107 protein-coding genes and 1 pseudogene (2 of these 108 running past the window's edge) are annotated in these 113,340 nt (G+C 64.8%); 51 read left to right on the top strand and 57 right to left on the bottom strand.

Annotated features, from left to right (window positions below):
- The 6 genes from FGK64_RS14030 to rpe form a co-directional block, all read left to right on the top strand.
- A protein-coding gene (locus tag FGK64_RS14030; protein ID WP_138864468.1) for a glycosyltransferase family protein crosses the window boundary here: on the top strand, nt 1-127 show its final stretch. It extends 1,007 nt beyond the left edge of the window; the window shows 127 of its 1,134 coding nt (coding positions 1,008-1,134); its start codon lies off the left edge, out of view; its stop codon occupies nt 125-127.
- A complete protein-coding gene (locus FGK64_RS14025; protein WP_138864467.1) occupies nt 124-912 on the top strand; it encodes a polysaccharide deacetylase family protein in 789 nt (262 codons plus the stop codon). Before FGK64_RS14030 ends, FGK64_RS14025 begins: the two co-directional genes overlap by 4 nt.
- Nucleotides 909-1,385, top strand: a complete 477-nt coding sequence (locus FGK64_RS14020) for a class I SAM-dependent methyltransferase (protein ID WP_138864466.1) — start codon at nt 909-911, stop codon at nt 1,383-1,385. Before FGK64_RS14025 ends, FGK64_RS14020 begins: the two co-directional genes overlap by 4 nt.
- The gene (locus FGK64_RS14015) at nt 1,382-2,092 is read left to right on the top strand and encodes a DUF1045 domain-containing protein (protein ID WP_138864465.1); all 711 of its coding nucleotides are present in this window, start codon (nt 1,382-1,384) and stop codon (nt 2,090-2,092) included. Before FGK64_RS14020 ends, FGK64_RS14015 begins: the two co-directional genes overlap by 4 nt.
- Before the next feature lie 6 nt (nt 2,093-2,098).
- Complete coding sequence (locus FGK64_RS14010; RefSeq protein ID WP_138864464.1) at nt 2,099-2,869, top strand: SDR family oxidoreductase; 771 nt, start codon at nt 2,099-2,101, stop codon at nt 2,867-2,869.
- Nucleotides 2,870-3,081: 212 nt separating this feature from the next.
- Nucleotides 3,082-3,771 (top strand): ribulose-phosphate 3-epimerase, encoded by a 690-nt coding sequence (gene rpe, locus FGK64_RS14005; protein ID WP_138864463.1) that lies wholly within the window; start codon nt 3,082-3,084, stop codon nt 3,769-3,771.
- Here rpe and FGK64_RS14000 read toward each other — a convergent pair.
- The 11 genes from FGK64_RS14000 to FGK64_RS13950 form a co-directional block, all read right to left on the bottom strand.
- Nucleotides 3,762-5,258 carry a class I adenylate-forming enzyme family protein gene (locus tag FGK64_RS14000; RefSeq protein ID WP_138864462.1) on the bottom strand — a complete coding sequence of 499 codons (1,497 nt, stop codon included), beginning with the start codon at nt 5,256-5,258 and terminating at the stop codon, nt 3,762-3,764. The genes rpe and FGK64_RS14000 overlap by 10 nt on opposite strands.
- On the bottom strand, nt 5,255-6,031 hold the full coding sequence (locus tag FGK64_RS13995; RefSeq protein WP_138864461.1) for an oxepin-CoA hydrolase, alternative type: 777 nt from the start codon (nt 6,029-6,031) through the stop codon (nt 5,255-5,257). Before FGK64_RS13995 ends, FGK64_RS14000 begins: the two co-directional genes overlap by 4 nt.
- Nucleotides 6,028-6,465: a PaaI family thioesterase gene (locus tag FGK64_RS13990; protein ID WP_138864460.1), complete on the bottom strand. Its 438-nt coding sequence runs from the start codon at nt 6,463-6,465 to the stop codon at nt 6,028-6,030. Before FGK64_RS13990 ends, FGK64_RS13995 begins: the two co-directional genes overlap by 4 nt.
- Nucleotides 6,446-7,573, bottom strand: a complete 1,128-nt coding sequence (locus tag FGK64_RS13985; RefSeq protein WP_138864459.1) for an acyl-CoA dehydrogenase family protein — start codon at nt 7,571-7,573, stop codon at nt 6,446-6,448. Before FGK64_RS13985 ends, FGK64_RS13990 begins: the two co-directional genes overlap by 20 nt.
- A gap of 4 nt (nt 7,574-7,577) precedes the next feature.
- Nucleotides 7,578-8,768 carry an acyl-CoA dehydrogenase family protein gene (locus FGK64_RS13980; protein WP_138864458.1) on the bottom strand — a complete coding sequence of 397 codons (1,191 nt, stop codon included), beginning with the start codon at nt 8,766-8,768 and terminating at the stop codon, nt 7,578-7,580.
- Between the two features lie 60 nt (nt 8,769-8,828).
- Entirely contained in the window at nt 8,829-10,922 is a 2,094-nt protein-coding gene (locus tag FGK64_RS13975; protein WP_138864999.1) for a 3-hydroxyacyl-CoA dehydrogenase NAD-binding domain-containing protein, read from the bottom strand.
- A 242-nt stretch (nt 10,923-11,164) separates the two neighbouring features.
- Nucleotides 11,165-12,397, bottom strand: coding sequence for a Tm-1-like ATP-binding domain-containing protein (locus FGK64_RS13970; protein WP_138864457.1), 1,233 nt, complete (start codon nt 12,395-12,397; stop codon nt 11,165-11,167).
- Between the two features lie 53 nt (nt 12,398-12,450).
- On the bottom strand, nt 12,451-13,860 hold the full coding sequence (locus tag FGK64_RS13965) for an aldehyde dehydrogenase family protein (protein ID WP_246057797.1): 1,410 nt from the start codon (nt 13,858-13,860) through the stop codon (nt 12,451-12,453).
- Complete coding sequence (locus FGK64_RS13960) at nt 13,788-15,407, bottom strand: tripartite tricarboxylate transporter permease (protein WP_138864456.1); 1,620 nt, start codon at nt 15,405-15,407, stop codon at nt 13,788-13,790. The genes FGK64_RS13965 and FGK64_RS13960 overlap by 73 nt, the downstream gene beginning before the upstream one ends.
- Entirely contained in the window at nt 15,407-15,937 is a 531-nt protein-coding gene (locus FGK64_RS13955; RefSeq protein ID WP_138864455.1) for a tripartite tricarboxylate transporter TctB family protein, read from the bottom strand. Before FGK64_RS13955 ends, FGK64_RS13960 begins: the two co-directional genes overlap by 1 nt.
- 54 nt (nt 15,938-15,991) lie before the next feature.
- Complete coding sequence (locus FGK64_RS13950) at nt 15,992-16,948, bottom strand: tripartite tricarboxylate transporter substrate-binding protein (protein WP_138864454.1); 957 nt, start codon at nt 16,946-16,948, stop codon at nt 15,992-15,994.
- 155 nt (nt 16,949-17,103) lie between these two features.
- Between FGK64_RS13950 and FGK64_RS13945 the strand changes: the two genes are divergently transcribed.
- On the top strand, nt 17,104-17,883 hold the full coding sequence (locus FGK64_RS13945) for an IclR family transcriptional regulator (protein ID WP_138864453.1): 780 nt from the start codon (nt 17,104-17,106) through the stop codon (nt 17,881-17,883).
- 18 nt (nt 17,884-17,901) lie between these two features.
- Nucleotides 17,902-19,254 (top strand): aminotransferase class III-fold pyridoxal phosphate-dependent enzyme, encoded by a 1,353-nt coding sequence (locus tag FGK64_RS13940; protein ID WP_138864452.1) that lies wholly within the window; start codon nt 17,902-17,904, stop codon nt 19,252-19,254.
- 100 nt (nt 19,255-19,354) lie between these two features.
- Here the strand turns inward: FGK64_RS13940 and FGK64_RS13935 are convergent, their stop codons facing one another.
- The 3 genes from FGK64_RS13935 to FGK64_RS13925 form a co-directional block, all read right to left on the bottom strand.
- On the bottom strand, nt 19,355-20,770 hold the full coding sequence (locus tag FGK64_RS13935; RefSeq protein ID WP_171054080.1) for an FkbM family methyltransferase: 1,416 nt from the start codon (nt 20,768-20,770) through the stop codon (nt 19,355-19,357).
- Nucleotides 20,771-20,860: 90 nt separating this feature from the next.
- On the bottom strand, nt 20,861-22,150 hold the full coding sequence (locus FGK64_RS13930; protein ID WP_138864450.1) for a type I glutamate--ammonia ligase: 1,290 nt from the start codon (nt 22,148-22,150) through the stop codon (nt 20,861-20,863).
- Between the two features lie 11 nt (nt 22,151-22,161).
- Entirely contained in the window at nt 22,162-23,421 is a 1,260-nt protein-coding gene (locus FGK64_RS13925) for a cytochrome P450 (protein ID WP_138864449.1), read from the bottom strand.
- Nucleotides 23,422-23,500: 79 nt separating this feature from the next.
- Here FGK64_RS13925 and FGK64_RS13920 point away from each other — a divergent pair, with 79 nt between their 5' ends.
- On the top strand, nt 23,501-24,208 hold the full coding sequence (locus tag FGK64_RS13920) for a type 1 glutamine amidotransferase (RefSeq protein WP_138864448.1): 708 nt from the start codon (nt 23,501-23,503) through the stop codon (nt 24,206-24,208).
- On the opposite strand, the gene FGK64_RS13915 is transcribed toward FGK64_RS13920, so the two are convergent.
- Entirely contained in the window at nt 24,205-24,855 is a 651-nt protein-coding gene (locus FGK64_RS13915; RefSeq protein ID WP_138864447.1) for a GntR family transcriptional regulator, read from the bottom strand. The two genes, FGK64_RS13920 and FGK64_RS13915, sit on opposite strands and share 4 nt — an antisense overlap.
- A gap of 173 nt (nt 24,856-25,028) precedes the next feature.
- Here FGK64_RS13915 and FGK64_RS13910 point away from each other — a divergent pair, with 173 nt between their 5' ends.
- From FGK64_RS13910 to FGK64_RS13890, 5 genes are all read left to right on the top strand, one after another.
- Complete coding sequence (locus FGK64_RS13910) at nt 25,029-25,253, top strand: DUF1127 domain-containing protein (protein ID WP_138864446.1); 225 nt, start codon at nt 25,029-25,031, stop codon at nt 25,251-25,253.
- Nucleotides 25,254-25,295: 42 nt separating this feature from the next.
- Nucleotides 25,296-25,478 carry a hypothetical protein gene (locus tag FGK64_RS13905; protein ID WP_138864445.1) on the top strand — a complete coding sequence of 61 codons (183 nt, stop codon included), beginning with the start codon at nt 25,296-25,298 and terminating at the stop codon, nt 25,476-25,478.
- A gap of 194 nt (nt 25,479-25,672) precedes the next feature.
- Nucleotides 25,673-26,569 (top strand): DMT family transporter, encoded by an 897-nt coding sequence (locus FGK64_RS13900; RefSeq protein WP_246057771.1) that lies wholly within the window; start codon nt 25,673-25,675, stop codon nt 26,567-26,569.
- A 292-nt stretch (nt 26,570-26,861) separates the two neighbouring features.
- The gene (gene pobA, locus FGK64_RS13895; protein ID WP_138864443.1) at nt 26,862-28,031 is read left to right on the top strand and encodes a 4-hydroxybenzoate 3-monooxygenase; all 1,170 of its coding nucleotides are present in this window, start codon (nt 26,862-26,864) and stop codon (nt 28,029-28,031) included.
- A gap of 28 nt (nt 28,032-28,059) precedes the next feature.
- Nucleotides 28,060-28,578, top strand: a complete 519-nt coding sequence (locus FGK64_RS13890; RefSeq protein ID WP_138864442.1) for a MarR family winged helix-turn-helix transcriptional regulator — start codon at nt 28,060-28,062, stop codon at nt 28,576-28,578.
- Nucleotides 28,579-28,631: 53 nt separating this feature from the next.
- Here FGK64_RS13890 and FGK64_RS13885 read toward each other — a convergent pair whose 3' ends face one another.
- Nucleotides 28,632-29,303: a hypothetical protein gene (locus FGK64_RS13885; RefSeq protein WP_138864441.1), complete on the bottom strand. Its 672-nt coding sequence runs from the start codon at nt 29,301-29,303 to the stop codon at nt 28,632-28,634.
- A gap of 174 nt (nt 29,304-29,477) precedes the next feature.
- Between FGK64_RS13885 and FGK64_RS13880 the strand changes: the two genes are divergently transcribed.
- The 3 genes from FGK64_RS13880 (at nt 29,478) to FGK64_RS13870 (ending at nt 33,711) form a co-directional block, all read left to right on the top strand.
- Nucleotides 29,478-30,965, top strand: a complete 1,488-nt coding sequence (locus FGK64_RS13880) for a caspase family protein (RefSeq protein ID WP_138864440.1) — start codon at nt 29,478-29,480, stop codon at nt 30,963-30,965.
- A gap of 68 nt (nt 30,966-31,033) precedes the next feature.
- Nucleotides 31,034-32,269 carry a putative DNA modification/repair radical SAM protein gene (locus FGK64_RS13875; RefSeq protein WP_138864439.1) on the top strand — a complete coding sequence of 412 codons (1,236 nt, stop codon included), beginning with the start codon at nt 31,034-31,036 and terminating at the stop codon, nt 32,267-32,269.
- Nucleotides 32,269-33,711, top strand: a complete 1,443-nt coding sequence (locus tag FGK64_RS13870) for a UdgX family uracil-DNA binding protein (protein ID WP_138864438.1) — start codon at nt 32,269-32,271, stop codon at nt 33,709-33,711. The genes FGK64_RS13875 and FGK64_RS13870 overlap by 1 nt, the downstream gene beginning before the upstream one ends.
- Here the strand turns inward: FGK64_RS13870 and FGK64_RS13865 are convergent.
- Nucleotides 33,708-34,544 carry a M15 family metallopeptidase gene (locus FGK64_RS13865; RefSeq protein ID WP_138864437.1) on the bottom strand — a complete coding sequence of 279 codons (837 nt, stop codon included), beginning with the start codon at nt 34,542-34,544 and terminating at the stop codon, nt 33,708-33,710. The two genes, FGK64_RS13870 and FGK64_RS13865, sit on opposite strands and share 4 nt — an antisense overlap.
- 173 nt (nt 34,545-34,717) lie before the next feature.
- Between FGK64_RS13865 and FGK64_RS13860 the strand changes: the two genes are divergently transcribed.
- Both FGK64_RS13860 and FGK64_RS13855 read left to right on the top strand, forming a co-directional pair.
- Complete coding sequence (locus tag FGK64_RS13860) at nt 34,718-35,296, top strand: OmpA family protein (protein WP_138864436.1); 579 nt, start codon at nt 34,718-34,720, stop codon at nt 35,294-35,296.
- Nucleotides 35,297-35,365: 69 nt separating this feature from the next.
- On the top strand, nt 35,366-37,564 hold the full coding sequence (locus tag FGK64_RS13855) for a serine/threonine-protein kinase (protein WP_138864435.1): 2,199 nt from the start codon (nt 35,366-35,368) through the stop codon (nt 37,562-37,564).
- An 18-nt stretch (nt 37,565-37,582) separates the two neighbouring features.
- On the opposite strand, the gene FGK64_RS13850 is transcribed toward FGK64_RS13855, so the two are convergent.
- The 22 genes and pseudogenes from FGK64_RS13850 to tssA all read right to left on the bottom strand — a co-directional run bounded on the left by FGK64_RS13850 (nt 37,583) and on the right by tssA (nt 66,257).
- Complete coding sequence (locus tag FGK64_RS13850) at nt 37,583-38,305, bottom strand: PP2C family protein-serine/threonine phosphatase (protein WP_138864434.1); 723 nt, start codon at nt 38,303-38,305, stop codon at nt 37,583-37,585.
- Entirely contained in the window at nt 38,302-39,000 is a 699-nt protein-coding gene (gene tagF / locus FGK64_RS13845) for a type VI secretion system-associated protein TagF (RefSeq protein ID WP_246057770.1), read from the bottom strand. Before tagF ends, FGK64_RS13850 begins: the two co-directional genes overlap by 4 nt.
- Nucleotides 38,982-42,548, bottom strand: coding sequence for a type VI secretion system membrane subunit TssM (gene tssM / locus FGK64_RS13840; protein ID WP_138864433.1), 3,567 nt, complete (start codon nt 42,546-42,548; stop codon nt 38,982-38,984). Before tssM ends, tagF begins: the two co-directional genes overlap by 19 nt.
- On the bottom strand, nt 42,545-43,969 hold the full coding sequence (gene tssL / locus FGK64_RS13835) for a type VI secretion system protein TssL, long form (RefSeq protein ID WP_138864432.1): 1,425 nt from the start codon (nt 43,967-43,969) through the stop codon (nt 42,545-42,547). The genes tssM and tssL overlap by 4 nt, the downstream gene beginning before the upstream one ends.
- Before the next feature lie 15 nt (nt 43,970-43,984).
- Complete coding sequence (tssK, locus tag FGK64_RS13830; RefSeq protein WP_138864431.1) at nt 43,985-45,325, bottom strand: type VI secretion system baseplate subunit TssK; 1,341 nt, start codon at nt 45,323-45,325, stop codon at nt 43,985-43,987.
- 16 nt (nt 45,326-45,341) lie between these two features.
- Entirely contained in the window at nt 45,342-46,796 is a 1,455-nt protein-coding gene (gene tagH / locus FGK64_RS13825; RefSeq protein ID WP_138864430.1) for a type VI secretion system-associated FHA domain protein TagH, read from the bottom strand.
- An 8-nt stretch (nt 46,797-46,804) separates the two neighbouring features.
- Nucleotides 46,805-47,104, bottom strand: a complete 300-nt coding sequence (locus FGK64_RS13820) for a PAAR domain-containing protein (RefSeq protein ID WP_138864429.1) — start codon at nt 47,102-47,104, stop codon at nt 46,805-46,807.
- Nucleotides 47,101-47,712: a DUF6931 family protein gene (locus FGK64_RS13815; protein WP_138864428.1), complete on the bottom strand. Its 612-nt coding sequence runs from the start codon at nt 47,710-47,712 to the stop codon at nt 47,101-47,103. Before FGK64_RS13815 ends, FGK64_RS13820 begins: the two co-directional genes overlap by 4 nt.
- 13 nt (nt 47,713-47,725) lie before the next feature.
- Nucleotides 47,726-49,858: a type VI secretion system Vgr family protein gene (locus FGK64_RS13810; protein ID WP_138864427.1), complete on the bottom strand. Its 2,133-nt coding sequence runs from the start codon at nt 49,856-49,858 to the stop codon at nt 47,726-47,728.
- A gap of 61 nt (nt 49,859-49,919) precedes the next feature.
- Nucleotides 49,920-53,111, bottom strand: coding sequence for a type VI secretion system contractile sheath domain-containing protein (locus FGK64_RS22805; RefSeq protein ID WP_342773961.1), 3,192 nt, complete (start codon nt 53,109-53,111; stop codon nt 49,920-49,922).
- 747 nt (nt 53,112-53,858) lie between these two features.
- Nucleotides 53,859-54,350, bottom strand: a pseudogene (gene tssB, locus FGK64_RS22585) (type VI secretion system contractile sheath small subunit); the annotation flags it as partial.
- Nucleotides 54,343-55,203, bottom strand: coding sequence for an ion transporter (locus tag FGK64_RS13800; RefSeq protein WP_138864425.1), 861 nt, complete (start codon nt 55,201-55,203; stop codon nt 54,343-54,345). The pseudogene tssB (FGK64_RS22585) and the gene FGK64_RS13800, both read right to left, overlap by 8 nt.
- 63 nt (nt 55,204-55,266) lie before the next feature.
- The gene (locus FGK64_RS13795; protein ID WP_138864424.1) at nt 55,267-55,476 is read right to left on the bottom strand and encodes a hypothetical protein; all 210 of its coding nucleotides are present in this window, start codon (nt 55,474-55,476) and stop codon (nt 55,267-55,269) included.
- A 31-nt stretch (nt 55,477-55,507) separates the two neighbouring features.
- Entirely contained in the window at nt 55,508-58,234 is a 2,727-nt protein-coding gene (gene tssH, locus FGK64_RS13790) for a type VI secretion system ATPase TssH (protein WP_138864423.1), read from the bottom strand.
- On the bottom strand, nt 58,231-59,310 hold the full coding sequence (gene tssG, locus FGK64_RS13785; RefSeq protein WP_138864422.1) for a type VI secretion system baseplate subunit TssG: 1,080 nt from the start codon (nt 59,308-59,310) through the stop codon (nt 58,231-58,233). Before tssG ends, tssH begins: the two co-directional genes overlap by 4 nt.
- Nucleotides 59,274-61,151: a type VI secretion system baseplate subunit TssF gene (tssF, locus tag FGK64_RS13780; protein ID WP_138864421.1), complete on the bottom strand. Its 1,878-nt coding sequence runs from the start codon at nt 61,149-61,151 to the stop codon at nt 59,274-59,276. Before tssF ends, tssG begins: the two co-directional genes overlap by 37 nt.
- 3 nt (nt 61,152-61,154) lie before the next feature.
- Complete coding sequence (gene tssE, locus FGK64_RS13775) at nt 61,155-61,652, bottom strand: type VI secretion system baseplate subunit TssE (RefSeq protein WP_138864420.1); 498 nt, start codon at nt 61,650-61,652, stop codon at nt 61,155-61,157.
- On the bottom strand, nt 61,645-62,460 hold the full coding sequence (locus FGK64_RS13770; protein ID WP_138864419.1) for a type VI secretion system accessory protein TagJ: 816 nt from the start codon (nt 62,458-62,460) through the stop codon (nt 61,645-61,647). Before FGK64_RS13770 ends, tssE begins: the two co-directional genes overlap by 8 nt.
- 78 nt (nt 62,461-62,538) lie before the next feature.
- Nucleotides 62,539-63,045 carry an Hcp family type VI secretion system effector gene (locus tag FGK64_RS13765; protein ID WP_138864418.1) on the bottom strand — a complete coding sequence of 169 codons (507 nt, stop codon included), beginning with the start codon at nt 63,043-63,045 and terminating at the stop codon, nt 62,539-62,541.
- A gap of 67 nt (nt 63,046-63,112) precedes the next feature.
- The gene (tssC, locus tag FGK64_RS13760; RefSeq protein ID WP_138864417.1) at nt 63,113-64,609 is read right to left on the bottom strand and encodes a type VI secretion system contractile sheath large subunit; all 1,497 of its coding nucleotides are present in this window, start codon (nt 64,607-64,609) and stop codon (nt 63,113-63,115) included.
- A gap of 9 nt (nt 64,610-64,618) precedes the next feature.
- Nucleotides 64,619-65,128, bottom strand: coding sequence for a type VI secretion system contractile sheath small subunit (tssB, locus tag FGK64_RS13755; protein ID WP_138864416.1), 510 nt, complete (start codon nt 65,126-65,128; stop codon nt 64,619-64,621).
- Nucleotides 65,129-65,201: 73 nt separating this feature from the next.
- On the bottom strand, nt 65,202-66,257 hold the full coding sequence (gene tssA, locus FGK64_RS13750; RefSeq protein ID WP_138864415.1) for a type VI secretion system protein TssA: 1,056 nt from the start codon (nt 66,255-66,257) through the stop codon (nt 65,202-65,204).
- Between the two features lie 172 nt (nt 66,258-66,429).
- On the opposite strand from tssA, the gene FGK64_RS13745 reads away from it, so the two are divergent.
- The 6 genes from FGK64_RS13745 to FGK64_RS13720 are packed head-to-tail and all read left to right on the top strand — an operon-like array spanning nt 66,430 to nt 71,578.
- Nucleotides 66,430-68,073, top strand: coding sequence for a hypothetical protein (locus FGK64_RS13745; RefSeq protein ID WP_138864414.1), 1,644 nt, complete (start codon nt 66,430-66,432; stop codon nt 68,071-68,073).
- A 24-nt stretch (nt 68,074-68,097) separates the two neighbouring features.
- Complete coding sequence (locus FGK64_RS13740) at nt 68,098-68,535, top strand: hypothetical protein (protein WP_246057769.1); 438 nt, start codon at nt 68,098-68,100, stop codon at nt 68,533-68,535.
- A complete protein-coding gene (locus FGK64_RS13735; protein WP_138864413.1) occupies nt 68,536-69,159 on the top strand; it encodes a MotA/TolQ/ExbB proton channel family protein in 624 nt (207 codons plus the stop codon).
- A gap of 15 nt (nt 69,160-69,174) precedes the next feature.
- Entirely contained in the window at nt 69,175-69,597 is a 423-nt protein-coding gene (locus tag FGK64_RS13730) for an ExbD/TolR family protein (protein ID WP_138864412.1), read from the top strand.
- Nucleotides 69,594-70,001, top strand: a complete 408-nt coding sequence (locus FGK64_RS13725; RefSeq protein ID WP_138864411.1) for an ExbD/TolR family protein — start codon at nt 69,594-69,596, stop codon at nt 69,999-70,001. The genes FGK64_RS13730 and FGK64_RS13725 overlap by 4 nt, the downstream gene beginning before the upstream one ends.
- Nucleotides 69,998-71,578 carry a hypothetical protein gene (locus FGK64_RS13720; RefSeq protein WP_138864410.1) on the top strand — a complete coding sequence of 527 codons (1,581 nt, stop codon included), beginning with the start codon at nt 69,998-70,000 and terminating at the stop codon, nt 71,576-71,578. The genes FGK64_RS13725 and FGK64_RS13720 overlap by 4 nt, the downstream gene beginning before the upstream one ends.
- 6 nt (nt 71,579-71,584) lie before the next feature.
- On the opposite strand, the gene FGK64_RS13715 is transcribed toward FGK64_RS13720, so the two are convergent.
- Complete coding sequence (locus FGK64_RS13715; protein WP_342773955.1) at nt 71,585-73,057, bottom strand: caspase family protein; 1,473 nt, start codon at nt 73,055-73,057, stop codon at nt 71,585-71,587.
- Between the two features lie 217 nt (nt 73,058-73,274).
- On the opposite strand from FGK64_RS13715, the gene FGK64_RS13710 reads away from it, so the two are divergent.
- Nucleotides 73,275-74,315, top strand: coding sequence for an OmpA family protein (locus FGK64_RS13710; RefSeq protein ID WP_246057768.1), 1,041 nt, complete (start codon nt 73,275-73,277; stop codon nt 74,313-74,315).
- An 82-nt stretch (nt 74,316-74,397) separates the two neighbouring features.
- Nucleotides 74,398-75,549, top strand: a complete 1,152-nt coding sequence (locus FGK64_RS13705; protein ID WP_246057767.1) for an NADH:flavin oxidoreductase/NADH oxidase — start codon at nt 74,398-74,400, stop codon at nt 75,547-75,549.
- A gap of 3 nt (nt 75,550-75,552) precedes the next feature.
- On the opposite strand, the gene FGK64_RS13700 is transcribed toward FGK64_RS13705, so the two are convergent.
- From FGK64_RS13700 to hpaR, 3 genes are all read right to left on the bottom strand, one after another.
- Nucleotides 75,553-75,960, bottom strand: coding sequence for a (R)-mandelonitrile lyase (locus tag FGK64_RS13700; protein ID WP_138864407.1), 408 nt, complete (start codon nt 75,958-75,960; stop codon nt 75,553-75,555).
- 19 nt (nt 75,961-75,979) lie between these two features.
- Nucleotides 75,980-77,134, bottom strand: a complete 1,155-nt coding sequence (locus FGK64_RS13695; protein ID WP_138864406.1) for a lytic murein transglycosylase — start codon at nt 77,132-77,134, stop codon at nt 75,980-75,982.
- 141 nt (nt 77,135-77,275) lie between these two features.
- Nucleotides 77,276-77,716: a homoprotocatechuate degradation operon regulator HpaR gene (gene hpaR / locus FGK64_RS13690; RefSeq protein ID WP_138864405.1), complete on the bottom strand. Its 441-nt coding sequence runs from the start codon at nt 77,714-77,716 to the stop codon at nt 77,276-77,278.
- A gap of 112 nt (nt 77,717-77,828) precedes the next feature.
- Between hpaR and FGK64_RS13685 the strand changes: the two genes are divergently transcribed.
- From FGK64_RS13685 to FGK64_RS13660, 6 genes are all read left to right on the top strand, one after another.
- Nucleotides 77,829-78,221, top strand: a complete 393-nt coding sequence (locus FGK64_RS13685) for a 5-carboxymethyl-2-hydroxymuconate Delta-isomerase (protein WP_138864404.1) — start codon at nt 77,829-77,831, stop codon at nt 78,219-78,221.
- Complete coding sequence (hpaE, locus tag FGK64_RS13680; protein ID WP_138864403.1) at nt 78,218-79,729, top strand: 5-carboxymethyl-2-hydroxymuconate semialdehyde dehydrogenase; 1,512 nt, start codon at nt 78,218-78,220, stop codon at nt 79,727-79,729. The genes FGK64_RS13685 and hpaE overlap by 4 nt, the downstream gene beginning before the upstream one ends.
- Before the next feature lie 35 nt (nt 79,730-79,764).
- Nucleotides 79,765-80,745 (top strand): 3,4-dihydroxyphenylacetate 2,3-dioxygenase, encoded by a 981-nt coding sequence (hpaD, locus tag FGK64_RS13675; protein ID WP_138864402.1) that lies wholly within the window; start codon nt 79,765-79,767, stop codon nt 80,743-80,745.
- A 91-nt stretch (nt 80,746-80,836) separates the two neighbouring features.
- The gene (locus tag FGK64_RS13670; RefSeq protein WP_138864401.1) at nt 80,837-82,243 is read left to right on the top strand and encodes a pyridoxal phosphate-dependent decarboxylase family protein; all 1,407 of its coding nucleotides are present in this window, start codon (nt 80,837-80,839) and stop codon (nt 82,241-82,243) included.
- The gene (locus FGK64_RS13665) at nt 82,240-83,100 is read left to right on the top strand and encodes a fumarylacetoacetate hydrolase family protein (RefSeq protein ID WP_138864400.1); all 861 of its coding nucleotides are present in this window, start codon (nt 82,240-82,242) and stop codon (nt 83,098-83,100) included. The genes FGK64_RS13670 and FGK64_RS13665 overlap by 4 nt, the downstream gene beginning before the upstream one ends.
- A 20-nt stretch (nt 83,101-83,120) precedes the next feature.
- A complete protein-coding gene (locus FGK64_RS13660; protein ID WP_138864399.1) occupies nt 83,121-83,894 on the top strand; it encodes an aldolase/citrate lyase family protein in 774 nt (257 codons plus the stop codon).
- A gap of 195 nt (nt 83,895-84,089) precedes the next feature.
- Here FGK64_RS13660 and FGK64_RS13655 read toward each other — a convergent pair whose 3' ends face one another.
- The 4 genes from FGK64_RS13655 to paaI are packed head-to-tail and all read right to left on the bottom strand — an operon-like array spanning nt 84,090 to nt 87,602.
- Nucleotides 84,090-84,671: a TetR/AcrR family transcriptional regulator gene (locus tag FGK64_RS13655; RefSeq protein WP_138864398.1), complete on the bottom strand. Its 582-nt coding sequence runs from the start codon at nt 84,669-84,671 to the stop codon at nt 84,090-84,092.
- Nucleotides 84,671-85,981 carry a phenylacetate--CoA ligase PaaK gene (paaK, locus tag FGK64_RS13650; RefSeq protein ID WP_138864397.1) on the bottom strand — a complete coding sequence of 437 codons (1,311 nt, stop codon included), beginning with the start codon at nt 85,979-85,981 and terminating at the stop codon, nt 84,671-84,673. Before paaK ends, FGK64_RS13655 begins: the two co-directional genes overlap by 1 nt.
- A complete protein-coding gene (pcaF, locus tag FGK64_RS13645; RefSeq protein ID WP_138864396.1) occupies nt 85,981-87,174 on the bottom strand; it encodes a 3-oxoadipyl-CoA thiolase in 1,194 nt (397 codons plus the stop codon). The genes paaK and pcaF overlap by 1 nt, the downstream gene beginning before the upstream one ends.
- On the bottom strand, nt 87,171-87,602 hold the full coding sequence (gene paaI / locus FGK64_RS13640; RefSeq protein ID WP_138864395.1) for a hydroxyphenylacetyl-CoA thioesterase PaaI: 432 nt from the start codon (nt 87,600-87,602) through the stop codon (nt 87,171-87,173). Before paaI ends, pcaF begins: the two co-directional genes overlap by 4 nt.
- 135 nt (nt 87,603-87,737) lie before the next feature.
- On the opposite strand from paaI, the gene paaZ reads away from it, so the two are divergent.
- From paaZ to FGK64_RS13625, 3 genes are read left to right on the top strand one after another with little or no spacing between them, the layout of a single operon-like run.
- Nucleotides 87,738-89,756, top strand: coding sequence for a phenylacetic acid degradation bifunctional protein PaaZ (paaZ, locus tag FGK64_RS13635; RefSeq protein ID WP_138864394.1), 2,019 nt, complete (start codon nt 87,738-87,740; stop codon nt 89,754-89,756).
- An 18-nt stretch (nt 89,757-89,774) separates the two neighbouring features.
- A complete protein-coding gene (locus FGK64_RS13630) occupies nt 89,775-90,578 on the top strand; it encodes a PaaX family transcriptional regulator C-terminal domain-containing protein (RefSeq protein WP_171054079.1) in 804 nt (267 codons plus the stop codon).
- Between the two features lie 30 nt (nt 90,579-90,608).
- On the top strand, nt 90,609-90,947 hold the full coding sequence (locus FGK64_RS13625) for a DUF2794 domain-containing protein (RefSeq protein ID WP_138864392.1): 339 nt from the start codon (nt 90,609-90,611) through the stop codon (nt 90,945-90,947).
- Between the two features lie 3 nt (nt 90,948-90,950).
- Here FGK64_RS13625 and FGK64_RS13620 read toward each other — a convergent pair whose 3' ends face one another.
- From FGK64_RS13620 to FGK64_RS13610, 3 genes are all read right to left on the bottom strand, one after another.
- Nucleotides 90,951-91,802 (bottom strand): C40 family peptidase, encoded by an 852-nt coding sequence (locus FGK64_RS13620; RefSeq protein WP_138864391.1) that lies wholly within the window; start codon nt 91,800-91,802, stop codon nt 90,951-90,953.
- Nucleotides 91,799-93,175, bottom strand: coding sequence for a leucyl aminopeptidase family protein (locus FGK64_RS13615; RefSeq protein ID WP_138864390.1), 1,377 nt, complete (start codon nt 93,173-93,175; stop codon nt 91,799-91,801). The genes FGK64_RS13620 and FGK64_RS13615 overlap by 4 nt, the downstream gene beginning before the upstream one ends.
- 65 nt (nt 93,176-93,240) lie before the next feature.
- Complete coding sequence (locus FGK64_RS13610; protein WP_342773954.1) at nt 93,241-93,621, bottom strand: hypothetical protein; 381 nt, start codon at nt 93,619-93,621, stop codon at nt 93,241-93,243.
- A 153-nt stretch (nt 93,622-93,774) separates the two neighbouring features.
- Between FGK64_RS13610 and FGK64_RS13605 the strand changes: the two genes are divergently transcribed.
- The gene (locus tag FGK64_RS13605) at nt 93,775-94,425 is read left to right on the top strand and encodes a carbonic anhydrase (protein ID WP_138864389.1); all 651 of its coding nucleotides are present in this window, start codon (nt 93,775-93,777) and stop codon (nt 94,423-94,425) included.
- A 23-nt stretch (nt 94,426-94,448) separates the two neighbouring features.
- Here the strand turns inward: FGK64_RS13605 and FGK64_RS13600 are convergent, their stop codons facing one another.
- From FGK64_RS13600 to FGK64_RS13585, 4 genes are all read right to left on the bottom strand, one after another.
- A complete protein-coding gene (locus FGK64_RS13600; protein WP_138864388.1) occupies nt 94,449-94,685 on the bottom strand; it encodes a hypothetical protein in 237 nt (78 codons plus the stop codon).
- A gap of 120 nt (nt 94,686-94,805) precedes the next feature.
- Entirely contained in the window at nt 94,806-95,162 is a 357-nt protein-coding gene (locus FGK64_RS13595) for a hypothetical protein (protein ID WP_138864387.1), read from the bottom strand.
- A 185-nt stretch (nt 95,163-95,347) separates the two neighbouring features.
- On the bottom strand, nt 95,348-96,370 hold the full coding sequence (locus FGK64_RS13590; RefSeq protein WP_138864386.1) for an aspartate-semialdehyde dehydrogenase: 1,023 nt from the start codon (nt 96,368-96,370) through the stop codon (nt 95,348-95,350).
- 73 nt (nt 96,371-96,443) lie between these two features.
- A complete protein-coding gene (locus FGK64_RS13585; protein ID WP_138864385.1) occupies nt 96,444-97,619 on the bottom strand; it encodes an MFS transporter in 1,176 nt (391 codons plus the stop codon).
- 131 nt (nt 97,620-97,750) lie between these two features.
- Here FGK64_RS13585 and FGK64_RS13580 point away from each other — a divergent pair, with 131 nt between their 5' ends.
- Nucleotides 97,751-98,920 carry a DUF3095 domain-containing protein gene (locus FGK64_RS13580; protein ID WP_138864384.1) on the top strand — a complete coding sequence of 390 codons (1,170 nt, stop codon included), beginning with the start codon at nt 97,751-97,753 and terminating at the stop codon, nt 98,918-98,920.
- Here the strand turns inward: FGK64_RS13580 and FGK64_RS13575 are convergent.
- Nucleotides 98,902-100,560: a Y-family DNA polymerase gene (locus FGK64_RS13575; RefSeq protein WP_138864383.1), complete on the bottom strand. Its 1,659-nt coding sequence runs from the start codon at nt 100,558-100,560 to the stop codon at nt 98,902-98,904. The two genes, FGK64_RS13580 and FGK64_RS13575, sit on opposite strands and share 19 nt — an antisense overlap.
- A 165-nt stretch (nt 100,561-100,725) precedes the next feature.
- Between FGK64_RS13575 and FGK64_RS13570 the strand changes: the two genes are divergently transcribed.
- The 4 genes from FGK64_RS13570 (at nt 100,726) to FGK64_RS13555 (ending at nt 103,638) form a co-directional block, all read left to right on the top strand.
- Entirely contained in the window at nt 100,726-101,853 is a 1,128-nt protein-coding gene (locus FGK64_RS13570; RefSeq protein ID WP_138864382.1) for an S-(hydroxymethyl)glutathione dehydrogenase/class III alcohol dehydrogenase, read from the top strand.
- Between the two features lie 77 nt (nt 101,854-101,930).
- Nucleotides 101,931-102,230: a hypothetical protein gene (locus FGK64_RS13565; protein WP_138864381.1), complete on the top strand. Its 300-nt coding sequence runs from the start codon at nt 101,931-101,933 to the stop codon at nt 102,228-102,230.
- Nucleotides 102,231-102,309: 79 nt separating this feature from the next.
- Nucleotides 102,310-102,903: an ATP-dependent Clp protease proteolytic subunit gene (locus FGK64_RS13560; protein ID WP_138864380.1), complete on the top strand. Its 594-nt coding sequence runs from the start codon at nt 102,310-102,312 to the stop codon at nt 102,901-102,903.
- A 3-nt stretch (nt 102,904-102,906) separates the two neighbouring features.
- Nucleotides 102,907-103,638: an NYN domain-containing protein gene (locus tag FGK64_RS13555; RefSeq protein ID WP_138864379.1), complete on the top strand. Its 732-nt coding sequence runs from the start codon at nt 102,907-102,909 to the stop codon at nt 103,636-103,638.
- Between the two features lie 82 nt (nt 103,639-103,720).
- On the opposite strand, the gene FGK64_RS13550 is transcribed toward FGK64_RS13555, so the two are convergent.
- Nucleotides 103,721-104,338 (bottom strand): TetR/AcrR family transcriptional regulator, encoded by a 618-nt coding sequence (locus FGK64_RS13550; RefSeq protein WP_138864378.1) that lies wholly within the window; start codon nt 104,336-104,338, stop codon nt 103,721-103,723.
- A gap of 132 nt (nt 104,339-104,470) precedes the next feature.
- On the opposite strand from FGK64_RS13550, the gene mbfA reads away from it, so the two are divergent.
- The 6 genes from mbfA to FGK64_RS13520 all read left to right on the top strand — a co-directional run bounded on the left by mbfA (nt 104,471) and on the right by FGK64_RS13520 (nt 109,424).
- Entirely contained in the window at nt 104,471-105,439 is a 969-nt protein-coding gene (gene mbfA, locus FGK64_RS13545; protein ID WP_138864377.1) for an iron exporter MbfA, read from the top strand.
- A 48-nt stretch (nt 105,440-105,487) separates the two neighbouring features.
- Complete coding sequence (locus FGK64_RS13540; RefSeq protein WP_138864376.1) at nt 105,488-106,414, top strand: AEC family transporter; 927 nt, start codon at nt 105,488-105,490, stop codon at nt 106,412-106,414.
- 105 nt (nt 106,415-106,519) lie between these two features.
- Nucleotides 106,520-107,350, top strand: a complete 831-nt coding sequence (gene fghA / locus FGK64_RS13535; protein WP_138864375.1) for an S-formylglutathione hydrolase — start codon at nt 106,520-106,522, stop codon at nt 107,348-107,350.
- 7 nt (nt 107,351-107,357) lie between these two features.
- Complete coding sequence (locus FGK64_RS13530) at nt 107,358-107,813, top strand: YaiI/YqxD family protein (RefSeq protein WP_138864374.1); 456 nt, start codon at nt 107,358-107,360, stop codon at nt 107,811-107,813.
- A 73-nt stretch (nt 107,814-107,886) separates the two neighbouring features.
- The gene (locus FGK64_RS13525; RefSeq protein WP_138864373.1) at nt 107,887-108,507 is read left to right on the top strand and encodes an HAD family hydrolase; all 621 of its coding nucleotides are present in this window, start codon (nt 107,887-107,889) and stop codon (nt 108,505-108,507) included.
- On the top strand, nt 108,504-109,424 hold the full coding sequence (locus FGK64_RS13520) for an ornithine cyclodeaminase family protein (protein WP_138864372.1): 921 nt from the start codon (nt 108,504-108,506) through the stop codon (nt 109,422-109,424). Before FGK64_RS13525 ends, FGK64_RS13520 begins: the two co-directional genes overlap by 4 nt.
- A gap of 16 nt (nt 109,425-109,440) precedes the next feature.
- Here the strand turns inward: FGK64_RS13520 and FGK64_RS13515 are convergent, their stop codons facing one another.
- Nucleotides 109,441-110,688 carry an MFS transporter gene (locus tag FGK64_RS13515; RefSeq protein ID WP_138864371.1) on the bottom strand — a complete coding sequence of 416 codons (1,248 nt, stop codon included), beginning with the start codon at nt 110,686-110,688 and terminating at the stop codon, nt 109,441-109,443.
- Between the two features lie 158 nt (nt 110,689-110,846).
- On the opposite strand from FGK64_RS13515, the gene zapE reads away from it, so the two are divergent.
- The 3 genes in view from zapE to FGK64_RS13500 are tightly spaced (at most 51 nt apart) and all read left to right on the top strand, a layout consistent with a single transcriptional unit that may run on beyond the window.
- Nucleotides 110,847-111,914: a cell division protein ZapE gene (gene zapE / locus FGK64_RS13510; RefSeq protein WP_138864370.1), complete on the top strand. Its 1,068-nt coding sequence runs from the start codon at nt 110,847-110,849 to the stop codon at nt 111,912-111,914.
- 51 nt (nt 111,915-111,965) lie between these two features.
- The gene (locus FGK64_RS13505; protein ID WP_425456640.1) at nt 111,966-112,553 is read left to right on the top strand and encodes an RNA polymerase sigma factor; all 588 of its coding nucleotides are present in this window, start codon (nt 111,966-111,968) and stop codon (nt 112,551-112,553) included.
- Nucleotides 112,550-113,340, top strand: the beginning of a protein-coding gene (locus FGK64_RS13500; protein ID WP_138864369.1) for a vWA domain-containing protein. The gene runs 1,126 nt beyond the window's last position; the window shows 791 of its 1,917 coding nt (coding positions 1-791); it begins with the start codon at nt 112,550-112,552; its stop codon lies off the right edge, out of view. Before FGK64_RS13505 ends, FGK64_RS13500 begins: the two co-directional genes overlap by 4 nt.

The raw sequence follows: 113,340 nt of genomic DNA, 5'->3' as shown, positions 1-113,340 counted from the left end.
GGCGCTGGCCGAGGCCGTGACCCGCGCAATCGCAACGCCGCGCCGCTCAGGCGAAGGGCCACGATGCGACGGCGGCGCCAGCAGCGTGGCCATCGCCGAGCGGCTGGCAGAGGCACGCGCGTTATGACCCTGCCTAAGATCAACTGGAGCCCGCTGGACACCGAACTGGCTAACTGGCGCGACGAAGGGCGGCGCATTCCGATCTGGTGGCGCGACGACGATGCCATCGCTGCGACTACGCCGCTCGACCGGTTGATCGGGCTGTCCGAATCCTACGGCCTGCCGCTGCATCTTGCAGTGATCCCTGCCACGGCCCAGCCCGAGCTGGCGCACCGGCTGTCCGCTGCGTCTTCCGTGGTGCCGGTGGTGCATGGATGGGCCCACCGCGCCCATACGCCTTCGACCGAGAAGAGGGCCGAATTTGCCGCCTCGCGCCCGCTGCCCGACCGGTTGATGGATGCGCGCGAGGGGCTGACGCGGCTGCGCCAACTGCTGGGAGGCGAGGAGGCCGTTGCGCCGATGTTCGTCCCACCGTGGAACCGGATCGGCCCTGATCTGGCGCCCGGGCTTGCCGACATGGGGTATCGCTTCCTGTCAACCTATGGCCCCCGCGCCACGGAATCCGCCGCACCGGGGCTGATCACGGTCAACACCCATCTCGACGTGATCGACTGGCGCGGCACCCGCTCTCTGGTGCCACCTGAGCAACTGATCGCAGGGCTTGTCGCCGCGCTGAAGTCGCGCCGCGAAGGCCAGACTGATACCGCCGAGCCGCTTGGCCTGCTGACCCACCACCTTGTGCATGACACCCCGATCTGGGAGTTTACCGAACGCCTGATCGACCGGCTGATGCAGGGACCGGTACAATCGTGGCGGGCCGACGCGCCGCAAATCAAAGGAAATTCCGCATGAGCCGACTGGATTCGATGCTGCGCCGTCTTGGCGCACAACGCGACGGGCTGAACTGGGCTGCCGACGCCATATCAGACCTCCTGGGCGACGTGCTTGACCTTGGGCTGGGCAACGGGCGCACCTACGACCACCTGCGCGAAATCCTGCCCGATCGCCGCATCCGGGTGATCGACCGCGCGCTGAACTGCCACCCTTCCTGCATTCCGCCAGAAGCGGATTTCCTGCAAGGCGAGGCCGAACCGATGCTGACGCAACTGGCCCGCGAGGGCGCGCAATTCGCGCTGGCGCATTACGATCTGGGCTTTGGCGTGAAAGATCAGGACGTGGCCGAAGCGGCAAGGCTCAGCCCGTATCTGGCCGCCGTCATGGCCCCCGGCGGGATGGTGGTGTCAGGTCAGCCGCTCGTCGGGATGACCCAGTTGCAAGGCCCCGACACCATCGCGCCCGACCGCTACCTGTTCTATCGCGCATGACAGGATTCACGCGCTACGCCGTCTACTATGTCCCGCCAGAAGCCGAGTATTGGGCGAGCTACTGCACCGCATGGCTGGGCTGGGATTCTATTTCGGTCCGCGAGGTCGCGCATCCGAACACCGCTGTTCCGGTGCCCCAGATCACGGAAACGCCGCGCAAATACGGGCTTCATGCCACGCTGAAAGCGCCCTTCCGTCTGGCCAGCGGCACCACCCGTGACCATCTGGAAAACGCCTGCGCCGATCTTGCCGCAACCCTCGCACCAGCCACCGCCGCTGGATTGGGGCTTGCCCGGCTTGGGCGCTTTTTCGCGCTCTGCCCGGATGGGGATGCGACCGAACTGAATGCCTTGGCGGACGACTGTATGCGCGGCCTCGACGGATTTCGCGCGCCCTTGTCGGATGCCGAACTGGACCGCCGCCGCGTCGCCGGCCTTGGCCCCGCGCAGGAGCGCAACCTGGTGACATGGGGCTATCCTCATGTCTTGGAACAGTTCCGATTTCACATCACACTGACCGGGCGGTTGGACCAACCCCTGCGCGACAACACCCATGACGTGCTACAGCAGGCGCTGGCAGACAGGTTGCCACGCCCGTTCCGGATCGACGACATTGCCCTTGCGGGTGAAGCGCCTGATGGCCGCTTCCACGTCATCCAGCGGTTCGGCCTTACCGGAGGACCGAAGCCACCGAAGCAACAGGAGTAAGACCAAATGACCCTTGCCAACAAAACCGCAGTCATCACGGGCGCGAGCCGGGGAATCGGGGCCGCTACCGCGCGCCACTTTGCCGAACACGGGGCAAACGTCGTCCTGATTGCCCGCTCTGGCGGGCAAATCAAAGCCATCGCAGATGACATCACGGCCGCAGGCGGCAGCGCCCTGGCTCTCACATGCGACGTGGCGAATTGGAACGATGTCCGGCTCGCATTTGAAAAGGCCGAAGCCCACTTCGGCCCTATCGATATCCTGATCAACAACGCAGGTCTGATCGACCCGATCGCGCGGCTGGGCGACAGCGACCCGGAGGGCTGGAACCAGGTGATCGACGTGAACGTGAAAGGCGTCTACCACGGGCTGCGCGCGGTCCTGCCGGGTATGGAAAAGCGCGGCGCGGGCACGATCATCAACATCAGTTCGGGCGCGGCGACCGGCGTGCTGGAGGGCTGGACACACTATTGCTCTTCCAAGGCCGCCGTTCTGTCCCTGACCCGCGGCGCCGATCTGGAGTACCGCGACAAGGGCCTGCGCATCATGGGCCTCAGCCCCGGCACCGTCGCGACAGACATGCAGGTGCAGATCAAGGCCTCGGGGCTTAATCCGGTCAGCCAGTTGGACCCCTCGGTCCATATTCCCGCCGAATGGGTCGCGCGCGGCCTGGCCTATTTGTGCGGGCCCGGAGGCGACGATTTCCTTGGCACTGATTTCTCGCTCAAGACGGAAGAGGGACGCGCCCGCGTGGGGCTGCCTCGGACATACCCCTAAGCCCCGCCTGCGCAGCGGCGTTCCGCAGGTGAGTATTTGGACAAAGAAGAAGCAGGGAATTCGCGCAGCCCGGTCCGTGCTTCTTCTTTGTCCAAATACTCAAAATCCTACACCCGTCCAGAGCGAAGCGCGCCTCTACGTCAAACCCCCTACCCTAAGACCGGCGCAGCCCGTATACGCGGCCTGTGGGTAACGTGCACAGGACCAATGCCATGACATTCGACCGTTCGATCAAGATCGCCCCGTCCATCCTTGCGGCGGATTTCGCCAATTTCGGCGCCGAATGCGCGGCGGTCGAAGCGCAAGGCGCCGATTGGGTGCATGTGGACGTGATGGATGGGCATTTCGTGCCCAATATCACGTTCGGCCCGGCCACCTGTGCCGCGATCCGGCCGCATATCAAGGGCGTGATGGATGTGCATTTGATGATCGCGCCGGTTGATCCCTATATCGACGCCTTCGCGCAGGCCGGAGCCGATGTGATCACCGCCCATGTTGAGGCGGGGCCGCATATTCACCGCACGCTTCAGGCAATCCGGGGTGCGGGCGCGAAGGCAGGTGTGGCGCTGAACCCCGGCACCCCGGCCGAGGCGGTGGCACATCTGCTGGATCTGACCGATCTGATCTGCGTGATGACGGTGAACCCCGGCTTTGGCGGGCAGAAGTTCATCGACATGAGCGACAAGATCCGCACTCTGCGCGCGATGATCGGCGACCGTCCCGTGCATATCGAGATCGACGGCGGGGTCGATGCGAAAACCGCGCCGCTGGTCGCGCAGGCTGGCGCGGATGTGCTGGTCGCCGGGTCTGCGGTGTTCCGCGGCGGCTCGGTCGCCAACCCGGCGCCTTATGGCGAGAACATCCGCGCGATCCGTCAGGCGGCGGACGGCACCTACGTCTGAGGCAACCTGTCGCCGAAGGCCTCGAGCAGTTTATGCTTCAGGATCTTGCCCGTCGGCGCGGAGGGCAGGTCGGTCGCGATGACGATATGCCTGGGGCGTTTGTAGCCGGTCAGCCGGTCTGCCACGAAGGCGCGCAGTTCCGATTCATCCGGCAGCTCTCCGGGCGCGGCCTGGACGAAGGCAAGCACCTGTTCGTCGCCGCCAACCCGGCGGCCGATCACGGCGCTTTGGATCACCTGCGGGTGGTCGTTCAGCGCGGCTTCGACCTCGGGTGGGTAGACGTTGAAGCCGCCGTGGATGATCAGCTCTTTTGATCGGCCCACGATGTGCAGGCGCTGTTCGGCATCAAATCGGCCCAGATCGCCGGTGCGTAGCCAGCCGTCGGCATCAAGCGCGGCGGCGGTGGCCTCGGGGTTGCGGTAGTAGCCCTTCATGATGTGGGGGCCGCGCGCCAGCACTTCGCCTACGCCATCGCCGCCACCGGGCACGGTTTCGTCGATTTTTACCTCGGTGCCCGGAAGGATCGGCCCGACCGAGATGTCGGGATCGCCCAGCGCGTTGTTGGTCAGGCTGGTGCCCGAGGTGGTTTCGGTCGCGCCATAGCCGTTTTGTAGCGGCAGGCCATAGAACGCCTCGGCCTTGCGCTTCCAGGCCGGGTCCAGCGGGGCAGCGCCGGACGAGACATAGCGCAACCGGCTGCCCGTCAGCTTTTCGACACCCTGTTCGCGGGCGTATTGCATCAGCAGCGCGTGCATCTGCGGCACGCCTGAAAACAACGTGACCTTGCCGGTCAGCGCCTCGTAGAGGCGCGCGGCGGAAAACCGTGCTTCAAGAAACAGATGCGCACCAGCCACCGTCACCCCGGTGATCATGGCCGTCAGGCCGAACACATGTGTCACGGGAAGCACGCCATAGACCAGATCATCGGCGCGCATCGCGCGTTGCCGGGCCGAGGATTCACCGCCAAAGCGCAGGTTGCCGTGGGTGATCATCACGCCTTTCGGCGCGCCCGTGGTGCCGGTGGTGTAGAGCAGCACCGCAACATCGGGCAGATCGTCGGGCGCGCTGTCACGCGCCAGCATGTGCAGCGACCCGAAAGCGCCGGTGATTTCGCGCGCGCCAAGGCGGGCGGCGTGACCCTCGGCATCTTTCGAGGCGGCCACGGTGAACAGCACCGCTGCCGGGTTGGCGTGGTCGAGGATGCGGTCAAGCTCGGACGCGGATTGCCGTGCGTTCACCGGCACCGCGATGGCGCCCATGCGCGAGCAGGCGAACAGCGCGGCGACGGCGGCGGCGCAATTCTCGATCAGGATCACCACGCGGTCGCCGCGCTGAACCCCGGCGGCGGACAGTGCGGCACCGACATCGCAGCAGGCCGCATCCAGCGCGCCATAGGTCCATTCCGTACCAATGGAATCGCTGACGGCGGCGGCGTCGGGCCGGTTGGCCACCTGCCCGTCAAGGTAATCGTGCCAGCGCCCGGTCATTTGCTGAAGTCGGGCTTGCGTTTTTCAAGGAAGGCCGAGATGCCCTCGGCCGCCTCGTCGCCGCCCTGGGCCAGCGCCATGGCATCGCGCTCGGCGTCAAGCTGGGCGTCTTCGGTCAGCTCGTAGGCCTGGGCGACCAGCTCGCGAATGGTGGATTGCGCATCGCGCGGGCCTTTGGCCAGCGCATCGGCCAGCGCCATCGCCTCGTCCAAGGCGGTGCCGGGGGGCACGGCGGCGTTGATCGCGCCAAGCTCGGCCATGCGTTCGGCGCTGACCGGGCGCGCCATCAGGCACATCTCCATCGCCAGGGCACGCGGCAGCATCCGCGACAGGGCCGAGGTCAGACCGCCATCGGGCACAAGGCCCGCACGCACGTAAGACGCCGTGAAATTCGCGCCCTTCGCCGCCACGATCAGATCGCAGGCCAGCGCCAGCGACGCCCCCGCCCCGGCGGCGCCACCTTCGACGGCTGCGATGACCGGTACCGGGCAGCCCCGGATACCGCGGATCAGCCCGTGCAGCCCGTCGATCTTGCTGCGGCGTTCGCCGGGCGGCAGGCTGCGCCGTTCGATCAGCACGTTCAGGTCGCCCCCGGCACAGAAGAACCCGCCTTCAGAGGTCAGGATCACGGCGCGGATCCGCGGATCGACCGCCCGCGCCATCGCGTCGTTGATCGCGTCATACAGGTCGGGCGACAGCGCGCCGCGCCGGGTGGAATTCATGTTCACGACGACAAGGCGGTCGCCCTGATCGTCCGTGCGGGCCAGTGTCATGATTTGGTGCTTTCCTGTGGAACCCGTTTGTAAACGCCGGTGCTGGTGGCGATCAGCCGCCCGTCGGCATCGCGCAATTCGCCTTCGACGAATAGCGTACTACGCCCGCCCCCGGTGACACGGCCAATGGCCATCACCTCGCCCGCATGGGCCGGGGCAAGGAACTGCGTGGTGAAAGACAGCGACAGCATCGGCGGCAGCGTTGCATCATCGGCATGACGCGAGCCGGTGTAGCCGCTGGCACTGTCCAGCAGCATCGCGATGATGCCGCCGTGCAGCACGCCGTGGCGGTTGGTGTGACGCTCATCGACCTGCAGGGTCAGCCGGGCGCGGCCATCGGGGTGGCTGACATCCGTCACCCACCCAACCAGCTTTTGCGCGCCGGTTTCGCCTTCGATCCGCCGCCCGCTTTCTTTAGGCTGCGCTGAGTTCAATGAACCGCTCCAGATGATAGTCTGCGTCGCCGAACCGGTGGTCGCACATGACGATCCGCTTCGCGATATGGGCCAGTTCGTATTCCTTGGTCATGGCGATGCCGCCATGCATCTGGATCGATTCCTCGGCCACAAGGCGCCCGACACGCGCGGTCAGGTTGCGGGTGCTGGCGTTCTGGCGCGCGGCATCGTCGGTTTCCAGGTGGCCGGCAGCGTTGATCACGGCAGAGCGTGCCTGCTCCATCTCGATCAGCAGATCGGAGTAGCGGTGCGCCAGTGCTTGGAAGGTGCCGATCGGGCGGCCGAACTGCTTGCGGGTGGTCAGGTAATCGCGGGTCAGTTCGACCGCGGTGTCCATCGCGCCCAGCGCCTCGGCGGCGATGGCCACGTCGGCCCGCGCGATCACGTCGCACAGCGCGTCGTAACCTGCCCCAGCCACACCCAGGCGGGCCGAGGCGGGAACCTTCACACCGTCCAGCGTGACTTCGGCAGCGCGTCCTCCGGCCAGCATCGGGTAGCCGCGCATTGTCAGACCGGCTGCATCGGCGGGCACGAGGAACAGCGAAATGCCATCGCGCGAATCCACATCGCCGCTTTCGCGGGCCGAAACGATCAGCTGGCCCGCCGCTTCGGCGTTGACCACAACCGCCTTGCGGCCATCCAGCACGATGTCGTCGCCATCGGCCTTGGCGGTGGTTTCCACGCGGCTCAGGTCATAGCGCGAGACGGGTTCGCCATGCGCCAGCGCAAGGTGCAGCCCGCCGGCGATTACCTCTTCCAGCAGGGCCTTCTGGTCGTCATTGCCCAGCGCGGCGATCAGACCGCCGCCAAGGATGGCCGTGTCCAGCATCGGCTCGACCACGCCCGCGCGGCCCAACTCCTCGAACACGGTGGAAATGTCGAACCCGGCACCGCCGAATCCGCCCTGGTCTTCGGTGAACAGCGCGCCAATCACGCCCAGCTCGGCGAGGCCCTCCCAGATCTCGGCGCTGAAGCCCTCATCGCTGTCGATGATCTTGTTGCGGGTCGCGGTGTCGTACTTGTCGGACAGATAGCGGCGCAGGGTGTCCTGCAGCATCTGGCGTTCTTCGGTCAGGTCGAAATTCATGTGCTCAGCCCCCCATCTTTACCTTGGCGATGATCCCGCGTTGGATTTCGTTCGATCCGCCAAAGATCGACAGTTTGCGGTTATTGAAATATGCGGCCGAGACCGGCGCCGCGTACTCTGGCCCGATCGGATCGTTGTCGCCTTCGACGGTTTCCGACGGGAACGGCATCGCGTAGGGGCCAACGGCGCGGCGGGCCAGATCGTTCAGCTCCTGTCGGATGATCGTGCCTTTGACCTTCAGCATCGAGGATTCGACGCCCGGCGCCTGCCCGGCGGCGGCCTTGGAGATGATGCGCATGTTGCTGGTCGCCATCGCCATCAGATCGATTTCCACCTGCGCCAGACGCGCGGCGAAATGCGGGTTCTGGATCAGCGGCTTGCCATTGGCGCGTTCCGCCTTGGCGATCCGTTTGACCGACTCGAGCCCCGCCTGCGAATACCCGACGCCCGCGATGTTGGTGCGTTCGTGGGTCAGCAGGTACTTGGCATAGGTCCAGCCCTTGTTTTCCTCGCCCACGAGGTTTTCGACCGGCACCTTGACGTTGTCAAAGAACACCTCGTTCACCTCGTGCACGCCATCCAGCAGGATGATCGGGCGCACTTCGATGCCGGGGGTGTCCATGTCGATCAGCAGGAACGAAATGCCCTCCTGCTGCTTCACGTCCGGGTCGGTGCGAACAAGGCAGAAGATCATGTTCGCGTATTGGCCCAGCGTGGTCCACGTTTTCTGGCCGTTCACGATGTAATGGTCGCCCTCGCGCACGGCGCGGGTTTTCAGGCTGGCAAGGTCCGATCCGGCGCCCGGTTCGGAATAGCCCTGACACCACCAGTCGTCGCCGTTCAGGATGCGCGGCAGGTAATGATCCTTCTGCTCGTCCGAGCCAAAGGCCATCAGCACCGGCGCCAGCATCGACAGGCCGAAGGGCACGATGCGCGGTGCGCCGGCCTTGGCGGTCTCTTCCTCGAAGATGTGCTTTTGCACGGCGTTCCATTCGGCCCCGCCGTATTTCTTGGGCCAGTTCGGCGCCAGCCAGCCCTTCTCGTTCAGGATCGCATGCCAGCGCTCCATGTCGTCTTTCGACAGATGCGCCCGCGCCTTCACCTTGGCCGACAGGTCCTTGGGCAGCTTTTCGTCCAGAAAAGCGCGAACCTCGTCGCGAAAGGCGATGTCTTCGGGGGAATAATTCAGTTCCATGTCACGCTCCGATACGGTCAATCAGGGAACGGCCCCGCAGCAGGGGCCGAAGGCCGCGCCTTAGGCGGCATCCTTGTTCAGGTCGTCGAATGTACGCCCTTCGGCCACCAGCTGTTCAAGCAGGGGTGCGGGCTGCCAGAAATACGGGTCTTCCTTGGCATAGCTGCGGATATCGTCCAGCAGCGCGGGCAGGCCCTGAAGATCGGCCCATTTCATCGGCCCACCGTGATAGCGCGGGAAGCCATAGCCAAAGAGGAACACCATATCGATGTCCAGCGGGCGGCGCGCGATGCCTTCCTCCAGCACCTTCGCGCCTTCGTTGACCATTGCGGCCATGTACCGGCGGCGGATTTCATCGTCGCTGAAGTCGCGCGGGGTGATGCCGCGCTCGGCGCGCTCGGCCTCGATCAGCTCCAGCACTTCGGGGTTGGGCACGCCGGCGCGCTTGCCCGCCTCGTAGATGTAATAGCCCTTGCCGGTCTTCTGGCCAAAGTTGCCCGCCTCGCAGACCTTGTCGATATAGGTCGGCACCCGCTCGCGCGGGTCGCGGTGCGGGGCCAGCCGCTTGCGCGTGGCCCAGCCGATGTCCAGCCCGGCCAGGTCGCCCACGGCAAAAGGCCCCATCGCAAATCCCATGTCGGTCAGCGCCTTGTCGATCTGGTAGGGCGTCGCGCCATCCAGCACCATGTGGTCGGCGGCGGTGCGATAGGTCTTCAGGATACGGTTGCCGATGAACCCGTCGCACACCCCGGCGCGGACCGAGATCTTGCCCAGCTTCTTGCCCAGAGCGAACCCCGTCGCCACCACATCCGGCGCGGTCTTGTCGGCCACGACCACCTCGAGAAGCTTCATCACATGGGCGGGCGAGAAGAAGTGCAGCCCGATCACATCCTCGGGCCGCTTGGTGCAGGCCGCGATTTCGTCGATATCCAGGTACGAGGTGTTCGAGGCAAGTACGCACCCCGGCTTGCAGTGTTCGTCCAGCTGGGTGAACACCTGTTTCTTGACGCCCATGTCCTCGAACACAGCCTCAATCACCAGATCAACGTCGGACAGGCCAGCGTAATCGGTGGTCAGGGTCAGCGCCTTGTTTACCATGTCATCATGGGTGTCTTGGCTGATCTTGCCGCGCTTCAAGGCGCCGCCAAGGTTGCCCGTGATGCGTCCGCGCGCGGCCTCGGCGGCCTCGGGCGTCATTTCCAGCATCACCACCTTCAGCCCCGACAGAAGCGCCGCCGTGGCAATCCCTGCGCCCATCGTACCGCCGCCGATCACGCCGATGGCAGCAATCCCGCGCGGCTCGACGCCTTTCAGCTCGGGCAGTTTGCCCACAGCCCGTTCGGAAAAGAACGCGTGGATCATGCCCTGCCGCTGGTCGGTGCCCATCAGTTCAAGAAACAGGCGGCGTTCTTCGGCCACGCCCTCTGCGAATGGCAATTCGCAAGCCGCCTGAACCGCGCGCACGCCATAGGCGGGCGAAATCTGGCCGCGGCTTTTCTTCAGGGCGGCGTCATAGGCGGCATCGAAATCCACCGGCTCGGGCGCAGGCAGTTCGCTGACCGCACGGCGCGGGGCGCCCGCGTCGAGCAATTCCTGCGCATAGGCCAGCCCGATGTCGCGCGGGGTGCCCTCTTCGATACGGTCGATCACGCCAAGGCTGAGCGCCTCTTTCGCGTTGATCTGCCGCCCCGAGGTCACAAGGTCCAGCGCCGCCGGAACCCCGGTCAGACGCGGCAGCCGCTGGGTGCCCGTCGCGCCGGGGATCAGGCCCAGATGCACCTCGGGCAGGCCCATGCGCGCCTTGGGAACGGCAATGCGGTAATGCGTCGACATCGCAATCTCGAATCCGCCGCCCAGCGCGGTGCCATGCATTGCTGAAACCACGATCAGCGGGCAGGCTTCGATCCGGTTGCAGACGTCGGGCAGATAGGGTTCCTTCGGCGTCTTGCCGAATTCACGAATGTCAGCCCCCGCGAACCATGTGCTGCCATCGCCATAGATCAGAACGGCGCGCACGCCCTCGTCGGCCTCGGCCCGCTCGATCCCGGCCACCAGCCCGGCCCGCACATCCAGCCCCAGCGCGTTGACCGGCGGATTCTGCGCGATAAGCACGGCAACATCGCCCACCCGTTCGTAAGCAATCGCATCTGACATAAGTTCGTTCACCCTCTCATTCCTCGCGGCCTGCGGGGCATGGCACAGGGGCAGTGCGGCGCATGGGTTGCGGCAGTCTCCTCCCTGTGGCCGCCAAACCCTCCGGCCGCCACGGCAGACCCTAACGCCGCCCCCCGGCTTTGCAAGCTGCCGATTCAGGTAACGTTCCGATCTGCGGAATTCTATTCCACACTTATCGCAGACAGACAACCGTCTCGTCGCGGCAAACCGCGCAAACCGGCTTAGACGCGCGTCAACGTCCCATCAGCCAACCAGCCATCAAACAGGCGCAGCACCGTGTCACAGAACGTTGCGTCATTGATGTGCGCGTCGATCTCGTGCAGCGCCACATTGGCCGGGCAGGCTGCGCGCATCTCGTCACAAAACGCCGCCAACCCCTCGGCATCGTGCAACTCGGCGCCAGGGCGATCCCACTCGTTGCAGCCCTGCGAGGGCAACACGAAAGCCACCGACCCGCGCACCCCCGCCATCTTGGCACAGATCGCCCGCGCCACCTCGCGCCGCTCGCCCGCGTCCAGCATCGCGGAACTCAGCAGCCGGTTGTGCGCATGGGTCGGACGCCCCTCCAGCCGTCTCGGCACCCCCTGCCAGCCGACGAAATCGACCAGATCATAGCAGCCCGGCGCCACGATCTGCGGCACGCCTGCACGACCCGCCCCGGTCATCCGGTCGGCCCCGGCCGAGAGCCCGCCAAACAGGTGGTTCGACACCTCCTGCGGCGCGAAATCCATCACGGCGGCAAAGGCCCCCTGCGCCGCCAGCGCATCAAAGGCGCGCCCGCCCATGCCGGTGGCATGAAACACGGCCAGGTCGAAGCCGCGTGCCTCCAAGGCCGGCTTCAGCGTCACCATGTAGCGCAGCACCGTCTTGCCGAAACTCGTCATCCCGATCAGCGGACGCCCCGACACCGGCGCCTCGACCGCGCGCGCCGCCCCCAGAACCGCCCCCGCCGCCTGAGACAGCGAGGCACGGCACACGGGGTTCAACCCATATAACCCCCCGGCCCAGAGGATCATCTGGATATCCGGCGCCAGCCGGTCCGGAGGCAGCAACGGCGAAAACGCGACCGTCGAGACCACATATTTCGGCACCCCCACCGGCAGCGCGGCACAGAGATCCAGCGCCAGATCGGTGCCCATTGTCCCGCCCAGCACGATCACCCCGTGAATGCGCCCGGACCGATACAGGTCCAGCGCCACTGCCGCCGCCCCGCGCGCCATGATCTGCATGGCGCTGTTCTCGTCGCCACGCGCCACCGCCTCGGCGATCGAACTGCCCCCCGCCGCGGCAACCGCGTGCTTGCCCACATCCACCCGGCCCGGCGGGTCGCCCAGCACGCTCACATCCATGCTGACCACATCGCCGCCCTGTGCGCGGATCACCTCGACGATATAGCCCAGTTCCTCGCTCTTGGTGTCATAGGTCCCGGCCACCAGAATCGTCCGCTCGGCCATGCAACTCTCCCGTTTCATTATTCCTCAAATACTCCCGCCGGAGGCCGCGTGCTTCACAGCTTGATCCAGGCCGTGCGCAGATCGACGTATTTCTGCAGCGCGTGCAAGGATTTGTCGTGCCCGTTGCCCGACTGCCCGACGCCCCCCAAAGGCACCGTGTTGTCGGCCCCGCCATAGGTGTTCACATGCACCACCCCGGCGCGGATCGCCGCGACCATGCGATGCGCGCGCGACAGGTCCGAGGTCCAGACCGCCGCCGCCAGCCCGAAATCGGTGGCATTGGCCAACCTGACCGCCTCGGCTTCATCACTGAACGGAGTTACCGCCAGCACCGGGCCGAACACCTCTTCCTGAAACAGCCGGTCCTGCGCGCCCACGCCCGCCACGATGGTCGGCGCCATATAGGTGCCGCCCGTGTTCTCCAGTATCCGCGCGCCGCCGGTCACGATCTCGCCCGCGCCCTCCATGAACGACAGCACCCGCGCCAGCTGTGCCTCGGAGTTCACCGCGCCGATCTGGGTGCCCTCGGCCAGTGGGTCGCCGACGCGCAGCGCTTCGGCCTCGGCTTTCAGCAGCGCCAGGAATTCGTCGTGAACCGAGGCTTGTACCAGCAACCGCGACCCGGCGACGCAAACCTGTCCCGAATTGCGAAAAATCCCCGCCGCCGAGACCTTGGCCGCCTCGCGCAGGTCGGGCGCATCGGCGAACACTACGTTGGGCGACTTGCCCCCAAGCTCCAGATAGACCCGTTTCAGGTTCGACCGCGCCGAGGCTTCCAGCAACCGCCGCCCCGTCACGCCCGACCCGGTAAAGGCCAGCACATCCACACCCATCGACAGTGCCAGCGCGCTGCCCGTCTCGGCACCTGCGCCCGTCACCACGTTCAGCACGCCCTCGGGCAGGCCGCAGTCGGCACAGATCTGCGCCAGCCGCAGCAGCGACAAAGATGCTGTTTCGGCCGGTTTCAGCACCACGGAATTGCCCATCGCCAGCGCCGGGGCCAGCTTCCAAGCCCCGATCATCAGCGGGAAGTTCCACGGCACGATGGCACCCACCACGCCCACCGGCATCCGGTGCACCAGCCCCAGCACATCGGGCGCCGTCGGGGCGATTTCACCGTTCACCTTGTCCAGCGCCTCGGCGTAATAGCGGAACGTCCCGGCGGCCGATCCCGGCTCGGCCTTCAACGCCATCGCCAATTCCGTGCCATTGTCGCGCACGCCCAACACGGCGAGGTCCAGCGCCTCGGCCTCGATCCGGTCGGCAATGGCATGCAGCACCTTCTTGCGCGCGGCAGGGGCCGCCCGCGACCAGACACCGCTGTCAAATGCACGCCGCGCCGCTGCCACGGCCCGTTCGACATCTGCCTCTGTCGCCGCTTCCAGCGTGGTCAGTCGCGATCCGTCGATGGGCGAGGTGACGGCAAATGGCGTGCCCGAACCGTCTTGCCACGCTCCGTCGATAAGTAACTTCTGCGCCGGAACAGGTGCCCGCCGAAGCGTGTTGATCGTGTCTTGCTGCGCCATTCGGCCTCCTTCAACTCGCGCCGATCCAGCCAGACTCGGCGAAGATGCGCGACACAGACGATGATGATGATACAGAACAGGATGAAGGCGACGGGCCGGTCGATGAAATCCAGCGGTGTCTTGACCCGCGCCATACCCGCGCGCAGCTTCACCTCCATGATGTTGCCCAGAACCATGCCAAGGATGATCGGCACGATGGGCATGTTCAGCCGTTTCAGCACAAATCCGAACAGCCCGAACCCGGCGGCGATCATGCAGTCGCTGGCGGAATTCCGCAGCGAATAGACCCCGACGAACGACAGCGTCAGCACGCAGATGCCCAGAAAGCGGTTTGGGATCTTCACCACCTGCACCAAGGGCCGCGTCGCCATCAGCAAGAAGATCAGCACCAGCACATTCAGCACCAGCAGCGCGATATACAGCGCGACGACAAAATCCATCCGGGTCTGGAACAGCCCCGGCCCCGGCACCACGTTGTGTACATAGAACACCGACAGCATCATCGCGGTCAGCGCCTCGCCGGGAATGCCCAGCGCCAGCAGCGGCACCATCGCCGCCGCCGGCACCGCGTTATTGGCGGTTTCCGCAGCGATCAGCCCCTCGGACGAACCATGCCCGAAATCCTCGGGGCGTTTGCTGGTGCGCTGCGCGTAGGTATAGCTCATGAATTGCGCGGTGAATTCGCCGACGCCCGGGATCATCCCCATCAGCACGCCAAAGCTGGCCGACACGCCCGCCACGCGCGGATGCCGCGCCAGTTCGCGCAGGCCCTGAAACAACCCGCCCCGCAGGCGCGTGGTGCGGATTTTCTCGTCTTCGCTGGTCAGCAGCACGAAGGCCTGGCTCAGGGCGAACAGCCCCAGAACCACCACGATCAGGTCTATCCCGCCCGACAGCCAGGTCTGATCGAAGGTATAGCGTTGCGAGTATTTGACCGGCTCCAGCCCGATGGACTGGATGAAGATGCCCAGCCCCGCCAGCGCCCCGGCGATCAGCGTCTGCCCCCGGTGCGCGACGATCACAAGGATGATGCCCAGCAGCGCAGCCAGAAATATCTCTCGGCTGCCGAACATCGGTGCGACACGCGCCAGCACCGGGGCGAACAGGATCAGGCAGAGAACGGAAAACACGCCGCCGAAGAAGGACGCGGAATAGGCCAGCGACAGCGCCCGGCGCGGTTCGCCCCGCGCGGTCATCGGATAGCCGTCATAGGTGGTCAGCGCATTCACCGCCGTGCCGGGCGTATTGATCAGGATCGCGGGGATCGCGCCGCCGTACATCGAACTACCGTAAATCCCCAACAGCACCGTCAGCCCAACGATCGGGTCCATGCTGAAGGTCGCGGGCAGCAGGATGGCGATGGCCACCGCCGGACCAACGCCGGGAATCGCGCCGATCAGCACCCCGCCGACCGACCCGGCCAGCAGCGCCAGTGCCACGTCCCAGCGCATCAGGATCTCGATGGCGGAAAGGATCAGATCCATCAGAGGTTCAGGATGAAAAAGCCGCGCAGTGCGTCGGGCAGGTATTCATATAGCACGGCGCCCGGAATACGCACCGAAAGCGCCATCTTGAACACCAGCACCACGGCGACGGCAAAGCCGACCGAAATTGCCAGCATCCGGCCGCTGCGATAGCCCATGCGCCAGGCCAGCAGCGGCACGAAGATCATCGTGACCGGCAGGTAGCCCACATAGGGCACTGCGACGACATAGGCCATGAACCACAGAACATATTCCAGCGCGGCGGCCCAACGGCGCATCTCGGCCCCGTCAAAGCGGGTGAACCGCCGCCAAGGCAAGCGATACAGATGCAGACCGCCCAGCGCCACCATCGCGCCCAACCCAATCGCGGGCCAGAACCGGGGTTGGGCGGCCAGCCCGGTTTTTGCCGCCCAGACCGTCTGGTCGCGGATGCACGCCAGCAGCAGCAGCGAAATCGCGAGGAAGCCCAGCGCAAAGGCAAGCTGCCCGCGCCTTGGGCCGGTGAAACGGCGTTCGCGTTCGGTTGTCATGGCATCGCCCCAAGGGTGACGGGCGGGCCTTTTGCGGCCCGCCCCCTGCTCGATTTATTGCAGCAGCTCGCCGATGCGGGCCACGGTTTCGATGTCCGTTTCGATCCGCTGGGCGCTTTCATCGGCACCTTGCCAGTACACCAGCGCGCCGGTTTCCTTGGCGACATTCTGGGCGCGCTCGCTCTTCACCGTCTTTTCGGCCACGGCGATGATCTTGTCGCGTACGTCCTGCGGGGTGTCTTTGGTGACGAACAGCCCGTTCCACAGGGCGATGTTCAGGCTCTCGTCCAGCTCTCCGATGGTCGGGGCATCAGGCACCAGCGGGATGCGTTCGTCGGTGATCGCCACCAGCACCTTCACATCGTCAAGGCAGGGCAGGATCAGTTGCAGCGTCGTGTTGATGACATCCGCATCGCCCGAGGCCAGCGTGTTGCAATCCAGTGCGTCAAACGCCGCGTCCGAGCCCCATTCGAACCCCGCGTTCACGGCAAAGGCCTTGGTCACCTGCGTCGGAGTCAGCACATCGCCGAAATGGCCCAGCGCCACCTCGTTCTCCTTGGCATAGGCGGCCAGTTCTTCCATCGAGGAATAGGGCGCGTCGCCGCTGGTGGCGATGACGAAGGGATAGGTCAGGAAGATGCCCAGCGGGTCGAACTTGGCCGGGGTCAGCGGCGCGATGTCGATCTGGTGGCCGACAACTGGAACGCCGATCACGAAAGACCCGATGGTGTAGCCATCGGCCGGTGCATTCGCCACCTCGATCGCGCCGGGGAACGGGCCGCCACCCCCGCCGGGCTTGTTCACCACGGCCGCCGCTACACCGTATTCGGCCTGGAAATCCTCGGCGATCATGCGGGTCAGCACGTCTTCCAAATCTCCCGGAGGCCAGGGCACGATGAAGTTCACCGGCTTTTCCGGATACTCGGCCAGCGCCGGACCGGCCAAGGCCGTCATGGCAAGGGCCGTCATGGCAAGGGCGGACGCCCCCGAAACGATACGCTTGGTTGGCATGGTCTTTCCCCTGTTGCGTTGGTTCATTATTTGAACCATTGGTTTGAATTAGATTGACACCCGGTCTGTCGATCTGTCAACAATTTTGAAACGCCGCACGGGCCTGCCCCGCGCATCCGCCCAAAACCGCCGCAAACCGGAGCCGCCTGCGCCCCATGGGAACCGTCACCAAAGCCTTGTCGCTGCTGGGATTATTCACCCAGATCCGGCCCGAAATCGGGCTAAGCGATCTGACGCGCCTGTCAGGCATGAACAAGGCGACGACGCACCGGTTGCTGCGCGAATTGCAGGCGCAGGGATTCGTTGAACAGGTGGGGCCGGAACGCGCCTATCGCCTTGGCCCCGAGGTGCTGCGCCTTGCCGCCTTGCGCGAAGCCACGGTGCCGATCCTGTCGGTCTCGCGCGAGGTGCTGGACCGGCTCAGCGCCGCGACGGGGGAAACCGCGCATATCTCGCTGGTGCAGGGGGCAAAGCTGAACGCGCTCAGCCACGCCTACAGCCCGCGCTATGCGACCCGCGTGATGATGGACGACACCGAGGTGCTGTCCTTCCACGCCACCGGTTCGGGGCTCGCCGTGCTGGCCTGGGCCGAGCCCGATTTTGTCAATGCCGTGCTGGCCGAACGCCTGCACGCCTTTACACCCGACACGGAAACCAGCGCCCAGGCGATCCGCGCCCGGCTGGACGACATCCGGCGCGACGGCATGGCGGAATCCATCGGCGGATACGAGGCCGATGTGCATTCCCACGCCGCCCCCGTCTTTGGCCCCGATCAACGCCCCATTGGCGCGCTGGCTGTGGCCGCGCCCGTGTCGCGCATGACCGAGACGCTGAAACAGACCATCCGGGCCGAGCTGGCCGCCGGCGCGCGCGACATGACGCAGCGCATCGGCGGACTGTACCCGCCCTCATTTCCCGCCGCCCGCGCGGCCTGACATACCGGAGCATCCGCGATGAAGGATTCCAATTACCTCAAGGAACACAATGCCCGCTCGGTCTGGCATCCGATGGCGCATCCGGCCGACAGCCAGGCCAACCCGCCTACCATCGTGGCCAGCGGCGACGGCGTGCGGATCACCGATATCGACGGACATCAGGCCATCGACGCCGTGGGCGGGCTGTGGAACGTGAACCTTGGGTTTTCCTGCCAGCCGGTGAAGGACGCGATTGCCGCACAGCTGAACGAACTGCCCTATTATTCCATCTTTCGCGGCACCAGCCACCCCGCCGCGATCCAGCTGGCCGAAGAGCTGCGGGATTTCTTTGCCCCCGACGGGCTGACCCGCGCATTCTTCACCTCGGGCGGGTCGGACAGCGTGGAAACCGCGCTGCGGCTGGCGCGGCAGTATCACAAGGTCAAGGGCGCGCCGTCGCGGACGAAATTCCTGAGCCTGAAAAAGGGCTATCACGGCACCCATTTCGGCGGGGCGAGCGTGAACGGAAATGCGAATTTCCGCACGCAATATGAACCGCTCATGCCCGGCTGCCACCACATTCCGGTGCCCTACACCTATCGCAACCCGTTCGACGAAACCGACCCGGAGAAGCTGGCGCAGAAATGTCTGGCCGCGCTGGCGGACGAGATCGCGTTCCAGGGGGCCGAGACCATCGCCGCCTTCATCATGGAACCGGTGCTGGGCGCGGGGGGCGTGATCGTGCCGCATGCCAGTTTCATGCCCGGAGTGCGGGCGCTCTGCGACAAAAACGGCATCCTGCTGATCGCGGACGAGGTGATCACCGCCTTTGGCCGCACCGGCAGCTGGACCGGCTCGCGCCACTGGGGCGTGCAGCCCGATATGGCCTGCACCGCCAAGGCGATCACCAACGGCTATTTCCCCTTCGGCGCGGTGATGATCGCCGAGGGCGTGGCCGAGGTGTTCGAGCAGGACAAGACGGGCAAGGCCGCCATCGGGCACGGCTATACCTATTCGGGCCATCCCGTTGGCGCGGCTGCCGCGCTGGCCTGCCTGGCCGAGACAAAACGCCTGAACCTGCCGGAAAATGCCGCGGCGCGCGGGGCGCAGATGTACCAAGGATTGCTGGCGCTGAAGGATCGCTTTGACGTGATCGGGGACGTGCGCGGCGGTCAGGGCCTGATGAGCGCGCTGGAGCTGGTCAGCGACCGCGCCACCAAGGCCCCGATCGACAAGTCGCGCATCGGCGCGGTTCAGGAGGCGACCTATCGCAGCGGCACCATGATCCGCGTATCAGGGCCGAACATCATCCTGTCGCCGCCCCTGATCGTGACAGAGGACGACGTGAGCCGCATCCTTTCGGATTTGGCGACCGGGCTGGCGGCGGCCTAGGCGGACCGGTCTGCGCTCCCTTCGAAAGGAACACCTGGTGGATAGGCACCCACCGACCATCCCGCGCCGCACCGAGGCGCGAATTCGCAATCATATTGGGTTACTCTGCCCGCGTGCAGGTCCAGACCAGTCGATTTGAAAAGGCCTCAAGCGGGGTGAACCCGGCGGCTTGGATCAGCGCCTTGGCCTCGCGCATCCCTTCAGCCCCGTAAACCGCGGGGTGAAACGCAATGACCAGCGCGCGCAGATGCGACAGGTTGGCGCCGCGCAGCAAGTCAAGCTCCGCCCCGTTGATGTCGGCCAACAGAACCGTCACGCCGTGTTCCTCGCAAAAGTCGGCAAACCGGCGGCAAGGCACCGAGATCGGAGGCAGCCCATTCATCGGGCCGAGCGTGGTCGAGGCCACTGGATCCTCTGCGAGAAAGAGCGAGGTATCATCCGGGGCGCGATCATCGGGCACCAAAACGCCTTGCCAGACCTCCGCGCGCGAGGCGAGCGCGTTACATTCATAGATCGCGGCCAAAGGCTCGGCCAGATCCGGGTGCGGATCAACCGCGATCACCCGTTGCGGAGCGATGGCACGTGCCACGGCCGCCCCGACCAGCCCGGTGCCTGCGCCAAGGTCAAGCACCACGTCCGAAGGGCTGACCACCGCAAGCGCGCCGTCAATCTCGCGCGGTTCGTAGGTGCCCGCCGCCATGCGCGCGATGCGTTTCGAATGCAGGCCAGGCCCGTCAGGCACGCGGATGCCATGCGGCTGCGCAACAACCGCGACGGCCGGTGCACCACGGTCACCGCTGGTATCCGTGTGGCCTGCCTCCGGCTCCGGGCCCACCTCTGGCGCGACCCTGTCACCGGACCCTGCGCCGTCATAGGACGCGACCGTGACCGGCATCGACTCGCCCGGCGTCACTGCCGCAAAAGTCCGGCCCTCGAACCTATCCTGCAGCGCGGCACGTTCGGCATCTTCCGCCTCGACACGCGCGAGTGCCTCGGACAGGCCGTCGAGCAGATCGTCCGCGGAGGCAGTATCCGCTTCCATCGGTCGGGGCTCACTTCCTTCCTCCGTCTCCTGGACGGTCTCGGCGTCCAAATCCTCAGTCTCGTCCCCTGCGCTTCCATTCCAGTCTTCGGTGCCCTCCTCGACCCCGGCGTCCCGATCCTCGGTGTCAGCCTCGTCGCTGTCCCCTGCGGCTTCCACCCGCCAGTCTTCAAGCCCCAGCGCAGTCTCGTCCCCAGCGGGTGCGGACGGCGAAGAGGCTCCCCCGGGGGAGCCACGCACGGCGCGGGCCACGCGCAGCATGATTTCGTCGGCCGTGACGGTATCGGGGGCGGGTTCCGCCAGTTCAGCCTGTTCCGGGGCATCCCCGACCTTGGCCAAGTCCGGGCTTTCGTCCGGATCAGGCTCTTCTTCCTGAGGATCGGACAAGGCGCCCGCCTGACGCGCGCGCAGCAGATCGGCCAAGCGGCCAGCGACAGATTTTGGGGCGACGGATTTGGAAGGTTCGATATTCATGCAGGTCATCCGATAGCAAAGGCCGCCCGCGCCCCACGGCGGCAACCGTTTGCACCGGGTTATCGCGCCCGGGTTAACAAACCCTCAGCCTCAGACGAAATAGACGTAGAAATCGCGCAGCGCGTCGCCTTCCAGATCGCGCGTCTTGGTGACTTCCTTGCGCTTCATGTACAGGTGATTGGCCACAAGTTCCGGCCCAACGGCATCGGTAAGGTCCTGATCCGCCTGCAAATCGTCCAATGCGCCCTTCAAATCGGTCGCGGTGCCATGGCGCGCATCGGTGCGATCGAACCCGTCGCCGGTTTCGATCGGCGGCAGGGTCAGCCCCCCTGCCACGCCCAGCCGCGCAGCCTGCAGCACGGCGGCGACGGCAGTATAGGGGTTGGCGCTGGCATCGGCCATGCGGTGTTCCAGCCGCGCCTTCGCCCCGCCTTCGCCGCTGACCCGCGTGGTGACGTTGCGATGGTCGCCGCCCCAGTTCTGCCAATAGCCCGACAGCGCGCCCGGTTGCAGCCGCAGGTAGGACCCGGCGGTGGGGGCAACCAGCCCGGCCAGCCCCTTGTGGTGATGCACCAACCCGGCCAGACAGCCGCGCGCCAGATCGTTCAGGTGATCCGGCCCGCCCACCGGCCCCGAGGCCAGCGCATTGCCGCCCTGTGCATCGGTGAAGGAAAAGTTGACGTGCATCCCCGAGCCACCGGCCTCGGCAATCGGCTTGGGCAGAAAGGTCAGGACGATCCCGTATTCCAAGGCGATTTCCCGCGCCATCAGGCGAAACAGCACGATGTCATCCACCGCCTTCACCGCATCGTCGAAGGTGAGGGTATATTCAAATTGAGGCGTGTCGAATTCCGAGGTGATCATGTCGAGCGAAAAGCCCAGATCGTCCGCCATTTCCCATATGCGGTCGTTGAAACGCAGCGGGTCGGCAAAGGGCCCCGTGCCATAAACCACGCCGCCCGGCGCGTCATAGGGCATCAACCGACCCTGTTCATCGGCTTGCAAGGCAAAGGCCTCAAGCTCGATCCCCACCTTGGGCGTGAGGCCCAGAGCCTGCCAATCGGCCACTGCGCGTTTCAGCGCGCCGCGCGGGCACAGGGACAGCGGCGCGCCGGTGTCATCATACAGATCGCCCAGCACCACCTGCGTCGACTTCTCCCACCCCTGCCGAACTTCGTCGCCACGCCAGATCAGCTCCATATCCGGCAGGCCCTGCTTGACCCGCGCGCCCGGAGCATCCAGCAGATCGCGGTCGTAGTGGGTGCCGAACACCGAGAGGCAGAACCGCGTGCCGTCATCGCCGATCTTTGATCCCGGCAGATACTTGCCCCGCATGATCGACAGGTGATCGCAGAACATCGCACGCAGTCTGGGCTTCATCGCTGCCTCCTTCAGGCCAGGGTCACCTGCACCGGCAGATGCTTGATCCCGCCGACGAAATTCGACCGCAGGAACAGGTGATCGCCCGCAGGTTCGATGGATTTCAACCGCTTGGCAAGTTCCTGGAACAGCACCCGCACCTCGAGCCGAGCCAGCCACATGCCAAGGCAGACATGCGGCCCGCCCTGCCCGAACGACAGATGGCGATTGGGGCTGCGCGTCAGGTCCACCCGGTCGGGCGCGTCGAACACGGTGTCGTCGCGGTTGGCCGAGGCCCACCACAGCAGCACCTTGTCGCCCTCGCGGATCGTCTTGCCGTGCATCCTGTAATCCTGCGCCGCCGTGCGCCGGAAATAGATCGCCGGCGTGGCCCAGCGGATGATTTCATCGGGGGCGGTGTCCCAAATATCACCACCTGCCTGCATCTGCGCCAGCAGCTCGGGCTGGTGGCACATCGCCTGAATCCCCGCCGCGATGGAGTATCGCGTGGTGTCATTGCCCGCCGCCACCACAAGGCAGAAGAAGTTGCGGAATTCGGTGTCGGAAATGACCGAGCCATCCTTGGACGGCGCAAGGATCATGTTCAGCACGCCGCCGGTGTCGCCCCTCGCCGCCTTGCCCGCCATCAATTCGCGCGCATAATCGTACAACTCGGCCCCGGCGGGCGAGTTGAACGGCATCATGCGGAATTCATCCGTCGTCATCTTGTCGAGGACGTGAGAGGTGAAATCCGGGTCGGTGTTGGCGATCAGTGCATCGCCCTTTTCCACCAGCCAGGGCAAATCCGCCTCTGGCAGGCCGATGATCCGCCCCAGCATCCGCATCGGCAACTGCCGCGCAATCTCGCGCGTCGCATCAAACGTGCCCTGTGCCAGCGCCTGATCCAGAATGCCCTGACACAAGTCGCGGATCGTATCCTCGTAGGCCGACATGGTGGTGCGGGAAAACGCCTTGAACAGCTTCATCCGGGTCTGGCTGTGCTCGGGCGGGTCGGTTTCCTGAAAGGTCCGCCGCGCCATGTATTCCTCGTGGCTCTGGTCTTCCATGCGGATGCCACGGGCCGAGCTGAAGATGGCGGGCTGCTTGTTCATCTCGGCAATGTCGGCGTGCCGCGTGACCGACCAGAAATCCTGCCCGCCGTCATAGGCCGTCCATTCCAGCGGCGCCTCGGCCCGCATCCGGGCGAAGGTGTTCAGCGGCAGGCCACGCGCAAAGGTATCGTGGCTTGTCAGATCGGCGTGGCCGTCATCCCAGGCTGTCCAGACCGTCATGGCACTCCCCTCTTTGCAATGTATACTAATGAGGCTTATAAATATGTATATAAAAATCTTGCCCAGAGAGGTGCGGATCATGCGGCTTGCCATTTTCATGACCAATACCGACGAGTCGGCCTTTGCCACGCACCACCCGAAGGATGGGCAGAAATTCACCGATATGATTTGCGCGCGCCGCCCAGAGTGGCAGTGTCAGGTGTTTTCGGTGAAGGACAGCGTGTTTCCCGACACGCTGAGCGGGCTGGACGGCGCGATGATCACCGGCAGCCCGGCCTCGGTTCTGGACGGCGCGCCTTGGGTCGCGCGTCTGCTGGACTTGATCCGTGATGCCAACGCCGCGCGGTTTCCCCTGTTCGGCGCGTGTTTCGGGCATCAGGCCATCGCGCTGGCGCTGGGTGGGCAGATCGGCAAGAACCCCGGCGGCTATGTGCATGGCGCGGTCGAAGTTGACTCAGTTGCGCAGGTGGATTGGGCCATAGACCTGCCCGATCCGTTCCGCCTGTATGCCAGCCATAAGGAACAGGTGATTGCCGCCCCCGAAAGCGCGCGCATCATCGCCCGGTCTATTGATTGCGCCAACGCGGGCATGGCCATCGGGCGGCACATCTATACCACCCAGCACCATCCCGAGATGAGCGCCGATTTCATCGCCGCCCTGACCGAGGAAATGGCCGAGGCGCTGACCCCCGACCAGTTGGCCCGCGCGCGCGCATCGCTTCAACGCCCTGCCGATGGCGCCGCCTTTGCCGAATCCGTCGCGCGGTTCTTCGAACAGGCGCGCTAGCCCAGCGCGGCCAGCAAATCCATCACGGTCTCGCGGTCGAACCCGACATGCGCGGTCATTTTCGCATCGGCCTCGCCCCGGGCATGGGCGCGAATCAACGTTGCAATGTAGCGATGTTCCCGCGCCGAGGCGGCAATCGCACCCGGATAGCGGTAGCGCGCGCGATAATAGGCCATCAGCTTGCGCGCGTTGGTCTTGATCATGTCCACCAGAAACGGATTGCCCGCGCCCAGCGCGACCACCTCGTGAAAGCGCATGTTCAGCTGGTAATAGCCGTCCGGGTCGCCATCGCCCTGCCGCGCAGCGTGGTCTTCGCAGGCCGCAACCGCGCGTTCCAGATCGTCGCCCCCCGAGGCTGACAGCCGCCGCGCCGCCAGCCCGGCCGCCTGCCCCTCCAGCCTCGCATGGACTTCCAGAATGCCAAGGAACTCCTCGATCGTGGGCTTGAACAGCACCGCCCCCTTGCGCGGCAAACGGCGGATCAGCCCGGCGGCCTCCAGTTGGATTAACGCCTCGCGCACCGGGGTCCGCGACACGCCATGTTCCGCCATGATCGCGGCCTCGTCCAGCATGTCGCCGGGCAACAGGCGGCCCTTGTCGATACCATCAAGCACCGCCCCGAATACCGTATCTGTCTGCCCCGCCATATGCCTCGCCCGTCCTGACTGGCCCGAGTCTAGGCCGCCCCGCGCCCTGCTTCAATGCACCGCCAGATCTGCATCCGCTGCAAGGCGGCTATTCCGCTTCGGCTCTACCGCTTGCTGCAAGTGCAGCATAAGTTCGCTGCAACACAGCAATATCCATCTATGGACCTAAGAAAATGGCTTACACAGCAACACACAGCGCAGCGCGCAACGACTTTGGCGGCATCGTCGCCCGTGGCCTTTCGGCCCTGTTCGGCGGCCTCGTCCGCATCGCAGAAAACAACCCCCGTATGCGCCAGGTCGCAGCCCTCAGCGCCCTGACCGACGCCGAACTGGCCGATCGCGGCATCAAGCGCGAAGACATCGCCCGCCACGTATTCGGCGACCGTTTCTACCTCTGATCGGCCACACGGCCGACTGCCCAGCGAAAGGACCCCTTAGCCATGGCATTTGATTCCGCTCCCCTCGCCGCCCAACCCGCAGCCACCGCAACCGTGGTGACCGAGCCGACCCCGCTGACCCGCTTCGATGCGATCTGGGCCCTCAGCGATGCCGAACTCGACGCGCGCGGCCTGAAGCGTGCCAGCCTGGCCTTCGACCACTTCGCAGGCAATATCTGGGCCTGACCCCGGGCGCCGCATCTGCGGCCCTTTGATCCGACCCACGGCAAACCGCTCCATCCGGGGCGGTTTTTGTCGTTCCGGGATACGGTTTAGGCGCAGGAACCGGATCGCCCGACTGGCGCAGCTTGGGGCAATCTGGCACGACCACCAAGCACCGGACCTTATCAGACATGCCTCAGCCTTCCAGCACTCGCCCGATGACAACCACCGAATGGGCCTTGCTGCTGGCCCTGTCGCTGCTTTGGGGCGGCTCGTTCTTCTTTAACGACATCGCCCTGCGCAGCGTGCCTGTGTTCACGGTGGTCACGGCCCGCGTTGTGATCGCAGCCATCCTTCTGACCGCCCTGCTGCGCGCCCGTGGCACGCCTCTGCCCCATGATCGGCACATCTGGCTGGCTTTCATGGGCATGGGGCTTTTGAACAATGCGGTTCCCTTCACTCTCATCGTGTGGGGCCAGCAACACATCGCCTCTGGGCTGGCCTCGATCCTGAACGCCGCAACGCCGCTGTTCACGGTGGTTCTTGCGCATGTCCTTACGGCAGACGAGCGCATGACTCGCGACCGGCTTGCCGGAGTGTTGATCGGCTTTGCCGGGGTCGCCCTGATGATCGGACCCGCCGCGCTGAACGATATGGGCACAAGCGTCGCGGCGCAGACGATGTGCCTTGCCGCTGCACTCTCTTACGGCTTTGCAGGAATCTTCGGGCGCCGCTTTCGCGCTATGGGCGTGGCCCCGATGACAACCGCCACCGGACAGGTCATCGCCTCTAGCTGCGTCATGCTGCCCTTTGCGCTGATCATCGACCGCCCCTGGACACTGCCTGCACCTGACACCGTCTCCATCGCGGCGCTGATCTGCGTCGCGGCCCTGTCTACCGCACTGGCCTATGTGATCTACTTTCGCATCCTTGCGACCGCCGGGGCCACCAACCTCGTGCTTGTCACCTTCCTGATCCCGGTCAGCGCGATCGTGCTGGGCACGGTCTTCCTGGGCGAATCGCTCCTGCCGCGCCACCTCGCCGGAATGGCCCTGATCGGTGCCGGCCTCGCGGCCATCGACGGCCGCATCGCCACCCGGATTTCCCGCAGCTAAATCCAATCCTTCTTTGGGGGACAAATATCCCGGGGGAGTCCCGCAGGGACGGGGGCAGAGCCCCCTTCCACCTTCGTTGCTACACTCTCTTTGGGGAATGGCGCCAATGTCTCAACAGGCCGTCCCGTCTTGCGAAGGGGGCACTGCAGTTAATGGTTAGACTGGGCCCCCTCCCCGCTTGCGCGTTAGATGACTCCCTGAAACACAAAATGAGTTGACCCCGCAACTCATGATCGCAATACTAATATTCAGACAAGGGGCGAACCGCCCTGCGGCAGGGAGGATTGCGATCATGCGCACGCAGGTTCTGATTATCGGAGGCGGCCCCTCGGGGCTTTTGCTGTCGCAGTTGCTGGCCAAAGACGGAATCGAGTCGATCATCCTTGAACGCCAGACCCGGGATCACGTGTTGGGCCGCATCCGGGCCGGCGTGCTGGAGCAGGGCATGGTCGAACTGATGCACGAGGCCGGCGTGGGCGACAGGCTCGACCGCGAAGGCTTCACGCATGATGGCACCATCCTGTCTTTCGACAACGACCAGGTACATATCGACTTTGCCCGCCACGCCGGAAAACCTGTCACCATCTACGGGCAGACCGAAGTCACCCGCGATCTGTATCAGGCGCGCGATGCCAGCGGCGGCACCACGCTGTTCAAAGTCGAAGGCGTCGAACTGCACGGGCTCGACAGCGATGCGCCTTATGTCACCTTTCGCCACGACGGCGCGGACATGCGGATCGATTGTGATTACATCGCCGGCTGCGACGGCTTCCACGGTGTCAGCCGCAAATCGATTCCCGACACGGTGCGGCGCGAATACGAAAAGGTGTACCCCTTTGGCTGGCTGGGCATCCTGTCTGAAACCCCGCCAGTAAACGACGAACTGATCTATGCCTCGTCCACCCGCGGCTTCGCCCTGTGTTCGATGCGCAATGCCAAGCTGAGCCGCTATTACATCCAATGCGATCTGTCCGACAAACCCGAAAGCTGGAGCGATACCGCCTTCTGGGACGAATTGCGCAGGCGCATACCCGAACACGCCGCCGACACGCTGGTCACCGGCCCCGCGATCGAGAAATCGATCGCGCCCTTGCGGTCTTTCGTGTCGGAACCGATGCGCTGGGGGCGGCTGTTCCTCTGCGGAGACGCGGCGCATATTGTTCCGCCCACCGGTGCCAAGGGGCTGAACTCGGCGGCATCGGACGTGTTCTATCTGCATCGCGGGCTGATCCAGCACTATAATGAGGGTGACTCGGTCGGGCTCGACACGTACTCTGAAAAGGCGCTTGCGCGTGTCTGGAAAGTCGAACGGTTCAGTTGGTGGATGACATCGCTACTGCACCGCTTCCCCGAACACTCGGGGTTCGACCTGCGGATGCAACAGGCGGAAATTTCTTATCTCAGGGAAAGTGAGGCCGCCCAGGCCGCGCTTGCCCAGAATTACGTCGGACTGCCGTACTGAGCCGGGGTCGCGATACCAGGAGAGTTGCATGACCCCGTCGACCGATCCGGCCGGCGCCACCTGCCCGGGTGGCCGTCTTTCGCAGCCCACGCTTGTCACGCCGCATGGCCAGCGCGTGATAGATATCGACAATTACATCCCCTATTTCCTAGCGGCTGTGAACAACGCGCTGTCGCGTGGCGCGTCGTCGCGCTACCTGACGGATTTCGGCGTGGGCGTGACCGAATGGCGCGTGCTGTCGTGGCTGGCGACTGAACCGGGCATACCAGCCTCGCGCATCTGCGACGTGATCGCGCTCGACAAGGCGGCCGTCAGCCGCTCGGTCAGCAAACTGGCCGACATGGGGCTCCTGAACACCCAAGCCTCACCCACTGATCCGCGCCGCAAGGCCCTGTCATTGAACGACGATGGCTATGCGCTGCATGATCGGGTGATGGCCACCGCGCTGGATCGCGAAGCGGCTTTGATCGACGGGGTGGACCCTGAAGACCTCGAAGCATTCTTGCGGGTGATGCGCGTGCTACGCCGCAATGTCGAACGGCTTTGAACTCACGTAAAGCGCAATAGAACCTTGTTCGACCCGGTCGGACCAGAAACATCTCACGTAGAGCGCAGAAGAACCTTGTTCGACCCGACTGCGGAGGCGATGCGGGTGTATTCCAGCCGCGCCGGACTGCTGGCGGGCGCAGATCTCAGCAGCTGGGTTTCCGCTTCGGCTACGATGCGGGCGGCGGCGGCATTGGTTTGCGCCACGCGCTCTGCCCGCACGGCGCGCAAACGTGGCGTCGCACGGGTTCGATTGCCCTCGCGGACCTGCGCCCGGATCGTCGGGCGCGAGCCATCGGCATTGTCGGAAACCAACTTCTCCAGCCGTTGTACCGTGTCGCGCAGGATAGCATGGGCCTCGGCCATCTGCCCGGCTTGCGGGGTTTCGGCCAAAGCCTGACGGAAAAACACCAGCATACAGTCCAGACGGTATTCGCGCGGAACAGCCGTGCACAGCCCGCGCGCTTGCGCAAAGGCCGCTTCGATCCGCGCGGCCACGCCAGTTGTCGCGCTGCCTGCACTCGCCGCGCCAAAGCGGTCCGCCACGCTGCTGCCAACGGATGATCCGCCCTCGGCCCCGTTAGCCGCCCCACCTCGCCCGGCACCCTGACTTTGACCGAACAGGATCGCCTTCCCTGCGCCGCCGCTCAGAATGCCTTCGGCATTGGCCACCATCGGCAAAAGAAGCGCGCCGCACAGGCACACCGGAAACCGCAGGTATCTCATCCTCACCCTCGCGACACAGCAACATGCCGATCCAGACTAGCATGGCACCCGGCAAACGCCTAACTCCACCCTCGCGCATTCGTCACCCGCTGCGCAAAATCGCATGTTCCGTTTCGCCCTTTCGTTGATTACCATTGCGCCAAAGTCTTTCACGTTTCACGTAGGTATCAGGCCATGACATTGATGGCGCGTCTTGTTTTCCTGTTCACTCTGTTGGTAACGGCCCCGATGGCCATGGCCGCATCCGACCGTGTGGCTCTGGTTCTGGGGATGAGCGCCTATCAATCGATTCCGCCGCTCGACAATACGATCAACGACGCCGAGGCCATGGCCAAGGCGTTGGATGGCATTGGCTTCGACGTGACGCTGGCGCTGGACGCCACCACCGATCAACTGCGCCAGCAGCTGGACGATTTCGCCTTCCGCTCGGAAACCGCCGACCTCGCGCTGATCTATTTCGCCGGTCACGGGGTCGAGGTGCAGGGCGAGAATTTCCTGATCCCCGTCGATGCCAACGTGCAGTCCAACCGCGATGTGCAGCGGCAGTCGGTCTCGCTGAAACAGCTGCTCGACGCGGTCGAACGCGCCCGCAAGATGCGGATCGTGATCCTGGACAGCTGCCGCGACAACCCGCTGGGCGATCTGATCGAAATGGACAGCTCGGGCAATATCACGCGCGGCGGCGGTGAACGCGGCGGGCTGGCGGCCGCCGATCCCGACCGGGGCACGCTGGTCGCATTTGCCGCCAAGGACGGGCAGGTCGCGCTGGATGGCAATGGGCAAAACAGCCCCTATGCCAGCGCCTTGATCGACAAGATGGTGCAGCCCGGGCTGGAAATTTCGCTGATGTTCCGACAGGTGCGCGACCAGGTTCTGCGCGATACCAACAACCTGCAGGAACCGCACACCTATGGCTCCCTTACCGGCGTGCCCTTTTACCTTGCCGGTCCCGGACAGGGGCAGGCGGATGTGGCGCAGGCGCAGGCCGTCGATGCCTGGGCCGCGATCAAGCCCGACCAGGAGGAACAGCTGCTGGCGCTGGCCGATCTTGGCGATACGCGATCGATGCTGGGGCTGGCCTATATCCGGCTGAACCCGAACGAAGGCCGGTTCGACCCGCAGGCGGCCGTGGGCTTCCTTGAACGCGCGGCCGAGGCCGGGTCGCCCGAGGCGCAGTTCGAGCTGGCGAAACTGTACGAACGCGGCACGGGAGTGGACCGCGACGAAAAACGCGCGCTTGAGTTGTACCGCGCCGCGGCGGATCAGGATTTCGCCGATGCGATCAACGATCTGGGCTTCCTGCATTATCAGGGTGGGCTTGGCCTGCCCGCCGATCCAAAACGCGCACTGTCTTTCTTTGAACGCGCCGCCGATCTGCGCCATCCGCAGGCGCAGTTCAACTTTGCCGCGCTGATCGACGACGGGCTGATCCCGTCGAAAGGCCCCGAGGATGCGGCGCAGTACCTGTATGCCGCGCTGCGCTCGGGCAGCCAGGACGTGCTGAACCTGCTGACCGACCGGCCCGAGATGTTCGCCACCGAAACCCGGCAGGCACTGCAACGCGAATTGCAGAAATACGAATTCTACGCCGGAGCCATCGACGGCGATTTCGGACCGGGCACCCGGCGCAGCATCCGGCTGGCCTATGGCCTGAGCGAATAACCCCCGCTCACGCGTGTGTTATGTCATGGTTTATTGTCGCGCCGGGCGCGTGAACATATCATGAACATATGGCCCGACTCACCTTGGACGAAAAACTGGCGATCCTGTCCGACGCCGCCAAATACGATGCCTCCTGCGCGTCCAGCGGGGGGGCGAAACGCGACAGCCGCGATGGCAAAGGGCTAGGCTCGGTCACCGGGTCGGGCATCTGCCATGCCTATGCGCCGGATGGGCGCTGCATCAGCCTGCTGAAGATCCTGATGACGAATTTCTGCATCTACGATTGCGCCTATTGCGTGAACCGGGTGAGCTCGAACGTCACCCGCGCGCGGTTCAGCGTCGAGGAGGTGGTCTCGCTGACGCTGGAATTCTATCGCCGCAACTATATCGAGGGGCTGTTCCTGTCCTCCGGCATCATCCGCTCGCCCGACGACACGATGGGCGACATGGTCCGCATCGCACGCACCCTGCGCGAAGACCACGGCTTTCGCGGCTATATCCACCTGAAAACCATCCCCGATGCCGCGCCCGAGCTGATCGAACAGGCCGGGCTGTACGCCGACCGCCTGTCGATCAATGTCGAGCTGCCGACCGATGCCGGGGTCAAAACGCTGGCCCCCGAGAAGTCGCCCGACCAAATCCGCCGCACCATGGCCGATGTGCGCCTGAACCGCGACGCGCGCTGCGACAAAAGCCACCGGGGCAAACGCCCGCCCCGCTTTGCGCCCGCGGGGCAATCGACGCAGATGATCGTGGGGGCCGATGCGGCGACGGATACGGACATCCTGACCACCTCGACCCGGCTCTACTCCAGCTATCGGCTGAGCCGGGTCTATTACTCGGCGTTTTCCCCTATTCCCGATTCCTCACAGGTGCTGCCGTTGATCAAACCGCCGCTGATGCGGGAACACCGGCTGTATCAGGCCGATTGGCTGCTGCGGTTCTACGGCTTTGACGTGGGCGAGATTACCGGCGCGACGCAGGGCGGCAATTTGGATCTGGCGATTGACCCGAAACTGGCATGGGCGCTGGCGAACCGGCACCACTTCCCCGTCGATGTGAACCGCGCGGGGCGCGAGATGCTGTTGCGCGTGCCGGGGCTGGGCGCCAAGACAGTGGGCCGCATTCTTGCCACCCGCCGGCATCGGACAATACGCTATGGCGACCTGATGCGAATGGGTGCGCGGCTAACCCATGCGCGGCCCTTCCTGACCCTGCCAGACTGGTCGCCCGGCGGGCTGACGGACAGCGCGGGGCTGCGCGCGCGGTTCGCACCGCCGCCGGAACAGCTGAGCCTGCTGTGATGCAGACGATCCACTTGCCGACCATCGGCACCTTTGACGCGTGGCGCGATCAGGCGCGCGCCTGCCTGATGGCGGAGCAGCGGCCTGAAACGCTGCGCTGGGTGATGGGGGCCGATGGCGGCGACCTGTTCGATGCGCCCGTCGCGCACGCCGCCCCGGGTGGCCCGCCGCCGAACGTGCCGCGCGCCTTCGTCGCGCTGGCGCGCAGCGTGATCTGGCACCGCGACCCGGAACGCTTTGCCCGGCTCTATGCGCTGCTCTGGGCGTTGCGGGACCGGCCCGCGTTGATCTCGGACCGGGGGGATGCGGGCATCGCGCGGCTGAACGACATGGCCAAGGCGGTGCGCCGCGACATCCACAAGATGCACGCCTTCGTGCGGTTCCGCGAAATTGCCGAGCCGGTCGAGGGCCGCCGCCAATTTGCCGCGTGGTTCGAACCCAGCCATTTCACCACCGAACCCGGCGCGGCCTTCTTTGCCAAACGGTTCGGCGACATGGACTGGGCGATCCTGACACCCGACCTGTCCGCGCATTTCCGCGCGGGCCAACTGCGCTTTGACGCGGGCCAGCCGAAACCGCCCCTGCCCGAAGACGCGACCGAGGATCTGTGGCGCACCTATTTCCGCAACATCTTCAACCCGGCGCGGCTGAAGGTGAACGCGATGCAGACGGAAATGCCGCGCAAGTACTGGAAGAACCTGCCGGAGGCCGCGCTGATCCCCGAGTTGATCGCCACTGCCCCCGCCCGCGCGCGCGAGATGGCTCTGGCTATGCCCACAATCGCGCCCCCTCGCGCGGCGCGCGTGCTGGACCGTCTGGCCGAGACACGCACCCCTGCGCCCGTAGTAGGCGACCAAGCCGAGTATCTTGCCGGGCTACAAGGCTGCACCCGTTGCCCGCTGGCGCAATCGGCCACGCAGGCGGTGCCCGGCGAAGGCCCGCCCGATGCGGCGCTGATGATCGTGGGCGAACAACCGGGCGACCACGAAGATCTGGCCGGGCGTCCCTTTGTCGGCCCCGCCGGGCAGCTGTTTGATCGGCTGGCGGCTCAGGCCGGGCTGGACAGGTCACGCGCCTATGTGACCAACGCGGTGAAGCACTTCAAATTCCAGCCGCGCGGCAAGCGCCGGTTGCACCAATCCCCCGATCGGGACGAAATCGACCATTGCCGCTGGTGGCTGGACGTGGAACGCCGCCTGATCCGGCCCCGGCTTCTGGTCGCGATGGGGGGCACGGCGGCCTACAGCCTGACAGGCGACAAATCGGGCCTTCTGAAACGGCGCGGCAGTGTGGAACCGGGGCCGGATGACACGCCGGTGCTGATCACCCTACACCCCAGCTATATCCTGCGTCTGCCAGATGAAACCGCGCGCCAGAAGGCGAGCGCCGACCTGACGGGCGATCTGGCCTGCGCCGTCGAACTGGTGCGACAGGCGGCCTAAAGCGCGCCCTCTGCCAGCCATTCATCCAGCTGTTTGCGGCTGATTTCAAAGTGCATGCTGTCTTCACGCCGGAATCCTGCCCCCCAGACCCAACCTTCGGCATGGAAGAAATCGGCCAGGATGGTCAGGCCCAGCTGCGTCTTGCCATCGGTGAAATTATCCAGATGCCCGTCGATGTTCAGATCGACCGCAAGGCCATAGCTGTGGGTCGAGAGCCGGTCGACCGTGCCGCGAATGCGCCGCACACAGAGCGAGCCGGAGGAATTGATGCGCGCATAGAGATCGGGATCGGCGCGTTCGATATTGGCGAACACCCGGCGCAGCGAATCCACCGCCGGGCGCAGCATGTTGACGCGGATCGGGCCGACCTGTTCCAGCACCAGACGCGATTTCAACGCTTCGTTCGTCATCGGCTCGCAGGTGTCCGACAGCACCGCGCGCGGGCGGCCCAGCTTGGCCTCGAGGTAGTCGGGCCCAGCGACTTCCAGCCCCCGGTTCACACTGGTGCGATTGGCAATCAGCACCACCTGCGCATAGGCGTCGATGATGTCGTTCGGCCCACTGTTCAGCAGCGCGTTTTCGGCGTCTTCGTCGCGCTGGAACGTCTGCCCCGCGCCCGCTGCGGGGAGCCGCGCGACCTCGGTCTCCAGTGCGGCAAGGCGTTGCTGCAAATCCTCGACCTGCTGGCGCAGCACCTCGATGTCGATGCGCGCACCGGAATCCACGGCCGCGCCCTGAAAATCTTCTTCCGACAGCGCAAAATTCAGCCCGACCCAGATGACCGGAACCATGATCAGCGCCACCGCGACGATAATTGCCGGCAGATACCGCATCGCGCCCGTCGTCCCATTCTGCCCACGCGCGAAATTATTGCCGCGCTGCCATAAAAATGCACCGGAATCGCGTAAAGTGACCCAGTTCACCGAAGCAATACCCGTTGTCGGTTATAAGCCCTTCGGTATAAAGTCCTTACGTAACCCAAGTGGATAGAAAGGGAAAGCGAACCATGGTCCGTCTTACCAGCCTTATCGCCTGTTCTCTGATTGCCGGAATCGGGTTTTCCGCCCCCGTTGCCGTGTCGGCCCAGTCAGCCAATGAAATGACCGCCGAAGAAATCACCGAGGCGTTCAAGAAACAGAAAACCCGCGGTCTGGTGATCGTCCCATCGGGGCAGCAGGCCGAACAGGCCAGCACAACCAGCGTTGCAACCGCCCCTGCCGCCACCACCGCCTATAGCGCGGTCGATCGCGCGGATCAGGTCAACATCCAGATCGCCTTCGATTTCGACAGCGCGACCCTGCGCAACGACCAGAAGGTCAAGCTGAGCACCCTGTGCGAAGTGATGCGCAGCGTGGATGTGGCCAAATTCCAGATCATCGGCCACACCGACAGCTCGGGCAGCGCCAGCTATAACGAACGCCTGTCGCTGCTGCGCGCGCAAGAGGTCAAGCGCCATCTGGTCAGCGATTGCGGCATCCCGGAAACCCGGCTCGAGGCCGTGGGCCTGGGCGAATCCGCACCCTTTGACGCCAACGATCCGCGCGGCGACGTGAACCGCCGGGTTGAATTCCAGGCGCTGGGTTAAGCCCCTGTCGGGCGCAGATCAGAACGGTTCCGGCAGGCCCGTGCCTGCCGGTCATAAGGAGCGGCGCCCATGATCGAGTCGCGCCCGGGCGACGCATTCCAGCCCGGCGAGCTATTGAACAACACCTACCGGATCGAAAGCATCCTTGGCCGTGGCGGCACGTCGGATGTGTACAAGGCCCGGTCGGAAATTTCCGGGCGCCTGATGGCGCTGAAGGTGTTGAAGGCGGAACTGTCAGGCAATGACGACTACCTAGTCCTGCTGACCCGGGAAGAGGAAATTCGCGACATCCGCCATGACGCGGTGGTGCGCTACTCTGAATGTTCGCGAACCCAAAGCGGGCATATCTACCTTCTGATGGATTACGTCGAAGGCCCCGGGCTCGACAAACGTCTGAAACAGGGGCCGATGCCTGCTGACGAGCTGCTGACCGTGTGCCGCCGCGTGGCCGAGGGGCTGCAAGCCGCGCATTCACGCAATATCGTGCACCGCGATCTTTCACCCGACAATATCATCCTGCGCGATGGCGAGCCGTCGCAGGCGATCATCATCGACTTTGGCATCGCGAAAGATACGAATCCCGGCGCCGAAACCATCGTGGGCAACGAATTCGCCGGGAAATACGCCTATGCCGCGCCGGAGCAGCTGAACGGGCAGACCGACGCGCGGTCTGATATTTATTCGCTGGGCGCGCTGTTGCTGGCGAACTTCCGGGGCAGCCCGCCCGACGTGGGCCGCAACCCGATGGAAGTGGTCAAACGCAAGAGCGAGCCTCTGGACACCACCGGCGTGCCCGAACCACTGAAAACGCTGATCGACCGGATGTGCGCGCCCGACCCGGACAACCGTATGGCAAGCGCCGCCGCCGTGCTGGCCTATCTGGACAATCCCGCGCCCGCCGATGCTGATCTGGATGAAGACGCCACCGTTATCACGCCTGTAGCCGCCCGCACGCGGACCGAGACGCCGACCATTCCGCCGCCGCCGCCCGTGGGCGCAACGGTTGCCCCCGCAGCCAGCACCGCCGCCCTGCCAGACACCTCGAAAGCGGGAAAATCGCGCGGCGGGCTTTATGCGATGCTGGCGGTGGCCGCGATTGGCGTCGCAGGCGCAGGCGGCTATGCCAGCGGCGCGTTCGACAGCCTGCTGGGGCCGTCGCTACCGCTGGCAGAGCCTTACACGCTGATCATTGAAAAGGCGGAAGGCGGTACGCCACAAGCCGTGGGGAATGTGCCCTCCGAAGCTGTGCAGACCCGTCTGACCGCGCTGATGGACGCAGGCCAGGGCAGCGCCGATCTGACACTTGCGCGCGGTGATATCGCCGCCACGTGGGGCGAGGACGTGCTGACCACCATCGAGGCGATCGAAGATTTGCCCGCATGGCGGCTGTCGGTCAGCGGCAATCGCGGGCAGGTCACCGGCACCGCGACCGACCAGGGCGAACAGCAACGGCTGATGGCAGCCATGGGCAGCGATCTGCCCGGCGCGCTGGAAGGCCGGGCGCAGATCAGCTTTGTCCCCGTTTTCCTTGCCGCGTCCGAGGTGGGCGCGGTGCTGGACGGGCTGGCCGATTGCGGGCCGCTGGAACAGGGCAGCGTGCCCGCCACCGGCTACGGCCCCGACAGCGCGATCACCGTTTCCGGCCGGGTTGGCGAAACCGCGACACGTGTGCAGATGTTCGACCAGCTGCGCGCGCTGGCGGGGGATCGCAAGATCGTTCTGGATGTCGAGGTTCTGAATCACACGCTCTGCCTGATCGAAAACCACCTGCCCAATGCGCCCACCGGGAACGTGGGCATCGCCTATCGCGTCGGCGAACGTGACGAAGCCAACCCCTCGGGGCGGTTTTTCGTGGGCGAAAACCCGGTGATCGACGTGATTATCCCCCCCGACGTGACCGATGGCTTCCTGAGCGTCTCGATCCTTGATGTCTCGGGCAACGTGTTCCACCTGCTGCCCAATCTGAACCGCCAGGACAATTCCATTTCTGCCCTGCGCGAAGGCCAGGGCGGAGAGGTGTCCGTACGCGTGGCCTATGACCTGAAAGAGGCCGCGCAGAATGGGCGGCTGGCCTTTCGCGTCGATGACAGCACGCTGGGCAAAAGCAAGGTGATCGCGATCCTGTCGGACACCCCTCTGTTCGACGGGCTGCGCCCGACATCGGAAAGCGCGTCGGGCTATGCCGAAGCCTTGCAGGAGTTTGCTGAAAGCAATGAGACGAGCATCCGCTCGCTCGACAGCCGGATACTGGAAACAGCGCGCCCGTAAGGTGCGTGTTTGCCGACGTTACAGCACGTCCACCACGATGACCGAGATATTGTCGGCCCCGCCGCCGGTCAGCGCGATCTGAATCAGCTCGTCCGACACGGTTTCCAGCGGGAACCGCCCCAGCGCGCGTTCCAGGATTGCGAAGGTTGCGTATTTGGTCAGCCCGTCCGAGCACAGCAGATAGCGGTCGCCGCTTTGCACATCGCCGCGCACCTTGTCCAACTCCAACTCGTCGCCCACGCCGACAGCGCGGGTGATGGCGTTGGAATGGGGGTGCATTTCGGCCTCGTCCCACGTCATCTGGCCTGCGGCGACGAATTCCGCGACGGCGGAATGGTCTGTCGTCAACAGCTCGATCCGGCCGTCGCGCAGGCGATAGATGCGGCTGTCGCCGGCCCAGATCGCCACGAAATGCGGCCCCGAGATCATCAGCGCCGCCACCGTCGCCCCGATCACCCCGCGCCCGCGCGCCTCGGCTTCCTGCACGATCATGGTATGGGCGGTGCGGATCGCATCGCGCAGGGCGTGCATCCGGCTGGCCGGGTCCAGCCCCAGGGGAATGGTGGCAATGGAATCGGCAATCAACCGGCTGGCGTAATCACCCGCCTCGTGACCGCCCATGCCGTCCGAGACGACCCAGATATCGTGTTCGGGCAAGGCCAGCACCGCGTCTTCGTTTACACGGCGTTTCAGGCCCACATGGGTTTTGGCGTTGTAGCGATAGGCGGAACGATCACTCATGGCGCACCTGCCTCTGTCCATAGCGGGGCATCCAGATCGAACAGCGCGCAGCCTTTGGTGTCATTTGGTAAACCATCGCAAATCATAACCCGGGTCACATCGTTCACAACAGCACTCCACATGGTAGGTGCCGAATATTTTCCGGCCAGCAGGCCGGAGGCCAGATCGGGCAGAAACCCGCCCTCGCCCGCACCGGTCAGCACCATCGCACCCGCATGGGCACGCAGCGGGGCAGCACCGCGCAGGGGCATCGCGGGCAGATCGCCCAGCCGCTCGGCCAAACCCTCGCGCGTCATGTCATCGCCCAGCGCCGACAGGGCCAGCGTTTCCAACTGCGCAAACAGCGTCTCTTCACGGAAATGGTCCAGCGGCGCGGAGCCGGGCGTGTCCATCGGCGCGGCGAGGGTCAGCGGAAACCGCCGCCCCACCCGATCGACCGAGGGCATCAGCACCCCCAGCATCTTCTGCGGCCCGGCCAGCCCCGCCGAGAGGCTGAAGCGCCAGATCGGTGCGGACATGTAATATGCGTCGAAACGATTGCCGAACACGCCCTGAGCGCCCAGCATCACCTGCTGGATCCAGGTATCCCACGGCGTCACGAACCCCGGCCCAAGGTTAATGCGAAAGAAATCGCCCACCGACGGCATCTTGCCGAATGCGCCGAACATCGCCGCCATCACATGGATTTCGGGCAACTGAACTTGGCCAGCGCCGGAAGGGCAAAGGGGTTGAGCACAGAGCCGGACTGCATCTGGAAGATCGCGATGCGCCCACCCACGTTGAAGATCACGCGTTTGCGGTCGGATACGTTCGATCCGCGCACCTCGGCCGCGTCCAGCAGGCGGAACCAGCCCCACGGGCCATCGCGGCTGAGGGTGCTTTCGATGTTCTTGCGGTCGGGTTCGTAGTGCACCCGCGCCAGCCCCACCGCGCCGGGCCATGTAATCGCCACCGGGTTCGGCTGGCCGCTGCGCTGCGCGAATTCCACCCGCTGCCCGTCGATTTCCAGCGTCACCGATTTGGCCTTGGGGTCCAATGCCTCGGGTGTGATCTGGAACTGCACCAGCGGCGTGGCGCTGCCACCAAAGAATGCCTCGCGGATTTCGGACGCGTTCTGCATCTGGTCCAGCACCGCCTGGCTGATGCCCAGATCGACGTTGTTGACCGATTTCCAAGTCCACGGACGGGTGCGGATATCAACGTGCTTCAACAGCGCCTCGTTGAAGAAACTGTCGATCAACCCGCCCGGCGCGAACAGCCGCGCGAAATCGGCCATCGCCACGTCGGCCCCGGCGCGTTTGTTGAACGGATAGCGATTGTCGAGCGCTTTTTCGCAGAACGGCAGCACGTTGGCCTGCCAGCGCGCGTTGATCGAGGCGCGGGTACTGTCAGAGGTAATGCCAGACGACCCGGTCGCGATCTGCGCGGCCCAGCGCGGCATCGGGCCTTCGATCCGGCTGGCGGCCTGCTGGAACTGCAACAGCGCCTGCCCGGTTTCGCCGCCTGTCGAGACGCCCGAGAACGTCATCTTGTTCATTTCCTGATAGACAGCCGTCAGCGCCTGCATCAGCCGGTCCAGCTGGCTGGGCTGGCCTTCGGGGCGTTCCGTCAACTGGTGCAGCCAGGCAAAGCGATCTTCGACATAGGCCCCGGGCGGCTTGGGCGGCACGCCCGTTTGCGTGGTCGCCGCCGAGGTCAGCGCCTCGAGCAGAATCTGCCCCTGGATCGACAGGCTCGACCTCGCTTCCAGCCTGGCGATGCTTTGCGCCCCATCGCTGAGCGACTCGGTATTCAGCGCATTGCGATCTTCGGTCAGCTTGGTTTCATTCGAGATTTCGGTCAGGATATTGACGATGGGCGAGGTTGGCCCCGACAGCACATTCGTCACTTCGACCGCGTGGCTGAGGCTTTCCATCGGGATGATGTCCAGGTCGGCCAGCACCCCGTCGTACCGCGCAATATAGTCGTTGTAATACAGATCCAGCACATCGCGGCTAAGCTGCAGCAACGCGCCTTCGGTCTGGATCGCCTCGCCGCGTTCGCCCAGCACCCATGCCTCGGACTGCACCCGTTCGGCCACGCTGACCGCTTCGGGCAGGAACACGTCGTTGAAACCGTTGTAGGTGAAAATCCCCTCGACCCCGTCGTTCAGCGGCTTGCCCGAGCTGCGCACCAGAACCCGCGCGACCGACGGGCCGCCCACCTCGGTGATGCGCCATTTCGGCAAAGCGGTGGCGGTGGTGCTGTTGATGATGCCGTTGTAGACGCGCTGCGCCAGCGGCAGCTCGGTCAGGATGCCCTGCACCTGTTCGACCAAGGGGCCGTTCAGGTCAATCTCTTCCATCGGCTGAGACAGCAACGCATCAAGGTGGTCGTTCAGATCGGCGCGCAGTTGGTCACGCACCACGCCGGGATAGACCAGCGACCAGTCGACCTGCATCCACTCCTTGACCAGATCGACGTTCATCGGCCCCTGAAGCCCCAGCATCATGTAGATCTTGAGCGCCTCGTAGAGCAGCTCGGGGTTGTTCATGTTGGCGGTGATCTGTTCCTCCAGCCGAAGCAGAAGCCGGGGCAGAAGCCGCTGGTTCAGCGCCGCGCGATAGCTTTGCGCGGCCTGCGTGCCGATCACCTCGCCCTGGTACAGGCCATAGCGCACGCTGCCATCGGGATCGGGGTCGGACAGCACCGGATTGCCGGGCAGATCGCGCAGCTGGTTCAGCGCCAGCACCACGGGCGGCAGATCGGTATCACCCACCGGGCTGGGCGGCAGAGCCGAGGCCGCCTGATTGTAATTGTCGACCTGTTCGGCCGCCTGCGCGATGATCGCGGTATTGCCAAGGTAGCTGCGCACCCACAGCGCCCCCATGCCCAGCGCGATCAGCACGGTCGCGGCAATCGCCGCCCGCTGGGTCCAGCGATAGCGGCGTTCTACCTTGTCATCGGCCGAAACCAGCCCGGCCTCGTTGAACATCACCGATTCAAACAGCCTGGTCAGGAAGAACGACCGCCCGGTGCCCTGCCCGGTGCCGATAGCCTGACGCCCGATGCCGAAGGTCTGCGCCATGCCCAGCATCAGCCGGTCGATGGGCGTGCCTTCCTGCGTGCCGCTGGTCAGGTAGACGCCGCGCAGCATCTGGCGGTTCTCATAGCGGTTGTCCTGGAACACCTCGTTCAGGAAATCGCGCGCCACAACGCGGACCGAGGCGACCTGCGCCGGGAAGCCGGCAATCAGCGCGCGGCGCTGCTGGTCGGTCTCGCGCTGCATCTTCTCCAGCATCTGCGCGTTCAGCTGGCCCAGCAGGGCGCCGAATTCCTCGTCAAAACCGGCCACGGGCGGCGTCTCGGTGCGCGCCTTGTCCAGCGGAAGGGTAAAGCCCCAGACCTGTTCGCGCCCTTCCTTGCCCAGATCGTCGTAGAATTCGGTGAAGCCAGCGATCAGATCGGCCTTGGTGAACAGAACGTAAACCGGGAACCGCACGCCCAGCTTTTCGCGCAGTTCGTTCAGGCGCCTGCGCACAGCCTGCGCGTGGGCCTTCTGGGTCATCTCGTCTTGCAAGGACAGATCGGACAGCGAAATTGCCACCACCGCGCCGTTGATCGGCTGGCGTTTCCGGTATTTTTTCAGCAGACCAAGAAACCCGATCCAGGCGGCATTGTCGGTTTCGGCGTCGCTTTCCTGCGTGGTGTAGCGCCCGGCGGTGTCGATCAGCACGGCCTCGTTGGTGAACCACCAGTCACAGTTGCGCGTTCCGCCCACGCCGCCCACGGCGGCCTTGCCCAGCTTGTCGGCCAGCGGGAATTGCAGCCCCGAATTCACGATAGCCGTAGTTTTGCCCGCGCCGGGCGGGCCGATGATGACATACCAGGGCAGCTCGCGCAGCGACCGTTTGCCGTTCTTCGATTTGCGCAGTTCGGTGATCGCTGCCTTGAACTTGCCGCGCAGCTCTCCGATTTCTTCCGAGACCACATCATCTTCGACAGGCTCGACGGCTTCGGCCATATCCTCGGTCATCTTGCGATTCCGGCGCAGGCGCAGCACCAGGATCAGCAGCATCGTCATCACGAACAGGAAACACAGGATCGTCACCGTGATGATCCGCGCCTTGAGGCTGGCCAGCGGGTGCCAGGCCTCTGTTCCGATCAGCGGGCCAAGGAACCAGATCGCCAGCGACAGCACCAGCGCCGCAAAAAACAGCGCGAAATAGATCGAGCGCATGGCGCGCATAAACAGGCGGATCATTGGTCACTCTCCCGCACCAGTACAACTTCGATCCGGCGGTTCTTGGCGCGGCCTTCTGCCGTGCCATTGTCGGCAATCGGTTCCTTGTCGGCGCGGCCTTCGGCGGTCAGGCGGTTGGGGTCGTCAAAGATGCGCGCGATGCCGTTCATCACCGATTTGGCGCGCGCCAGCGACAGGTGCATGTTCGACGGAAACCGCGACGACCGGATCGGCACGTTGTCGGAATGACCCACGATGATAACCGGACCCGGTTCCTCGTTCAGCGACCGGGCGACGCGGGCGATGGGTTCTTCGAACCGCGCCTGCAAATCGTCGGACCCCGACCCGAACATGCCCGACCCGGCGATGCGGATCACCAAAGTGTTGGCCTTCTGGAACACCTCGACCACGCCATCGTCGATTTCTTCCTGCAGGAAGCCTTCGACCTTTTTCAACTGTTCCTCGGCCGTGGGCGCGGGCGGCGGCGGGGGCGGCGGCGGCGCCCGGCGCAGCAGCGTGGCGCGCTGGCCGCTGTCGATCACCGAAAGCTGGCCGATCACCCGCTCGGTCGAATTCGACAGCGCATAGGACAGGCCCAGGAATTCCATCAGCAACAGCCCCGAGGTCAGCCCCACGGCGATCCACAGCAGCCGCCAGGCCGACAGCGCCTTGAACGGCTTCTTCAACCCTTCCCAGCGCGGTGACAGGTCATGCTCCAGCGGCCCACGCTGTGCGCGAATGATGCGGGCCAGCGCGGCGCGGATTTGCAGGTGCTTCTCGGCCCCGCCCTGCTCGACGCGCAACCGTCCCTCGAACCCCAGCGACATGCACATGTACAGGAATTCCAGCATGTCGATGTTGTTGCCGGGTTCCTTTTCCAGCCGCGCCAGCAGGTCGTAAAACCGGTCGCCCCCCACGGTTTCGCGGTGGAAGGTGCCGACCATTGACTGCAGCCCCCATGAAGATTGCCCGCCCCAGGGCGTGTTCAACACCACATCGTCGAGCGTGGCACAGAGCGCATAGCGGGCCACCTTGACTGTCTGCGCGGCGATGCCTGCCTGCAACGCGCGGTTTTCGAACTCGCGCACCTCGGCCACCACCGACAGGCGCAGCTTGTCCGGGTCCATGTGCTGGGCGCGATTGCGGATGCGGGAAATCAGCGAAAACAGCGTGCTGGCGCAGGCGGTCAGCCGGTTCATGCCCGTCATCGCCATCTTGGCATTGCCACCTGACGCCCGCGGCGCGGCCTGCGCGGCGTGGCCCTGCGGCACACCATAGGCCACGGTTGGCGGCTCGGCCGGGTCCAACGGGTCGGCGGGCGCAGCGGTTGCGGCTGCCGCCGGAGTGGGCTGTGCGGACGGTGTCAGCCGCCCGCCCGGATTGGGGCGGATCACCGTCTTGTCGGTGTCATCTGGTTCCGCGAACGGGTCTTTGTCCGACATCGGCGCCCCCAATCCCTAGTTGTTCCGGATCGCCCAGAGTTCCATTTTCAGCCCCGGGTACTGCCCCGAGACATGCACGGCAATCCCGCCCGAGGTGGTCATCTTGGCCCAATAGGGGCTGTCGCTGTCCATCTCGAAATAGACGACACCCGCGTGATAGGGGATTTGCCGCGGCGCCACAGGCAGCGGGCGCAGCGTGATCCCGGGCAGGGCCGAATTGACCAGTTGGCGGATTTCCTCGACCGGGCCGATCTTGGCCTGCCCCGCGAAATGGCGGCGCACGTCTTCGGCGGGAATGTCGGCATCCACCGCCAGCACGAACCCGGCGGTGCCCAGCAGCTTGCGGTCGGCGATCACGCCCACGCTGATGCCGTACTTGCGTTCTTCCAGCGCGATGGAAATCGCCGTCTGCTCCAGAACCGAGCTGAGGTATTGCCGCAGCACCCGGATCACCGGCGCGAAGGTGCCTGTCAGATCGTTGTGCTGATAGGCCGGGAATTTGGGCGGTTCCTTGTCTGCCGACATCAGCGCCGAAAGCTCGCCGGCCAGCGCGATGCTGGCGCGATACAAATCCTCGGGGTGCAGGTTCTCGATCTGCGCCAGATGGCGGAATACCGGCAGCGACCGGTTGACCACCGTCAGCAACAGCAGATCCTGCACCTCGGCCGCGCCCCGTGTTGGGCCGCTTTCGGCCATGCGCCCGGCCAGCGCCGTCATCCGGTGCGACAGCAGGCCTTCGATCTCGCGCAGGAACCCTGTCAGCGGATGCGCCGCGCGCACGTCAAGGCAAGACGGCACGAAGGCATGATCAAGAATGATCTCGCGGTCGGGGCGGACCTCGATGATGCGGGCAATCGGGATCGCCAGCTTGTCGGCCAGGTCATCCACCTGCAGCGCGAATTGCAGCCGCATCTTGCCCACACCCAGCATCACCGGCTTCTTCTGCGGCCCCATCGTGTCGGTCACTTCCAACTCGGACGGGCGCAGGCGCGAGGCCGACATCTCCGCGCCCGACATATCGACCTCGGTCGCGCCCTGTCGGCGCTGCGGCACGGTCAGGTAGACGACGCAATCCTTGATCGTGCCCGGCACTTCCAGCGCGGGAGGGTGATCGTCGGCCATGGGCACGCGGAACACGGTGCCGTCCTCGGTCAGACCGGCAGCCGACTTCAGCGCGAACTGCCCGACCTTCAGCACCTCGTCGTCGATCTCCAGCGCGCTGACACCCCAGGCATAGGGGCGAATCCGGCGCGCAAGCCCGCTGACCAGCGCCTCGTGATAGCGGTCGGCCTGCTGAAAATGGTGGGGTTGCAGAAACAACCCCTCGGTCCAAAGCACCTTGCTGTCCCAGGACACGCGGCTCTCCTTCTTCTCAGGCCTTCGGCTTCAGCTTGTCCAGCTGCGCCTTGTAGGCCCGTGCAAATTCACGGCTGAACAGGTCGTGGAAATCATTCTCGGCCTGATCGGATATTTCGGCATAAAGCTTTTCGTAAACTTCCCAATACCGCGCCTTCTTGCCCTTCCACAGGCTGCCGAAGGCACTGCTGGTTTCGATCTGTCCCGCCAACTGCTCTGGGTCCAGCTTGCGCAGCACGCCTTTCAGCGCGGCCTCCATCCCTGTCACCATGGCGACTTCATGCGCCTTGATGTCCTGCAACGCCTGTTCGGCGGCGGCTTCGGGATCAAGGTAGCCACGGGTCGCGGGCTTGACCATCGCCTCGATCGCCTGTTCCGGGCTGATCGAGAACTTCAGCGGGTTGTTCCCGCCCGCCCCGATCATTGTCTGTTCGATGCGGAATTCCGACTTGATCGAGGTGCGCGTCATCAGGATTTCGCGCAATCCGGTCACCAGTGATTTCATCACTCGGCCCATACGCTCCATCGTGCCGGGCAGATCTGCATCGTCCAGCCGCACCTCGCCCGCGCCGGCGGCGGCAAGAAAGGCGCGCGCCAGATCGGCCTGCTCGGCCGATGGCGGGGCCTTGGTGGTTGGTTCGGGCTTGGGCTCTGGTGCGGGCGCGGCCTCGGGCGGTGGCGGCGCGCGATCTTCGGGCGGGATCGTCGGCGGGGTACGGCGCACGGGCGCCGGTTCAGGCACTGGTTCCGGTTCCGGCTTGGCGCCGGGCGTTTCGATGCCGTCAAGCAGATCGTCCCAATCGTCGGGGATGATCGCATTCCCGCCCTGGACGCCACCCGAGCGAATGCTGTCATTGGCCGAGGCGCCATGCGACGGCAGGCTGGCGCCCTCGCCTTCGCGGCCATCCTTCGGCTTTTGAAAGAACGGGTCTTCGTCTTCGCCCATGGGCGGCAGCAATTCGTCGATCGGATCGACGGGGTTCAACTGCGACGGCCCCTTGGGTGCAGTATCGGGGCCCAGCAGATCGTCAAGGAAATCGTCGGGCCCGCTGTCGTCCAGCAGCTTCATCGGATCGGGCGCGCGATCGGCCCGGCCCGGCGATATCCCGTCTTGCGGAGCGGGCGGGGCCAGCAGATCGGCCATATCGGGAATGTCCTGTCCGATCTCGATCACCAGCTCATAGGTGCCCAGCCCCAACACATCGCCATTGTTCAGCGGAGTCGGCGTGCGGCCCAGCGGGATCTTGGAATAGTTCAGGAAGGTGCCGTTGGTCGACAGATCGACGATCATAACGTTGCCGTTGTGATCCTCGATCACGAAGTGATTTTTCGACAGCAGCCTGTCAGGATCGGGAAGCACCAGATCGTTCGCGGGGCCACGCCCCACAGTCAGGCTTGGACCACGCATTTCGACCGGGCGGGCATTGCCCGGCACGGTCCCCGACGACTGGAATTTGAGCGTCACCGGCATTTGCTTGGTCAGCCTCCTGTCAGAACCGTGGGCAGGCCCACCGTGATGGCCCCGCCACACCCGTGGATGTCGCCAATGCGGGCCGCCGGCATCTTCTGGATCATCACGGTGAACGATCCCAGCGCAATCGGGTGCGGCCCGATCCCGATGTGCATGTCGCCAACCCGGGCCGCAGGCAGGCAGCCCACCAGAACGGTGGGCGCGCAAGGCGGCACGATCGGCGATGGCCCCGGAACCGGCCCCGCAGGCGTGGGGATACACAGGTTGCAGATCGTCAGATCGGACAGGCGGGCCTGCGGTTTTGTCATGCCGTCTGCTCCTCTTCCATGGCGGGTGCGGCGATGCGGCCATTCCCGCCGCGGGCGATATCAAGCGCCCTGTCGATCAGCACCTGCACATATGTTTCAAATTTATCAGAGAGTTCACCGAGCGCCACCATATTCATGGCAAAAGCCGAGAGTTCGCAGGCCCCGGCAGGTGCCGGATGCTGGGCCAGATCACCCGGGCCCAGCGTGCCATCGGCATACAGCACCGCCGTGGCACAATGCACCGAGTCGTCATCGACATAGGCACCGTCCAGACTGGCACGGGCGGCTTCGCGGTTTTCCTCGGTCGGCTTGAACACCCAGGCCTCGGCCGCCACCAGGGGGCGGGTTTCCTTTTGCCCGCGAAAGGCGATCACATCGCGCGCGGCAATGCAGGCCCACCAGACCCGTTCACGCGGCGGCAACAGCGCCGCCAGCGTCATCAGAAGATCGACCCAGGCCTGTTTCGCCTCAAGTTCGGCCAGAACAACGGCCGCAGGGGCGCTAGCCGGGGCCTCCAGCGGGGTTTGCAGATGCAGGTTGGCCGCCGCCAGCAGCTTTGCGGGCGGATCGGCCGGTATCTTGGTCAAATCGTTGTAACGTTCGCTCATACCCGTTCCCCCCTTAGTTGATCATCGTCATGCCGCCCTTGACGATCACCATGGCCGAGCCCTTGATCTGGGTCATCGCCCCTGATTTGACCTCGGCCATGGCGCTGGCGTCGATCTTGACCATCACGGATTTGATCGTGATCGAGGCAGGCGTGATCTCGATCTTCGAGCCGCCGACCTTCAGCTCGATCTTCTGCGCGGCCTCCATCGTGATTTTGCCGGCGCTCGCCTTGACCGAGATGTTGCCCAGCTTCACCGTGTCGGTCTGGTTACCCTGCTTGACCTCGGTGGTGTGGTTGCCCTGGCTGATCGTGGTCGAGTAGTTCTGCTTGATCGTCTGGGTCTTGTCGGTCTCGATCTCGATGGTCTGGCTGCCGGTCTCGATCTTGAACTCTTCATCGCCCTTCTTGATCGTGTGGTAATGGTTGCCGTCGGTGATGGTGCGGGTCACGTCCTGCTTGATCACCTCGGACAGGCAGCCGTCGGCGTCATGGGCCCCGGCGTCGATCTCGTCAAAGCCGATGGTGCGCACCGACTTGTTCTTGATCAGTTCCTGATGGTCCTTCTGCGCCTGCACGCGCATCAGCTCGGCGTCTTTCTTGTCGTCGAACATCAACTCGTTGTAGGTCTGGTCCGAGCCCGACTTGGATGACCGCGTTCGGATCCCCAGCTGGGTCGCATCGTCGGGATAGTTGAAGGCCGGTTTGGTTTCCTCGTTCCACAGCATCCCGGTGCAGATCGGGCGATCCGGGTTGCCGTCCTCGAACTGGATCACCACCTCTTGCCCCATGCGCGGGATGGCCACCATGCCCCAGCCCTTGCCCGACCACGGCGTCACAACGCGCACCCAGCAGGACGAATTCTCGTTCTTCTTCCCGTCGCGGTCCCAGTGAAACTGCACCTTGATGCGCCCGTGTTCGTCGGTCCAGATTTCCTCGCCCGACTTGCCGACGACGATGGCGGTTTGAAGCCCGCCGATTTCGGGCCAGGGCGTGACCAGCGGCGCGCGGAATTGTGTCGCCTTGGGGAAGGCCGCGAAAGTGATGGCATACATATCGCCCGCCATATCCTCGGGGAACTGCATTTCATCCTGTTCCAGATCGCGGCGGCGCTTGGTGTCGTCGAAATTGCCGGTGTCCTGAATGTAATGCGTGGCCTCGGACAGGATGAATTCCTCGGATTTCTTGTGATCGGGGTGCTTGTCCATAGAAAAGAACGCCCCGACCGCAAGGTTGCGCACGCTGCCCGCGCCGCGCTTGGTTTCATAGCGCACCGCCTCGGCCTCCATCCGAACGCGGCCGCGCGTGTTGCCCAGCTCGGTGTCCTTGCGATAGTGGCCCTGATAGTGATAGCGTTCGTACTGGTTGTGCGAATGCGTGCCCTTCTTGATCGATTGCACCGTTTTCAGATCGGCCGAGGGTGACAGCGGGTCGAAATCATTCAGCGTCACCTTGCCGAATGTCACACGCCGCGCCCCGCTCCATTCGCCAATGCTGTCGGGGCGGCGGCTGCCCGCAGCGCCACGGCCATAGAATTCAATGACCTTTTCGCCCGGCACCGCCCGATGCGCGCCGCGCCCGTCACACAGGATCAGCTTTTCCTTGTCGCCATCCACACCTTCGGTGGTGAAGAAGAAATAAATCCCCTCTTCCTCCATCAGCCGGCAGACAAAATCATAATCGCTTTCCCGGTATTGAACACAGTACTCGCGTGCGCTGCGGGTCTCGGACAGGCGCTTGTCGAAATCGGTGAACCCGTGATCGGCGAAGACCTGTTCGATGATCGCCACCGCGTCCATTTCCTGAAAGATCCGGTTGTTGCTGGCCTGCGTCAGCATCCACAGCCACGGCCGCAGATGCGCGACATACTGGCTTTCGCCGTCTTTCAGCCCCAGGCTTTCGACCGATACGCAGATGCCCGAAAACCGCCGCTCGCTTTCGTCAACCTTCTTCATCCGCACCGACATCGGCCGCCCCAGCAGCTTGTCCAGATCAAGCGCCTTGTTGCCCGATTTGAACTCGATGGTGGTTTCGGTCAGCATGTTGAACTTTTCGCGGACCATTGCGCGGCGGAACACCACATCGGTGCTTGCGAATTCGCCGGTCATCCAGGCCGGAGAGTCCTTACGTGTCTGTTGCTCTGCCATCTCCAGTCCTTTCCGTTACGGCCCGGCACTTGGCCCGGCCTGGCGCGGCGCGCATCCGGGTTTACAGCCCGTCCAGCAGCGCCGCCAGTTCGGCATCCACATCGCCCGGGTCCGCAGGCGCGGGTGTTGCATCGTCAAATCCCGCCAGCAGATCGTCCAGATCGCTGGCAAGCTCGGCATCGTCGGGTTCCGGGGCCGTGACCTTGGGCGCGGTCGGCGGCGGTGGCGGCACATCCGACCACGGCCCCAGCACGGTGCCCCCGCCCAGCGCCTGAAACGACGCCAGCCGGATTTCATCACGCCCGCGAATCGACACCACCGGCATCAGCCCGCGTGCCATCACCGCCTCGACCGTTTTTTCGGTCAGGTTGCGCTCGGTGCAGGGCAGCTGCACCTGATCGCCATGACGGTCGGTCACGAAATGATAGGGAATGCCGCCCAGACTCATCACCGAACCCAGGTTCATGCCCTTTCCGTTGGCGCGGAAAGACTGCGCCAGCAGGATCGCAACCAGCACCACCGGATTCGCCCACAGCAGGCTTTTCAGCCCGTCCTGCATGGTGAACTCCTCGAAATCGAATTCATAGGTCGGCTCGGTCTTCGCGCCATAGGGGCGGCGCAGCATGAAGCGCGGCGTGGCAAGGCCCAGGTATTTCGCCTCGGCCATTCCGCGCAGCTCGTCCCAGGCCTCGGCCACCAGCGGGTGACGGTCGGCCTTGTCGGTGGCCAGCGTGCCCGCCGCCATCGCGCCGAAGAAAGGTGCATCGACATGGGCGGCGACGCGGGCGATCCGGCCAAGGATCTGCGCGTGGGGCGGCGTTTCCTCGAAGGTGTACAACCCCATAATGGCCGAGAACCCGCCGCGCCCGGTGTCCTCGTCCAGCGGTGCCTCGGTCAGCATCCGCGCCAGACCGGATTGTGACAGGTCGTCGGCGCGGGCCAGATCGGTGGCGATTTCCTCGGCCGAAACATCGTACAGCACCACGTCCAGCGTATCGTCGGCCTCGATGCTGCGCGCGATCAGGTCGATCGAGCGCCACTGCGCTTCCAGCGACTGGAATTCGGGGTGGTGCAGGATCAGCCGCATCGCCGCGGCGATGGACTGGTCCACCGCCTGTTGCATCGCCTGTGCATCCGCATCGGGCACCGCGCGGATATGCGGCCCGACGACACGCGCCAGAAGATCCTCGATGGCCGACGGCTGGGTCAGCTGCCCCGAGGTATCGCCGATCAGCGCCTGAAAGTCTGTCAGCCGCTTGCCCGCAGGCATCGCGTTACCTGACGAGGTGCGTCGCGCGGGCGCCGCATAGGTGCCGTGTTGCTCGGCCCATTGCCGCAGTTTCGCTGCGGCGCTTTCGGCTGTGCCCCCAGCGCCCAGTTGCGCCTTCAACCCGACCAGATCGGCAAACAGCGGCAGCTTTTCAAACAGCTCGTCTGGGTGCAGATCGTCCAGCTCGCCCAGCTTCACCTCGACGCCCGTGCCATCCTTGCCGATGGGCAACACCAGCGTGGTGGCAAAGCTTTCGATCAGGTCGTCGGCGGTGTCCGGGTCCAGCGGCATCGGCGCACGACTGGCCAACCCATCGCCGGTGTCTACCAGCCCCCGCGCTGCCCGGCCCGAGAAATCGCCAAGGATCGCCATGCGGAACCGCTTGCGGTTCAGCTTCTCGGGCGCAGGCCGTTCCCCCGCGATGGTGCCAAAGGCGAACTCCGGCTCGGCGGGACGGGCGATTTCCAGCGCCGGTTCGGTTTCGGGCAGGGTATCCGGATCGGCCAGCAGATCGTCAAGGCCGTCACCTGTCGTCAGATCGCCCAGAAGATCGTCAAGATCGTCCACTGGCGCTGGCGTCGGCTCGGGGCTTTCAAGCGGGTCGTCCCCGGCAAGCCCACCAAGCAGATCGTCCAGTTCATCGCGTTGCGTGGCCGCTTCCGGTGCAGCTTCGGCAGCCGGGGCATCCCCGGCCAGATCGCCCAGAAGATCGTCAAAGTCGTCATCTGCGGTGTCTTGCTGTGGCTCGGCGGCTGGCTCTGGCGCATCCAGCAAATCGCTTAATCCGTCATCACTTGTCAGATCGCCAAGCAGATCGTCAAGATCGTCACTTGGCGCGGGCGCCAGTTCGGCCTCAGGCACAGCAGGCGCCGCATCATCCGCAAGGTCGCCCAGCAACGCACCCAGATCATCGGCGGGTTCTTCCGTATGCTCGGGTGTTTCAAGCGGGTCATCGTCCGCAAGCCCGCCAAGCAGATCGTCAAGATCGTCATCCGCCACACTCTCGTGCTCTGGCGACGGCGCGGCCTTGTCTTCCAATTCGGGTTCCGGTGCCGCCAGCAGATCGTCCAGACTGTCCTCGGTGCCCGGATCGCCCAACAGGTCGTCCAAGCTGTCTTCGGCGGCGGCCTCGGCCTGCGGCGCCGGATCGGCAAGTAGATCATCCAGCCCGGTGTCATCCGAGAGGTCGCCCAAAAGGTCGTCAAGCCCGCCGTCCTCTGCGGTGTCCGGCGCGCTCTCGGGTGTCTCCAACAGATCGTCCAGGCCGCCGTCGTCCGCGAGATCCGCCAGAAAATCGTCTAGGTCGTCCGCTTCGGGCGGAGTCAGTACTTCGGCCTCTGGCGTCTCCAGACTTGCCAGCGCCACCTCAGCCTCGTCTGCGGGCAGCGGCGCATCGAGCGCTGCCAGACTGTCCAGCGCGGCGAGTGGGTCTTCGGCGGGTGCTTCCTCCGGCGTCGCGGTGGCGAGACCGGCCAGCGTGTCGGCCGTGTTATCTTCGGCGGCGGTTTCCTCGACCGGCGCAAGGCTATCCAGCGCCGCAAGCGGATCTTCTTCAGGCGCATCCTGTGGCGCGGCGGATTCCAGACCAGCGAGCGTGTCGGCCGTGTCGTCTTCGGCGGGGGCTTCCTCGACCAGCGCAAGGCTATCCAGCGCCGCAAGCGGGTCTTCTTCAGGCGCATCCTGTGGCGCGGCGGATGCCAGACCAGCGAGCGTATCAGCCGAAGTGTCAATCTCGTCCTGCTCGGCCACAGGTGTCAGAGTGCCCAGCGCAGACAGCGCGTCTTCCTTTACGGTTTCTACCGGAGCGGCAGCGGCAAGGCCCGCGAGCGTGTCGAAGGTGGTGTCTTCGGCGGGGGCTTCCTCGACCAGCGCAAGGCTATCCAGCGCCGCAAGCGGATCTTCTTCAGGCGCATCCTGTGGCGCGGCGGATGCCAGACCAGCGAGCGTGTCAGCCGAAGTGTCAATCTCGTCCTGCGCGGCCACAGGGGTCAAAGTGCCAAGCGCCGCGAGCCCGCCTTCCTCGACGGTCTCCGCCGGAGCGGCAGCGGCAAGGCCCGCGAGCGTGTCGGCCGTGTCGTCTTCGGCGGGGGTTTCCTCGACCGGCGCAAGGCTATCCAGCGCCGCAAGCGGATCTTCCGCAGGCGCGTCAACAGGCGCAGCCGCAGCAAGGCTGTCAAGCGTGTCGGCGGTGGTGTCTTTCGTCTGAACCTCTTCTACAGGCGTCAGCGTGCCAAGCGCCGCAAGCGAATCTTCCTCGACTGTCTCCACCGGCGCGGCGGCGGCGAGGCCCGCCAGCGTATCGGCTGTGGTATCCTGTGCCTCAACTTCTTCCACCGGCGTGAGTGTGCCAAGCGCTGCAAGCGGATCTTCGGCGGGTGCATCTGCGGGCGCTGAGGACGCCAGGCCCGCGAGCGTGTCCGCCGTAGTGTCAACGATCTCTGCGTCGGTCACCGGCGTCAGCGTAGTCAGCGCCGAAAGCGGATCTTCCGAAGGCGCATCAACCGGCGCGGCGGCGGCGAGGCCCGCCAGCGTATCGGCTGTGGTATCCTGTGCCTTAACTTCTTCCACCGGCGTGAGTGTGCCAAGCGCTGCAAGCGGATCTTCGGCGGGTGCATCTGCGGGCGCGGCGGCGGCGGCCAGCCCGGCAAGCGTGGCATCGGTTGTGTCTTTCGGCGCCGTATCGGCAGGAGCAATGGCCCGAAGGGCGGCAAGTGCTGCATCGGTCTCGGCGCTGTCAGCAACCGCAGCGCCAGAGGCGGCGGCCAACAGGGCCGGGTTGGCAAGAATCTTTTCGATCAGCGCCTCGGCCCCGGATTTGCCGTCCATATAGGCCATCAGGTTCGACAGCTCGGTACGCGCATCCAGCAGCGCCTTCAGCGGCGCGATCTTGGCGGCGATGGCGGCGGGGGAGAAATCCTCCATCCGCTCGAACACCAGATCGACAGGCAGGTTGCCTTCGCCGGTCAGCGTATTGGGCACGCTGAATTCGACGCGGGGCTGCATCGCCTTCATCCGGTCGTCAAAGCTGTCGACGTCGATCTCAAGGAACTTGCGGTCGTCAACCGAGGGCTGGGCCACCTTCGATTTGCCCGACAGGTCGCTCATCACCCCCATGACAAAAGGCAGCTGCACCTTTTTCTCGGCGCCGTAGAGTTCCACATCATATTCGATCTGGACCCGTGGCGCGCGGTTGCGGGCGATGAATTTCTGCGACTCAGCCATCGCGACCCTCCCGCAGGTTGGCCAGTTCGGCCCGCAGGGCGCGCAGCTCCTCGTGCATGGCCTTCACGCTTTGATCGACGGTATCGGTTTCGGTACGCACCAGATCGCGCAGCTTTTCGAATTCGGCTTCGGTTTCCTCTTCCACGGCGGATTGCATGGTGTTGACCAGCAGACCGATGAACAGGTTCAAAACCGAGAAAGACGTGATGACGATGAAGGGCACGAAGAACGCCCAGGCCATCGGGAATTCGTCCATCACCGGGCGCACGATGCCCATCGACCAGGATTCCAGCGTCATGATCTGGAACAGCGAATACAGCGAGCGGCCCAGCGTGCCGAACCATTCGTCAAAGGCATTGCCGTACATCAGCGTCGCCATCACGCCAAAGACGTAGAATACGATCGAGATCATGATGATGACCGCGCCCATGCCTGGCAGGGCATCCAGCAGGGCCTGAACCACTGCGCGCATCTGCGGCACCACCGACAGCAGCCGCAGCGTCCGGATGACACGCAGCCCCCGCAGCGCCGACATGCCTCCGCCTGAGGGCAGCAAGCCGATGACCACAACGCAAAGGTCGAAGATATTCCAGGCGCTGTTAAAGAACTTCAGCCGGTAGGCATAGAATTTCAGAAGCAGTTCGACCACGAAGATCGCCAGCGCGAGCCGGTCGACAAGGCGGATGATCGGGCCAACGGAATCCATGATGGTATGCGACGTCGACATGCCAAGCGTGATCGCGTTGATGATAATCACGGTCATGATCGTGTTCTTGAAGCGATCCGAATCCACCAGAGCGCGAATACGTTCGCGCGTGCCAGAAAATTCCACCTGTGCCTGTTCGTCGGTCATGACAGTCCCTTGTCAACCATTGCCGCCCCCTGTTCGGGCCATTCCGGCCCCGCAATAGCCTATTCAGCGCGGGGGTGCGCGATCAATCTGCGCGTGTGCCGCGGGTTTTGCGCCTGCCGCCTTCGGATCGTGCAGCGCCACCAGCCGCACCACGCCGTGCGGCGGTGCCGCATGGCGCGAGGGCCCGAGGAAGGTGAACAGCCCCGCGTCGCCGCCACCCAGGATCATGCGTCGCACGGCGCGCTTGGCTGTTGTGAGGGATGAACTGGACATGATGCACGCTCCTTCTGGCGGCGGGTTTCCCCTAGTCAAACGCATAGGTGAAGTCGCCGTCTGTGACGTCGATCACAACCTTTCCGATTTCCTTGCCCTCCATCAATCGGCGCAGGAATTCCGACGAGATCTCGGGCAGCATCGTGTTGGTCACGATGGCGTCGATCATGCGTCCGCCGCTTTCCAGCTCCTGACACCGGTCCACGATGGTATCGACCACCGCGTCGGTATACTCGAACGGCACCCCGTGGCTGGCACGGACGCGTTTCTCGATCCGGCCCAGCTGAAGCCGGGTGATCGCCGCGATCATGTCTGGCGAGAGCGGATAGTAGGGGATCGTCACCAGACGCCCCAGCAGAGCGGCAGGGAAGATTTTCAGCAGCGGGTCGCGCAGCGCCTTGGCGATGCCTTCGGGTTCGGGCATCAGGTCGGGGTCGGAACACATGTCCATGATCATGTCGGACCCGGCGTTCGAGGTCAGCAGGATCAGCGTGTTCTTGAAATCGATCACCCGGCCTTCGCCGTCCTCCATCACGCCCTTGTCGAAGACCTGAAAGAAAATCTCGTGCACGTCGGGGTGGGCCTTTTCGACCTCGTCCAGCAGCACGACGGAATAGGGCTTTCGCCGCACCGCCTCGGTCAGCACACCGCCTTCGCCATAGCCCACATACCCCGGAGGCGCGCCTTTCAGCGAACTGACGGTATGGGCCTCCTGGTATTCGCTCATGTTGATGGTGATGACGTTCTGTTCGCCGCCATACAGCACCTCGGCCAGCGCCAGCGCGGTTTCCGTTTTGCCGACGCCGCTGGTGCCCGCCAGCAGGAAGACCCCGATGGGTTTGGACGGGTTGTCCAGCCCGGCGCGGCTGGTCTGGATGCGTTTGGCGATCATCTTCATCGCATGGTCCTGCCCGATCACGCGCTTGGCCAGGTGCTCTTCCAGATTCAGGATCGTTTCGATCTCGTCCTTGACCATCCGGCCCACGGGAATGCCCGTCCAGTCGCCCACCACGCTTGCGACGGCCTGATGATCGACGATGGGCAGGATCAGCGGGCTGTCGCCCTGAAGCTCGGTCAGCTCGGCGTTCTTCGCCTTCAGCTCGGCGATCAGCGCGGCGCGGTCTTCGGCAGTCAGCGGGCTGGCGGGGGCGTCGGGCACCTCGGCCGTGGGGTCGGCAGGCGCGCCGCCCGCCAGATCGGCATCGACAGGCTGGGCCCCGTCGCGCAGGCGCGCGCGCAGGTCCAGAATGGCCTCGACCACCTCCTTTTCGCCGTCCCAGCGCGCGGTCAACTCGGCCAGACGGGCCTCTTCCGCCTCTTTCGCCGCGCCTACGGCTTCACGCCGGTCGGCCACGTCATAGCCGGCGGTTTCGTCGCGGTCGATGATCTCCAATTCCGTCGTCAGCGCCTCGATCCGGCGGCGGCTGTCGTCCACCTCGGCCGGAACGGCGTGCTGGCTGACGGCCACGCGGGCGCAGGCAGTGTCCAAAAGGCTGACCGATTTATCGGGCAGCTGCCGCGCAGGGATATAGCGCGCCGATAGCGTGACCGCCGCTTCGATGCCTTCGTCCAGAACCTGCACCTTGTGGTGGATTTCCAGCATCGAGGCGATGCCGCGCATCATCAGGATCGCCTTGTCGATTCCCGGTTCATCCACCTGGACGACCTGAAAGCGCCGGGTCAGGGCCGGGTCCTTCTCGATGTATTTCTTGTACTCGGCCCAGGTGGTTGCGCCGATGGTGCGCAGGGTGCCGCGCGCCAGCGCCGGTTTCAGCAGGTTCGCCGCATCGCCCGTGCCCGCCGCGCCGCCCGCGCCGACCAGCGTGTGGGTTTCATCGACGAACATGACTATGGGCGTCGGGCTGGCCTGCACCTCGTCAATGACCTGCCGCAGGCGGTTTTCAAACTCGCCCTTCATGCTGGCCCCGGCCTGCAACAGGCCCACGTCCAGCACCAGAAGGCGCACATCCTTCAACGCGGGCGGCACGTCGCCGCGCGCAATGCGCAGGGCGAATCCCTCGACCACGGCGGTTTTGCCGACACCGGCCTCGCCCGTCAGGATCGGGTTGTTCTGGCGCCGCCGCATCAGCACATCGACGATCTGGCGAATTTCTTCGTCCCGGCCCACGATCGGGTCGATCTCGCCGTTGCGGGCCTGCGCCGTCAGGTCGGTGCAGAATTGGTCGAGCGCCTCGGTCCCGCCCAGCTCGGCCTTGCGCGCGCCGCTGGCTTCGCCGGGTTCGGCCCCGCCGCCCGAGACCCCGCTGTCGGCCAGCCCCTGCTCGGGCGAGGCCGCCACGATGTCGGGCAGCGCCTCGGCCAGGTCATCCAGCTTGATCTTGCGGAATTCCTCGGACATGTCGAACAGGCTGGCGCGCAGCGTCTTGTTTTCGAGCATCGCAAGGAAGATGTGGCCGGTGCGCACCTTGGTCTGGCCATAGCGCAGCGAACATTGCACCCAGGCGCGTTCCATCGCGAGGTCAAGCTCTTCCGACAGGTTCAGCCCCGAAGACGCCCCGCGCGGCAGCTTGTCGAGCGCGGCGGTCATCTCGGTCGCGATCTGGCTGACATCCAGATTGTAGTGCTGAATGATCCGATGCAGATCGCTGTCCTGCCCGTTCAGGATCTGGTGGAACCAATGCACCATCTCGACCGTCGAGTTGTTGCGCAGCTTCGCGAAGGTCGTCGCCCCTTCGACCGCCTGATACCCCAGCTTGTTCAGCTTCCCGAACAGCGAAACCCGGCTGATATCCGTCATGACAATGCCCTTCCCAATCTATGTCCCCCGGCCGTCCCGGGCCGGTTCTCTGCAATCGCGCCGGGGTAGAGGAACAGATCCTCGGCATCCGGCCGTTCTATATCGTCGTCACGGCGCGACGTGACCCAGCTGGTGTGCCCCAGCCGCGTTGTCCCGCCCAGGCTGGCGCGCGGAATTTCATCGCCCGCCAGCACAAGGTTCACATCCCAATCCAGGCTGTCGCCCACATAGTTGCGCACGATGGCGCGCAGCCGGTTCAGCGAGTCTCCACCGGGCAGCAGCCGCTCGAATTCGGCCCGCGACAGCGGCCCGATGCGCAGCCGGAACTTGGCGCCCCGGGTCCAGACCTTTTGCCCGATGCTGGTCGAGCGGCCCAGCGCGGCGGGCTGGCCCAGTTGCCATTGGTCGTCGGGTTCCAGGGTCAGCCAACTGCCAACGAACTGCTGCAACTTTACCGGAACGCCGAAGAAATTCGTCAGGATCGACACCAGCCCCTCGGGGTTGCGCGCCCCAAGGGCCAGGTGGCCGATGTTGTGCAGCTTGGCGAGATCGGGCATCGCGTCGCGGTTTTGCAGGTGGTCGCCATGCAGACCGGCAATCGCCGCCACCTTGCGCGCCAGCGGGTCATCGCCCCGGTCGAAACTGGGGGCCGCCTGCCCCGAATTCCACGCCCGGTACAACAGCCCCGCCATGCGGTGGATCAGCATGTCTGCAAAGGCCACGATGGTGCGGTCGCGATGGTTGCGATATCGGTCGCGCACGTATTCCGTCATCTGCAAGGGCATCGGCCCCTGCGGCCCGAACAGGCCGAAGAACCGGTTGATCAGCCGCCCGGGCCGCGCAGCCTGTGGCGCCGCAAAGCTGGCGATGGTCGAGGGCGGAAACGCCAGCTCGGCCTCTTGCCCGATACGAATACGGTCCTCGCGCGGGCGCCGGCTCTGGCCCAGCCGAGGCGCCTCGGGAAACGAGGCTTCGATGATGCGCAGCGCCTGATACAGGTTGTACTGCTCCGGCGCTTCGGTCAGGCGGCGAAGATGCGTCAGATCATCCGGCCCAGACCCTTTTCCGGTCGCCATCTGGCTATCTCCCCGCGTTTCTGCGTTTTCAATACCGTTTCGGTAAAGCTGTTTATCGTTGCGTATTTGCGCAGGAACCGTTCCAGAACGGCCCCCAGCACGAAGACACTGGTGCCTTCAAAGAAGCTTTCGTCGAAAGTTATGGTGATTTCGAGGCCGCGCACGGCGGTCGAGAGCACTTCGTCGCTCATCCGGCGCACGATGGGGCGGCTGGATACGCCGACGATGCCTTCCAGCTGCTTTTCTGTCACCCGGTCACCCAGCGGCGCGTAAATCCCGACCAGCTCGCGCAGCGCCTCGGGTGCGCTGCCGCGGTCGGTATCAACCAGCGACAGGTAATTCAGGCTGAGGTGGCTGATCAGCCGCCACGCGGTATCGCCCTGCGCCAGCGTAGGATGCGGCCGCGTCGGCGACACCGGCAGGCGGATCGACTTGACCGGACCGCCCTCGGGCAGCTGGAACACATCGGCATCGCCCGTCGACAGCAGCATCGGCAGATCGCGGTTCGAACACATCGCCCGCACCGCCAGCTGGTCCAGATCGGCCCCGAATGGCGCCTGCCTGCGATCCACCAGCGCAAGGTACACCTCCGACCCAAGGTAAGAGGTGCGCACCCCGCGCAGCCGTTCCTTTTCCGACCGCTGCCGCATCCGACGTCGCAGCGTGTAATAGGCCGGGTGGGTTTCGCCCGCTGCCGTGAAATCGGTCGCCGAATAGAACGGGCGGAACTGCACGTCATCGGCGCCCTCGCCGCTGATGCCGGTCACGCTCTCGATGCTGAACACCTCGAAATCCATCGGGGCGATGCGGTTGGGGATGATGTGCTGTTCGGTCTCGCGCGTGCTGACATGCACCCGGTCGCAGCGTTTCGGGAACAGGTTGATGGCGGGCACCGAATGCAGCGCAAAGGCCTCGGGCACCACCATGGGGCCGATCTCGCGCCGGGTTTCGCCCAGCAGAACGTAAATGTCGACATCGCCGCCCGCGCATTTCTTCAACGCCGGGCGCAGGCCCTGCAGATCGAAGAACAGGAACCGCTCGGGCATGGCAAAATATTCCTGCAACAGGCGGTAGCCATCGAAAGACCGCCCCGGCGTGGGCAGCAGCGCCTCGTCGCGTTCAAATCCGCGTGGTTCGACCGCGCCATTGGCCAGCGGCGCCGTCCAGTCGGCGCGCCGGTCGGTCGAGCGGCCGCAGAGCCCCACGCTTTGCGTGCAGAGCAGCTCCAGCAACTGCCACGCATTTCCACCCCCGGTGCGCAGATGCACCGTCAAATTCTCCATCGGCAGATCGGCCATCTTGCCGCTGTCGGTGCGGCGCAGGCGCAGGCGGATGGCGGAACGTGCCTCGGGCGTGATTGCGACACCGGCGGCCACCAGCTCTCCGCGACCGTCGATATATTCGGCTTCGGCGATTTCGACCGGCCACAGCGTCAGGTCGGCGGCAGTGCGGAATTCGCAAGGCGTCTGCTCGCCTTCGCTCAGCCGGCTGCGCAGCACCGTATGACGCGGCAGGACATAGCCGCTTTTGACCGCCGAATTGCTGACATCGGGCTCAAAACTGGCGATCATCATCGAGGGCGTCGGCGCAAGGTAATGCGGATAGACGATTTCCAGCAGGTTCGATGTGAAATTCGGGTACTGCAGTTCCAACTCCAGCTGGACACGCGCCGACAGGAAGGCGACGCCTTGCAGCAGCCGTTCCACGTAGGGGTCGAGCACCTCGACCCCTTCCATGCCAAGGCGCGACGCAATCTTGGGATAGGCCTCGGCGAATTCGGCACCCATGTCACGCAGGTACAGAAGCTCGGCCTCGTAGTGCTTCATCAGGCGGGTATCCATGGCCTACATGCTCCGCTCGACCATGACTTCGCCGGTGGTCACATCCACGCTGCTGCGCAGGTACAGCTCCATCGGCAGGGGTTGGGCCCACATGTCGGCGCGGATCACCAAGGCCACCGTCATCTGGCCCTTGTCATCATCAGGGCTCAGCGACACATCGACCGACCCCTTGATGATGCGCGGCTCGTGGGTTTCGATCGCGCGTTCGATCGACTTGCGGATCAGCTCGGCCCGCTCTGCGGTGGAAAATTCGCCCGACACCTCGCGCAGGCCGTAATTCAGGACCGACCGGGAAATCATCGGAAATTCCTCGGGGTCCAGCGTGTTTTCGATGTTGTTGGTGTTCAGCAGCCACGACAGATCGCGCTGGATGATGTCGCGCAGGCGCGACACGTCAATCACCCGGGACTCCCGGCTTTCCTTGGTCTGCCCCGGCTCCAGATCGGTCAGACGATCCAGAAGCGACGGTTGCAGCCGCTCGGAAAGGGTCTTGTCAGCCATCCTGACCCTCGGCGGTTGCGGCGGTGTTCATCTGCAACTGGCGCAGATCCAGCAGCGGGATATCGCCCTGATCGGTCGCAAACAGGCGCTGGCCCAACCCGGTGAACGTCTCGGCCCCGGCATCCACCCATTGCGTGGCCCGCGCCAAACGCGCGGCGGCGTCGCCATTGTCGACGGTGCCGCAATAGCGGGTCGGGATCAGCGCGGGCATTTCGCCGCCGTTGGCCACGCGCAGCGTTGCCGCCGTCCAGACCGCATCGCGCAGATCGCTGGGCGGCTCCATCGTCAGCGCGCCGATCTGGTTGAAAGGCAGCCAGAAATAGCGCCCGTTCACGATGATCTCGAGCACCGGGCCCAACCGCATATCGGCGTCGGCGATCCATTCAAACGCCTGCCCGTCGGCCATTCCCCCCACGGCGGGGGCCAGTTCGAACGCCCGGCCGCGCAGATCGGCGGCCTTCTCGGGCTGCCCCTTGGCCAGCACCTTCTGCGCCTCGATCAACAAGGCCAGCCATTCCTGTGGCTCGCCCATCACCAACGGCTCCTTTTCACCGGCGAACACCTTTTCGCGGTAGACCTCGCAGATAATCGCCTCGCGGTAGGTGCGCGCCATCATGGTCGCGGCCTCGTCCATCTCGGCCGACAGCTTCAGCTGGGTGATCGCGCGTTTCCAGTCGCCCAGAACGCATAGCAGCTGAAACAGGAAGATGCGCAGTTTCGGATCGGCCGGGTTCTTACGCACCTTGTCCTGCAGGGTTGCTAGCGTCGCATCGAGGTCGCCGGACTTCAGGTGATCTTCGGGGGTCATAAGGCCAGATCCAATCGGGGTCGAAAAAATGAATAAGCCCGGGCCGAAACGGCCCGGACAAAATCGCATGTAAGAGGCTTAGCTGCTGGAGCCCATTTCCATCGCCATGAGATCCCAGCTGAAATCGCCGCCCTTGCCCAGCGCGCCGCTTTCCGGATCGGCCTTCTTGTACTCGATCATGATCTCGCGATAGCAGATGTCCCAGTTTTCTTCGGGGATCTGCTCTTCGCCGCCCGAGACCTCGTATTTGTCGATGGTCGCGTGCTTGGCGATGAAGATCAGGTACGGCTCGGCGCCCTGGCTGGTGCTGTCGCCCGACCGGCACATTTCGATCTTGATTTCCTTGCGGACGGTGCCGTTGGCGACCGACAGCATGATCTTGGGCGAATGCAGGCCAAGTTCCGATGTCATCGAGATCTTGCCGAAGGACGAGTTGGCATAGCCACGCTGCGCGGTGCCCAGATCGTCCATATCAAGCGTGCGGGTCACTTCCCACGACATGCTCTTGATCGGGATCCAGTCCTTGTGGTTTTTCTCAAGGCTTTCACCGGGGGCATCGCTGACAAGCGCAAATGTATTTTCCATTGTAGTATCCTTTCCGAGTGTGGCGACGCGCGCCTATTTGCAAGTGAGACCTTCGGGAGACCTGAAATTACGCCCCTTTTTCCGAAGGCAGTTTTGATACCAGACGAAGAGAGACCGACAGGCCTTCAAGCTGGTAGTGAGGGCGAAGAAAGAACTTCGAAGAATAATATCCTGGATTGCCCTCGACTTCCTCCACGACGACTTCGGCAGCGGCAAGCGGCTTGCGGGCCTTTTCACGCTCGTTCGATACTTCCGCGTTGAAATCGACGTAGTTGTTGATCCACTCCTGCAGCCAGTTTTCCATGTCGTTCCGGCTTTTGAAGGAACCAATCTTGTCGCGCACCATGCACTTCAGGTAGTGCGCAAACCGGCAGGTCGCGAACAGATACGGCAGGCGGGCTGCCAGGTTGGCGTTCGCGGTTGCGTCCGGGTCATCGTATTCCGCAGGCTTGTGCAGCGACTGCGCGCCGATGAAGGCGGCGATGTCCGAATTCTTGCGGTGGATCAACGGCATCATGCCGTTCTTGGCCAGCTCCGCCTCGCGACGGTCCGAGATTGCAATCTCGGTCGGGCACTTCTGATCCACGCCGCCGTCGTCGGTCGGGAAAGTGTGCGACGGCAGGTTCGGCACCGCGCCACCGCTTTCCACGCCGCGGATCCGCGAACACCAGCCGAATTCCTTGAACGAACGGTTGATGTTTACCGCCATCGCATAGGCCGCGTTGACCCAGCCGTACTTCGTGCTGTCTGCGCCTTCGGTGTCTTCTTCAAAGGCAAATGCCTCGACCGGATCGGTTTTCGACCCATAGGGCAGACGGCCCAGGAAGCGCGGCATTGCCAAACCGACGTATTTGGCATCTTCGCTTTCGCGCAGGCTGCGCCAGGCGGCATATTCCGGCGTCTGGAAGATTTTCGTCAGGTCGCGCGGGTTTGCCAATTCGCCCCAGCTGTCCATCTGGAACAGGCTGGGCTGCGCGCCGGTGATCAGCGGCGCATGGGCTGCGGCGGCGATCTTCGACATTTCGCCAAGCAGTTCGACATCGGGCGGGCTGTGATCGAAATGGTAGTCTGCCACCAGCGAGCCATAGGGTTCGCCTCCGAACTGGCCGAATTCCTCTTCGTAGACCTTCTTGAAGATGGGCGACTGGTCCCAGGCGGTGCCTTTGAACTTGCGCAGAGTCTTGTGCATTTCCTTCTTCGAGATGTTCATCACGCGGATTTTCAGCATCTCGTCGGTTTCGGTGTTGTTCACCAGGTAATGCAGACCGCGCCAGGCGCTTTCCATCTGCTGGTATTCTTCGTGGTGCAGGATCAGGTTGACCTGCTCGGTCAGCTTCTTGTCGATCTCGGCCACGATGCTTTCGATCGAGCGCAGCGCATCATCCGAAATCAGCGCGGTGTTCTCCAGCGCCTGCTGCGCCAGCGTCTTAACCGCGTTTTCGACGGCAGATTTGGCGCTGTCGGATTTCGGCCGGAATTCCTTTTGCAGCAAAGCCTCGAATTCGGACGATCCGAAGGCGGTTGCGCCTTCCGCGGCGGTTGCCTGTGCCTGTTCTTCAGCCATGGTCGCCTCCTATTCCTCGTCCGCGGCTTTGGGCGCGGGTTGTGCGGCCAGCGTCTTCAGCAGGCTCGGATCCTGGATGATCTTGGAGATCAGCGTCTCGGCGCCGGTCTTGCCATCCATATACGTCATCAGGTTGCTCAGCTGGGTGCGGGCATCCAGCAGTTCCTTCAGCGGTGCCACCTTCGAGGCGATCGCGGCGGGCGAAAAATCGTCCATGCTCTCGAAGGTGATGTCGACGGCCAGGTTGCCCTCGCCGGTCAGCGTGTTCGGCACCGTAAAGGCGGCGCGCGGTTTCATCGATTTCATCCGGTCGTCGAAGTTGTCGACGTCGATCTCCAGGAACTTACGGTCTGCAACTGGGGGCTGTTCCACCTCGGACTTGCCGGCCAGATCGCTCATCACCCCCATCACGAACGGAAGCTGAACCTTCTTTTCGGCTCCGTACAGTTCGACATCATATTCGATCTGCACCCGGGGCGCCCTGTTGCGCGCGATAAATTTTTGTGAACTTCCGGCCATTTAGTGCTCCTTGATGTCCCTAATATCCATGAAATCTGTGCGGCTATCTGTGAACCATATCACAGCCAGCGCATTATTCGTCGTCGATGCCACCAATCAGGTGCACATTTTCAACCCCGCCGGGTGCCATGTCCTTCATGATCGTCATGAAATCGGCATTCACAAGGCGTTTGGCGCGTTTCAGAAGAATCGGCACCGGGCTCGACGGTTCGTTGCGTTGGTAATAGTCGATGACGCGGTCCAGCGCGTTGGTCACATCGCTGCGCGACGCGATTCCGCCCACCGCACGCGGCGCGGCGGCGCCTGACTCGGGCGCGGCCTCACCTTCTGGCGCGGCACCGTCATCACTGGCCGCCTCGGCTTCGGCGGGCTCATCGCCCCCGGCAAACCGTTTCAGCGTGGTGTGGATGTCATGTGCCAGCTTGATCAGCGGGTCCAGCTCGGGGCCCTGCCCCGGCGTCTTGTCGTCGAACACCGCCGAAATCGCCTTGAGGTCATCGCGGATCGCCTTCGCCGCAGTCAGACGGCGTTGCAGCACCTCGGGGTCGCTGTCCTGAAAGGCGGCGGCGATGTTGGCGCTGTTGGCGGGGGCATCTTCGCCCGCGCGGGGCTGGGCGCGGCCCTCGGAAATCTCCACGTCGCGGAACGAAAAGCGGCCAAAGCCACGGCTTTCGCTGAGCGGCACGTTGCGCAGCGCACGGTAAACCGGCGACGGGCCGCTTTGCCCGCCGGGCTGACCGCAGAGGTTCTGCACCGCGTTGATCCGCATCGTCGGATCGTCGTCGTCATCTTCGTCCAGCTGCGGGTGGCAGCTGTCCCAATACTGCTCCAGACAACCGCGCACATATGCGGTAACATCGGCGAAATCGGTCAGCCCCGAGGTGGCCAGCATCGCCTCGCCCAGAAAGATGGCTGCGCGCAGGTCGTGGCTGCGCTCGAGGATCGCCAGCGCCTTTTCGGCTACCTCGCCGTAATCCGCGCCTTCCGCCTCTTTCACCGTATCGCCGAATTGCGACTCTTCGCCGGGCTGGGCGGCCAGCTCCATTTCCACAAATTCTGGATCATATTCCAGGTTCTCGCCACTTGGGGCATCATCCGCCCTGGCGACCAACAAGCTAACCGGGTCCATCCGTCTTCCCCTGAAACCGTTCAATCGAAGCCGAAACCTTAACACCCCGTCCCCACGCGGGCCGCTGTAATCCAGTTCACACAGCGTAAAAAAACAATGGCTTGACCCAAAGACAGCCTTATCGTTTCCTTAATGTCAATTCATTTCTGAAACTGCATTTGGAGCTGTCGCAATGGCATCCGAGAAGCTGGAAGGCGCCGAGCTGAAGAAGATGGTCAAGCTGGCCAAAAAGAAGGACATGCCCTTCGCCTTCTGCCCGGGAAAGAAAAAGGAAAACCACGTCGTCATCGTGGACCGGCGCAAGAATCCCAAGATCCTCGCCAAGGCCGCCAAGGCCGAGGGCGACTCGCCCAAGGTGGCCTTTGGCACGATGGCGGTGAGCGGCAAGATTCTGGAACTGACCTGCGAGCGCGTGGTGCCCCAGCTTGCCAAGACGCTGAAACAGTATCTGCGCCTGAACAAGATCACGCTGAACGTCCGTATTCTGGATGAAAACGGCAACGAGCTTGAAAGCGATATCGAGGATCTGCCCGATGATCCCGAGTTCGATCAGGATGACGGGCAGGATGATGGCGACGATGATGCCCCGGCCCAAGCCGCCGCACCCGTCAGCAACGACGCACCTCCACCGCCCCCTCCGCCGCCTCCGGGGCCGCAAGAGACCGAAAGTAACGACAGCGACGACAGCAATGACGCATCCGAGGAAACCGGTGCATCTGCGCAAGAGCTTGCCGCGCGGCTGAAAGCGGCCCAACCCGGTGTCGCCGCCGTGCAAGGCGGCGTGGCGGACAAGCTTAAAGCGGCCATGGCCGCTGCCGTCGGACAGATCAAATCCGGCGACCTTGGGCAGGCCGAGAAAACCGTCACTGCCATCGAATCCGCGCTGGCCAAGCTGGGCCAGGCCCCAGCCGCGCCCGAAGCGCCACCGCAGGCCAACGCGCCCGACGCCCGCGCCCTGGCAGCCCGCGCCTCGGCCCTGAAACAGGCTATCGACGGCACCTCCGAACCCGTCCGCGCCAAGCTGCTGGCCGCGCTGGGCGCTGCCGTGAAGGCGATCAAGGGCGGCGATCTGCCCGGTGCCGAAGGTGGTTTGACCAAGATCGAGGCGGCAGTGCAGAAACTGGGCGCCGCGCCTGCCGCGCCGCCCCCGCCCGAACCCGCGCCCGAGCCGCTGTCTGCCGAAGCGCAGAAATGGGCCACCGCCGAGGCACGCCTGCAACCGCTGGTCGACAAGGCCATGGCCGAGAAGCGCGGCGATCTGGACGCGATCAACCGCGCCTTCAACTATGCCAAGGATCTGGCCGCCGATGGCGCATACGACCGCGCATTGGCCGCGGCCGGCAAGGTGGCCGAACTGCTGAAAGCCGCCACAAGCGCCACCACCAGCGCCGCCGCGCAAGAGGCGCAGGATACGGTTCAGGCCAACCTGGTGCCCTATGTCAAATCCCGACTGGCCTGGATCAACACGCGCGGCGCGCTGAGAAAAGAGCTGGAAGGCCTGAAAGCCGCCATCGACAGCGCCACCAGCGGCATCGAGGGGCTGGAAGATGTCTCGGCCCATTCGTCGGTCCTGTTCACCTATCTCGACGGGATCGATTCCCGGCTGGAAGACACGCTGGAAACGCTGGTCGAAGCGCCCGACGGTGACCGGCGCGAGGCGCTGAAAACCGAAGCGCGCGGCATCATCGACACCTATCGCACGGCGCTGGACGAACCGTTCTTCCAGGCGGTCGACGACAACGGCTTCGTGAAAACCAACATCCGGGGCGCAGCGCTCGACTCGTTGAAACAGGTCAGCGACGCGCTGGCCGCGTAACGGAAAAGGGAACAGGAGGCCGCAATGCGCCCTATGAAACAATTCGCCTTAGCGGCCGCCATTGTTGCCGGAACCGCCTGCGCGGCCACGGCCCAGCAATCCGCCGATTCGACTGGCCTTTCGGTCGAGCTGAACAAGGTCGAGGATATCGACGGCGGCGGCTGCCGCGCCTATTTCCTGTTCCGCAACGGCACCGGCACCAGTTACGAAGGGTTCGAGATGAGCCTTGCGATCCTTGACGGGCAAGGCGTGATCGACCGGCTGCTGTCGATCGACGCCGCCCCCCTGCCGGTGGCGCGCACCACGCTGAAACTGTTCGAGATTCCCGAACTGGCTTGCACCGACATCTCGGAAATCCTGCTGCACGACCTGACATCGTGCAAGCCGCAGAACGCAGGCGAACAGGATTGCTTTCCGATCCTGACCCTTGGCAGCAAGACCTCGGCCCGGATGGTGAAATAGGTGGCGGACGCTTTGGCCACCCTCGGCTCTGGCGGGCCGATCATCCTTGTGCTGGCCGCGCTATCGCTGCTGTCGCTGGCGCTGATCGTCGCCAAGGTGCTGCAACTGCGCCATGTCCGCGCGGGCGGGGCGCGCCGGACCGAAGCCTTCGAGCTGTGGCGGCAGGGCGACAAGCAGCGCGCGCGCCAGATGGTCGAACAGGGCCCCGCCCCCGCCGATCGGCTGACCGCCTATGCGATGAAGGCCCTCGCAGGCGGGTTCAAGGGGCCCGATCTGGACGCCGAACTGACCCGGCGCGGAAATGAAGAACTTGCCGAGATGAACGGCATGATCCGTCTGCTGGAGCTGATCGCCATGATCTCTCCGCTGCTGGGTCTGCTGGGCACGGTGCTGGGCATGATCCAATCGTTTCAGCAACTTGAGCTGGCCGAAGGCGCGGCCAATGCCTCGGTTCTCGCAGGCGGTATCTGGCAGGCATTGCTGACCACGGCCGCCGGGCTGCTGGTTGCTATCCCGGCGGCCGTGGGGGCCGGGCTGCTCTCGGCGCGGATCGAACGTGCTGCGCAGACGATGGAAAGCGCGGTGGGCGCGCTGATGCTGGCCGACCGCAACCCCGGGATCTGACCGAAAGGCGCTGAGATGGCCAAACCGGTTGCCCTGACCCGCCCCGCCCGCGCTGGCCCGTTGATTTCGCTGGTGCCGATGATCGACGTGATGCTGATCCTGCTGGTGTTCTTCATGGTCACCTCGACCTATCTGAATCTCGACATGATCCCGGCGGTGCAGCAGCAGAACAGCGCCACCGCTGGCCCCGCGACGGCAGGCGAAACGGTGATGATCCGCCTTGGCGCAGGCGGCGATCCGGTCGTCTCGGGGCGGCCGGTGGCGATGGCCGATCTGACCGCCGACCTCCGCGCGCGGCTGGCCGACGCCCCTGACCTGCGCGTGCTGATCCTGCCCTCGGGCGCGGCGCGGACGCAGGCGCTGATTTCCGTGATGGACGCGGCCACAGGTGCAGGGATCCAGCAGCTTCAGGTGATCCGGCTGGAGGCGCAGCCATGAAACTGGCCCGCCCCACCCGCGCGCAGCATTCGGAAACCATCATCGCGTTGATCGACGTGGTATTCTTCCTGCTGGTCTTCTTCATGCTGATCGGCCGGATGGACGCCACTGCCCCATTCGACGTCGCGCCTCCCGTGGCCACAACCGGCGCAGATATGCCCTCGGGCGGCGTGACGCTGGCCGTCGGGGCGGATGGCTCGCTGGCATTTGACGGGGTGGCGACGGATGCCACAGGGTTCGAACAGGCGCTGGCGCAGCGATTGGCAGATGCGGGTGATCTGAGGCTGCGCGTGAACGCCCATCGCGATGCCGAGTTGCGCAACGTCCTGCCTTTGGTCGCCCGGGCCGAGGCGCTGGGCACGCGCGATATTGTTCTGGTCGTCACGCCCGAGGGCAAGCCGTGACCCGCGCTGCGCGCTGGGCGGTTGGCTTTGGCGCTTCGGCCCTTGTGCATGTGGCCGGTGCGGGGGTGCTTCTGGCCGCGCTGACGCCGGATCCTGTGCCGGTGCAACCTGCGCCGACCTCGCGCCTTGATATGCAGGCGATGGCCTTGCAACGCGAGTCCGCGCAGCAGGCCGAACCGCGGCAAGGCATCGCCCGCGAAAGCGACGCGGACGGCGCGACGATCCCCGCTGGTGCCGTTTCAACCTCGCGTGCTGACGCGGTTGCGCCCCCGACAGATACCGCCGTCGCGACAGACGCCCCGACGCAGACGGCACCCGCTGCTACGCCCACCCTTAGCACAATTGCCCCTGCCAGTGCCTCGCCCTCACAAGCGCAGGCAAGCACCCCCGCGTCCGAGCGCGCGTCGCTGGCGGCACCTATGTCTGCCCCGATTGCGGCGTCGGCTCTCACGGCCAGCTCCCTGACCGATGCGCCGCCGTCGGCCCAGGTCGCCATGGCAGGTGTCGCGCAGCCATCCGCGGTTTTGCCTGCACAACCCCGCGCGGAACCGGCACAATCGCAAACCGCCCGGCCCATTGCCGCCGCGGCGTTGCAGCCCTCTGCCCATACCGCCCCGCTGGCCGAGGCTCCGGCGGCGGTTGCACAACCCGCGACGCCGCAACCGGCCGCTCTGCCCAACGCACCTGTGGCGTCAAACCCGGCCATCGCTGCCGACCCCGATCACACCCGCAGCGAGGCCGCCACACCGCAGGGCGCGCGCGTCACCGCGCAGCTGGCCTTTGCCGGGGCAGACGGTGACGTGGATCCGGTTTCGCTGGCCGCGTTCCAGGCGTTCATGCAGCCGGGCGAGGCCACCGCACAGGGCGATCCGCTGCGCGACGGGGTGGCTGCACTGCTGGCCGCCGTGCCCTGTTCCCGGCTTCAGGTGTCGTTCGACCCCGAAACCACCACGCTCCAGCTCAAGGGTCACATCCCTGAGGATGGGTTGCGCGCGCCCGTTCTGGCGGCGCTTCAGGCGCAGATGGGCCCCGACATCGCTGTATCCGACAGCCTGCGCCTGCTGCCGCGCCCGCAATGCGGGGCGCTGTCGGGCATTGCTTCGGTCGGGTTGCCGCAATCGACGGATCAAACGACCAATCCGCTGCTGATCGGCGAAGGTACCCACGCCCGCGCGCTGGATTTCGTGCGCGATGACAGGCTGTGGTTCGACATCACCGGGCCGGATTACCCGGCCTACGTCTATGTCGATTTCTTCGATGCCGGCGGAAACGTGATCCACCTTGCGCCGAACCCGCAGGTGCCGCTGGCCGAGCTGGCACCCAAGGCCAACTATCGCGTCGGCGCGCGGGAAGAGCGCGACGTCGGTCTGACGCTGCTGGTGGGACCGCCCTATGGGCAGGAAATCGCGGTGGCCTTCGCCGCTTCGGCACCGCTGTATGATGTGTTGCGGCCCATGGTCGAACCCGCCGCGCCCTACCTGGACTGGCTGCGCAGCCGGGTGCGGGCGGCGCGCGCAGCGGACCCGGAGTTCAAGGGCGAATGGGTCTATTTCTTCGTCAGCACAAGCGAGGGATAGGTCGAATTATTGGCACCCGCCGGCCGCCCATGCCTTCAGCTGGCGTTTCAGCGCGCCGCCAAACGGGTGCGCCTTGTCCAGCGAACGTTGCATGTTCAGGCTGAGATAGGTGTTGGCCTGGGTGCAAATCCGGTCCCGCGTCCATTCGTGGCAGTTGGAACAGGATTGATCCTTCCAATAGGCCTCGGGCAGGCCCTCGATCGGGGGGTAAAGTGGCGTTGCGCCGATCAGCTCGGCGATGGTGCGGCCCGACACCAGCGACTGTTCCGACACAAGTGGCGTCTCGAATGTCACCGGGCCTACGGGCATTTCGGGCTCAGCCTCGGCTGTTTGCGGTGCCGGACCGCTGGGGCCGCCCGGGCCCGCCGGATCGTGGCCGGCCTTTTCACGCAGCGCGGCCAGTTCCTGCTGGGCGAATTCGGCAAACACCCCGCGCGGATAGCTTTGCAGATAGCCTTCATAAGCCGCCTGCGACGGTTCGGCCTGCGCCGCCTCGAACATCGCCTGTTCCTCGGCCGAGGGGCCCTGTTGCGCGGGCTGGCTGCGCGCGGGCGCATTCCCGGCCAACTCCTGCTCCATCACCTCGGCCAGCAGGGCCTTGGCATCGGCGGCATAGGCGCTATCGCCATAGCCGCGCAGGAACAGCATGATCTGCAGGGCATCGCGCGATTCCTTGACCGAGCGCCAGAATTGTTCGGCCTCGAGATCGCGGGGCGATTGCACCTGCGCCTGGGCAAAGGTGAAATTGCTGGTCAGCGACGAACTGTCCCAAGGGGTTTGCAACCCGCGCGTGGTTTCCAGAACATCAACACGCACCTGCTTGAACATCTGTTCGATCGGCATCCCCGGGGTCGGCAGCAACCGCGCCAGCGATTGCGTAAAGGGGCTGTTTTCGGTCAGCCCGTCCAGCGCCACGGCCCCCGGCGCGGTGGCATAGGCCAGAAACGTGCCCGTGGGCGCCTTCATCTCGGCCAGACCATTGTCGTTGAACGCCGGGATGTCGGAAAACGGGTTATTCCGGCAGGCATCGAGGATCACGATATTGGCGCGGTTCCGGGCCGAGGCCATCTGGCGCAGAACCGACTGCGCCTCAACCGCGACGAGATCAAGATCAGCGGCATCAGAAAGCGAAATATCGACAGGCAGCAGGTAGTTGGCGCCAAACGACTGAACCCCGTGACCCGCATAGTAGAACAGCCCTGTCGCCTCGGGTCCGGCGTCGCGCAGGGCGCGGCCGAACTGGGCGATCCCGCGTTTCATGTCGACCTGCGTGGCATCCAGCAGCAACGTCACCTCGAACCCCAGCCCCTCGATCGTCTCGGCGATCAGCCGGGCATCGCGCGACGGGTTGTCCAGCGGCGACACGGTTCCATAGCCCGAATTGCCCACCACCAACGCGATGCGCGTTTCCGCATGGGCCGGGGCCAGTGCTGCCCCCAACAACAGAGCCGACATCAAAAGGGCAAAAAGCTTTTGCAAAGGATCATCCTGCCTTGGTTAACCCGGATTGGCGCATTCCATGACGCATAACTGCGACAAGACTTTGGCACACGCAACGCAACGCTGGCAATTCGGGGTCATATCCGACATTTTGCAGACAGTAGTTTATAGAATTCCTAATGTCAGCCATCTGAAACCGCCAGATCACCGGATAGGGTCGCCCATGCCACGCTTTGCCTCATTCACCGCCCGCCTAATGCTTGTTGCAACCCTTGCCCTGTGGGGCGCTGTTGGGGGTGCGCAGGCACAGACCGTCGATCCGTTCGAACATGGCTGGACGCTCGACACAGAAGCAAGCGATCTGCGGTTCCTGTCGATCAAAAAGGGCGATCTGGCCGAAACCAGCCGCTTTGCCACGCTGTCGGGACTGATTACTGACAGCGGCAAGGCGCAGATCCGGGTGCTGCTGGATTCGGTCGACACCACGATCGACCTGCGCAATGTGCGGATGCGCTTTCTGTTTTTCGAAACTTTCAACAACCCCGAAGCGACAATCACGGTTGATCTGAACCCGGATGACCTGCGCGACCTGCATTCGACGCGCCGCAAGATGGTGCGCCTTGGCTATACGCTGAACCTGCATGGCGTGACCTATGAAAACACCGCCGATGTCGCCGTTACCCTGATGAGCAATGACCGCGTCAACGTGTCTTCGACCACGCCCATCGCGCTGAAGCTGTCGGATTTCAACCTCGAAGGTGGGCGCGAAAAGCTGCAGGAGGCGGCGAATGTGACCATCGTACCGCTGGGGATCGTCAGCTTTGATTTCGTGTTCGACCGCTCCGCCCCGGGTACGCCCCCCGATGCCTCGGTGGTGCAGGCGGCGGTGACCCCGGGGTCTGCCGCGCTGGAGACCAAGGGCGTGATGGACCGCGAGGCCTGTGTCGGGCGGTTTGAAATCCTGTCTCGCACCGGCAATATCAACTTTGCCCCGGCCAGTGCCCGTCTGTCGTCTGACAGCACGCCGCTGCTCGACAACCTTTATGACATCGTGAACCGGTGCCCCGACCTGTCGATCGAGATCGGTGGCCACACCGACAGCGACGGCAGCGACCAGGCGAACCAGAGCCTGAGCGAGCGCCGCGCGGCGGCGGTGGGCGACTACCTGCGCGCCAAGGGCATCCCCGCGGCGCGGATGCGCGCGGTGGGCTATGGCGAATCCAGACCCGTGCGCCCCAACGACACGCGCGAGAACAAGGCGCGCAACCGTCGGATCGAATTCACCGTCTTGAACTAGGCGCTTTACGCACCACCGTTACGGCCCGGGCACAACGCTCCGGGCCGTTTCCGCGTCAAACACACCCGAAAGGACCGCCCAAGTGACCACCGCCCAAGACACCATGCTGTTTTCACCCCTGCGCCTGCGGGATGTGACCTTTCCCAACCGGATCATGCTGTCGCCCATGTGCCAGTATGCGGCACAGGACGGTATCGCGAACGACTGGCATCTGGTGCATCTCGGCGGCATGGCGAACGGCGGCTTTGGCGCGATCATGACCGAGGCTGCCGCCGTGGTCCCCGAGGGCCGGATCACCCATGGCGACCTTGGCCTGTGGTCGGACGCCCATCGCGATGCCTTTCGCCCGCTGGTTCAGTTCGTGCAGGCGCGCGGGGCGCGGTTCGGCATCCAGCTGGGTCATGCCGGGCGCAAAGCCTCGATGCAGCGGCCTTGGTACGGAAACGGCCCGCTGGCGCAGGACGATTTTGACCGGGGCGATATGCCCTGGCCGATCAAGGCGCCCAGCGCACAGCCCGTGGCCGACGGCTGGCTGATGCCGGAGGAGCTCACGACGGATGAGATTTCCGCACTGGCGACGGCCTTTGCCGATGCCGCCCGCCGCGCCGACGAGCTGGGCGTCGATTTCATCGAGTTGCACGCCGCGCATGGCTATTTGCTGCATTCCTTCCTGTCGCCTCTGTCGAACGCGCGGCAGGATGCCTATGGCGGGTCGCTGAAGAACCGGATGCGGATCGTGCTTGAGATCGTGACCGCCCTGCGCACTACCTGGCCGGACAGCAAGCCGCTGTTCGTGCGCCTGTCTTCGGTCGACGGGGCCGAAGGCGGTTGGACCATCGAGGACAGCATCGCGCTGGGCCGCGCGCTGAAGCCGCTGGGCGTGGATGTGATTGATTGTTCCTCCAGCGGCATCGGGGGCGCGACCAAGGTCAGCCGGGGCGGCACCATCCAGCCGGGCTATCAGCTTGAGTATGCGCGGGCGATCCGCGAGGGCACCGGGCTGGCAACGCAGGGCGTCGGGATGATCCTTGACGGGCCGCAAGCCGAGGCCGCCTTGCAGGCCGGGCAGGCCGATCTGATCGCCGTGGGGCGGCAGGCACTGTTCGATCCGTTCTGGCCGCGTCATCAGGCCTATGAAATGGGCGTGAACAGCTTTGACGACTGGCCCGATGCCTATGGCTGGTGGTTGAAACGGCGCGAGCCCAGTATTCAGGCCGCCCGCGCCGCCGAATAGAGGCTAACCGGCGGGCGTCAGGGCATAATCCGCGTCGCTGACGTGTTCCAGCCAATCCGCCGTCTTGCCGTTTTCCGCCTCTTGCAGGGCCAGATGCACCATGCCGGTGTCGGGCCCTGCCCCGTGCCAATGCTCCACCCCGGCGGGAATCCATATCGAATCGCCCGGGCGGATCACTTGCGGCGCCTCGCCCCGTTTCGCGATCAACCCAACGCCCGATTCCACGTGCAACGTCTGGCCGAAGGGGTGCGTATGCCACGCGGTGCGCGCGCCCGGCTCGAACGTCACGCGCAGGGCGCGCAGGCGGGCCGGTTCGGGCGCGTCGGCAATCACGTCTTGCCAGACGGTGCCGGTGAAATAGCTGTCGGGCGCGCGGCGCGTGGGCCGGCTGCCTGCCTTGGTGATTTCCATATCCTGAACTCCCTTGGAATTATCCCAACCGCGCCAGCAAGCCGGGCGAAGGCTGCCCGGTTTCCGGCAGACCGTTCTGCCGCTGGTACGCTCGGATCGCGCTTTCCGATTTCGGCCCGATCACCCCATCGGCGCCTTCGGTATCGAACCCTGCCGCCGTCAGCCGCTGTTGCAACCGCTTGCGGTCGGCCAGTGTCAGCCCGTTCGCATCCGGCCCGAACTGGCCCTTCAGCGGCCCGGCCCCGGCGATCCGGTCCGACAGGTGCCCGACGCCCAGCGCGTAGGAATTCGAGTTGTTGTAGCGCTTGATGACCTGAAAGTTGCGGAACACGGCGAATTGCGGCCCCGGCACCTGCGGCTGCAAAATCTCGGACGGCGTACCCGAGTTCGCCGCCGCGCTGCCAACCTCTCCGCCCCAGGGCTGCCCCCGGACCCAGCCCGCGCGGTTCAGATAGGCCGCGGTCGAGGCGAGGGCGTCGGTCGGATCGTCGCTCCAGATGTCGCGGCGGCCGTCGCCGGTGAAATCCACCGCATAGGACAGGTAGGACGTGGGGATGAACTGGGTGTGCCCCATCGCCCCGGCCCAACTGCCGGTCATCCTCTCGGGCGTGATGTCGCCGTTTTCCAGGATGCGCAGCGCCGCGATCAGCTGGCTTTCAAAGAAGCTGCCGCGCCGCCCATCATAGGCCAGCGTCGCCAGCGCGGAAATCACCGGCACATCGCCGCGCCGCTCTCCGTAGTAACTTTCCAGCCCCCAGACGGCGGTCACGACATGCGCGGGCACGCCGTATTGCGATTCGATTCGCGACAGCACGTTGCCATGGCGGGCCAATGCCGCCCGCCCCTTGGAAACGCGTTCGTCCGAGGCCGCGATGGCAAGATAATCTTCAAGACTGCGCTTGAATTCAGTCTGGTTTCGGTCGCGTTCCACCACGTCAGGCAGATACCCCGCGCCGCGAAACGCGCGCGAGATGGTCGAGTCGGATATGCCACTGGATGCCGCGCGCTGCCGAAATCCGGCCAGCCAGCTGTCGAACCCCGCGTTCTGCGTCGGCCGATAGGTTGAGCCCCCGCCCACACCCGGCGCGCCGATCTGCCCGGCTCCGCCGCCGCATCCTGCCAGCGCGGCACAGGCCGCGCCGCCCAGAAATGCCCGTTTCGTCAAAATAACCATCTGCCCCGCCTATTCGTTGCCCGCGCCTTTGGCTGCGGGTGTTCTACTGCCTCTGCCGCCAGTGTCGCAGGTCCGCCCGCCCCCATGCAAGGGCAGCCGCGCGGGCTGGGCGGAATTCCGGTCAGGGTGTCAGTCGGGCGGTCAGTCGGGCGCGGCGGTCTTGTCCAGCTCGTTCAGCAGATCCAGCAATTGATCGTATCGCTCGCCCCCCATGCGGGCACGAATATCCAGCAAAACCGCATGGTTGGCTTCCAGGTTCGCCTCGATCAGCGCCGATCCGGCATCCGAGATCGAGACGATCTGGCGGCGGCGGTCCTCGGTATCGGGCTTGCGGTCGACCAGCCCCTTTTCCTCGAGCTTTTGCAGGATCCGCGTCAGGCTGGGCAGCAGCAGGCAGGCGGTATCGGCGATGCGCGTCGGCTCCATCGCGCCGGATTCGTCCAGCACCCGCAGAACGCGCCATTGCTGTTCGGTCAGCCCCACGTCCATCAGCATCAGCCGGATCGGCGCCATCACCCTCTCGCGCGCCCGTAGCAGGGCAATGGGCAGCGAACGGTCGGTCGATAACAGGCGTGGGGGCATGGCCGTCTTTGCTGTACACTGGGCCGCAAGCCGCGCACGGCCCGCAGGAGAGGTTGACACGGCGGACGGATTTGCTACACAAGTTAACAAACTCGCGCCCGGAGGGGGAACGGTGCCGCACATCATACTCGAATATTCGGCCAATATGGAAGAGCGCAGCGATATGGCCGCCCTGTGCGACCATCTGCGCCGCGCCGCGATTGCGACCGGGGTGCTGCCCATGGCCGGGGTTCGGGTGCGCGCGCATCGGGCCGACCATGTCTCGATCGCCGATGGCAACCCGGCGCATGGCTTTGTCGATATCTCGCTGCGGCTGCGCGGCGGGCGCGATCTGGCCACCCGCAAGGCCGCCGCCGCCACGCTGTTCGAGGCGGCGCAGAACTTTCTTGCGCCCGCCTTGGCGCGCCATCCCATCGCGCTCTCGCTGGAAGTGCGCGACATCGACCCCGAGCTTTCGCCCAAGACGGGCACCATTCGTGACCATCTGACGGATCCTGACACATGACCGACCTGACCGCCTCGCTTGCCACGCTGGATACCCACCTTGCCCGGTTTCGCGACACCGGCATCCTGAACCTGATCGACGGTGAAACCGTACCCGCCCAATCGGGGGCGACGTTTGAAACCACCTCTCCGGTGGATGAAAGCGTGATCTGTTCCGTGGCGCGCGGCGGGTCCGCCGACGTGGACGCCGCCGCAAAGGCCGCCGCCCGCGCCTTCCCGGCGTGGCGCGACATGCCCGGCGCCGAGCGCAAGAAGATCCTGCACCGCATCGCCGATGGAATCGTGGCGCGGGCCGAGGAAATCGCGCTGTGCGAATGCTGGGACACCGGGCAGGCGATCCGCTTCATGCAAAAGGCCGCGCTGCGCGGTGCCGAGAATTTCCGTTTTTTCGCGGACCGGGCGCCGGGCGCGCGCGATGGGCAGATGCTGCCGTCGGCCACGTTGATGAATGTCACCACGCGCACACCGATCGGCCCGGTTGGCGTGATCACACCGTGGAACACGCCTTTCATGCTGTCGACGTGGAAGATTGCCCCGGCACTCGCCTCGGGCTGTACCGTGGTGCACAAACCGGCCGAGTTTTCACCCCTCACCGCCCGTATCCTGGCCGAAATCGCCCATGACGCCGGGCTGCCGCCGGGGGTGTGGAACCTTGTCAACGGGATGGGAGAAGAGGCCGGGCGCGCGCTCACCGAACACCCCGCGATCCGGGCGATCGCCTTTGTCGGCGAGTCAAAGACCGGCTCGATGATCATGAAACAGGGGGCCGACACGCTGAAGCGTGTTCATTTCGAACTGGGCGGCAAAAATCCCGTGGTTGTTTTTGACGACGCCGATCTGGACCGCGCGTTGGATGCCGCGATCTTCATGATCTATTCACTGAACGGCGAACGCTGCACCTCGTCCTCGCGCCTGCTGGTGCAGGACAGCATCGCCGATGACTTCCTTGGGAAACTGGCCGCGCGGGTGCGCAATATTCGCGTGGGCCACCCGCTGGACCCGGCGACCGAAATCGGCCCGCTGATCCACAAGACGCACTTTGACAAGGTGACCTCCTATTTCGACACGGCCAGGGCCGATGGCGCGACCATCGCCGCCGGGGGCGAGCGGGTGGGCGATCAAGGCTGGTTCGTGGCGCCAACCCTGTTCACCGGCGCGACCAACGACATGACAATCGCGCAGGAAGAGATCTTTGGCCCCGTGCTGACCGCGATCCGGTTCAGTGATGAATCCGAGGCGCTGCGCATCGCCAACGACACGCCCTATGGGCTGACAGCCTATGTCTGGACCAATGACATCACCCGCGCCATGCGGTTCACCGATGCGCTGGAGGCCGGGATGATCTGGGTGAACTCGGAAAACGTGCGCCACCTGCCGACACCTTTTGGCGGGGTCAAGGCCAGCGGCATCGGCCGCGACGGCGGCGACTGGTCGTTCGATTTCTACATGGAAACCAAGCACATCGGCTTTGCCACCGGTGCGCATAATATCCCCCGGCTTGGCGCCTGAGCCACGCTGACCGCTGATTGGAGAGGAGCCAAGACATGCCGGTGCCCGCCCCGAACCTGTACCCGCCGTTCAACATCGTCCGCCTGAGCCACGTCGAATACGGCGTGCGCGATCTGGCGGCCTCGCGTGCCTTCTGGGTCGATACGCTGGGCCTGCAGGTGAGTTACGAGGATGACAGCCGCATCTACCTGCGCGCGATGGAGGAGCGCGGGCATCACTGCGTGGTGCTGGCCAAGGCGGAAACGCCGGATGTGCGGGTGCTGGGGTTCAAGCTGTGGGACGACGCCGCACTGGACACGGCCGCCGAGTGGTTTGCCGCGCGCGGATTGCCGGTGGCCTGGGTCGAACGGCCGCACATGGGCCGCACCCTGCGCACCGCCGACCCGATGGGCATTCCGCTGGAATTCTACGTCAAGATGGACCGGCTCGCCCCGATCCACCAGCAATACAAGCTGTACAAGGGCGTGAAGCCGCTGCGGATCGACCATTTCAACATGTTCGTGCCGGACGTGGATGCGGCGGTGGCCTTCTACGGCGACATCGGGTTCCGGGTGACGGAATACACCGAGGATGACGAGAGCGGAAAGCTGTGGGCGGCGTGGATGCACCGCAAGGGCGGCGTGCATGACGTGGCCTTTACCAATGGCACCGGCCCGCGCCTGCACCACACGGCGTTCTGGGTGCCGACCCCGCTGAACATCATCGACCTGCTCGACCTGATGGCGACCACCGGCTATGTCACCAATATCGAACGCGGGCCGGGGCGGCACGGTATCTCGAACGCCTTTTTCCTCTATGTGCGCGACCCCGACGGGCACCGGATCGAGATCTACTGTTCCGACTACCAGACAGTGGATCCGGATATGGAGCCGATCCGCTGGTCGCTGACCGACCCCCAGCGCCAGACCCTGTGGGGCGCACCTGCCCCGCGCAGCTGGTTCGAGGAAGGTTCGGTCTTTGCCGGCGTTGCGCCGCAAGAGGCGCTGTTGAAGGCACAACCGATCGTGGCACCCTGAGGAGAGGGCAGAGGGGGCTCTGCCCCCACCCGGCTGCGCCGGATTCCCCCGGGATATTTGGGGCCCAAAGAATGAGAAGCGGAGCGACAGGATGAAATGGGATGATTTCCCCGAATGGGGCGCGCGGGTGTCAGAGTGGGCCGCAGACTATCACCGCACCGTGGGCGAGCGTCCGGTGCGGGCGCAGGTCGCGCCCGGAGAGGTGCTGAACGCGTTGCCCGGTGCGCCGCCGGAGATGGCGGAACCGCTGGAACAGGTGTTTCAGGATTTCGAGCAAATCGTGATGCCGGGGATCACCCATTGGCAGCATCCGCGTTTCTTTGCCTATTTCGCATCCAACGCGGCGCCAGCCTCGGTTCTGGCCGAGTTCCTGGCCAGCGCGCTCGCGCCGCAGTGCATGTTGTGGCAGACCTCGCCCGCCGCGACCGAGATGGAAACCCGGATGATGGACTGGCTGCGCCAGGCCCTCGGGCTGCCGGAACCGTTTCAGGGCGTGATCCAGGACAGCGCCTCTTCGGCCACATTGGCCGCCGTGCTGACGGTGCGTGAACGCGCGCTGGATTGGGCGGGCAATGCGCGTGGGCTGGCCGGGGGGCCGCAATTGCGGGTGTACTCCAGCACCGAGGTGCATACCTCGATCGACCGGGCGATCTGGATTTCCGGCATCGGCGCCGAAAACCTTGTGCGCGTGCCGATTGCAGGTGACTGGCGCGGGATGGATCCCGAGGCGCTGGAGCGCGCGATCAAGGCGGATCTGGATGCGGGATTGGTCCCTGCCGGGGTAATCCTCTGTGTTGGTGGCACCGGTACAGGCGCGACCGATCCGGTTGCGGCCTGCCTTGCGGTGGCGCGGAAATACGGGCTTTACACCCATGTCGATGCGGCCTGGTCCGGCTCGGCCATGATCTGCCCCGAGTATCGCCACATGTGGGAGGGGGTCGAAGCCGCCGACAGCATCGTGTTCAACCCGCACAAGTGGCTGGGGGTGCAGTTCGACTGTTCCGCGCATTTCCTGCGCGACCCCGACAGCCTTGTGAAAACGCTGGCGATCAGCCCGGAATACCTCAAGACCCACGGCGCCGACGGGATCATCAACTATTCCGAGTGGTCAGTGCCACTGGGCCGCCGGTTTCGGGCGCTGAAGCTGTGGTTCGTGCTGCGCGCCTATGGGCTGGAGGCGTTGCGCCAGCGGCTCCGTAACCACATCGACTGGTCGCGTGAATTGCATGACAGGCTGGCGGCCGAGCCGGATTTCGAGATCGTGACCGCGCCGATGTGGTCGCTGTTCACCTTCCGCTATACCGGCAGGGGCGACCTGGACGCGGTGAACCTGGCGCTGGTCAATGCGATCAACGATGACGGACGGATCTACCTGACGCAGACGCGGGTTGACGGCGATCTGGTGATCCGCTTTCAGGCCGGCCAGTTCGACGCAACCCGCGAGGATGTGATGATGGCCTATGACGTGATCACCGAAATCGCGAGGGCAACGCAATGAGCCGGTTTGCAACGGTTCGCGCATCGGGAAAACAGATGTATGGCGCGGTCACCGACACCGGGTTCATCGCGCTGTCGCCACGCTTTCCCAAATGGCCGACGCTGCGCGAAGTGATCACGGATGACGGGTTGCACGACTTGGCGCAAGCGGCGCAGGGGCAACCTGACAGCCATGCCAACGGCAGCTTCACATGGGAGATCCCGATCCCGGCACCCGAGAAGATCATCTGCGTGGGGGTCAATTTCCCGGACCGCAATGCCGAATACAAGGACGGGCAGGAGGCGCCGCCGAACCCCTCTCTCTTCGTGCGGTTTCCGCGGTCCTTCACCGGGCACGAGCAGCCACTGATCCGGCCCCGCGCGTCGGAGCAGTTGGACTATGAAGGAGAAATCGCCGTAGTGATCGGCAAAGGTGGGCGCCATATCCCCGAAGCCGAAGCCTTGGGCCACATCGCCGCATTGACGCTGTGCAATGAAGGCACGCTGCGCGACTGGGTGCGCCATGCCAAGTTCAACGTGACGCAAGGCAAGAACTTTGACGCGTCGGGCGCCATGGGGCCGTGGATCGTGCCCTTCACCCATGCCGCGCAGATCACGGATGTCGCGCTGGAAGCGCGGGTAAACGGCGAGATACGGCAGCAGGATCGCACCGGGCGCATGATCTTTACGGTGGCGCGGCAAATCGCCTATATCTCGACCTTCACGACGCTGGTGCCGGGCGATATCATCGTGACTGGCACACCGACGGGCGCAGGCGCACGCATGGAACCGCCGCAATACCTGACCCCCGGCGATACGGTTGAGGTAAGCGCCGAGGGCATCGGCACCCTGCGCAACCCTGTTGCCGACGAAATCTGATTAACCTGAAAGGAGCCGCAATGGCTGCCCCCGTGAATACCTTCAAACGCCGCCTGCTGGCCGGTGACACGCTGATCGGCTGCTGGCTGGCGCTGGCCGATGGCTATGCGGCCGAACTGATGGGCACGGCAGGTTTCGACTGGCTGGTGATCGACGGCGAACATGCACCAAACGATCTGCGCTCGATCCGTGAACAGCTGACCGCGCTGGCAACAAGCGATTCCGAACCGGTAGTGCGCCTGCCCGTTGGCGAAACCTGGATGGTGAAACAGGCGCTGGACGCGGGCGCGCAGACGCTGCTGATCCCGATGGTGGACAGCGCCGAGCAGGCGGCAGAGCTGGTGCGTGCCTGCCGCTATCCACCGAACGGGGTGCGCGGCGTTGGTGCCGGGCTTGGCCGCGCGACAAGATTTTCGCAGGTCACGGATTACATCCAAACGGCGGATGCGGAAATCTGCCTGCTCTTGCAGGTGGAAAGCGTCAAGGGGATCGCCGCGCTGGATGATATCCTGGCCACCGACGGGGTGGACGGGGTGTTTATCGGCCCGGCGGATCTTTCGACCGACATGGGGTTCGCCGGCAATGCCGAAGCGCCCGAGGTGCAGGAAACGATCCGCGACGCGCTGGCAAAGATTGCGGCCGCCGACAAGGCACCCGGGATCCTCGCCGTCACCGACACACCGACGCAACGCTACATCGATCAGGGCGCCCGTTTTGTGGCCGTTGGCACCGACGTTGGCATCCTCGCCGGTAACGCGCGGCGTCTTTTGCAGAAATGGAAACCCGGCGCCTGACATGAATCGCGCTCTGCGCGATGCCTCCGGCGGGGATATTTGAACCCCAAAGAAAACGAGGGACTCACCATGTCTTTGGGGCCAAATATCCCGGGGGAGTCCCGCAGGGACGGGGGCAGAGCCCCCGTTTCCTTTCTATTGTCGCCTCCCGCTGGCGGCGGGCAGAGCCCCATCCCTCCAGCATTTCTGGAACGATCAAGCGTCGCCTGGCAGACCGGAAAGGCCCGAGCGAATGAAGTCCGCGGCTAGCGCGGCGTAGTCCTCGCGGCTCAGGCCCTTACCGGGGCGGTGCCACATATAGACCCAGTTCAGCATACCGAAAACGGACATCGTCAACGCGCGCAGCGTGTCGGCATCAAGGTCGGGACGCTCGGCGCGCAGGGCGTCGGACATCATCGCGACCAGCTGGCGTTGTTGCGCGATCAGCGGTGCCTGCATCTCGGGCGGCAGGGTGTGCAGCGCGTCGATCTGCAACTTATGTTCCGCATCTGCATCGGCATAGGCTTCAAGGATCGCGCGGACCAGCCCCGGCAGGCCGTGATCGCGGGCTTCGCTGGCCGCTTCGACCAACTCGCGGAAATGCGCATCGAGGATGTCGTAGAACAGCGACTCCTTGCTTGGGTAGTAGTGATACAGCAGCGCCTTCGACACGCCGCATTCCTTCGCAGCGCCAGTCATCGAGGCGCGATCGTATCCAAGCCGCGCAAAATGTGCAGCCGCCCCTTTCCGCAGGGCGGCGCGCTTGTCGTCGTGGTCGCGTGCAACGCCGCGCGGCATCAGTTTTTGGGGCGGTTGTCGACGATGCGGACCGCCTTGCCCTGGCTGCGGGCCACGCCGCCCGGATCGGCCACGGTGACGCGGATCGACACGCCGATGGCGTCCTTGACCTTGGCGGACAGCTCACTTGCCGCGACGGTGCGCGCGGCGGCCTCGGCAGCGGCAACACTCGCCTCGGCCAGCACGGTCAGCGTGTCCATCCGGCCCTCGCGGCCCAGCTCGATCTGGAAATGCGGCGCAAGCCCCGCGACCGTCATCAGCTGTTCCTCGATCTGGGTCGGGAAGACGTTGACTCCGCGCAGGATGATCATGTCATCGCTGCGGCCTGTCACCTTTTCCATCCGCCGCATCGACCGGGCGGTGCCCGGCAAAAGCCGGGTCAGATCGCGGGTGCGGTACCGGATGATCGGAAACGCCTCTTTGGTGAGAGAGGTGAACACCAGCTCGCCCAGCTCGCCATCGGGCAGAACCTCTCCGGTGTCCGGGTCGATCACCTCGGGATAGAAATGGTCCTCCCAGATGTGCAGCCCGTCCTTGGTTTCGACGCATTCCATCGACACGCCCGGGCCCATGATTTCGGACAGGCCGTAGATGTCGACGGCGTGCATGTCGAAGGCATCCTCGATTTCCTTCCGCATCGCGTTGGTCCAGGGTTCGGCGCCGAACACGCCGACCTGAAGCGGCGATTTGCGCGGGTCGAGCCCCTGGGCCGCGTATTCATCCAGAACCGACAGGGCATAGGACGGCGTGACGGTGATGCCCTTGGGGCGGAAATCCTCGATCAGGCGGACCTGGCGCTGGGTCATCCCGCCCGAAACCGGGACCGTCGACAGGCCCAGCGCATCGGCGCCCAGGTGGATGCCCAGGCCCCCGGTGAACAGCCCATAGCCATAGGCGTTGTGCAGCATGTCGCCGGGGCGCATCCCGGCCGCGCGCAGGCTGCGTGCCACGACGCTGCCCCAGGTGGCAAGGTCTTTTTCGGAGTAGCCGACCACCGTCGGCTGCCCCGTGGTGCCCGAGGACGCATGGATGCGTTTCACGTCGCCCCGCGGGATTGCGAACATCCCGAAGGGGTAGTTGTTTCGCAAATCCTGCTTCACCGAGAAGGGAAACTTCGCCAGATCTGCCAGCGAGGTCACATCGTCGGGATGCACGCCCGCCGCGTCGAACGCCGCCCGGTAATGGGCGACGTTGTCATAGGCGTGGCGCAGCGACCACTTCAGCCGGTCCAGCTGAAGCGCGGCGATCTCGTCGCGGCTGGCGATCTCGATCGGGTCAAGACTGTCGCGGGACGGCGTGAGATCCTGCATCAGACCGCTTCCAGCAACACCGCGATGCCCTGGCCCACGCCAATGCACATGGTGCAGATGGCGCGTTTCATGCCTTCGTTCATCATGGTCTGCGAGGCGGTCAGCGCAAGACGCGTGCCCGACATGCCCAGCGGGTGGCCCAGAGCGATGGCGCCGCCATTGGGGTTTACGTGGGCGGCATCGTCGGCCAGGCCCAGCTGGCGCATAACCGCCAACCCCTGCGAGGCGAAGGCCTCGTTCAGCTCGATCAGGTCGACGTCGCCGATGCTTAGGCCGTGCATCGCCATCAGCTTTTCGGTCGCGGGTGCCGGGCCGATGCCCATGATCCGAGGCGGCACGCCGGCCGTCGCCATGCCCGAGACCTTGACGCGCGGCGTCAGGCCGTATTTTTCAACCGCCGCTTCCGAGGCGATGATGACCGCCGCCGCACCGTCGTTCACGCCGCTGGCGTTGCCTGCCGTCACGGTGCCGCCTTCGCGGAAGGGCGTCGGCAGTTTCGCCAGCTTTTCAAGCGTCGTGGCGCGGGGGTGCTCGTCGGTGTCGAAGATGATCGGATCGCCCTTGCGCTGGCGGATCGACACCGGGGTTATTTCCTGCGCCATCCGGCCCGAGGCGATGGCGGCAGCGGCGCGTTCCTGCGACCGCAGGGCGAAGGCGTCCTGCGCCTCGCGGCTGATGTCGAAATCGGCGGCGACGTTTTCGCCGGTCTCGGGCATCGATTCCGTGCCGAACTGCTTGTGCATGGCGCGGTTCACGAAGCGCCAGCCGATGGTGGTGTCGTAAATCTCGGCCTTGCGGGAAAAGGCGCTGTCGGCCTTGGGCATCACCAGCGGCGCACGGCTCATGCTTTCGACGCCACAGGCAATGACCACCTCGGCCTCGCCCGTGCGGATCGCGCGCGCGGCGGACCCGACGGCATCCAGCCCCGAACCGCACAGCCGGTTGATGGTGGCGCCGGGCACGTCTTCGCCCAGGCCGCCCAGCAGCGCGGCCATGCGGGCCACGTTGCGGTTGTCTTCGCCCGCCTGGTTCGCGCAACCAGCCAGCACTTCGTCGACCTTCAGGCCCTCGTGACGCGCCATCAGGTCGCGGATCACACCGGCCAGCAGATCGTCGGGACGAACCGAGGACAGGGTGCCGCCGTAGCGGCCAATGGGCGTGCGCAGCCCGTCACAGAGATAAGCGATGGTCATGGGGTCTCCTCGAAGTTCTGGCCCTTGATGGTGCGTGACAGGCCCCGGAACAGCGCAACCTTGCGCCCGTCCTCGCCCGTTACGGTAACGTCATACACGCCCGAGCGCCCGGTGCGCGCGGATTCCACGGCCGTGGCGGTCAGGCGCTCGCCCGGCTGGCCCGGCGCAAGAAAGGTGATCGAATTTTCCTGCGCCACGGTCACCTGGTTGTAGCTGTTGCAGGCAAAGGCAAAGGCGCTGTCGGCCAGCGTAAAGATATAGCCGCCGTGACAGATGCGATGCCCGTTCAGGTGATGCTCTGCCACCTGCATCGACAGGGTGGCAGTGCCGGGGCCAACCGCATCAATGCGCGCGCCCAGCCATTTCGAGGCCGAATCGGTCGACCACATGGCCTTTGCGCTTTTCTCGGCGCGTTCCTGCGGTGTCATCTGGCCTCCCCCTTGCCGTTGGGCGCAGACTGCATAGAACCGACCGCGCGGTCAAGAGTGTTGATTTCCGCCCGCGCCCGGCCCATTGTGCGCCTCGCTGGCCAGACGCGCCGCTGACAAATGGGAGAGAGAGCCATGCTGAAACCGGAAAGCTACGCCGCAGGCACCTGGATCGCGCCGGGCGACGCGGCGCGCGCCATTCACGGGCCAAATGACGGCAGCCAGATCGCTGTTGCAGGCGGTGCCGCGCTGGACGTGCAGGCGATGCTGGACTGGGCGCGCAACACCGGCGGGCCGGCGCTGCGCGAGATGGGCTTTCACGACCGGGCGCGGATGCTGAAGGCGCTGGCAGGCTACCTGACTGAACGCAAGGAAGAGCTGTATGCGCTGAACACGCTGACCGGGGCCACCCGGCGCGACGGTGCTGTGGACATAGAAGGCGGCATAGGTACGCTGGCGGTGATCGCGGGCAAGGGCCGGCGCGAGATGCCCGACGGTCAGGTCTATGTCGATGGCGCGCCCGAGGGGCTGTCGCGCGACGGGTCCTTCGTCGGGCAGCACATCTGCGTTCCCTTGCAGGGCGTCGCGGTGCATATCAACGCCTTCAACTTCCCGGTCTGGGGGATGCTGGAGAAACTGGCGCCCACCCTGCTGGCCGGGATGCCTGCCATCGTGAAACCGGCCACCCAAACCTGCTATCTGACCGAGGCATGCTTTCGCATGATGATCGAGTCGGGCCTGCTGCCCGAAGGTGCGGTGCAGCTGGTCGTGGGGGGCGTGGGCGATATGCTGGACCATCTTGGCGCGCAGGATGTCGTCAGCTTTACCGGCTCGGCCGATACCGCGCTGCAGCTGCGCGGCAACGTCAACCTGATGCGCAACTCGGTCCGGTTCCATTCGGAACAGGACAGCCTGAACGCTACGATCCTTGGCCCGGATGCCAGCGCAGGCACGCCGGAATTCGACGCCTTCATCAAGGAAGTCAGCAACGAGATCACCACCAAGGCCGGGCAGAAATGCACCGCGATCCGCCGTATTCTGGTGCCGCAATCGGCCATGAGTGACGTGGCCGAGGCGCTGTTGGCGCGGCTGTCCGGCGTCAAGGTGGGCGACCCGAGTGACGAGTCGACACGCATGGGCGCGCTGGCCTCGGCCAGCCAGAAGGCTGACGTTCTGGAAAAGCTCGCCGCCTTTACCCCGGAAACCCGCCGCCTGACGGGCGATCCGGAAGACACCGGCGCGAACCCGGCGGGCGCCTATCTTGCCCCAACCCTGCTGCAATGCGACGACCCGGATGCCGCCACCGCCCTGCACCAGATGGAGGCGTTCGGCCCCGTGTCGACCCTGATGCCCTATCGCGATCTGGCCCATGCGACGCGGCTGGCCAATCGCGGCGGCGGCTCGCTTGTCGCCTCGCTGGTGACGGCAGATGCCGATGTGGCGCGGCAGGTGACCTTGGCCAGCGCCGCATGGCACGGGCGGCTGTATATCGTGGGCGGGGCCAACGCCAAATCGGCCACTGGCCACGGCGCCCCGATGCCGCACATGGTGCACGGCGGCCCCGGTCGCGCAGGTGGCGGCGAGGAACTGGGCGGCGTGCGTGGCGTGCTGCACTACATGCAGCGCACCGCCATCCAGGGCAGCCCCGAGGTGATCGCCGCGATCACCGGCCAGTGGATGCCCGGCGCGCCCACCAGCACCGGCCCCGCGCACCCGTTCCAGCGCACCTTCACCGAAATCGCCATCGGCGAGTCGCTGGAGACTAAGCCGCGCACCGTCACGCTCGACGATATCGAGCATTTCGCCCATTTCACCGGCGACACCTTCTATGCCCACATGGACGAGGACGCGGCCCGCGCGAACCCCTTCTTCCCGGGACGCGTGGCGCATGGCTACCTGCTGCTGTCCTTTGCAGCCGGCCTGTTCGTGCAGCCCGATCCCGGCCCCGTACTGGCCAATACCGGGCTGAACGGGCTGTCGTTCCAGAAACCCGTCAGCCCCGGCGATTCCATCCGCTGCCGCCTGACCTGCGCGCGCAAGACGCGGCGCACCGACACCTATGGCGAGGTCGCTTGGAACGTGACGCTCACCAACCAGGACGGCGATCAGGTTGCGCAATATGAATTGCTGACAATGGTTTCTTACGACCGCTGAATGGGGCAGCCTGCGGGCATGAGTGATCCGATTGCCCCCCTTGTCACGGCGCTGCACGGCGAAGGCCGTCTGCGCCTGTGGTCGCTGGTCATCACCGCCTTCGGCGACCTTGTGCAGCATCGCGGAGGCGAGATTTCGACCGCGCGGCTGAAGCTGCTGATGGGGCGAATCGGGGTCGAACAGGGCACGCTGCGGACCGCGCTGTCGCGGTTGGGGCAAGATGGCTGGGTCAGCTCGACCCGGCAGGGGCGGCTCAGCCTGTACCGGCTGACGCCCGAAGGGCTGGAGAAATTCGGCCCCGCCACCACGCGCATCTACGCCCCACCCCGCGCAGGGGCCGTTGATCTTTGGCGCCTGTCAGTGGTGCCACAGCTTGGCGGTGCGGCGCAGATCGCGTTGACACCGGCGGACGGCCCTGCCCCCGAGGCCGCGCTATCCGTGGTTGGGGCGCTGGAGTCGTTGACGCCGGAGTGGCGGGCGGGACTGATCTCGGAGGCGCACCACGCGGCGCTGCTGGCATTGGAGCGTGACCTCGACAGCCTTGCCCGGGCGCCCGAGCCCGACCCATTGGGCGCGGCAGCGGCGCGGATGCTGCTGATCCACCGCTGGCGGCGCATCGTTCTGCGCTATCCCGAATACCCGCCCGAGATCCTGCCCCAAGGTACGCCCCTGCCCGATGCACGTGCGCGTGTGGCGCAGGCCTATGCCCGCCTTGCCGCCCCTGCCGAGGCATGGCTGGACAGCAGCGCCGACGGGCTGCCCGCCATGCCCGGCCCAAGCGGCGATGTCGCGCAACGGTTCCGCAGCACCGATGGCGCTTGATTTGCGCCGGGAAAGACGCAAATCTAAGGTATGACAGTGCATCAGCCCAGCCCGTTTCCGGGCACATCGGCCCAGGTGGCCTTTGACCGGCGCGAGCTTCAGGACATCCTGGGACTATACGGCCGCATGGTGGCCGCTGGCGAATGGCGCGACTATGGCATTTCCTGCCTGCGCGACTCGGCGGTGTTTTCCGTCTTTCGCCGCACCGCCGAAAACCCGCTTTACCGGATCGAGAAACACCCCCGCCTGCGCCTGCGGCAGGGGATGTATGCGGTCGTGGGTATGGACGGGCAGATCCTGAAACGCGGGCACGAGCTGAAATCCGTGCTGCGGGTGCTGGAACGCAAGCTGATCCGCGCCGTCGACTGACCGCTAGGGGCGAATGTGCGCAGTGACCGGCCCGCCGCCGCTAGTGTCGATCCGCGCGATGGCGCCCGCCAGAGGCTCGTAGGCCACGTTCATCGAATGCGCGTTCGCGTGCAGGATCGTATCGGGCGACGACACCAACGCGACGTGCCCCTTCCAGAACAGCAAATCGCCCCGTTCTGGCGGCGTGCCCTGCGGCAAAGGCGCCCCCAAAGCGGCTTCTTGCAGGTCGCTGTCGCCGGGGCAGTCCCGGCCGCAGGCGTGGAACGCGGCCTGCACCAGCCCGGAACAGTCGATCCCGAAGGCCGAGTTGCCGCCCCAAAGGTAGGGCGTGCCCAGAAACCGGGCGGCCACCTCGACCGGGTCAAGCTCAAGGGTGTCCACGGGTGCCAAGTGACAGGCGGGCATGAAAAGTGGCTGCCCGCGCACCTCGATCCGCGCCCAATCGCCCAGCTGCGCGGCCACCTGCACGCGGGCGCCAAAGGGCAAATGGGTGATCGGCTCGGTCGTTTTCAGATCGGCGGTGGGCTTGGCATAGCTGCGCGGCGCGGCAATACGATGGCTTGGCTGCACCGCCGCGCCCAGATCGGCGCTGGGCACATGGCCGACATATCCATCTGACGGACGCAGGCCAAAGCTGTAACCTTCCCGGTCTTCCAACACGCAAAACGTCTCGCCCAGAACCATCTCGCGGTCGCGCGCGCCACCCGGTCCCGACAGGATCGGCGTGACAGGCACGGCAACGGATTGCAGCGTGCCATCGCTGAACCGCGCAGTCTGCACTTGGCCGCGCAGGCTGCTGTGCGCCACGCGGGGGTTACAAGCCAGCAGCCGCCGGTCGGTCGGGGCGGCGCTCACTTCGCCAGCAGGTCGGGCATGGCCTGCAGCAGCGCCCTAATGCCCTGACCACACCCGCCCTTGGGCCGCGCGGGCAGGTTGAACGACGACCAGCTGTAGATGTCGAAATGCATATAGCGCCCTTCGCCCGCAAAGCGGCGCAGGAACAGCGCTGCGGTGATCGCCCCGGCAAAGCCACCCGAGGGCGCGTTATCGAGGTTCGCGATTCCCGGCTCGATCTTTGATTCATAGGGCGTGTGAAACGGCATCCGCCAGACCGGATCGTCGATCTCGCGCGCCGCGCGCGACAGGGTGTCGGCACCGGCATCGTCATCGGTAAAGAACGGCGCGATATCGGACCCCAGCGCCACCCGCGCCGCGCCCGTCAGTGTCGCCATGGAAATCACCAGCTCGGGTTCATCCTCGGCCGCGAGCGCCAGCGCATCGGCGAGGACCAGCCGGCCCTCGGCATCGGTATTGTTGATTTCAACGGTCAGCCCCTTGCGCGAGGTCAGGATATCACCGGGGCGGAAGGCATTGCCCGCGACCGAGTTTTCCACCGCCGGGATCAGCACCCGCAGCCGCAGCCGCAGTTTCAACGCCATGATCATATGCGCCAGCCCCAGCACATTGGCCGCGCCGCCCATGTCCTTTTTCATCAGCAGCATGTTGGACGCGCCTTTCAGGTCCAGCCCGCCGGTGTCGAAACACACGCCCTTGCCCACCAGCGTCAGCAGCGGCCCATCGCTGCCCCATGTGAATTCAATCAGCCGCGGCGGCGTGGCCGAGGCACGGCCAACCGCGTGGATCATGGGGAAATTCTTGTCGAGCAGATCGTCTCCCACGACCGAGGAAAACGCCGCGCCGTGTTTCTCGGCCAGGTCCCGCGCCGCCGCTTCCAGGGCATCGGGGCCCATGTCGGATGTCGGCGTGTTTACAAGATCGCGCAGCAGGGTTTCTGCCTCGGCGATGATGCGAACGCGGTCGGCATCCACCCCGGCGGGGGCAACAAGGCGCACATCGCGGTCTTTCTTCTTGTTGTAGCGGTCGAACCTGTAGCCCGCCAACAGCCAGCCCAGGCATTCGGTTTCAAGCAGGTGTTCGGGCAAGCCCCAGACGATGTCATAAGTGCCTTCCGGCAGTTTCTTGACCGCGCCGGCCAGCGCATAACGTCCGCGCGCGCGAGCGTCCGCATCGCCGTAACCGACCACCGCTATCGGCCCCGTTTCACCGGGAACCAGAAGCGCGCTGCCCAGCTTGCCGGTAAAGCCGTTCAGCCGGACCCAGTTCACCACCGTTTCGGTCTGATCCACACACCAGTCATCCAGCGCGGCGGTTTCGATCACATGCAATGGGATGGCGTTTTCGGCAGTATCGGCAAAGGCAAAAGGCATGGGCTACTCGCTTGGGTTCTGATCCCCGCAAGCTATGGTCAGGTGGCCCGGCCATTCAAGCCCCCTCAGCCCGAGAGTTCGGGTTGCAAGGGCATTGCCGACAGCGATTGTTCGCCGATCCGCAGCAAGCGCCACAGCGTGGCCCCGACCGCAGCCAGATCGCAAGCGTCAATCGTCCGGGTCACGTCGGCAGCAACCTTCGCGATGGACACCAGCCCCAGCTGATCGGATATGGCGATCAGGGATCTGGCGCTTTTGCGCAGCTCGCCCCAGTGTTCCTGTTGCCAAAGACGTTCGCACTGCGCGAGGCGCGCGGCCACCTCTTCGACAGTGCGACTGACAACACGGTCCGCCAAATGCGACTCTAGCTGGCCATAAAGTCCATCCAGCCGACCGGGATCCACCCGGGCCATTTCATACTGTACAAGTTCATATACTTTCGCCAACGTCGGTCCCCTGACCCCAAGACGCCCCCGGCCTTGGACCAACTTGCACCAGGTCTCGTTGTCAAAAGGTTGAGTGCTCGTGCTTTAATACCTTAAAATTGGTAATAATCTGCGCTATCTGCCAGTCTAGTCAGTCATCAGGAAGGGCCAGCCGTGGAATTCGCGAAACCTTTGCCAAGCTATCTCGTCCAGCGCTATCATGGATGGAAGGCAACCACCTATTCCGAGAACCGCACATGGTATCGCCGCCTGGCGACCGAGGGCCAGCGCCCCCGCGCCATGGTGATTTCCTGCTGCGACAGCCGGGTGCATGTCACCTCGATCTTCGGGGCAGACCAAGGCGAATTCTTTATTCACCGCAACATCGCCAACCTCGTGCCACCCTATGAACCCGACGGCGATCACCACGGCACCAGCGCTGCCGTGGAATACGCGGTGACGGTGCTGAAAGTCGCGCATCTGATCGTTCTGGGCCATTCACAATGCGGTGGCGTTCAGGGCTGCGCCGACATGTGCAAGGGCAAAGCGCCTCAGCTAGAGGTCAAGGAGAGTTTTGTCGGTCGCTGGATGGACATCCTGCGCCCCAAATACGATCTGGTTGCTGATATTGCGGAAGAAACCGAGCAATTGCGCCAGTTGGAACGCCACGCCGTCGTCGCCTCGCTCGAAAACCTGATGACGTTCCCCTTTGTCCGCGAAGCCGTGGACGACAACAGCCTGAGCCTGCACGGGCTGTGGACCGACATTGGCGAAGGCGGCTTGCAGTGTTTTGATCCGGAGACCGGCAAGTTCGACGTGGTCTGACGGCCCGTTATTTCGGCGGCCCGCTACTTCGGAGCGGTAGCGGGCGGCACGGATTTCGGCATCCGCCGCCCCTGCCGCACCGACCAGGGATCAGAGCCGGTCACTTCCTTGAGGTCGAACTCGAATCCGGCATCCGCCTGCGATATTTCCCTGATCATGAATTCGCGCAATACAGCGCCCGGCGTTTCGTCACGTTCAGCACACAGCAGCCAAAACCGCTGGGCAAGGAAGGCGGGACACTTGAAATGTAGTTCTTCCATGATGCCTCGGTGCTGTGGAAACCATGTCCGGGCGACTGTGACTCGCAGAAGTGAATCCGACCTTAACGGAAATGCAAAAGGGCGCTCGCAGCGCCCTTCCACATCAGGAGTCAGGGTGTGTCATTCGCTGGGACGCGCGGTTCCAATCACAACACAGTTACCCAGATCCGCATCTTTGGACTGATTGCAGACGGCCAGCGCGGCTTTGATCGCCTCTTCCTTGGTCGCGGCGTTGTTCGACACGCCCGCCTTTATCTGCCGCGCGTTTGGATCGCCGCAGGAGGTTGGCGTCTTGCTTGTCGGGATGGCGAAAGCGGCGTTGGAATTTGTCACTGCGGCCCATTTCTTGAGCTCGTCGACAGTCACGTCGCACAGGCCCGGCATCTTGGTCAGGATGCGCGGTTTTTCCTGTGCAGCTGCGGCATGTGCGGAAAATGCAGTGGCCAGGGCGAAAGTTGCAATAGTCAAATATTTCATGGGAACCCCCTTGTGAAATGGCGGCACCCACGGCGCGGATTGGCAGCCCGCCCCTTGGGTGCCTGAATTTCGTTATACACCGATCAAAATATTCGCCAAAACGGAATCGCGGCGGCCATTGCCTGACCGCCGCGTGTCGGCGCATCCACGCCGGTTAAGTCGACCTTCCGGAAGGTCCGGAAAACTCAGCCCTTCTTCAGAACCCGCTGGCCCAGCAGCTCGGCGATCTGGACGGCGTTCAGGGCCGCGCCCTTCCGCAGGTTATCGCTGACGCACCACAGGTTCAGCCCGTTGTCGATGGTGCTGTCCTGCCTGATTCGGCTGATGAAAGTGGCGAAATCGCCTACGCATTCCACCGGCGTCACGTAGCCGCCGTCTTCACGCTTGTCGATCACCATGATCCCGGGCGATTCCCGCAGGATGTCGCGGGCTTCGTCCTCGTCCAGGAAATCCTCGGTTTCGATGTTCACCGCTTCGGAGTGGCCGACGAACACAGGCACCCGCACGCAGGTGGCCGTGACCTTGATCGACGACCCGAGGATCTTCTTGGTCTCGGCGACCATCTTCCATTCTTCCTTGGTCGAGCCGTCTTCCATGAAGACGTCGATGTGCGGAATCACATTGAAGGCGATCTGCTTCGTGAATTTCTTGGCCGGCTTGTCGTCGGTGGGGTTATAAACCGCCTTGGTCTGGTCCCACAGTTCGTCCATGCCGTCCTTGCCCGCGCCCGACACCGATTGATAGGTGCTGACCACGACGCGTTTGATTTTCGCGCGGTCGTGCAAGGGCTTCAGCGCCACGACCATTTGCGCGGTCGAGCAGTTGGGGTTGGCGATGATGTTCTTCTTGGAATAGCCCTCGATCGCATCGGCGTTACATTCCGGCACGATCAGCGGAACGTCGGGGTCGTAGCGATAGAGCGAGCTGTTGTCGATCACGACGCAGCCGGCCGCCGCGGCGATGGGGGCGTATTTCTTGGTCGCGTCCGAACCGATGGCGAACAGCGCGATGTCCCAGCCGGTGAAATCGAAGGTATCGAGATCCTTGGTGGTCAGGGTCTTGTCGCCAAAGCTCACCTCGGTTCCCAGCGACCTGCGGCTGGCGAGAGCGGTGATTTCATCCACCGGAAACTGGCGCTCGGCCAGGATGTTCAGCATTTCGCGACCCACGTTCCCCGTGGCCCCCGCGACGACGACACGATAACCCATGTAAGTTTCTCCAATTCTGCCGGATCTGACCGGCAGCGGGTACTTATAGGCAGTTGCGCGCGGAATAAAGGGGCTAATCCAGACTGTCCTTGCTGAACAGGTAAATCAGGGCCCCGGCCAGCAGCGTCACGGTAAAAAAGCCGAACAGCACGATATAGGGATAGGTCGGCGGGCCGCTGGCGGCAGCTGCATGGTGGATCGGCCCCGAGGCCATCTGAACCACCCCCACCCCGCCGATGCCAAACAGGTTCATCAGCGTCACACCGCGCCCCACCAGATGCGGAGGAAAGAACGCCCGCCCATGGGCGATGATCACCGGGAATGACGCGCCAAGGAACCCGGTCAGCGCGATCAGTGTGATCGACAGCCAGGGCGAGGTGTCGATGAACACCATCAGCGCCGCCAGCGCGATGCAGGTGCCGATGTTGCCGCCAAAGATCAGCCATTTGCGGGTGCCCAGCCAGCGATCCAGCGGCCCATAGGCAAAGGTGCCAAGGATCATCGCCGTGCCCATCACCAGCGTTGCGGTGCCAACGTCGTTGATCCCAAGGCCAAAGACATCGCCAAGATACGGGCCGATCCATAGCCCGCGCAGCGCCGCCGTGGGCGCATAGTTCACCAGCATCATCGGCAGGATCGCCCACATCACCGGCATCTTCAGCAGCGTCAGCACCGATCCGGTTTCGCCCTGCCCGTTGGCTTTGGGGTCGCGCACCGTCAGGAAGATGCCCAGCGCCACCATGGCCGAGGCCGCCGACAGCGCCCAGAGGCTGGCGCGCCAACCGATCGTCTCGGCCGCCAGCGCCATCGGGTAGGACGCGACAAGATTCCCCGCCGACCCGGCCCCAAGCATCAGCGCGGCCAGCGTGGCAAAGCGCGCGGCCGGAAACTCGCGCGCGAAAATATAGTAAGACGCCATCAGCACCGGCGAACAGCCGACCCCGATCAGCAGCATCGCCAGTTTCACATGCAGCGCCGTGGTGGCCACGGCAAACAGCGCCGCGCCGCCGCCGCCGCCCACCAGCAGGATCGCCGCCGCCGTGCGCCGTGGCCCGACCCGGTCCAGCAGCCAGCCCACGGGCAGCTGCATCAGCGAAAACGACAGGAACCAGAACCCCGAAGCGGTTGCCAGATCTTCCGGCGTCATCGCCAGATCGCGCTCCAGAATGCCGGTCAGCACCGCCAGAAAGGCGCGAAAGAACTGGCTTAGCACATAAGCCAGGCACAACAGGATCATCCCGGCTTGCACTGTGGTCCCTCCTCCCAAAGGTTGCGCCACTGGTGGCATGGCCCTGCGACAGGCGCAAGATGCAGCGTCTATGTCAGAGCGCACACCAACCTGTGTTTCCGTGCGGCGACAAGCGGTGCTAGGCTTTGCCCATGAACACGCGCGATTTCTATGATGCCCTGCCCCGGCTGACGGCCTTTGACGATCTGATCGAGGGTGGCAGCTATACACCCCTGCCCGACGACTGGTCGGTCGGGGTGGCCGACATTGTCGGATCGACACAGGAAATCGCGCGGGGCGGGTACAAGACGGTGAACATGGTCGGGGCTGCCGTGATCTCGGCCCAGATCAACACCATCGGACCGGCGCCGTTTCCCTATGTGTTTGGCGGCGACGGCGCGGGGTTTGCCTGCCCGCCGCATCTGGCGGCACAGGCAGCTGGCGCCCTGGCGGCGGTGCGGACCTGGGCGCAAGAGGAATTCGGCCTGACCCTGCGCACCGCGATCCTGCCGGTGCGGGATATCCGCGCTGCCGGGTTCGACGTGACGGTGGCGCGGTACCAGGCCTCGCCCGACGTGGATTACGCGATGTTCGCGGGCGGCGGCATCACCTGGGCCGAAACGCAGATGAAGGCCGGGCGGCTGGATCTGCCCGCCGCGCCGCCCGGTGCGCGCCCCGATCTGAACGGGCTCAGCTGTCGCTGGTCACATATGCCGGCCCGCAACGGGTCGATCGTGTCACTCGTGATCCTGCCGGTGCCCGGTGCCCCACCCGCAGAGTTCGCCCGCGTGGCCGAGAGGGTGCTGGGCATCGTCCATCACCTTGACCGCGACGGCCACCCGGTGCCGGAACAGGGCGCGGGCGTGCGCTGGCCCACCAAGGGGCTGGAACAAGAGGCCCGCGCGCTGCGCGATGGCGGGCCGCTGTGGTTGCGCCGGATCAAGCTGCTTGGGGAAACGCTGTTTGCCTGGGCCGTGCTGCGCAGCGGGGTGCGGCTGGGCAATTTCGACCCGGCCCAGTATCGCCGTGCGGTGGGGCGTAACGCCGATTTCCGCAAGTTCGACGACGGGCTCAAGATGACGCTGGATTGCGATGCCGCCACACTGGCGCAGCTGCGCGCCACGCTGTCAGAGGCCCGCGCAGAGGGGACCATCGATTTCGGCCTGTTCGAACAGGACGAGGCGATGATGACCTGCATCGTGCCATCCGTGTCGCGCGACGATCATGTGCATTTCATCGACGGAGCCTCGGGCGGCTATGCCCGCGCGGCGGCGATGATCGGCCCGCGTGCACACAGGCCCGATCAGGCAAAGCTGCCCTGACAGAACCACCCCGACGACATTTCCGCCCCATGCCCATAGAACAGCCACAGCCGGTCGCCCCGGTCGGTGGTGACCACCCAGTAATCGCGCACGCCGCTGCGCCATTCGGGATCGTCCAGCCACCATTCCGGCGCGATGCGTTCCGGCCCCTGCGCGCCGCGCACCGCCCAGGCGCGCCCGCGCCAGCGGAACTCTTGGGGCAGCGCGGGGAAATCGGGGGCCTGCACCACCTCGGGGCGCCACAGCAGCAGCGGGCGCGGGTTGCGCGGCGCAGGCCAATCGCGCGCGGGGTCCGACCATGCGGCGGCCAGCACCTGCGCCGCTTTTTCCGGGATATGCCCCGCGCCCGGATGGCGGCGGGTGATCGCCTCAAGCCCGACGCGCGCGCCCAGCCGGGCGATCAGATCATCCAGCTCGGTGTTCGCCGCCAGCCGGTCGCGCACCGCCTGCCCCGCGCCAAGGTGCCCCACCACGGCGCGGTCGTGGATCGGCTCGGTCTGGACCGCCTCGATGCGCAACAGATCCAGCCCGAACCCGGCGTCGATCTGGTCCAGTTTCATCTCGATCAGCGGGCGGATGCGGTCGGGGTCGTGGCTGGGCCGGGCCAGCCCCACCACCACCACCTCGGCACGCTGATCGGTCCGAAACGCCTCGATCCGCAGGGTGCGCGCGCCGCGCCCCTTCTCGGCCAGCCGGGCACAAAGCCGGGGCAGGATGCGATCCACCGCCGCCAGCATGTCGTCCAGCAGGCCGATCGGCTCGGGAAAGCTCATCCGGGCGGCAAAGAGATCGGGCAGCCGCGCGGGCGAGACCGGTTCCGGCGCCTGGCCCATCGCCTGGTCCAGCCGGTCGACCAGCCCGCGCCCATAGCGCCGCGCCAGCGCCGCGCGCGGCTGGCCCAGCAGATCGCCGATGCGGCGCAGCCCCAGCCGCCCCAGCTGCGCCACCACGTCGCCCTCAAGCCGCAGCGCCGCCACCGGCAGGGGCGCCAGCGCGCCATAGGTCTGCCCCGGCGCGGCAATGCGCGCGGTGGCCCCGCCCGGAGTTGCCACCAGCTGCGGCGCGGCACCGCCCTTTGTCCAGTGCCGCCGCTTGCCCGCCCGCGCCCGGGTGGCGCGCGCCTCTTGATCAATCGCATCGCCGCTGCGGTCAGACACGGCCCCCTGTCCGGCAAACCGCGCCAGCGCCCAGGCCGCGCCCAGCGTGTCGGCGATGCCCGCCTGAACCGTCAGCCCCAGGTCGGCGCAATCCGCCTCGACCACGGCCAGCAGCTCGGCCTCGCCGCCGAACAGATGCGCGCAGCCGGTCAGGTCGATCACCAGCCCGTCGGGCCGTTCATCCGCGACCCAGGGGCTGAACTTGCCCGCCCAGCGCCGCAGCGCCGCCAGGAACGCCGCCTCGGCCGGGGTGTTGCGCGCCTTGGTGCGCAGGTGGGCGCAGATGGCATGGGCATCGCGCACCGGCTGGCCCACGCGCACCCCCGCCGCCAGCGCCGCCCCGTTCACGGAACTCACGCTCTGGCTGTTGGCGCGTTCGTCCACCACGGCCAGCGGTTCATCCCCGGCAAGCCGATGGGCACGCTGCACGCGCTCGGCCCCCAGCCGGGGAAACCAAAGGGAAAGGATACGTCGGTTCGGCATGGCTCTGATGGCAGTCAGACAGCGATATATGTTCTTGTTATGTTCTAGCGCACCGAGTCGTCAATTCCCGTCGCTTTCGTTTCACGGATCGCCGTGGATAACGGTTGAAATGCCCGCCGCTTTAGGAAAGTGTCCCCGCAACCGCCAAAGCAGGAGAAAAATGCCATGCGCACCAAAGCCGCCGTTGCCCTGGAGGCCGGAAAACCGCTTGAAATCATGGAAGTCGAGCTTGAAGGCCCCAAGGCCGGAGAGGTTCTGGTAGAAATCAAGGCGACCGGCCTCTGCCACACCGATGAATTCACCCGCTCGGGCGACGATCCCGAAGGGCTGTTTCCGTCGATCCTGGGCCACGAGGGCGCGGGCATCGTGCTGGAAGTGGGCGAAGGCGTCACCACGCTGAAGCCGGGCGATCACGTGATCCCGCTGTACACGCCGGAATGCCGCGAATGCCCGTCCTGCCGCTCGGGCAAGACGAACCTGTGCACCGCGATCCGCGGCACGCAGGGGCAGGGCCTGATGCCCGACGGCACCACCCGGTTCAAGATGCTGGATGGCACGCCGATCTATCACTACATGGGCTGCTCGACCTTCGCGAACCACACGGTGATGCCGGAAATCGCGCTGGCCAAGGTGCGCGACGACGCGCCCTTCGACAAGATCTGCTATATCGGCTGCGGCGTCACAACCGGCATCGGCGCGGTGATCAACACCGCAGGCGTTGAAATCGGGTCCACCGCAGCCGTCTTTGGCTTGGGCGGGATCGGCCTGAACGTGATCCAGGGCCTGCGCATGGCGGGTGCCGACATGATCATCGGCGTCGACCTGAACGACGACAAAGCCGAGATGGCGAAAAAATTCGGCATGACCCACTTCGTGAACCCGTCCAAGGTCGACAACACGGTGCAGGCCATCGTGGACCTGACCAAGAAGGGCGACGACCAGATCGGCGGCGTGGATTACTCGTTCGACGCCACCGGCAACGTCAAGGTGATGCGCGATGCGCTGGAATGTTCGCACCGGGGCTGGGGCGTGTCGGTCATCATCGGCGTGGCACCCGCCGGGGCCGAGATCAGCACCCGCCCGTTCCAGCTGGTCACCGGCCGCGTCTGGAAAGGCACCGCCTTCGGGGGCGCCAAGGGCCGGACGGACGTGCCCAAGTTCGTCGACTGGTACATGGACGGCAAGATCGAGATCGACCCGATGATCACCCACAAGCTGAAGCTTGAGGACATCAACGAAGGGTTCGAGCTGATGCACGCGGGCAAATCCATCCGCGCCGTCGTGGAATACTAAGCCTCTGACGGCACTGGCCCGGCGGAACCCGCCGGGCCAACAGGCGTTTGTCTGCCAATCAAAGGAGACAGTCGCCCATGCATCTATCCCAGGATACCACCGAACGCCTTGCCCCCATCGCCTTTGCCGCTGGTGTGGTCGTCGCCGGCGCCGCCATGTGGCGCGCCAAGCCTTCGGCCTTCGACATGCCCGAACCCGCGCCCATCCACGACGATCACGCGCCCGGCCGCCTTGCCCGTTTTGCCCGCGGCTCGCGCGACCGCATCGCCCGCGTTGCCCCCGGAAACCTTGCCGTTGCCGTGGGCCGCTCGCTGGTGATTTCGGGCGCAGCGCTGCTGATCGTGCGGCTGTTCGACGAACTCTCGGCCCGCAGGTAACCCCGGTCGTTATGCCGTTGAACCCCATCGGCAACGCCCCTAGGGTCGGCGCAACCGCCAGCCCAAGGGAGAGATTTCCATGACCATCCGGTTTTCCGACGACAGCCCCGCCAAACCCGAAGACGGCGCCGCCGGCAAGGTCGATCAGCTGTTCTTCAAATCGCGCAACGTGATCATCACGGGCGAAATCAACGACAAGCTGGCCCAGCGCGCGACCACGCAGCTGCTGGCCTTGGCCGAGGAAAGCGACGACCCGATCAACCTCTTCATCTCGTCCCCCGGCGGGCACGTCGAATCCGGCGATATGGTGCATGACGTGATCGGCTTCATCCGCCCCAAGGTGCGCACCATCGGCTCGGGCTGGGTCGCAAGCGCCGGCGCGCTGATTTTCGTCGGCGCGGCCAAGGAAAACCGCTATTGCCTGCCCAACACCCGCTTCCTGCTGCACCAGCCCTCGGGCGGAATCCGCGGCCAGGTCAGCGACCTGATGATCCAGGCCGAACAGATCCGCATCATGTCGGAACGCTTCCACGCGCTGTTCGCCAAGGCCACCGGCCAGACCCCGGAAAAGATCGCCGAAGATACCCGCCGCGATTTCTGGCTGAAAACCCAGGAAGCTGTCGATTATGGTCTGGTGGGCAAGATCATCTCTTCCGTCGATGAACTGGCCTGAGCCATGGCCGATGACCGCAGGCACCTCGCCGTCCTGATCGACGCGGATAATATCTCGGCCCGCTACGCCGAGGCCATGTTCGAGGAGATCACCTCGTTGGGCGAGGCCAGCCTGCGGCGGATCTACGGCGACTTCTCGGGCGGCGCGCCGCAGGGCTGGTCCAAGGACAAGCTGGCCGCGCTCGCCATCGTGCCGCACCAGCAGTTCGCCAATACCACCGGCAAGAACGCCAGCGATATCACGCTGGTGATCGACGCGATGGATTGCCTGCACTCGGGCCGCTTCGACGGCTTCGTGCTGATCTCGTCCGACAGCGATTTCACGCGCCTTGCCAGCCGCATCCGCGAACAGGGCGTCGATGTTTTCGGCATGGGCATGCGCAAGACGCCCGCCGCCTTCGTCAAGGCCTGCAAACGATTCATCTACGTCGAAAACCTCGTGTCCGAGACGGCCAAGAAAACCCGACCCGAGGCTCCCAAACCCGCCGAACCCGCCGAACACCCGACCCAACTGGAAGACCCGACCAAGCTGGTGATCCGCGCGATGGACGCGATCGAGCAGGAAGACGAATGGTTCACTCTTGGCCAGATCGGCCAGTACATCAGCGCCGCCAACCCCGATTTCGATACACGCAGCTACGGCAAGAAGAAACTCAGCGATCTGGTGATGGAACTCAAACTGTTCGAAACCCGCCGCGGCGACGGCAACCAGCTGCAAATCCGGCGGCTTGACTGACCAAAACCCAATCCTTCTTTGGGGTCAAATATCCCGGGGGAGCCCGCGCAGCGGACGGGGGCAGCGCCCCCCCCCCCGAGCCTCACACGCCATACCGCGCCAAGAACGTCTCGACCGCCTCACGCACGACCAGTTCCACCTCATCCTGCGCAAAGCTGCGGCGGATGCCGAAAATCGCCTGCGTCCACAGCCGTGCCTTGCACAGCTCGGTGAACTGCTCGGCGGCCAGCGTCACATCGTCGATCTGCAACTCGCCCCGTTTCACTGCGCAGGACATATACTCTTCCAGCCGTCTGCGCCCGTTTTCCGGCCCCGCCGCGTAAAACGCCCGGCCCAGCTCGGGGAAACGGTCGCTCTCGGCCAGGCAGATGCGAAACACCTGCTGCGCAAAATCCGACAACAGAAACGGCACGATCTGGCCGGCGGCCGTCATCAGCACTGCACGAGGTCCCGCATCCACTTCGATCAAATCCAACGTGCGCGAGGCCAGATGCTGGCATTCAGTGGTCGCCACCTCGATGAACAGCAGCCGCTTGTCAGGGAAATAGCTATACAGCGTCGCCTTCGACACCCCTGCCACGCGGGCAATGTCATCAACGCTGGCGCCCTCGTATCCATCGGCCATAAAGACCTCGCGTGCGCCCGCCAGAACCTGATCGAACTTGCGCCCCTTGCGCACCAATGTTGCCGTTTCGCTCATCAACCTGTCCCTGTTCCGCACCAACATAAACCGTTCGGTTCAGATTCGACAACGCGCCAGCCAGCGACGGGGTTGCAAAAGCCATAGCACACCTTATTAATTGGAATTATTCTAACTAAAATAAATATCCCCATGCTCCCCAGCCGCAAACGCTTTGACGATCTGACCGAACGCGAAATCGTCGCCCTCGCCATCTCGTCCGAAGAAGACGACGCCCGCATCTATCGCAGTTACGCCGAACGGCTGCGCGACGATTTTCCCGCCACAGCTGCCATTTTCGAAGGCATGGCCGCCGAAGAAGACGAGCACCGCGCGCGCCTGTTCGAGCTGCACCGCAGTCGCTGGGGCGACACGGTTCCCCTGATCCGCCGCGAACATGTGGCCGGCTATTACAACCGCCGCCCGGTCTGGCTGATCGAAAACCTTGGCGTGGACCGCATCCGCGACGAAGCCCGCGCCATGGAGCATCAGGCCGAAGCCTTCTACCTCTCGGCCGCCTCCCGCACCAGCGATGCCGCAACCCGCAAACTGCTGGGCGATCTCGCCGCCGCCGAAGCCGGGCACCAACACCGCGCCGCCGACCTGACCCGCGAACACCTGAGCGACGACAGTCGGGACGAAGAGGCGGCCACCGAACGCCGCCAGTTCATCCTGACATGGGTGCAGCCGGGGCTAGCCGGGCTGATGGATGGCTCGGTCTCGACGCTCGCACCGATCTTTGCCACCGCCTTCGCCACGCACGACCCCTGGACCACACTGCTGGTAGGGCTCGCCGCCTCGGTCGGGGCCGGCATCTCGATGGGCTTCACCGAGGCCGCCTCCGACGATGGCGCGCTCTCGGGGCGCGGCTCGCCCATGAAACGCGGCATCGCCTCGGGGGTGATGACAACCGTGGGCGGGTTGGGTCACGCCCTGCCCTACCTGATCCCCGATTTCTGGACCGCGACGGTGATCGCCTTCATCGTGGTCTTTGCCGAACTCTGGGCCATCGCATGGATCCAGAACCGCTACATGGAAACGCCCTTCTTCCGCGCCGCACTGCAGGTGGTGCTGGGCGGCGCGCTGGTTCTGGCGGCAGGCATCCTGATCGGCAGCGGCTAGGGCACGCCCTGTCTTGCCCTTGGCAGGCGCGCAGGCTACCAGCGATTCATGGTCGAGATTTTCCTGCGCACGCTGCCGTTCTTCGTCATCATCGGACTGGGCTTCTGGGCCGGGCGCACCCGCTTTTTCACGCAGGAAGCCACGGCCTACCTGACCAAATTCGTGTTCTTCTTCCCGCTATCGGCGATGCTGTTCCGCTTTGCCGCCAACCTCGATTTTGCCGAAGTTTTCAACGGCCGCCTGATCGCGGGCTACCTCTGGGGCACGGCCTTCGTCTACGGAATCGCCACGGCGGTCGGCTTCTTCCGCAAGCTCGACGTGCCCACCGCCGCGATCGAGGCGCAATGCGCCGTGATCGGCAATGTCGGCTTCCTTGGCCTGCCGATGTTCGTATTGTTGTTCGGGGAAGCCTCGATTGGCCCGATGATGATGGTCCTCGCCACCGATCTCATCGTGTTCTCTAGCCTGATCGTGATCCTGATCAACGCCGCCCGCGACGGCAGGATGAGTCCGGCGATCCTGAAAACCATCGGCCTCGGCCTGCTGCGCAACCCGATGATCGTGGCCATCACGTCGGGGCTGCTCTGGTCGGGGTTCGACCTGCCCACACCCGAGGTGCTGAACGATTTCCTCACGATCCTCGGCGGCGCCGCCACCCCGGGCGCGCTGTTTGCCATCGGCGCTTCTCTGGCGGGCAAATCGGCGGAACGCATTCAGGTCGCGGGTTGGCTGACCTTCTGCAAACTGGTACTGCACCCGATCTTTGTCGCCATCGGCGTGATGCTCCTGTTCCCGATCGACCCGTTCTTGGTCATCGTCGTCGTCTCGGCCGCCGCCATGCCCGTCGCCGGCAACGTCTTCATGCTGGCACAACACTATGGCGTCGCCCCGCAACGCGTCTCGGCCGCGATCCTGGTCTCGACGGCACTTTCCATCCTCACCGTGCCCATCGCCATCGCCTGGGTCTCGGGCTGACCCACATTTCACCATTGCAAAAATACTCCCGCCGGAGGCGTCCCGCCCTTTACGCCCGCGCATCGTCCCGCTAGCCAAGACCCAAAGCAGCCAAGGAGACGCATCATGAAAACCGTATCGGAAAACGCCTGCTTCGGCGGCACACAGGGCGTCTATTCCCACGCCTCCACAGCCTGCAACTGCGACATGACCTTCGGCCTGTTCCTCCCCCCCGAGGCCGCCGATGGCCCGGTGCCGGTGCTTTGGTATCTCTCGGGCCTGACCTGCACCCACGAAAACGCCATGACCAAAGCCGGGGCACAGGCCTGGGCCGCCGAACACGGCATCGCGCTTGTCTTCCCCGACACCAGCCCCCGCGGCGATGACGTGGCCGACGACGACGCCTATGATCTGGGCAAAGGCGCCGGGTTCTACGTGAACGCCACGCAGGAACCATGGTCCGCCCACTACCAGATGTGGGACTATATCGCCGAGGAACTTCCCAACCTGCTCGCCGAACATTTCCCCATCGACGCCGAACGTCAGGCCATCACCGGCCACTCCATGGGCGGCCACGGTGCACTGACGTTGGCTATGTCGTTGCCGGGTCGATTCCGCTCGGTCTCGGCCTTTGCACCGATCTCCAACCCCACCGGATCGGACTGGGGCCGCAAACAGCTGACAGCCTACCTGGGCGAGGACGAAACCAAATGGGCGGCACATGACGCCAGCCTGCTGATGCGTGACAAGGGCTTCGACGGACCAATTCTGGTCGACACCGGCACCACCGATCAATTCATCGATCTGCTGCGCCCCGAGGCATTGGCCGCGGCCATCGCCGAAAAGCGCCAGCAGGCAACGCTCCGCCTGCAGCCGGGCTACGACCACAGCTATTTCTTCGTGTCGTCTTTCATGGAAGATCACGTGGCCTTCCACGCCGCCGCGCTCTGGGCGTGACCCGGGCATGACGCGCATCTTCGTCGATGCCGACGCCTGCCCCGTCCGCGCCGAGGCCGAGCGCGTGGCGACCCGCCACCGCATCCCTCTGGTGGTGGTGTCGAACGGCGGCATCCGCCCCTCCCCGAACCCGCTGGTGGAAACGATGATCGTTTCGGCGGGTGCCGACGAAGCCGACAAATGGATCGCAGACGCCTGCGGGCCTGCGGATGTTGTCATTACCGCCGATATCCCGCTGGCCGCACGCTGTGTCGAACAGGGCGCGCGTGTGCTGCGCCATAACGGCGAGGCGTTCAACGAAATGAACATCGGCCAGCAGCTGGCAATGCGCGATCTGATGGCAGACATGCGCGCCGCCAACCCGCTGGGCCAGGGCGGCGGCGGCAAGCCCTTTACAAAGGCAGATCGCTCCCGTTTTCTGGACGCGCTCGAACGCGAAGTCCGGGCGGCACATCGGACATGAGGCGGGCAAGTTTCCCCGAAACTTGCATCAAAAATCTTGCAAAGATTTTTACGCGTGGAGAGGCAAGTGTGACATGACTCCTGAAGCGGTGGTTTTCGATATCGGCAACGTGCTGATCGAATGGCAGCCCGAGCGGTTCTACGATTCCCGCATCGGGGTTGATCGCCGCCGCGCCATGTTCGCCGAGGTCGATTTGCATGGCATGAACGACCGCGTCGATCTGGGAGGAAACTTTCGCGGCACGATCTACGACATGGCCGAGGCCACCCCGGCCTGGCGCGATGAAATCCGCATGTGGCACGACCACTGGATCGAGATGGCAAGCCCGGTCATCGACCATTCGGTGCGGCTGATGCGGGCGCTGCAGGCGCGCGGCGTGCCGGTGTTTTCGCTGACGAATTTCGGCATCGGCAGCTATGACCATGCCGCCACCTTCTACCCATTCCTGCGCGAATTCGACCGCGATTTCATCTCGGGGCATATGGGCGTGATCAAGCCCGACCCCGAAATCTATCGCCGCCTGGAAGAGACCAGCGGCATTGCGCCAGATGCGCTGCTGTTCACCGACGACCGGGCCGACAATATTGCCATGGCCGCCAGCCGTGGCTGGCAAACCCATCTGTTCGAAGGTCCGCGGGGCTGGGCCGACCGGCTGATAGAGGCCGGATTACTGACCAAGGAAGACGCCGCATGAGTGACATCACCATCATCCCCTTTGCCGAGGGCGAAGCCCGGCTGGACTGGATCGGCCTGACCGAGGCGCTGGCGGCGGGCCATGCCCTGCCCAAGGCCGAGATTGCGGACACCTTCCTGTACCGCGATCCCGATACGTTGCTGTCGCGGTCGGCCTGGATCGACGGCATGGGGCTGGCCGTCAAAAGCGCGACCGTGTTCCCCGGCAACCCGGATGCTGGCAAGCCGATGGTCAACGGGTCGGTCAGCCTGTTCTCCGACATGGACGGCACGCTGGAGGCGCTCGTTGATTTCCACCTTGTCACCAAGTGGAAAACAGCCGGTGACAGCCTGTTGGGGGCGCTGCGGCTGGCCGATCCCGACAGCCGCAACATCCTGATCGTGGGCGCGGGCACCGTGGGCCGCTCGCTCTGCGAGGCCTTCGGCGCCGGGTTCCCGAATGCGCAACAGACCCTGTGGAATCGCACCAAGTCCAAGGCCGAGGCCCTCGCCGCAACGCTGGATGGCGTCTCGGTTGCCGACGATCTCGAGGCGGCGGTGCGCGCTGCAGACATCATCGTCTCGGCCACCATGGCGACCCAGCCGGTGATCCGTGGCGAATGGCTGCGCCCCGGTCAGCACCTGAACCTGATCGGCGCCTACCGTCCCGACATGCGCGAAACCGACGATACCGCCCTGCAACGGGCGCGAATCTTCGTCGACAGCTACGACACCACCGTCGACCACATCGGCGAGATCAAGATCCCGATTGCCGAAGGCGCGATCACCCGCGACGATCTGGTCGCCGATTTCTACGCATTGGACAGCTTTGCACGCACCGGCGCCGATGACATCACGCTGTTCAAGAACGGCGGCGGCGCCCATCTGGATCTGATGACCAGCCGCTATATCCTGGATCGCTGGAACAGCCCGGCCTGATTGCCGGGCCCTTGCCTCAGGCCGCGCCCAGCACCGGCTTGGGGCCCCGGTCTTCACGGATCGGCAGGTGGACAATGGCGCTGAAGGCACCGATGCCCACGCCGATCCACCAGACCATGGTGTAATCACCATAAAGGTCATACATCCGCCCGCCCAGCCAGACGCCAAGGAAGCTGCCCAGCTGGTGGCTGAGGAAGACGAACCCATAGAGCGTACCCATGTAGCGCAGCCCATACAGATGCGCGACAAGCCCCGAGGTCAGCGGCACCGTCGCCAGCCAGAGCGATCCCATCACCGCCGAGAACACCAGCACCGACACCGGGGTGATCGGCAGCAGGATGAACACGGCGGCCGCGATGGTGCGGCCTGTGTAGATCGCCGCCAGCAGGTATTTCTTGGAATAGCGGTTGCCCAGCCAGCCCGCCAGCAGCGTGCCCGCCACATTCGCCGCCCCGATCAGCGACAGCGACACCGCGCCCAGCGCCGAAGTCGTGGTGATCCCGATATTGTGCAGGATACCGCCTGCAAGGATCGGGCCGCACATTTCGGTCACCATTGCGGGGAAATGCGCGGTGACAAAGGCCAGCTGATAGCCGCAGGAAAAGAACCCCATGAAAATCATCGCGTAAGACGGATCGCGGAAGGCGCGCATCACGATGGTGCCCATGCTTTCTTCAAGCTCGGGGCGTGAAATCGGCGTTGGCGCCCGCATGAACGGCAACAGCAGGATCGAGGCGACCATGATCGCCGCAAACACCAGAAACACGGATTGCCAAGTCAGAAAGCCCAGCATCCACTCTGCCATCGGCGCGCCAAAAATCTGCCCGGCGCTGCCCGCGGCGGAAACGATCGCCAGCGACATCGAGCGGTTTTCGTCGCTCGCCGCGCGGCCCACCACCGCAAGGATCACGCCAAACCCGGTGCCTGCCACGCCAAAGCCAACAAGCCAGGCGTAAGTCTGATGCGCCAGCGGAGTCGTGGAATAGGCCGACAACACCAGCCCCAGCGCATAGACCACCGCGCCGATCAGGATCGCCTTCCGGTCGCCGATCTTCTCCGCCACGGCGCCGAAAATCGGCTGCCCGATGCCCCAGGCCAGGTTCTGGATGGCGATGGCCAGGGAAAATTCGCTCCGCAGCCAGTTGAATTCCTCGGCAATCGGAATCTGGAACACGCCAAAGGACGATCGCACCGCAAAGCTGATCACGATGATCAGACAGCCGGTGATCAGCACGGGCGTAAAGATGGACGGCGACTTGGGCATGACGTGGACTCCGGTCAGGAAATTTGACCTAATTCCCATCTGCGGCCGGCGTCAATTCAGGAGTTTTGACGGCACCCATCAAAATATCTTATCCATCGCGGAAAATCGTGCCCACACCAGCACTTTCCTTTGCGACTTCTGCGGGCTATCGCTGGACCATGAGTGAACTTGCCACCCTGTATGACCAGCGCATCGCCCAGGGAAAGCTGACCCGCGATCCCGCCCAGCTGGCGGTGCTGGAGGAATTCGACCGTATCCACGCGGGCCTTGATCAGCCGGTGAAGCGCGGGTTTTTCCGCCGTTCGACGCCGGAGCCGGTGAAAGGGCTGTACCTGTGGGGCGGGGTCGGGCGCGGCAAATCCATGCTGATGGACCTGTTTGTCGAAAGCCTGTCGGACGTGGCCGTGCGGCGCGTGCATTTCCACGCCTTCATGCAGGAAATCCACGCCGGGATGCACGCCGCGCGCAAGGCCAATACGCAGGATGCGCTGGCCCCCGTGGTGCAGGCGCTGGTGCAAGATTTGCGCATACTGGCGTTTGACGAAATGCAGATCACCGACATCACTGATGCAATGATCGTCGGCCGCCTGTTCGAGGCACTGTTCGAGGCCGGCGTGACGGTGGTAACCACCTCGAACCGTCCACCCGAGGATTTGTACAAGAACGGGTTGAACCGACAGCTGTTCCTGCCCTTCATCGACCTGATCAACAACCGTATGGCCGTGCGCGAACTGGCCAGCGACACCGACCACCGCCAGAACCGGCTGTCGGGCTCGCAGGTCTATTTCACCCCGATCGGCCCGCAAAGCCGCGCCGATATCGACGCGGTGTGGGACGATCTGGCCGGCGGTGCCGATACGCCGCTGGTGCTGACGGTGAACAAGCGCGAGGTGACCCTGCCCCGCTATCGCAACGGCGTGGCCCGGGCGAAATTCTACGACCTTTGCGGCAAACCGCTTGGCCCGGCCGATTTCCTGGCGATTGCCGATGCCCTGCGCGTCCTGGTGCTAGAGGATATTCCGCGCCTGTCGCGGTCGAACTTCAACGAAGCCAAGCGCTTTGTGACCTTGGTCGACGCGCTTTACGAGGCGCGCGTGCGCCTGATCGCCTCGGCGGCGGCGGAACCCGAAATGCTGTATGTCGAAGGCGAAGGCACCTTCGAATTTGAACGCACCGCCTCGCGCCTGCGCGAAATGCAGGACAAGGATTGGGGCACAACAGACTAAGCCACGCGCTTTTAATGGCGCGACGGCCCCTTATGTGTCAGAAAAATTCACATGGGCGGCCAAGGATTGCAGGCGCGCGCGCGTCAGAAGACCGTGAAGCGCATACATATCAGCGATGACGATCTGGCCCGGGCGGCCTCGGACGGGGATGGGGCCGCCTTCTCGACCCTGCTGGCGCGCCACTACGACAGGCTGTTCGGGCTGGCCTTTCGCATGACCGGCAGCCGCGCCGATGCCGAGGATCTGACACAGGATGTCTGCGCCGCGCTGCCGTCGAAAATCCGCAGTTTCCGGGCGGAATCGCGGTTTACGACGTGGATGTACCGGATCATGGTCAACGCCGCCTACGATCTGCGTCGTCGCCGCGCCGCCCACGACAAGGCGGCCGAAGGCTGGGGCGACTGGGAACTGGCCCGCCGCGACGAGGCCAAGGAAACCGCCGAACAGGTCGACTGGCTGATCGCCACAATGCGCGCCCTGCCGGACGATCTGCGCGACACGCTGGCGCTGATCCTTGACGACGCCACCCACAGCCAAGCGGCCGAGGTGCTGGGCATTTCAGAGGGCACGGTCAGCTGGCGCATTTACGAGGCGAAACGACACCTGGCCGCGCTGCGTGCCAAGGAGGACCGCGCATGAGAGACGATCTTGAACGGCTGAAGGCGGCTTTGGATGCCGCCACACCCGCCCCCGACCGCCGCAAACGCGCCGCCGATCTGGCGCTGGCACGAAAAAATTTCCGCGAGAGCCAAGAAACGCCGCCCGAGCCGCGTCCTACCTCTGATCGCCCCCGTTCGGGGCTGTTGAGAGGAGTTGGAAAGATGTTTGCAACGATGACAACCCGCGGCGGTCTGGCCGCAACCACGGCACTGGTAGCATTGGCGATGGTGGCCTTTACGCCGCTGGGCGAAACGCTGCTGCCGCGCGATCTTGGCGCGCCATCCGATGCGCCCCGCGCCCGGCAGGAAAACACCGAAGCGGATGATGCAGGTGCCGACGCCCTTGCCGTTGAAGCGCCCGCCATCGTCGCCGAACCCGCGCCGATGCCGTCGCCCATGCCCGCCCCAATGGCAGGGCGGTCGGTCGGTGCACTTGCAAAACAGGCAGCACGGCCGATGCCCCTGCCCGACGCGATGCCGATCCCCGAGGCCGATACCGAGGAGTTTGCCAACGACGACGACTCGCCGCTGAAAATCGTCGCCGACGATCCGGTCTCGACCTTCTCGATTGATGTCGACACGTTTTCCTATGCTGTGGTGCGAAATTCGCTGAACGCGGGCCAACTGCCACCGCGCGACGCGGTGCGCATCGAGGAGATGATCAACTATTTCCCCTACGACTACCCTCTGCCCGAACCGGGCGCCGCCTTCCGCCCAACCGTTTCGGTCAGCCAGACGCCGTGGAATGCGGATACGCGGTTGGTTCA

Origin of the sequence: Arenibacterium halophilum, assembly GCF_005938225.1 — a bacterium.
GTDB lineage: Bacteria > Pseudomonadota > Alphaproteobacteria > Rhodobacterales > Rhodobacteraceae > Arenibacterium > Arenibacterium halophilum.
Note: the sequence above shows the minus strand (reverse complement) of the source record. Positions and strands in the feature narration are given on the sequence as shown.

Excerpts from the sequence above, each read along its gene's own strand:
- FGK64_RS14025 (WP_138864467.1), top strand. The coding sequence starts at position 124 with ATGACCCTGCCTAAGATCAACTGGAGCCCGCTGGACACCGAACTGGCT.
- FGK64_RS14020 (WP_138864466.1), top strand. The coding sequence starts at position 909 with ATGAGCCGACTGGATTCGATGCTGCGCCGTCTTGGCGCACAACGCGAC.
- FGK64_RS14015 (WP_138864465.1), top strand. The coding sequence starts at position 1,382 with ATGACAGGATTCACGCGCTACGCCGTCTACTATGTCCCGCCAGAAGCC.
- FGK64_RS14010 (WP_138864464.1), top strand. The coding sequence starts at position 2,099 with ATGACCCTTGCCAACAAAACCGCAGTCATCACGGGCGCGAGCCGGGGA.
- rpe (WP_138864463.1), top strand. The coding sequence starts at position 3,082 with ATGACATTCGACCGTTCGATCAAGATCGCCCCGTCCATCCTTGCGGCG.
- FGK64_RS14000 (WP_138864462.1), bottom strand. The coding sequence starts at position 5,258 with ATGACCGGGCGCTGGCACGATTACCTTGACGGGCAGGTGGCCAACCGG.
- FGK64_RS13995 (WP_138864461.1), bottom strand. The coding sequence starts at position 6,031 with ATGACACTGGCCCGCACGGACGATCAGGGCGACCGCCTTGTCGTCGTG.
- FGK64_RS13985 (WP_138864459.1), bottom strand. The coding sequence starts at position 7,573 with ATGAATTTCGACCTGACCGAAGAACGCCAGATGCTGCAGGACACCCTG.
- FGK64_RS13980 (WP_138864458.1), bottom strand. The coding sequence starts at position 8,768 with ATGGAACTGAATTATTCCCCCGAAGACATCGCCTTTCGCGACGAGGTT.
- FGK64_RS13975 (WP_138864999.1), bottom strand. The coding sequence starts at position 10,922 with ATGTCAGATGCGATTGCTTACGAACGGGTGGGCGATGTTGCCGTGCTT.
- FGK64_RS13970 (WP_138864457.1), bottom strand. The coding sequence starts at position 12,397 with ATGGCCGAGCGGACGATTCTGGTGGCCGGGACCTATGACACCAAGAGC.
- FGK64_RS13960 (WP_138864456.1), bottom strand. The coding sequence starts at position 15,407 with ATGGATCTGATCCTTTCCGCCATCGAGATCCTGATGCGCTGGGACGTG.
- FGK64_RS13955 (WP_138864455.1), bottom strand. The coding sequence starts at position 15,937 with ATGACAACCGAACGCGAACGCCGTTTCACCGGCCCAAGGCGCGGGCAG.
- FGK64_RS13950 (WP_138864454.1), bottom strand. The coding sequence starts at position 16,948 with ATGCCAACCAAGCGTATCGTTTCGGGGGCGTCCGCCCTTGCCATGACG.
- FGK64_RS13945 (WP_138864453.1), top strand. The coding sequence starts at position 17,104 with ATGGGAACCGTCACCAAAGCCTTGTCGCTGCTGGGATTATTCACCCAG.
- FGK64_RS13940 (WP_138864452.1), top strand. The coding sequence starts at position 17,902 with ATGAAGGATTCCAATTACCTCAAGGAACACAATGCCCGCTCGGTCTGG.
- FGK64_RS13935 (WP_171054080.1), bottom strand. The coding sequence starts at position 20,770 with ATGAATATCGAACCTTCCAAATCCGTCGCCCCAAAATCTGTCGCTGGC.
- FGK64_RS13930 (WP_138864450.1), bottom strand. The coding sequence starts at position 22,150 with ATGAAGCCCAGACTGCGTGCGATGTTCTGCGATCACCTGTCGATCATG.
- FGK64_RS13925 (WP_138864449.1), bottom strand. The coding sequence starts at position 23,421 with ATGACGGTCTGGACAGCCTGGGATGACGGCCACGCCGATCTGACAAGC.
- FGK64_RS13920 (WP_138864448.1), top strand. The coding sequence starts at position 23,501 with ATGCGGCTTGCCATTTTCATGACCAATACCGACGAGTCGGCCTTTGCC.
- FGK64_RS13915 (WP_138864447.1), bottom strand. The coding sequence starts at position 24,855 with ATGGCGGGGCAGACAGATACGGTATTCGGGGCGGTGCTTGATGGTATC.
- FGK64_RS13910 (WP_138864446.1), top strand. The coding sequence starts at position 25,029 with ATGGCTTACACAGCAACACACAGCGCAGCGCGCAACGACTTTGGCGGC.
- FGK64_RS13905 (WP_138864445.1), top strand. The coding sequence starts at position 25,296 with ATGGCATTTGATTCCGCTCCCCTCGCCGCCCAACCCGCAGCCACCGCA.
- FGK64_RS13900 (WP_246057771.1), top strand. The coding sequence starts at position 25,673 with ATGACAACCACCGAATGGGCCTTGCTGCTGGCCCTGTCGCTGCTTTGG.
- pobA (WP_138864443.1), top strand. The coding sequence starts at position 26,862 with ATGCGCACGCAGGTTCTGATTATCGGAGGCGGCCCCTCGGGGCTTTTG.
- FGK64_RS13890 (WP_138864442.1), top strand. The coding sequence starts at position 28,060 with ATGACCCCGTCGACCGATCCGGCCGGCGCCACCTGCCCGGGTGGCCGT.
- FGK64_RS13885 (WP_138864441.1), bottom strand. The coding sequence starts at position 29,303 with ATGAGATACCTGCGGTTTCCGGTGTGCCTGTGCGGCGCGCTTCTTTTG.
- FGK64_RS13880 (WP_138864440.1), top strand. The coding sequence starts at position 29,478 with ATGACATTGATGGCGCGTCTTGTTTTCCTGTTCACTCTGTTGGTAACG.
- FGK64_RS13875 (WP_138864439.1), top strand. The coding sequence starts at position 31,034 with ATGGCCCGACTCACCTTGGACGAAAAACTGGCGATCCTGTCCGACGCC.
- FGK64_RS13870 (WP_138864438.1), top strand. The coding sequence starts at position 32,269 with ATGCAGACGATCCACTTGCCGACCATCGGCACCTTTGACGCGTGGCGC.
- FGK64_RS13865 (WP_138864437.1), bottom strand. The coding sequence starts at position 34,544 with ATGCGGTATCTGCCGGCAATTATCGTCGCGGTGGCGCTGATCATGGTT.
- FGK64_RS13860 (WP_138864436.1), top strand. The coding sequence starts at position 34,718 with ATGGTCCGTCTTACCAGCCTTATCGCCTGTTCTCTGATTGCCGGAATC.
- FGK64_RS13855 (WP_138864435.1), top strand. The coding sequence starts at position 35,366 with ATGATCGAGTCGCGCCCGGGCGACGCATTCCAGCCCGGCGAGCTATTG.
- FGK64_RS13850 (WP_138864434.1), bottom strand. The coding sequence starts at position 38,305 with ATGAGTGATCGTTCCGCCTATCGCTACAACGCCAAAACCCATGTGGGC.
- tssM (WP_138864433.1), bottom strand. The coding sequence starts at position 42,548 with ATGATCCGCCTGTTTATGCGCGCCATGCGCTCGATCTATTTCGCGCTG.
- tssL (WP_138864432.1), bottom strand. The coding sequence starts at position 43,969 with ATGTCGGACAAAGACCCGTTCGCGGAACCAGATGACACCGACAAGACG.
- tagH (WP_138864430.1), bottom strand. The coding sequence starts at position 46,796 with ATGCCGGTGACGCTCAAATTCCAGTCGTCGGGGACCGTGCCGGGCAAT.
- FGK64_RS13820 (WP_138864429.1), bottom strand. The coding sequence starts at position 47,104 with ATGACAAAACCGCAGGCCCGCCTGTCCGATCTGACGATCTGCAACCTG.
- FGK64_RS13815 (WP_138864428.1), bottom strand. The coding sequence starts at position 47,712 with ATGAGCGAACGTTACAACGATTTGACCAAGATACCGGCCGATCCGCCC.
- FGK64_RS13810 (WP_138864427.1), bottom strand. The coding sequence starts at position 49,858 with ATGGCAGAGCAACAGACACGTAAGGACTCTCCGGCCTGGATGACCGGC.
- FGK64_RS13800 (WP_138864425.1), bottom strand. The coding sequence starts at position 55,203 with ATGACCGACGAACAGGCACAGGTGGAATTTTCTGGCACGCGCGAACGT.
- FGK64_RS13795 (WP_138864424.1), bottom strand. The coding sequence starts at position 55,476 with ATGTCCAGTTCATCCCTCACAACAGCCAAGCGCGCCGTGCGACGCATG.
- tssH (WP_138864423.1), bottom strand. The coding sequence starts at position 58,234 with ATGACGGATATCAGCCGGGTTTCGCTGTTCGGGAAGCTGAACAAGCTG.
- tssG (WP_138864422.1), bottom strand. The coding sequence starts at position 59,310 with ATGGCGACCGGAAAAGGGTCTGGGCCGGATGATCTGACGCATCTTCGC.
- tssF (WP_138864421.1), bottom strand. The coding sequence starts at position 61,151 with ATGGATACCCGCCTGATGAAGCACTACGAGGCCGAGCTTCTGTACCTG.
- tssE (WP_138864420.1), bottom strand. The coding sequence starts at position 61,652 with ATGGCTGACAAGACCCTTTCCGAGCGGCTGCAACCGTCGCTTCTGGAT.
- FGK64_RS13770 (WP_138864419.1), bottom strand. The coding sequence starts at position 62,460 with ATGACCCCCGAAGATCACCTGAAGTCCGGCGACCTCGATGCGACGCTA.
- FGK64_RS13765 (WP_138864418.1), bottom strand. The coding sequence starts at position 63,045 with ATGGAAAATACATTTGCGCTTGTCAGCGATGCCCCCGGTGAAAGCCTT.
- tssC (WP_138864417.1), bottom strand. The coding sequence starts at position 64,609 with ATGGCTGAAGAACAGGCACAGGCAACCGCCGCGGAAGGCGCAACCGCC.
- tssB (WP_138864416.1), bottom strand. The coding sequence starts at position 65,128 with ATGGCCGGAAGTTCACAAAAATTTATCGCGCGCAACAGGGCGCCCCGG.
- tssA (WP_138864415.1), bottom strand. The coding sequence starts at position 66,257 with ATGGACCCGGTTAGCTTGTTGGTCGCCAGGGCGGATGATGCCCCAAGT.
- FGK64_RS13745 (WP_138864414.1), top strand. The coding sequence starts at position 66,430 with ATGGCATCCGAGAAGCTGGAAGGCGCCGAGCTGAAGAAGATGGTCAAG.
- FGK64_RS13740 (WP_246057769.1), top strand. The coding sequence starts at position 68,098 with ATGCGCCCTATGAAACAATTCGCCTTAGCGGCCGCCATTGTTGCCGGA.
- FGK64_RS13730 (WP_138864412.1), top strand. The coding sequence starts at position 69,175 with ATGGCCAAACCGGTTGCCCTGACCCGCCCCGCCCGCGCTGGCCCGTTG.
- FGK64_RS13725 (WP_138864411.1), top strand. The coding sequence starts at position 69,594 with ATGAAACTGGCCCGCCCCACCCGCGCGCAGCATTCGGAAACCATCATC.
- FGK64_RS13710 (WP_246057768.1), top strand. The coding sequence starts at position 73,275 with ATGCTTGTTGCAACCCTTGCCCTGTGGGGCGCTGTTGGGGGTGCGCAG.
- FGK64_RS13700 (WP_138864407.1), bottom strand. The coding sequence starts at position 75,960 with ATGGAAATCACCAAGGCAGGCAGCCGGCCCACGCGCCGCGCGCCCGAC.
- FGK64_RS13695 (WP_138864406.1), bottom strand. The coding sequence starts at position 77,134 with ATGGTTATTTTGACGAAACGGGCATTTCTGGGCGGCGCGGCCTGTGCC.
- hpaR (WP_138864405.1), bottom strand. The coding sequence starts at position 77,716 with ATGCCCCCACGCCTGTTATCGACCGACCGTTCGCTGCCCATTGCCCTG.
- hpaE (WP_138864403.1), top strand. The coding sequence starts at position 78,218 with ATGACCGACCTGACCGCCTCGCTTGCCACGCTGGATACCCACCTTGCC.
- hpaD (WP_138864402.1), top strand. The coding sequence starts at position 79,765 with ATGCCGGTGCCCGCCCCGAACCTGTACCCGCCGTTCAACATCGTCCGC.
- FGK64_RS13670 (WP_138864401.1), top strand. The coding sequence starts at position 80,837 with ATGAAATGGGATGATTTCCCCGAATGGGGCGCGCGGGTGTCAGAGTGG.
- FGK64_RS13665 (WP_138864400.1), top strand. The coding sequence starts at position 82,240 with ATGAGCCGGTTTGCAACGGTTCGCGCATCGGGAAAACAGATGTATGGC.
- FGK64_RS13660 (WP_138864399.1), top strand. The coding sequence starts at position 83,121 with ATGGCTGCCCCCGTGAATACCTTCAAACGCCGCCTGCTGGCCGGTGAC.
- FGK64_RS13655 (WP_138864398.1), bottom strand. The coding sequence starts at position 84,671 with ATGCCGCGCGGCGTTGCACGCGACCACGACGACAAGCGCGCCGCCCTG.
- paaK (WP_138864397.1), bottom strand. The coding sequence starts at position 85,981 with ATGCAGGATCTCACGCCGTCCCGCGACAGTCTTGACCCGATCGAGATC.
- pcaF (WP_138864396.1), bottom strand. The coding sequence starts at position 87,174 with ATGACCATCGCTTATCTCTGTGACGGGCTGCGCACGCCCATTGGCCGC.
- paaI (WP_138864395.1), bottom strand. The coding sequence starts at position 87,602 with ATGACACCGCAGGAACGCGCCGAGAAAAGCGCAAAGGCCATGTGGTCG.
- paaZ (WP_138864394.1), top strand. The coding sequence starts at position 87,738 with ATGCTGAAACCGGAAAGCTACGCCGCAGGCACCTGGATCGCGCCGGGC.
- FGK64_RS13630 (WP_171054079.1), top strand. The coding sequence starts at position 89,775 with ATGAGTGATCCGATTGCCCCCCTTGTCACGGCGCTGCACGGCGAAGGC.
- FGK64_RS13625 (WP_138864392.1), top strand. The coding sequence starts at position 90,609 with ATGACAGTGCATCAGCCCAGCCCGTTTCCGGGCACATCGGCCCAGGTG.
- FGK64_RS13615 (WP_138864390.1), bottom strand. The coding sequence starts at position 93,175 with ATGCCTTTTGCCTTTGCCGATACTGCCGAAAACGCCATCCCATTGCAT.
- FGK64_RS13600 (WP_138864388.1), bottom strand. The coding sequence starts at position 94,685 with ATGGAAGAACTACATTTCAAGTGTCCCGCCTTCCTTGCCCAGCGGTTT.
- FGK64_RS13595 (WP_138864387.1), bottom strand. The coding sequence starts at position 95,162 with ATGAAATATTTGACTATTGCAACTTTCGCCCTGGCCACTGCATTTTCC.
- FGK64_RS13590 (WP_138864386.1), bottom strand. The coding sequence starts at position 96,370 with ATGGGTTATCGTGTCGTCGTCGCGGGGGCCACGGGGAACGTGGGTCGC.
- FGK64_RS13580 (WP_138864384.1), top strand. The coding sequence starts at position 97,751 with ATGAACACGCGCGATTTCTATGATGCCCTGCCCCGGCTGACGGCCTTT.
- FGK64_RS13575 (WP_138864383.1), bottom strand. The coding sequence starts at position 100,560 with ATGCCGAACCGACGTATCCTTTCCCTTTGGTTTCCCCGGCTGGGGGCC.
- FGK64_RS13570 (WP_138864382.1), top strand. The coding sequence starts at position 100,726 with ATGCGCACCAAAGCCGCCGTTGCCCTGGAGGCCGGAAAACCGCTTGAA.
- FGK64_RS13565 (WP_138864381.1), top strand. The coding sequence starts at position 101,931 with ATGCATCTATCCCAGGATACCACCGAACGCCTTGCCCCCATCGCCTTT.
- FGK64_RS13560 (WP_138864380.1), top strand. The coding sequence starts at position 102,310 with ATGACCATCCGGTTTTCCGACGACAGCCCCGCCAAACCCGAAGACGGC.
- FGK64_RS13555 (WP_138864379.1), top strand. The coding sequence starts at position 102,907 with ATGGCCGATGACCGCAGGCACCTCGCCGTCCTGATCGACGCGGATAAT.
- FGK64_RS13550 (WP_138864378.1), bottom strand. The coding sequence starts at position 104,338 with ATGAGCGAAACGGCAACATTGGTGCGCAAGGGGCGCAAGTTCGATCAG.
- mbfA (WP_138864377.1), top strand. The coding sequence starts at position 104,471 with ATGCTCCCCAGCCGCAAACGCTTTGACGATCTGACCGAACGCGAAATC.
- FGK64_RS13540 (WP_138864376.1), top strand. The coding sequence starts at position 105,488 with ATGGTCGAGATTTTCCTGCGCACGCTGCCGTTCTTCGTCATCATCGGA.
- fghA (WP_138864375.1), top strand. The coding sequence starts at position 106,520 with ATGAAAACCGTATCGGAAAACGCCTGCTTCGGCGGCACACAGGGCGTC.
- FGK64_RS13530 (WP_138864374.1), top strand. The coding sequence starts at position 107,358 with ATGACGCGCATCTTCGTCGATGCCGACGCCTGCCCCGTCCGCGCCGAG.
- FGK64_RS13525 (WP_138864373.1), top strand. The coding sequence starts at position 107,887 with ATGACTCCTGAAGCGGTGGTTTTCGATATCGGCAACGTGCTGATCGAA.
- FGK64_RS13520 (WP_138864372.1), top strand. The coding sequence starts at position 108,504 with ATGAGTGACATCACCATCATCCCCTTTGCCGAGGGCGAAGCCCGGCTG.
- FGK64_RS13515 (WP_138864371.1), bottom strand. The coding sequence starts at position 110,688 with ATGCCCAAGTCGCCGTCCATCTTTACGCCCGTGCTGATCACCGGCTGT.
- zapE (WP_138864370.1), top strand. The coding sequence starts at position 110,847 with ATGAGTGAACTTGCCACCCTGTATGACCAGCGCATCGCCCAGGGAAAG.
- FGK64_RS13505 (WP_425456640.1), top strand. The coding sequence starts at position 111,966 with ATGGGCGGCCAAGGATTGCAGGCGCGCGCGCGTCAGAAGACCGTGAAG.